A 113,625-nucleotide genomic window follows, 5' to 3' on the forward strand; every position below is an offset into this window, starting at 1 on the left:
AATTCCCTGCCGACCAGCCGGGTATCATGCCCAAGGGCTGACCCCTTGTATTGCGGCTGCAAAACACCACCTCCGCCATGGCAAGTGGCGGAGGTTTTTGGCGTTTACGGAAAACCGGCATGCCCTTTCCGGCCGTTCGAAAAAATTCCGCATCGGCACGGAATAAAATCTGCGATGCTTTCGTATACTCAATCATGGAACGGAAAGAACGCCCCTTCGATGTCATTGGTCAGCTCGCAGCGCTTCGTCGCTACGCGCGCTCGCTGGTGCGCAATTCGGACGAGGCGGAGGATCTCGTGCATGATGCACTGGTGCGGGCCTTCGAGAAGCGCAAGAGCTTCCGCAGCGGCGGAAACCTGCGCACCTGGCTGCTTTCCATTCTGCACAATGCGCATATCGACCGGGTGCGACAAACCCGCTCGCTGACGCGCCGCCATGATGAAGCGGCAGTCGAGGCGGAGCAGTCGCTGCCGGCCGGACAGGAACATGCGGTGCGCCTGCAGCAAGTGCGCAACGCCTTTTTCGATCTGCCGGAAGAGCAGCGTGAAGCGCTGCATCTCGTGGCGATCGAGGACCTGTCCTATCAGGAAGCGGCCAATGCGCTCGGCATTCCTGTCGGCACGCTGATGTCGCGCATTTCCCGCGCCCGCGCCCAGTTGCGCGAGTTCGAAGAGAAGATGCCGCGCATTGCGCATCTGAAATTAGTTGGAGGGAACGGCAATGAAGGCGATTGATCCAATCATCGATGCCGATCTCGACGCCTATGTAGACGGCGAGCTCGATGTTGCACGGCGTATCCAGGTGGAATCCTATCTCTCCGAGAATCCGGCCATTGCCGCCAAGGTCATGGCCGATCTCAGCATGAAGGGCGAATTGCGCCTGGCGCTCGCCGGCGAAAGCGCCTTCGGCCGCGCCGAGACGCGCGATGCCGCCCGAAAGCTGGAACGCGGCCTTTCCTACGGTCGCATCCTTCATTCGGTGCAGCGCATTGCTGCTGTTGGTGTACTGCTCGCCGCCGGCTGGGTGGCACATAATTCCTTCGGCGCCTTCACGGCAACGGAAGTCGCAGCTTCTGTTCCGGCACCAGCCTATGTCGAGGATGCGGTGCGCGCCTACCGCACGGCAGCGCTTCGTGAAACCATCCCGTCGCAGACGGCATCTGCCTATAGCGCCGATGAAATCCGCGCTGCGACCGCAATCGTGATGCCCGAACTGCCAAAAGGCTGGAAGGTTGCCGATGTGCAGATCTTCCCGTCGGATTTTGGCCCGAGCGTGGAAATGGCAATCGAGGAAGCAGACGGCAAGCGCCTGTCGCTCTTCGCCGTCCGGCCAGGTGCCTTCGAGGTGAAGCCGGTCAGTCATCTTGCCCTTGAAAAGACAGAAGCCGCTTACTGGCAGATCGGCGAGGTCGCTTACGCGCTGATCGCCGAAAACAGCGGCGCCAATCTCGATCAGGCAGCCGAACGGCTTGCCCGGTCACTCTACTAGTTCAACCGAGGAGATCAGTCATGAATCCGATCAATCCCCGTTATGGTTACGGCTCTAGCGCCCAGACACAGGCCCTTTTCGATGAAGGTCTGCGCCAGCATATGCTACGCGTCTACAACTATATGGCGCTCGGCCTTGTCATTACCGGCATCGTCGCCTTCATCGTCGGCTCGACCCCGGCGTTGTACGTGCCGATTTTCCAGACGCCGCTCAAGTGGGTGGTGATGCTGGCGCCACTCGCCTTCGTATTCTTCTTCTCGTTCCGCATCCAGTCGATGTCGTCGAGCACCGCACAGATGACCTTCTGGGCCTTCTGCGCCGTGATGGGCCTGTCGCTTGCCTCCGTCTTCCTGGTCTTCACCAAGACGAGCATCGCTCAGACCTTCTTCATCACCGCTGCCATGTTCGGCGCGATCAGCCTCTACGGCTACACGACGAAGCGTGACCTTTCGAAGATGGGTTCGTTCCTGATGATGGGCCTGTTCGGCATCATCATCGCCGGCATCGTTAACATCTTCCTGGGTTCGTCCGCCCTGCAGTTCGCGATCTCGGTGATTGGTATCGTCGTCTTCGTCGGCCTCACTGCCTACGACACGCAGAACATCAAGGAACAGTATTCGGAAAACTACGATCAGGAATCGAACCAGAAGCTGGCCGTCTTCGGCGCTCTCTCGCTCTACCTGAACTTCGTCAACATCTTCCAGCTTCTGCTCAACTTCACGGGCGAGCGGGAATAAGGACCGCGCTTCTGGGGGCAATGGAAGCGCAGAGCGCCCGGTTCGAAATCTGTGACAGGATGACGGATCGGGTGCTCACCCTAAAGAAAACGGCCGGGCTTGATGCCCGGCCGTTTTCGTTTGTGGATTTTACGTTAGAATTTCAAATCGGAAATTCACATACGGTTGTTAGATTTGATCGACGAATTCGACACAATTTTTCGCTAAGAATTTGAGTCGGATTTTGTGCTCTTGCCTGCCTCTTCCATCTTCCGCCCCAGCCTGGTCTTGCCCGCCCGGCGCGGTCCGACGATCAAGACCACTGGCGTATCCGAAAGGGCTTCCTCTGCCCGGCGCTCCACGAACCGCTTGTACATACTCGCCCCGATTCCCTGAAAATTGGAATTATTGGCTATGATATTTGGAAGTCAATAATCTGTTGATTGGAACTTAGTGGCGTAAACTTTGGGAACCGGCGGTCGCTCGAACGTGCGCTTCCTACTGCCGGCCGCTGACCGGCACCCGTCCTTCTCGGTGGTTATCGGAGAGGGAGAGAGGGGCCGGAAAGGGTTGGTCTGGCGGGTTTTGAGAGCGCCCGGGCGAGCCTTTCCTCGCTCTCGACAAGGTTCTCCATGACGATGATCTCGTCTCCGGCCGCCGACGCGGCCACACCCTCGATTGTTCGTACCGCCCATGCCAGTCGAGGCGGCTGCATCCTTGATGCCGCCAATGCGCTGCTTACCTTTCCCGAACAAGGTCGGCCCGTTGGCCCCGCTCCGGGCTTAGGTAGCCAACCCAGGGGTCTATCAGGAACAGCCCCTCCAACGTTTCGACGTCCCCTCGAGAACGGCCGCGACAAGAGCCGTTTGCCGTTCTGCGTGAGGCCTGACAAGTGCCTCTACCGCCGCTGGCCGCCGTCCAGCACAAATCGGCTGGATGCCAAGACCAGAAAACATGACATTTCCCGGCGTGAAACCGTTAGGTCAAAACTGCGTGCCGGATTTTTAGCTTAGCACTTCAATTGAAATCGGGAAGCAAACGCCACATCCGTCTGTGGCAACAGCCCTGCCCCGGATTTCAGATGATGCCCCAGGCCCGGTAGCGGCCGCGGCCGGTGATCTCGCGAATGCCAATCTCGTTGATCAGGTTCAGCGCACCGCGCTGCGTGACGCCAAGCTCACGGGCGACCATGGCGGCCGACACCATCGGCCGCGACAGGATGAAGTCGGCAAGTTGCGGCAGGCTGCTGTTCGAGCGGCGGCCGCGAAAGCGCAGCTCCATCTGCGTACGCGCCAACGACAGGCGATCGATCTCCTTGAGGCCGGTGGCGGCACTCTCCCGCATCGCATCGAGAAAGGCCTGCAGGCGTGTGACACGATCACGCGAGCGCCGGCGCTCGTGGCGGATCTGCTTCAGCCCGCTGTGGAAAGAAAAGAGATGCGAGGCGACCTTGCCTCTGACACGCAGGCCGCTGGCAATCAGCAGGCCGCCCAGCCAATGCTGGCGGCGCAGCGGTTCGATCCGTTCCCAGGCGTCGAAGAGGATGGCTGCGGCCAGGCTGGGCGGCAGCTCTTCAACAAGCGGGATCAGGCCACGCCATTCCTGGAGCCGTTCTTCCTCATTCCATTCGTCGTCGCCGAACAGACCGAGCGGATCGTCATCGCGCTGCGAGGGCGCAGCCTCCTCTGGCTCTTCCGCAACAGGCTTTCCGGCATGACGGTCGAGAAGTTTTTGCGAGCGGGCGAGCAGGGCATCGAGTTCGGCGAGTTCGGCGGCAAGCGGCGCCCCGTCATCCTCATCGTCAGGCTCGTGCCCGATCAGTGCAGGACCTACCGCCTCCGGCGTCTTCTCCTCCCCTTCCAACGTGCTCGCGGTCAGCACGCCAAGGCCGGTCGGGCTGAGCGCCCAACTGGGATCGGCCGTCTCGATCCTCCGCCGGGTGCGCAGCACCGAATGGGCGATCGTCAGCTCGTGACTCGGCGCGCGGCTGTCCATATGAGCATCGTGCAGGACGAGATCCTCGATATGCACGAGCTCGCCGGCCACCCACAGCGCGCCGGCTGCATCGAAGAAATGGCTGCGCGCGGCAAAGCCCTGTCCCACCGGGGAACGGGCCGCCCGCTCATCTAGCCGCGCCAGTGCGTCCTCGGCCCCGGCGATGGCCGGAAGCAGCGTCTGGAGCGTTGCAGCGTCGATATCGTAGCGCATTGTTAGGTTTAATGGATTCTCACAAAGGGAAGCAAAACCCTTATTTGCTTCCGTCAGTTATCGCATGATGGAACCGTGTGAACAACGTCATGGCCGGCCAGCTCAAGGTTTTCACCCGGTTTTTCGGATAGGATCATTTGCCTATATCGATGTGGGCACGAGCGAAGCGATTGCTTCGCCTATCAGGTGAAGTCGCACCATCGACAAGTGCGCTGCGTCGCGATCCCCGCTCCGGTCCCGTTGCTTCGCCCTACTTCCCCGCCTCCAGCTTCCCAGCCCTGTAGGCTTCATAAAGCTCGTCGAGGCGGCCTGAAAGATAGGCGCCGAAATCCGGTGCGTCACCAGTCTTCAAGGCGATGGTGAAGGATGTGCCGGAACTCTTGATGCGACCGGCGATCTTGCCGCCGCTTACAGGCTTCCAGTCATATTCGACACTCTCGGGCTTGACTTCTTCCTTCTTGGAAAGCTCGGCGACGAGAAGCTCGAAACGGCGATCGCTCTCTACGGCGTTGAATGTGGAAGATCCAATCAGCCTCGTCAGGCGCGCTGCCGCAGCGTCGGTCCAGTCTTGGGCAAGCGCCATCCAGCGTCTGCGGCCGATGCCAGGTGCAGCACCGACGGCCTGGATGATATCGGCGGGAATAGCCTTTGCCACGGAGATAAGCTTCGACAGTTCGGTCTTGTCGGTCGAGAGCGCCTTCATGATAACAGGACGATCAAACTTCTTCAGTTCGAGATTGAGTGCGAAGACAGCGCGCTCGATATAGGAAAGGTTGCGGCGCGCCGAGTTTTCGATGCCCTGGGCGATGACGAGATCTGTATCGTCAAGCTTGCGGATGACCGCCTGCACCTTGCGGCCGAGCAGCTTGATGGCCTGAAGTCGGCGATGGCCATAGGCGACCTGGTAGCGCCCGTCATGATGCGGATTGCGCCGCACGAGGATCGGCACTTCCTGGCCGTTCTCGGCGATCGATTGCACGAGTTCGTCTTCCAGATCGAGCGGCTCGTCACCGAGACGATCGCGGATGAAGGAGGAATCGATCAGTTCCGGATCGAGCTCGACGATATGTTCGCCGGACAGCAGAGCTTCTTCCATCGCTCTGCTCTCTTCCTCCATGCGGCCGAGTGTCAGGGCCATGGTGCGCACCGGACCGGCTGCACCGCGCGCAGCCGTTTCCTCGAAGTTGGCCGCGGCCAACTCCTGCGCAGTGTCGGTGAACAATCCCTTCAGTCGATCTCGTCTGCTCATGTGCGGCCCCATGCTTTATGGATGCTGGTAATAATTTCGCCATTGGCGGCGTTAACCGATTCCAGTGCCCGGTCATAGGTGGAGCGGCGAACCTGCCCCTTTTCAATTTCATAAAGGGTCTGTTTGGTCAGGCCCGCATCGGCAATGGCCGTCGATTTCAGGATGGTCGCCGTCAGCACATCATCCCCGAAGAGACTGCGCAAGAGTGCTACGATCTGCGACTGCGGCGCATCAAAAGGCTCATGGCGGGTGACGACATATTTGATGAAATCATGCTGCAGGTCGCCGCCGGCCTTGCGCACGACCGACAAGAGGTCGGACGTCATCAACAAGAATTGCGACATGGAGGCGACATCGACCATCTGCGGATGGATGGTGATCAAGAGCGAGGTGGCGGCGCAGACGGCGCCGAGCGTGAGATAGCCGAGCTGTGGCGGGCAGTCGATGACGACGATATCGTAATCTGCCTCGACCTCGGCGATTGCATTGCCGACGCGCCGGAAGAACAGCTCCTCCGGCTTCTGGCGATCATTCAAGGCACGCGGCGTTTCATGCTCGAACTCCATCAGTTCGAGATTGCCCGGGACCATATCGAGACCGTCGAAATAGGTTTTGCGGATAATATCCTTCAACGGACGCCGGTGCGCATCGTAGCGGATCGCACCATAGAGCGTGTCGCCGTCGCCGAGATCGAATTCCGGCTGGACACCGAGCAGGGAGGAAAGCGAGGCCTGCGGATCGAGATCGATCGCCAGAACGCGATAGCCTTCCAGCGCCAGATGCTGCGCCAGATAAAGCGTCGTCGTCGTCTTGGCCGAGCCGCCCTTGAAATTGGTGATGGCGATCGTCTGCAGCTTCTCGCCGTCGCGGCGCCAGGGCAGGTAGGAGAGCGCATCCTTCGGCTTGATCTTCGCCATATGTTGGCGCAACTCGTTGATCTGGCCGAGCGTGTAGGAGCGGCGGCCATTCTGCGAGACGTCCGGCTGCGGGCCCTTGCCATCCAAGGAAAGCTGGCGAAGATAGCCATCGGAGACGCCGATCATCTGCGCCGCCTCACCCGAGGTGAATGTCCGTAGCGTCTTTTGCGAAAGCGGCGGGAAGAGCCTGTCCCGCAGCAGCTTCAACTGGCGCGAGAGCTGTGTGGCGTGCCGCTCGATGCGAATATCGGTTGTCGATACGCTAATGTTGTCCAAAACACTTGCCCCTTCTTAAAGCGCTTTTCTGTCAACATAGCGTCAAAAAGCGTATCGAAGATGACATGATTCGGGGATGGCGACAATAAACGGTTCGCTAACCACACAGATAGAAAGTTGGCCGCGGCCAACTTCTGGGTCGCCCTTGCCAAAGGCTTGCTTTGGCGGCACAAACCGCTGGAAATCGCGAGGCAGAAAGCGTGCGGCATATCCACATTATCGGTGTCGGAACGGGCAATCCCGAACATCTGACCATCCAGGCGATCAACGCCATGAACGCGGCAGACGCGGTGTTCATCCCGACCAAGGGTGCCGCGAAGGCGGATCTTGCCGAGATTCGCAGGGAAATCTGCGAGCGATATTTGACTCGCGAAGGTGTGCGCATCGTTGAATTCGAGGTCCCGAAGCGCGCAACAAAGGACCGGAGTTACGTCCAGAGCGTAGACGACTGGCATGCTGCGATCGCCCATATCTATGAAGGACTGATCGGCGACTTGCCGGAAAACGGTGGCGGCGCCTTCCTCGTCTGGGGCGACCCGAGCCTCTATGACAGCACGATCCGCATCATCGAACGGGTACGTGACGCCGGTGCCTGCCCCTTCGACTATCATGTCGTTCCCGGCATCACCAGCATCCAGGCGCTGGCGGCAAGTCATCGCATCCCTGTCAATCTCGTCGGCAAGCCGGTCGAGATCACCACCGGCCGGCGGCTGACCGAAACGGGGCTGACGCATGAGAGCACCGTCGTCATGCTTGATGGCGAACAGGCTTTTTCGAAAATCAACGATCCCGAGGCCGAGATCTTCTGGGGTGCCTATCTCGGCACCGAGAACGAAGTGATCCGCTCAGGTCGCCTCGGCGACATAGCCGACGATATTCTCCGGCTTCGGGCCGAAGAGCGCCAGCGGCACGGCTGGATCATGGATATCTATCTCCTGCGCAAGGGACGGGACTTCAAAGAATAGCCGTTCTCGTATCCGACCCGATCTCGCTTTGCTGCATCCGGCGCGATCATGTAAGACATGGGCCAAAGGATGGATGAATGCGCAGCGCCGCCGGCAAGATCTTGGAAGCAGAAAGCCCTGATATAACGGGCATGCAGCGTGGCGCCTGCCCGGCGCTCGCAGCCCCCATGCAAACCGGCGACGGCCTGCTCGTTCGCCTGCGGCCGGCTGGCAGTGCACTCACGATCTCCCAATTCCGGCAATTGGCCTCGGCAGCCGCGCGACATGGAAACGGTATTCTTGAAATCACCGCCCGCGGCAATCTGCAGATCCGGGGCCTTCAACCCGGCTCGGTCGGGCCGTTGGCTGCGGAGATCGATGCCGCCGGCATCATCGTGCCTGACGGCGTGGCGATTGAAATATCGCCGCTGCATGGCATCGATGCCGACGAGATCGCCGATGCGGCGGACATGGAAGCGATGCTGCGCGCCAAGCTTGGCGACCTTCTCGGCTCGCCGCACCTTGCTCCGAAACTCTCCATCCTGATCGATGGGGGCGGTCAGTTTTCACTTTCCACTCTCACTGCCGATATTCGCATCGTCGCACAACCCGCCAGACAATGGCTGGTCTCAATAGCCGGCGACGATGAGGGCGCGACGCCATTGGCCCTTGGTGGTACGAATGCGGCTGTCGATGCGGTCGGCGATCTGCTCCAGATGCTGATTGCGCGCGGCAGGCGGACACGCGCCCGCGACGTCGACGCAGCAATGGCGCATGCCCGTTATCCGCAGATCGATAGCATCCGATCCACTCGTCCAACGCCAAGGAAATCGTCTTTCGTTGGCGTCACGAGACTGGGGAATGGCAGCACGGTACTCGGCGTGCGCCTGAACTTCGGCCAGGCAAGGGCCGCCGATCTGATCGCCTTTCTCACCTCAGCCGAAAGCGTCGGCGCAAGGGAAATCCGGCTGGCTCCGGATCGTGGTTTCTTCGTGATTGGTCTGGTCGAGACGGCAATGCCGGCTATTCAAGAAGCGGCCATCGGTCACGGCTTCAGCGTCACGGCGAACGAGCCGGCCGAGCAGATTGCTGCCTGCGCCGGAGCGGGGGCCTGTGCTTCGGCCTTCTACGATACCAGGGCTCTCGCCAGCCAGTTGATCGACAAAATTCCCGCGCTCTTCGACGGCTCGCTGAAGCTTCACCTTTCCGGCTGTGCGAAAGGTTGCGCGCATCGGCGTGCCGATCTGGCGATTGTTGGGTCGGCCGAAGGTTACAGCTTTATCGTCAACGGGCTCGCGGCAGACAGACCCGTTGCAAGGATTGCTGGCGAACGGATCGATTTCGCTATAGAGAGGCTCGCCCGGCTGATCAAAGACAAAAGAGGCGCCAGCGAGTCGAGTGCCGATTGCCTGAAAAGGCTTGGGTCCACAGGCCTCGCCGAGGCGCTGCAACAGGAATAGCAATGCCAGACTACGATTATATCCGCAGCGGAGACGCAATCTACGAGCGCTCCTTCGCAATCATTCGCAGCGAAGCCGATCTGTCGCGTTTTTCGCCCGAAGAGGCCGATATCGCTGTTCGCATGATCCACGCCTGCGGCCTGGTCGAGGCGTCACAGAATTTCGTCTTCTCGCCTGATTTCGTTCATGCGGCGCGCGTCGCCCTGCAGGATGGGGCACCGATCTTCTGCGATGCGGAGATGGTGGCGCATGGCGTGACCCGCGCCCGCCTTCCGGCCAGGAACGACGTGATCTGCACCCTGCATGATCCGCGCACCCACGAGCTTGCCCGTGAGACCGGCAATACCCGCTCGGCGGCTGCCATTCATCTCTGGCTCGACCGGCTCGCAGGCAGTGTGGTTGCGATCGGTAATGCGCCGACGGCACTCTTCCATCTCCTCGAGCTGTTAGGAGATGGTGCGCCGAAACCGGCAGCGATCATCGGCATGCCGGTCGGCTTTGTCGGCGCGGCCGAATCCAAGGATGCGCTTGCCGAAAATTCCTATGGCGTTCCCTATGCGATCGTGCGCGGCCGGCTCGGTGGCAGCGCCATGACGGCGGCGGCCATCAATGCGCTGTCGAGGCCCGGCCTATGAGCGGCCGTCTGATCGGCGTCGGCACTGGACCCGGCGATCCGGAGCTCCTGACCGTCAAGGCCGTGCGCGCCATCGAGGGTGCCGACGTGATTGCCTATTTCGCCAAACAGGGCAGGGGCGGTAACGGCAAGGCGATCGTCGAGCATCTGCTGAAGCCCGGCATCGAGCTGCTGCCGCTCTATTATCCTGTTACAACCGAGCTCGACAAAGGCGACCCGCTCTACCAGCGCCGCATCACCGATTTCTATAATGCATCCGCCGATGCCGTTGCCCAGCATCTCGAGGCCGGCCGCACTGTCGCCGTCCTCAGCGAAGGCGACCCGCTCTTCTACGGCTCCTATATGCATCTGCATGTGCGGCTGTCGCAGCGCTATCCGACCGACGTCATTCCCGGCATCAGCGCCATGTCCGGCTGCTGGTCTTTGGCAGGCATGCCGATCGTTCAGGGCGACGACGTGCTGTCGGTCCTGCCGGGCACGATGGGCGAGCAGGAACTGGCCCGCCGTCTTGCCGATACCGAGGCTGCCGTGATCATGAAAGTCGGCCGCAACCTGCCGAAGATCCGCCGCGCACTGAAGGCGGCCGGACGTCTTGGCGACGCTCTCTATGTCGAACGCGGCACCATGGCGAATGCCGCGATGGTCAAGCTTGCCGAGCGCGGCGAGGGCGAGGCACCCTATTTCTCGCTCGTGCTGGTCCCCGGTTGGGAGGCCCGACGATGAGCGGGCGGCTGTTCGTGATCGGCACCGGTCCCGGCAATCCGGAGCAGATGACGCCGGAAGCGCTGGCCGCGGTTGAAACGGCCACTGATTTCTTCGGCTACGGTCCCTATCTCGACCGGCTGACGCTGCGTGCCGACCAGACCCGCCATGCCTCCGACAACCGAGAGGAACTGGACCGGGCAGGGGCCGCCTTGACGCTCGCCGCCAAGGGCGCCGATGTCTGCGTCGTCTCGGGCGGGGATCCCGGCGTCTTTGCGATGGCCGCCGCCGTCTGCGAAGCGATCGACAAGGGATCGGCAGAATGGCGCGGCGTCGATCTCACCGTTCTTCCCGGCATCACCGCCATGCTGGCGGTTGCCGCGCGTGTCGGTGCGCCGCTCGGGCATGACTTCTGTGTCCTGTCGCTATCGGATAATCTGAAGCCCTGGAGTGTCATCGAAAACCGTCTGGCGCTTGCGGCACAAGCCGGCTTCGTCATTGCCCTCTATAATCCGATCAGCAAGGCTCGACCCTGGCAGCTCGGCACGGCCTTCGAACTCTTACGCCGGCATCTGCCTGCCGCCACACCCGTCATCTTCGGCCGCGCGGCCGGACGGCCCGACGAGCGGATCACTGTGCAGCCGCTGGAAAAGGCCGATGCCGCCATTGCCGATATGGCGACCTGCGTGATCATTGGTTCACCGGAGACGAGGGTGATCGCCCGGGAGGGTCGGCCGGACCTTATCTATACGCCGCGTTTCATGGCCGGGGAGACGAGATGATCGATTGCTTCGAGCGCCGCTTCCACCGTTTCGACCGACGTCAGGGCGGCAATGGGCGCGCGGGCGATCACGACAACCTTGATGCCAAGCAGGCGGGCCGCCTCGATCTTGGCATAGGCCGCCGTGCCGCCGCTGTTCTTGGTGATGACGGCATCGATACGGTGCTGCCGCAGAAGATCGATTTCGCTCTCGAGCGTGAAGGGACCGCGATCGAGAATATACTCGACGTCGGCAAGGGCGAGCGGCGGATCGACGGGATCGACGCTGCGGACCAGATAGAAATGTTGGGGCGCGACCTCGGCATGATGGGCCCCCTGGCGGCCAGTCGTCAGAAAGACGCGGCGCGGGGCGGGCCCAAGGGCTACAATCGCCGCCGGAATATCCGCTACAATATGCCAGTGATCGCCAGCTTCGGGTACCCACTCCGGACGGACGATCGCGAGTGCGCGGGTTCCGGTACGTTCAGCAGCAGTTGCGGCATTGGCGGATATGCGTTCGGCGAAAGGATGGGTGGCATCGATCAGAAGGTGATAGCCTCCTTCCCTCAGGAAGTTCGCAAGACCCTCCGCACCGCCGAAGCCGCCAATGCGGACGGGAACCGGCTGCTGGGCGTGAGCCTCTGTGCGGCCAGCCAGCGACAGGAGAATGTCGAGGTCTTCCCGCGTGGCAAGCGCAGCGGCAAGCCTGCGCGCCTCGCTGGTGCCGCCGAGGATCAGAATACGGGTCTTCTCCATGTCTGATATGTCTCCCACCGGCCCGCACTGGCTCACTCTTATCGGCATCGGCGAGGATGGTCCAGCGGGCCTCGGCGCAGAGGCTAAGCGCCTGATTTCTGCCGCACCCGCCGTCTTCGGCGGCGTGCGCCATCTTGAGCTTGCCGATGCACTGATTACTGGCGAGCGTCTCACCTGGCAGAGCCCCTTCGAAAAATCGGTCGAGGCGATCGAGGCTCGGCGCGGCACGCCCGTCGTCGTGCTGGCCTCGGGCGATCCCTTCCTCTATGGCGTCGGGGCGACGCTGTCGCGTCGGATCGCGGCACACGAGATGAGCACCATTCCCGCGCCATCCGCGTTCAGCCTCGCCGCCGCGCGTCTCGGCTGGCCGCTGCAGGAGACGGCCTGTGTATCGCTGCATGGACGCCCGCTCGATCTCATCCGCCCGCACCTGCATGCCGGCAAGCATATTCTGGCCCTGACCTCGGACGAGAAGGGGCCGCAGGCGCTTGCGAATTTGCTTGTCGCCAACGGCTTTGCCGAGACACGGCTAACGGTTCTGGAAGCACTTGGCGGCGAGCGGGAACGCATCCGCAGCGCCACAGCCGCGGGATTTAATCTCGACACGATCGATCCGCTGAATGTCTGCGCCCTCGAAGTGGCGGCGGGGAAAGCAGCACGCATCCTGCCCCATGCTCCGGGTCTCGACGACGCGCTCTTCGAGCATGACGGACAGATCACCAAACAGGAGATCCGCGCCATTACGATCTCGGCGCTGTCGCCACGTCATGGCGAACTTCTCTGGGATATCGGCGCAGGCTCCGGATCAATCGGCATCGAATGGATGCTGGCCGATCCGTCTCTGAGAGCAATCGCCATCGAACAGGCGCCGGAACGGGCTGCCCGCATTGCTCGCAATGCCGCAAGCTTCGGCGTGCCGCAGCTTGCCCTTGTCGAAGGCACCGCATCCGAAGCACTTACCGGTTTGCCGGCACCGGACGCGATCTTCATCGGCGGTGGCGGCAGCGAGGCTGGCGTCATGGATGCAGCGATCGCGGCTTTGAAGCGGGGAGGGCGGCTCGTTGCCAATGCCGTGACGTTGGAAATGGAAGGGATGCTCTTGGCCGAATATGCGGCACGTGGCGGCACGCTGACGAAGATCGAAATCGCGCGTGCTGCGCCCGTCGGCGGCATGAGCGGCTGGCGGCCGGCCATGCCCGTCACGCAATGGCGCTGGATCAAGGAATAGAAGAATGGTGGTTCATTTCATCGGCGCCGGACCGGGTGCAGCAGATCTCATCACGGTGCGCGGACGCGACCTCATCGGCAAATGCCCGGTCTGCCTTTATGCCGGCTCCATCGTTTCGCCCGAGCTCCTGCAATATTGCCCGACGGGGGCGCGCATCATCGATACCGCGCCGATGTCGCTCGACGAGATCGAAGTCGAATATCTTGATGCCGCAAATGCCGGCCAGGATGTGGCGCGGCTGCATTCGGGCGATCTCTCTGTCTGGAGCGCGGTAGCCGAACAGGTTCGCCGGCTGGAGAAGCATGGCATCGCCTATACGATGACGCCGGGTGTCCCGGCCTTTGCGGCAGCGGCCTCAGCACTCGGCCGCGAGCTGACGATCCCCGCCGTGGCGCAAAGCCTCGTGCTGACGCGCGTATCGGGCCGCGCCTCGCCGATGCCGAACGAGGAAACCTTGGCGAAGTTCGGCGCGACGGGGGCAACGCTGGCGATCCATCTCGCCATCCACGCGCTGGCTGAGGTCGTTACGGAGCTGACGCCGCTCTATGGCGCCGATTGCCCCGTCGCCATCGTCGTGAAAGCCACTTGGCCGGACGAGCGTATCCTTCGCGGCACGCTCGCCGATATCGAGGAAAAGGTGGCGGCCGAACCGATCGAGCGCACGGCCATCATCTTCGTCGGCCGCTCGCTTGCATCACAGGATTTTCGCGAAAGCTCACTCTACGACCCTGCCTACCAGCGCCGCTTCCGCGGCCGCGAATAGTCACTCAGACCTTCGCCGCGAGATAATCCATGCTTGCCTTCAACGCAGCGCCGGGATCCTTCAGTGCATGAACTTCGGACGCGAAGGGCTCGAAGGAGAAGGGCCCCTTGTAGTTTGCCTGCAGCAATGCGCGGATCTGGGCGGCATTACCGAGCCGGTCATCGGCATCGACGAGAACACGGTGTGGATCGCGCATATCTGCGACGGAAACGGCAGGATCGCTGACGCCGGAAATATGCACCAGCCCCGTCAGATGTGGGAAGAAAGGCGTTTCACCGGCGAGGTGATGGTGGAAGGTGTCGTGCACCAGCCGGAAAGTCGGCTGCGCGCCCAGCGTCTCAATCACATCCACCGCCTCCGCCTTGGACCGCAGCGAGCAGATCTCGAAGCCGAGCGGCTCGACGAGGCCAACAATGCCGGCGGCATCGAGCATCGGCCGGAGTTCTTCGAGCGAGCGGCGGAGATTGGCCTGACGTTCGCCATCAGCGCGTCCCGTGCCGTCATTCTTGGGAACCAGCACCAGCGCCTGCGAGCCGACAGCCCGGGCATAGTCGATCAGCTCACGAGCCTCCCGCTCGCGCGTCGCATTCCATTCGTTGAAGCGCTGCAGCGCATTGATGGAAATGATTGCAACACCGTGGCGGGTGGCCGCCGCCCTGATGACATCAGGCTTGGTGCCATCGAGAATAGCGTTGCCGGTGAGATCATTGCGGATCTCCACCGCATCGATGCCGAGGAAGGCGGCAAGCGCAAAGAAATCCTCGATCGAAAGCGAGGGCGCCGCCATATGGTTCAGCGCGAAACGGATGGATGCCATGCGAAGTCTCCTCCTCGCCCCTCGTGAGTGAGAAGCATTATGAATGTCTGATCGAATCTCTACTGGAATTCGCCAGCCAATCCATCCGCTGCACGGCATCAAACGCTATCATCGCTGCTAGATTTTCCGGGCCAATGATAGAATTCCATCATTTCAAGACTATCCGGTTACACAATTCCGGATGCAAAACCGCTGCACAGTTTTGCTGGAATTGCTCTAGATATTTTCCGGCAGAAAAATCTCGAAGGGCAGGAAGGACTGGCCGGGAATGGCGATCTCGCCCTGTTCCAGCGCACCGGTCATCAGCGAGACCACCTCCTTGCACAGCGCCGGCAGCGGCGTGCCGATCGCCATCGTGACGATGCCGTCGGCAAGACCGGCCTTGCTGTCGGCGGTGAGTTCGTTGACGATAAGCACGATGCGGCCGCCGATCCCTTCTTCACGAAATGCCGAGATCGCGCCCTCCATTCCGCCGCCACAGACATAGAGGCCGACGAGATCGGGATCTTTCTGCAGGAGCGTCAACGTCGCCTCATGGGTGATTTCAGGCGTTTCCAGATTAATCAGCGTTTCGACCACTTCGAAATCCGGCGCCTCCTCGCGAAAATAGGAGCGGAAGCCCATTTCGCGAAGCTCGTGGCCGTGAAAACGGTGACTGCCGACGAAACAGGCGACCTTGCCGGGCCGGCTGGAGGCCTTTGCAATCATCCAAGCGGCCGTGCGACCAACCTTGCGGTTGTTGACGCCGACATAGGCGTCCCGCACCCCGGTCGCGAGATCCGAGAGCAGTGAGAAGACCGGAACGCCGCGCGCCTTCAATTCCTCGACCGCTGCAGTCACGGCCGGATAATCCGGCCCGACAAGCGCGACTGCCTGGTTTCGGGCGCCGAGCAGCTTGATCTTTTCGATGATGGCGGCGGGTGTCGCTGCGGATGGATATTCCACCTGCGTCTGGATCCGCGCAGTCGTGACATTGCGGGCGGCGGTTTCAATCTCACGCGCAAAGGCCTGATAAAAGGGCTGCGTCGGCTTCTGCAGCAGGAAGGCCAGGCGATATTGCGGCAGATCCTCGAAGACGCGCTGGCGGATCAGACCGACCGCATGATAGCCGATCGACTGGGCCGCATCATAGACACGGCGCGCCGTTTCCTCCCGTACCCGGTGGCGGCCGTTTAGCACACGATCGACGGTCGCGACACTGACGCCGGAGGCTTGGGCGAGATCGGAGATGGTCGGGCGGCGCATGGTTGTTCCTGATAGTTTTCAATCACGAATGAAAGATGCTTCTGATGGCTTTTGATAGAATATAGCAAGCCTGCATTGAGGGCTTTGCGAAGTCAACTTATTCTCTGGGCCCAGAGTTGAGCAGGGAGGAAAACATGGCAGGCGAGGCAGGCAAGCGCGATTACGGCCTCCTGGGGGAAAGCGGACGCACGGCGGTGGAAACCGGCCTTGCAGCCGCGGAATGGTATCACACCGATATTGCCCGCAAGGAAATGAAGGCGCTGATGCAACGCTCCGACGATCATGCGATCCGCGACACGGCGCTCTGGCTCGGCAGCATGGTGATCTTTGCCGCGCTCGGCATTTATTTCTGGGGCTCCTGGATCGCCGTGCCGTTCTTCCTGGCCTATGGAGTGCTCTACGGCTCGGCCTCCGACAGCCGCTGGCACGAATGCGGCCACGGCACCGCCTTCAAGACGCGCTGGATGAACGATGTCGTCTACCAGATCGCCTGCTTCATGATCATGCGTAATCCGGTGACCTGGCGCTGGAGCCATACGCGCCACCACACCGACACTGTCATCGTCGGCCGCGACCCTGAGATCGCCGTCATGCGCCCGCCGGACCTCGTCCGGCTGATCCTCAATTTCTTCGGCATTCTCGATGTCTGGCATGCTGTCATTGATATGGTCAGAAACTCGGCCGGCGTCATCAGTGCTGCGGAAAAGACCTTCATCCCGGAGATGGAACAGCCGAAGGTGATCCGCATTGCCCGCATCTGGCTGGCCATCTACGTCGTCACCATCGCGCTCGCCATCTATATGGGTTCGATCCTGCCGTTGATGCTGATCGGCCTGCCGCGCCTCTATGGCGCCTGGCATCACGTGCTGACCGGCCTGCTGCAGCATGGCGGGCTTGCCGACAATGTCATCGACCACCGGCTGAACAGCCGTACCGTCTACATGAACCCGATCAGCCGCTTCATCTACTGGAACATGAACTACCACGTCGAGCATCATATGTTCCCGATGGTGCCCTACCACGCGCTGCCGAAGCTGCATGCGATGATCAAGCACGACCTGCCGGCGCCCAATCCGTCAATCTGGTCAGGCTACCGGGAAATGATCCCGGCCTTCCTGCGCCAGCTTCGCAACGAAGACTATTTCCTGAAGCGGGAACTGCCGGTAACAGCACGGCCCTATCGCGAGGAATTTCACGCCGAACTGGCGCCTGCAGCCCAATAACAAGATCGAGGGAGGAAACGAGATGAGCGGAAACTGGATCGAGGTTTGCGGCAAGGACGAGATCGATGAGGAAGACGTCATCCGTTTCGACCATGGCGGGCGCACCTTTGCCGTCTATCGCAGCCCGGACGACGAGTTCTTCGCGACCGATGGGCTCTGCACCCATGAGCAGATCCATCTCGCCGATGGCCTCGTCATGGACGAGATCATCGAATGTCCGAAGCACAATGGCCGCTTCAACTACAAGACGGGCGAAGCCAAGGGGGCTCCCGTCTGCGTCAATCTGAAGACCTATCCCGTCAAGATCGAAGGCGGCGCCGTCTTCATTGCGATCTGAGGTGCACCATGGCCCATTTCGTTATCATCGGGGCAGGGGAATGCGGTGCGCGTGCCGCCTTCGCGCTACGGGAAAAGGGATTTGACGGCGAAATCACACTCGTCGGTTCCGAACCGCATGCGCCCTATGAGCGCCCGCCACTCTCCAAGGCCGGCCTTGCCGGCAATGTCGATCCGAAATTCATCGCGGCACAGGAAGCCTATGAGGCAGGCAATATCCGCCTCCTGACCGGTATTGCGGCAACCGGCCTCGATGCGGAGGCTCATTCGGTCGCCTTATCGGATGGCAGCCGCCTCCTCTATGACCGGCTGCTGCTTGCGACGGGTGCCAGTGCCCGCGCCTTTCCCAACGCGCCCGGTGAGAGCAGCCATATCCGTTTCCTGCGCACACATCATGATGCGGTGACGCTGCGCACCGTGCTTCGACCCGGCAAGCGGCTTGCCGTCATCGGCGGCGGCTTCATCGGCCTGGAGGTCGCGGCGACCGCGCGTCAGCTCGGCGCCGACGTCGTTCTCATCGAAGGGCTGGAGCGAGTGCTGAAGCGCGGCGTTCCCGAGGACGTCGCCCATCTCGTCGCCGAGCGCCATCGCGCCGCGGGCGTCGATCTGCGCTGCGGTGTCTCCATCGAGGCGCTGACAGAACGGGGCGACAAGGCCGTCGTCCGGCTTTCCAACGATGAGGTGATCGAGGCCGACCTGGCGCTTGTCGGCATCGGCGCCCGGCCGAACATCCAGCTTGCCGAGGCGGCCGGACTTCATATCGACAACGGCATAGCCGTCGACGAGAGACTGCGCAGCTCCGCCCCCGATGTCTTTGCTGCCGGTGACTGCTGCTCCTTTCCACTCGCAATCTATGGCGGCCGGCGCGTGCGGCTGGAATCCTGGCGCAATGCACAGGAACAGGGCACGCTTGCCGCCGCAAACATGCTCGGCGCCGATGAGCCGGTTTCCGCGGTACCGTGGTTCTGGTCGGATCAGTATGACATGACGCTACAGATTGCCGGGCTCGCCGATGGCGCGGTCAGCCATCCGCGCCGCGATCTCGGCGAGGACGCTTTCATCCTCTTCCATCTCGATGCCGAGGGCCGGCTGATTGCCGCAAGCGGCATCGGGCCCGGCAATGTGGTCGCCCGCGACATCCGGCTGGCGGAAATGCTGATTGCCGCATGCGCCCATCCCGATCCGGCCGCGCTGACTGCCAGCGACGTCAAGCTGAAAACACTCCTCGCCGCCTGATCGGCTCCCCGAATACTGGCCCAACGAGTACTCGCCCAAAGGATATTGCGATGAAAAAACATAATCGCGCCACGGTCGCCGACCTGCTCGCGCTCAGGGGCAAACGCCAGCTCACCATGCTGCGGGTCACCTCGCTCGAAGAGGCGGAAGCGGCGGAAAGGGCCGGAATCGACATGGTCTCCGTACCGCCGGCCCTGCTCGGACCGGTCTTTCGCGAGGCGGCTCCCACGCCCTTCGCCATTCCCGGCCTCGAATATGGCGACCATGTCTCGGCCGAGGACTATATGCGCGAGGCCTTCAAGGCGCTGAAGGCAGGCGGCGACGCCGTCTATTGCGCCGCAAGCCTGCAGACGATCAGGCGCATGCGCGATGAGGGCATTCCGGTCTGCGGCCATGTCGGCCTGATCCCGTCGAAGGCCACCTGGACCGGCGGCTTTCGCGCCGTCGGCAAGACTGCTGCCAGCGCCTTCGATGTCTGGCGCCAGACGAAGACGCTTCAGGATGCCGGCGCCTTCGCAGCGGAGATCGAGGTCGTTCCCGGCGATGTCGCGGCGGCGATTTCCAACCGCACTTCGATGCTGATGATCTCCATGGGCGCCGGCCGTGGCTGCGACGCGCAATATCTCTTTGCCGACGACGTGCTTGGCACGACCAGAAACCACACGCCGCGCCACGCCAAGGTCTACCGCAACTTCGCCGCCGAATATGACCGGCTGCAGCGCGAGCGCATCGCCGCCTTCAGCGAATTTGCCGAGGATATCCGCTCCGGCGCCTATCCGGAAAGGCGCCACCTCGTCGGTATCGACGAGGCCGAGTTGCGCAATTTCCTGCATCGGCTGGAAGCCGAGGGATAGAGGGTCCCCCGGCCGCTGGGGAGAAGGGGAACCCGCCATTGGCATCGACGCCGGCCTATGTCAGAGAATAGAGCAATCACGAACAGATTCTCAGGCTCTGGTGACGATAGGCTTTGCACATGCGGAATTGATCGCGGTTCTCGTCGCGGTGACGGGCGATGAACCGCGTGTCATGACGATCCAGAGTGGCGATGCACTTCCGTCCGGTCCCTTCGAAATGGGCCATCGCACGCTGCAATCGGGCCTGCGCGAATGGATCCAGGAACAGACCGCCCATCCCGTCGGCTTTCTCGAGCAGCTCTATACCTTTGCCGACCGCGATCGGAACAACGACATCCAGGGCGGCCGCACCATTTCCATCAGCTATCTCGGCCTCGTCAACGAACAGTCAGGCGCCGGTCGGCCGGGCTGGCATGGCTGGTATGAATATTTCCCCTGGGAAGACCACCGCGACGGCCGCCCTGCCATCATGGACGAACTGATCGCGCGGCTGCGCTTCTGGGCCGATGCCGATCCGGCAAGGCGTGAACACCGCCATCGCCGCGCCGATTTCACCTTCGGACTCGACGGCGGCGGCTGGAACGAGGATCTGACGCTGCAGCGTTACGAACTGCTCTATGAGGCGGGTCTCGTCACAGAAGCCGGTAGTGGCAAGGACGACAATCTCGGTAGGCCGATGTTTGCCGATCACCGGCGTATCCTTGCGACCGGGATTGCGCGGCTTCGCGCCAAGATCAAATACCGCCCCGTCGTCTTCGAACTCATGTCCGAAAGCTTCACGCTTCTGCAATTGCAGCGGGCCGTAGAGGCGCTGGCCGGCCTGACACTGCACAAGCAGAACTTCCGCCGCCTGATCGAGCAGCAGGAACTGGTGGAGGAAACCGGCGAGGCGACGAGCGAAACCGGCGGCCGCCCGGCAAAGCTTTTCCGCTTCCGCCAGACCATTCTCGAAGAGCGCGCACTCGCCGGAACGAAATTACCGCTCTCCCGCAATTGACATATGCTCACGGTGAGAATATCTCTTTGCGCACGATATGCTCAAAACGAGCATAATTGATGGAGCCGGCCATGAACCACCTTGTATCCGCGTCTTCCCTCTATGATCGCGTCAGCCGCGTCATCCCCAAAGCCGAATGGATGATGTTCCAGGACGATGTCGATGCGATCCTGGAGCTGAAGCGCAAGCGCAACGCCGTCATCCTCGCGCATAACTACCAGACGCCGGAAATCTTCCATGGCGTCGCCGATATTGTCGGCGACAGTCTGGCGCTCGCCAGAAAAGCAATCGAGGTCGATGCCGACGTGATCGTGCTTGCCGGCGTGCATTTCATGGCCGAGACGGCAAAGCTGCTGAACCCGGAAAAGACGGTGCTGATCCCCGATATGGGCGCCGGCTGTTCGCTGGCGGATTCGATCACGCCCGAGGATGTCGCACTGCTGCGTCAGGCTCACCCGGGCGTACCCGTCATTACCTATGTCAACACCTCGGCTGCCGTCAAAGCCGCCTCCGATATTTGCTGCACCTCGGGCAATGCCAAGAAGGTGGTCGAATCCCTCGGCGTTCCCCGAGTACTGATGATCCCGGACGAGTATCTTGCCCAGAACGTCGCCAAGGAAACCAATGTCGAGATCATCGCCTGGCATGGGCATTGCGAGGTACATGAGCTCTTCACTGCCGAGGATGTGCGCCAGCTGCGGGAAAACCATCCCGGCGTGACGGTGCTCGCCCATCCAGAATGCCCACCAGATGTCGTTGCCGAGGCTGATTTCGCCGGTTCGACCGCCGTCATGTCTGACTATGTCGGGCAGAAGAAGCCGGCCCGCGTGGTACTCCTCACCGAATGCTCGATGAGCGACAATGTCGCCGTGCATCATCCCGATGTCGAATTCATCCGCCCCTGCAATCTCTGCCCGCACATGAAGCGCATCACGCTCTCCAATATCCGCACAGCGCTGGAAGAAAACCGCCACGAAGTGATCGTCGATCCTGCGGTCGCTGTCGCTGCCCGCCGGGCTGTCGAGAGGATGCTGGCGATATGAGCGAGATTGCTGACCAACTCACCGGCCGCACCGTCATCGTCGGCAGCGGCCTTGCGGGACTGATGACGGCGCTGACGCTTGCGCCTGAGCCCGTTGTCATCGTTACCCGCGCTCGCCTTGGCGCTGAAACGTCGAGCGCCTGGGCCCAGGGCGGCATCGCCGCCAGTCTCGGCGCCGATGACAGCGCCGATCTGCATCTTGCCGATACGCTCGCCGCCGGCGACGGACTTTGCGATCCCGTGATCGCTGCCGGCATCGTCGCCGACGCACCTGCCGCGATCGCCGCGCTGGAAAGGGCGGGCGTCCGCTTCGACAAGACGGCGGATGGCAGCTTTTCGCTGGGGCTTGAGGCCGCCCATAGCCGCCGTCGCATCGTGCATGCGCAAGGCGACGGCTCGGGTGCGGCGATCGTCCGCGCGCTCGTCGAAGCCGTTGCCGCGACATCCTCCATCACCGTGCTCGAGGGGCTGGAGGCCCGCCGGATACTGACGGATGAGAGCGGCGTTACCGGCCTCGTCTGCGCTGGCGAGAATGGCGCCATCATCCTGTCGACGAGGCGGATCGTGCTTGCGACCGGCGGCATCGGCGGGCTCTATGAAGCGACCACCAATCCGATGGGTAATTTCGGACAGGGCATCATGCTTGCCGCACGCGCCGGAGCCGAGCTTGCCGACATGGAATTCGTCCAGTTCCACCCGACGGCGCTCGATTCCCGCCGCCGGCCGCTGGCGCTGGTGAGTGAAGCTGTGCGCGGCGAGGGTGCGGTACTCGTCAATGAGAGCTGCGAACGCTTCATGGCCGGCGTGCCGGCTGCTGAATTGGCGCCGCGCGATGTGGTAGCCCGCGCCATCAGCGCCGAACTGGCGCGTGGCGGGAGGGTGTTCCTCGACGCACGCGCGGCTCTTGGCGATCGTTTCGCCATGCGTTTTCCGGTCATCGACGCTCTGTGCCGGGAAGCTGGTTTCGATGCCTCACGTCAGCTGATCCCAGTACGCCCTGCCGTCCATTATCATATGGGCGGGGTAGCGACCGATACTGCTGGCCGCAGCTCAATTGCAGGCCTCTGGGTTGCCGGCGAGGCGGCCTCCACGGGCCTGCACGGCGCAAATCGGCTTGCCAGCAATTCACTGCTGGAGGCCGCCGTCATGGGTATGCGCGCTGCGAGCGACATTCTTGCGACCCCGGCTGCAAGACCCTCGATAGCTGAATTCGTAGGGACGCTGCCGGCGACGGCCGATCCTTCGCCCGTCCGACCGATCGTCTCGCGCCATCTTGGCGTGCTGCGCAATGCAGGCGCCATTCATGGTGCGGTTGCAAGCCTGCTGCCGCTTGCCGAAGCTGACGGGCCGGCTTCCGATCCGGCAATCGTTGCGCTGTTGATTGCCGTCTTCGCCAGCCTTCGGGCGGAATCGCGCGGGGCGCATGCCCGCACCGATTTCCCGCTGAAGCGGGCGGAAGCCGCGCGGCGGAAAATGACACTGACTGACGCCCTGGAGATTGCACGGGCGACGGCTTCCCATCCCCTTGCAAGGAGTGCCTGAGATGAACCTCGCTTCCCTTCCGCGCGTCATTGTCGAGCCCTTGGTGCGTGCTGCCCTTGCCGAAGATCTCGGCCTTGCCGGCGATATCACCTCGGCAGCCGTCATCCCCGAAGAGCACCGCTCGACGGTCGTCATGGCTGCCCGCCAGCCGGGAGTCGTCGCCGGCCTCGATGCTGCAGACCTCGCCTTCCAACTCGTCGATCCCGCCATTACGATGCGGCGGCATCTGCCGGACGGAGCAGCCGTAGAGCCCGGCAGCGTGATCGCCACGATCGAAGGCCCGTCGCGCGGGCTGTTGACGGCTGAGCGCACGGCGCTGAATTTCCTCGGCCATCTCTCGGGCATCGCCACAGTGACAGCAGGTATCGTCGAGGCGATCGTCAACACCAAAGCCTCTGTCGTCTGCACCCGAAAGACGACACCGGGCCTTCGAGCGCTGGAAAAATATGCCGTGCGGGCCGGCGGCGGCATGAACCACCGCTTTGCGCTCCATGATGCCGTGCTGATCAAGGACAATCATGTCGCCATTGCCGGCGGCGTGACGGAAGCGATCCGCCGCGCCAAGGCCGGCGTCGGCCATATGGTGAAGATCGAAGTCGAGGTCGACACGCTCGACCAGCTGCATGAAGCGATGGGTGAGGGGGTCGATGCCGTCCTCCTTGACAACATGACGCCCGATCAGTTGCGCGATGCCGTCGGCATCGTCGCGGGACGAGCGATCACCGAGGCCTCCGGTCGCGTCACACCGGCAACGGCACGTGCTATAGCCGCCTCCGGCGTCGACCTGATCTCCGTCGGCTGGCTGACACACAGCGCCCCGGTGCTCGATATCGGCCTCGATTTTGTCGAAGCCGCTGGCGAAAGCGCAACGCCATTGCGCCGGGTTGCCCAGGCTTTCTGAGGCGATAGCATTCGCCGCCGCTTAACTCGGGCAAGCCTGCGTCTCCGTATCCGGGTGGAATTCCAGAAGCTCGATCATGACACCGGGATCCCTCACGGTGTCATGATGGCATGGCGGCCCTCGTCCTCCCGAAACCCCACACTCCCACACCTGCCGCTGCCTGGATTCAGCGGCGCCAGACCAGACCGGAAATTTGCCTGAGCCCCGCAGGTTTTTTCGCTGGACTCGGCCACACGCTGTTGCAAAGCTCGGCAAGGCTTTGGTGGAGTGAGGCGAAATGGAGGAGATAATCTTGGAAAAACATAATGTTATTCCGCTGATGGGATTTGGCACGTTTGGGCGGAACGGCAAGGACGGTATCGATGCGATCCTCTGCGCGCTCGAAACCGGCTACCGGCATCTCGATACCGCGCAAACCTATGACACCGAATTCGAAGTCGGCGAAGCGCTGCGCCGCTCTGGCCTTGACCGAGATGCGGTTTTTCTGACGACGAAGATTTCGACCGACAATTTCGGTCCCGGCGCACTCGTTCCTTCGCTCGAAAGGAGCCTGGAGGCCCTCAAGGTCGATCAGGTGGACCTGACACTGATCCACTGGCCCTCGCCCAATGGCCGCATTCCGCTCGAGGTCTACATCACCCAGATCGCCGACGCGCAGACCCGCGGCCTGACGAAGCTGATCGGCGTTTCGAATTTCACGATTGCCCTGCTGGAGGAGACGGAAGCACTGCTCGGCAAGGGCAGGATCGCCAACAACCAGTTTGAACTGAACCCGATCCTGCAAAACAAGAAGCTCGCAAACTACTGCCGGCAAAAAGACATTCTCGTTACCTGCTACCTGCCGATCGCCCGCGGCATTCTTTCCGACGAGCCGGTGCTGCGCGCGATCGGTGAAAAACACGATGCGACGCCGGAACAGGTGGCGATTGCCTTCGAACTTGCCAAGGGCTATTGCACCATACCGACATCGGGCCGGCCCGAGCGCATCCGCTCGAACTTCAAGGCAAGCTCGATCAGGCTTTCACCCGAGGAAATCGCCCGCATCGAAACCATCGACCGCAACCACCGCGTCGTCGATCCGGACTGGGGTCCGAAGTGGGACTAGCTTTTGCGACCGGATCAAGGCGCTTGGGGCTCTGATCTCGGCCTTTACATCATTGTCTCAATCGCGTCGTAATTTGCCGGCGTAACGTGCACGATAGTCGGTCTGACAGAGTAATGAACCGCTGCTCTCGCAGCGGCGGAATTGCGATTGCTTGAGGCTTCGGGGGCGATACGGAACGCCCGGCGCCTCCCGGTACCGGAACGCGCAATGCCTCGAGTGGGCGACGGTTTGGAGATTGGGTGTGAGCGATCGTATTCACGATATTTTCGTCATTGGAGGCGGGATCAACGGCTGCGGGGCAGCGCCGATGCGCATGGCGGGATGATGCTCCGAAATAGAGCTGCGTCTCACGCCCATATGCAGTATTCGTAAAGTCTGTTGCTAGCCAGCACCGCCCGGAGCGTAAATATTCGATGAAAATCTTGCTCCATCAAAGCAAAAGCGCTTCCCGTTGCCCGCTATTCACTCTAACATCATGTAATCGGTCGGTCCGCTCCAGGCGTTCCGGCTTTTGAAGGTGAGAGCCGTGATGGACGGGTCAACCGGGGAAGTAAAAGCGAACAGATTATGTCTGCTCGGCAGGCCGCGATTGTTGGCCGCCGGGACCGAGCTTCCTTTGCCCGAAAAGTCCTATTTCCTGCTCGCAATGTTAGCGCTGTCGCCGGAACCGCTGGTCGACCGCGAAACCATCCGCTGCCAACTCTGGCAATCCGAACTTCCTGAAAAACGGGCCGGCAGCCTCCGCCAGCTTCTGTCGCGCATCGAGCAGAGCATTCCCGAGGGACTGCCGCCGCTGCTCACTGCCACGCGCACCCATCTCGGCCTTGCGCCCGGCTGGGAGATCGACCTCAATATCCTCAAGCAGAAGGATATGCTGGAACCGGATCAAAGCGGCATCCTGCTCGGCGAACTGCTTGAAAGCGTCAAGTCTCCGACACAGGGTGCCGAGGACTGGTTGACCTTCGAGCGCCAGCGCATCGACGAAGCGCGCTCGGCGCATCTTGCCCGACTGTTGGAAAATGAGGGCGAGCGCCAAGACGAGGAACAGATCGCCTTTGCCAAGCGCCTGATCGAGCTCGATCCCGCCAACGAGATCGCCTGTCGGGCGCTGATGCGCGCCCATGCCCGCATGAACGACATGCCGGCGGCGCGTCAGGCCTATCTGAAATGCCGCAGCCAGCTCAAGGACGATTTCGATATCGAGCCGGACGAAGCCACAACGACGCTTGCCCGCGAACTTGGCATCCTGTCTCCGGCACAGCCGGCTGCCGCGGAACGCTCGCGTCCGGCATCGGAGCTGCTGATCGATCCGGCCGGCCAGCCGCGCATCGTCATCCTGCCGCCCGAAAGCATCTTTACCGATCCGCTGATGGAGCGCGTCGGCCGCGCGCTGCTCGAAGATGTCACGATCGGCCTCAGCCAGCAGCGCGGCTTCAAGGTGATTGCCGCTCATACGAGCCTGGAAATGCTGAGCCGCGCGCTCGACCCGACGCGCCCGACCATTGGTCCGCTCGACCTGTCCTTCGATTATGCCGTCTATGTGACGATTCAGACCCGCGACGAGGATGTCTATGCTACCTGTCGGCTGACACGCACGGCGACCTCCGAAGTGCTCTGGGCGGTCGAAATTCCTTTTGCGATGCAGAAGATCAGCGAAGCCTTCAGCCAGCTGACCCGGCGCATCGTCATGACGCTTGCCGATACGATCGAGCGCACCGAACTGGCGATGCCGCTCGGCGACGTGCCGGCTTCCGCCTATCGCCTCTATCTCGAAGGCAAGCGGCTGATTTCCCAGACCGACCTGCAGCATCTGCGCCAGGCGCGCAAATGGTTCAGGTCGTCGCTCAGCCGTTACGAACATTTCTCGCCGGCTCACGCCGGCATGTCACGCGCGCTCGGGATGGAATGGCTGATCCGCGGGATGCGCGATCGGGAATTGCTGGACGAAGCCTATAGCGCCGCAAGGATGGCGCGGCAGACCGACCCGAACAGCGGCCGGGCCTTTCGCGAACTCGGTTTCGTGGCACTCTATCGCCGCCGGTTCGAAGAAAGCCTCGATGCCTTCCAGCAGGCTCAGGATCTCAATCCCAACGATGCCGACATCCTGGCCGATTTCGCCGACGCACTTTCCCATGACGGCGATTTTGATCGGGCTCTCGAGCTCAGCCGCGCTGCCTTCAAGCTCAATCCGCTGCCGCCGGACTATTATTACTGGAACCTCGGCGGCATCCATTTCATGCGCGAAGAATATGAAAAAGCGATCGATGCGCTGGAGCCGGTAAAGTCAAAACAGGCGACAGCGCGCCTGCTCGCGGCCGCCCATGCCATGGCGGGTGACGCCGCAAAAGCCAGGAACTACGCTCGGGTCGTGCTGGAGAATTTCCCAGATTTCCGTAGCGAAGAGATCCGTCACTTTGTCCCTGATCGCGATCCAGCCTTTACCGATCCGTTGATAAAAGGCCTGCAACTCGCCGGTCTTCCCTGATACACGGCCTTTTAACGAAGCCTGTAACGCTTAAATGACGCAAGCAATGTTCTTTTCGAATGGTTAACGGCGGTCAGCCGCCCAACCATTTGGAGAGAGATCATGAAGACCGTTGAAACCAACGCTGCAATCCCGGCCCCCGCACTCCGTTTCTCCGCTGCCGCCAAGGCAGCCGTCAAGCAGGACGAACTCAACGTTTCGGCAAATGGCCTTGAAAGCCTGACGCATGCACTAAGGTTCCGCTAAGGGTCCGATCAACATGTCTGCCTTGGCCGACCTTGAAACGCTTGCCGCTGACCTCAACAGATCATCGGCAGGCATCAACAGCTATCACGACCGGTCGATGACCCCGGCGCAGACTTTTGCGGCGATCAAACCGCATCTGCGCGAATTCGGCATCACTCGCGTCGGCCTGCTGACCGGCCTTGACGTGCTGAACATCCCGGTTGCCTTCGCCACAAGGCCGAACAGCCACACGCTGTCGGTCTTCCAGGGCAAAGGCATCGACAAGGAAGCGGCGATGACCTCTGCCGCCATGGAGGCGATCGAGACCCGCGTCGCTGAAATTGCGCCTGCCGATCTGACGCTCGCCAGTCTCGATAACATGAAGGCCGAACGGGCCGCCATGATCGACCTCGACAGCGTGGCGCGCTGTGCGCCGGACGAGATCGGCGATGGTCAAATCCCCTGGTGCTCTGGCTTCGACCTCCTCTCAGGCAGCACAGCCTTCGTGCCCTGGTGGCTGGTCGGCCTTGATCATCGCGGCGAACGCCCGCCGGGCTTCGAACAATCGAGCGACGGCCTGGCCTCGGGCAATACGCCGGCCGAAGCCGTGTTGCACGGGCTCTGCGAACTGGTCGAGCGCGATGCCTGGGCGCTGACCCAGCTCAAATCCCCTGAGCAGCTTAAGCAGAACCGCATCGATCCGCGCGCCTTCGGCGATGCCGTAATCGACGTCTTGGTCGATCGCATCCGACAGGCCGGCATGCGCCTGCTTCTGATCGACATGACCACGGATATCGGTGTCCCGGCTTTTCTTGCCGTCATCATTCCCGGCAATCTGTCCGATCGCGTCGATGCCCGCTGGGCCCAGGTCTGCGGCGGTTGCGGCTGCCATCCTGATCCGGTGCGCGCAGCTCTTCGCGCCATCACCGAGGCTGCCCAGAGCCGGCTGACGGCGATTGCGGGCAGCCGCGACGATTTTTCGCCGAGGATCTACCAGCGGATCGACCGCAACGCCGGCATGCGCCAAGTCGTCGATCTCTGCAATGATGATGCGGCGCTGAAACCTTTCCCGATGCGCCCGATGCGCCCGATGACGATCCAGGATACGATCCGCCACGTTGCCGGCCGTCTGAGGGCTGCGTGCATTACCCAGATCATCGCCGTGCCACTGTCACATCCCACCCTTCCGGTTTCCGTCGTGCGCGTTATCGTGCCGGGCCTTGAGGTCGATATCAGCGGCCAGTACATCCAGCTCGGCCTGCGTGCCGTCAACGTCATCAGGGAGGCCGCGGCATGAAGATCCTCTTCGTCGGTCCGAGCCTCGCAAGCGAGCTTGCGGATGCCCGCAAGCAGCATCCCGGTATCGATTTCCGCCCGCCTGCCGCCTGCGGCGACATTCTGAAAGCCGTGCAGGAGGGGGCAACCGCAATCGGCCTGATCGACGGCTATTTCGGCGATCTGCCATCCGTCTGGCACAAGGAAATCCTCTTTGCCTTGGAAAAGGGCGTCGCCGTTGCCGGGGGCTCCAGCATGGGCGCGCTACGCGCTGCCGAATGCTCCGCCTTCGGCATGGTCGGCATCGGTTCGATTTTCGACGATTACGAATCCGGCAATCTCATCGATGACGAGGCAGTGGCGCTCGTCCATGCGCCGCAGGAGCTCGGCTGGCTGCCGCTTTCCGTCCCCTGGGTCGATTTCGAGCCGACGATCGAAGGTCTCCATGCGAAGGGGGAAATCACCGTCAGCGAGCGCAAGAAGCTGCTGCTCGCTGGCCGCTTCCTGCATTTCTCCGAACGCACCTATGCCAAGGTGGTCGAAGAGTCCCACTTTGCCCGCAAACCGCGGCGAGAGCAGATTCTGGCGGTGATCCGTGCCAATCGCGTCGAACGCAAGCGTACCGATGCAAGGCTCGTGCTGGAATGGCTGCAGAAGGGAGAGTTTGCGTCAACGAAGCGTGACTGGCGCTTGGCTGCGACCTCGCATTTCGAAGTGCTGCAGGCCGAAGTCACGCAGCAGATGCAGCCTGTAACGCTCGAATAACGGTTCCAAGCCCAAGGTAACTTGCGTGGGGATATGACTGTCGTCGAGGGCGGAAACAATGTTCGAAAAAAGGGATCAAGGTGCAGGCAGGGAATACGCAAGGCTCTTCCGGCTGCTGTCGGCAGCCAAGGATGAGGCTGAAAAACTTCAGCTGCGCAATCTCATGCACCTGACAAACATGGCGCTGCTGCAGGTCGTCATCGATTGGGACGGCATCGATCCGGATAGGGAACTCGATGCGAACCTCGAAAAACTCGTTGGCAGCAAAGCCAAGATCGCAATGAAGGACGCTGGCGAAAATCTGATCGTGATCGATCGCCATTAGCCCTGATGCAGGGTGCGACTGAGCGCTAGAAAATCAGGCCGACGTGCTATTCCGCAGCGTCGATGTCCGTCTGCTCGGTACTGGCAATCGCCTGGACGAGCTTGAGGATTTTCTTGCGAAGCTGCTCGTTCTTGATCGAGAAAAAGGCAGCGTTGAGCTGGACGCCTTCACGCGAAATGATGAATTCTTCGCTCGGAGCGGGATTATCGTTTGCGTTGGCGGCGGGTGCCGTCAGGTCGTCGAAGAAGGTCCTGACATCGACGCTGAGCGCGCCGGCGATTTCGACGAGCATGCTGGCAGAGACGCGGTTGGAGCCTTTTTCGTATTTCTGGATCTGCTGGAAGGTCACCCCAACACGATCGCCCAGTTCCGTCTGAGAAACCTTTCTCAGCAGGCGCTGTATACGGATCGTCTTACCGACGTGAACGTCCACGGAATGCGGTTCTTCTTTCATCTGATATTCCCTCCTGCGAAAACCGGACCGACAACTTACACGGCCCGCAACAACAACTTTTAGCCGAGTTAGTTCAACCTAGCAATTGCTTGGATGTAGTTTAGGCTGGGCCAAAACATCGCGCCAACCGAGAGCCCCTACGGATTGCACGTAGCGACAGATCACTTCAAGCGGGAATCCGGCAGAATTGAACTCTAAAAGGGCGAAGCTGAATGAACTCAGAGCGTCCACAGACGCTGTGCATTGCCGTGCAGGAGCCGCGAACGCTCCGTTTCCGCAGTGCCTGACAGCACCGCCTGGGTGGCCGCGACCCAGGTGGAAAGGCCGTTCGCAAGCGTGCAGACAGGCCAGTCGCTGCCCCACACGACGCGATCCCAGCCGAAGCTCGATATGACGTGCTCGATATAGGGCCGCAGGTTTTCCGCCGTCCAGCTTGCCGGATCGGCATTGGTGACGATGCCGGAAATCTTGGCGACGACATTCGGCCGGCGGGCGATTTCGGTCATACCGCGGCTCCAGGGCTCGAAGGCGTTCGACTTGATATCCGGATTGCCGCAATGATCGAGCACGAACTGGACATCGGGCGCGGCATCGGTGAGCGCCACCACCTTGCTGACCTGATGCGGCAGCGTGCAGAGGTCGAAAGTCAGGCCGGTGCCGGAGAGCCTTCTGATATTCTCGCGGAACAGCACACCTTCCGAGACATCGTCTGGCACCACATGCAGCACGCGCCGGAAGCCCTTGACGAAGGGATCGGCCTTCTGTCGCTCCAGATAGGCAGCAAAACCATCCTCTTCCGGCCGGCAGGAGACGATCGCGCCGGCCACCAGATCACCGAGACGGCTGATATAGTCGGTTTCGGCCTGCATGATGACCGGATCGACATCCACCTCCATATGCAGCACCTTGGTGATGCCGCAGCGTTTGGCTTCGGTCGCATAGGTCTCGTAGAGAAAATCGCGGTCGAGAGAAGGCACATTTGCAAGCCAGGGGTAATTCAGCGCCGACCGGTCAATGACGTGCAGATGGGTATCGATAAACACGCTCTTCTCCTCCAGAGAGTGGTTGGCAGCAACCTATCTCTGGTGAATGGATTATTCAAATAGAAATTCGATCCGCCTTAACCCTGCACAGCAATCGTTGCGCCGGCGAGCGCCGAAAGCTCGGCCGCCGTCTTCTGCACCATGCCGATCGCCTGGGTGATATCGGGCGCTGCCGGCGCGTTCACCAGCGCGATATAGGGGCAGGTCAGGGCGGCAATACCGCGCCCGTCCGGCCCCAGGATCGGTGCCGAGAGATTATAGACGCCGGCCGTCTGGGCGCTTGCCATCATCTCATAGCCGCGCTCGCGGATCTGGTTCAGTCGCTGGTAAAATTCCGCGCCGAGATCGGCGTCTTTGCGGCTGCGCACATGTTCCGAGATCATCATCTCGCGCTCCTCGTCGCTGCGGAATGCGAGCAGCACATGGCCGGAACCTGTATCGAAGAGACTGATGTGTGAACCGACGCGGATCGACAGGCCCCAATAGTCCGGCGCCTCCTGCTGGGCGATGACGACAGCGGCACCCCGGTCGAAGACGGCAAGATGGTTTGCCTGGCGCGAGCGCTGGGCGAGATCGCGCATCAGCGGCGTCGCATAGGAAGCAAGCCGGCGTACCGGCGCATGCAACTGCGCCAGGCCGAAGAGCTTCAGGGTGAGAGAATAACGGTCGCCATCGAGCCGCGTCACGTAACCGCGCTTCACGAGACGGTCGAGCATGCGGTAGAATTCATTCGGGCTGCGATCCAGCCGCTTGGCGATTTCCGCCTGCGTCAGGCCACTATCGACGCTTGCCAGAAGTTCGAGAATATCAAGACCCTTGTCGAGCGCCGGAGCGCGATAGCGATCTGACTCGTCGGTCTCCATTCTTTCCTCCTGTGAATATCATTCTGCATATACGCGGACGGGCAGACGGAAAAGAAAAAGTTCGCGCTTGACCCTGGGGCTATCGTCTGTTTGTCTATAAACAGACAAATCAAATGTGAGGACATTGTTCGGCGTACTTTCACGCCGGGCGATCGCAATTCCCGGAAAGGCTCGCCAAGGCGAGACAAAAATAAGATAACGGGAGAGGGAGGAAAGCCATGCAATGCGTGGACATCGTGATCGCCTGCGAAAAAGTGGCATCGCCCGACAAGGCACATGGCCGAACGCGGCCTTCATCCCGACCGATCCTTTTGAGAATAGATTCAGCACCACCGCCAGCGCGCGAAAAATCCCCAAAGAGGCCATGACATGACAAGTAATCTTTCCGGCAAAACCGTTCTCATCACCGCAGCCGGTCAGGGCATTGGCCGCGCCACCGCGCTTGCCTTCGCCGCCGTGGGCGCCAAGGTGCACGCCACCGACATCAATACCGACGCGCTGGCGACCCTGGCGACAGAGAGCAAGGTTTCCACCCACAAGCTCAACGTGCTTGAAGACGAGGCGGTCAAGGCGCTGGTCGCCGAAATCGGCGCCGTCGATGTGCTCTTCAACTGCGCCGGCACCGTCCATAACGGCTCCGTGCTCGACATGAAGGATACCGATCTGGAATTTGCCTTCGATCTCAACGTCAAGGCGATGGTCCGCACCATCCGCGCCGTGCTGCCTGGCATGCTGGAGCGCAAGGATGGCGCGATCATCAACATGTCATCGGTCGCATCCAGCATCAAAGGCGTGCCGAACCGCTTCGCCTATGGTGTGACAAAGGCAGCCGTGATCGGGCTCACCAAGTCGGTCGCTGCCGACTACGTGACGCAGGGCGTGCGCTGCAACTGCATCTGCCCCGGCACGGTGGAAAGTCCCTCGCTGCAGGACCGCATGCGCGCACAGGGCGATTATGACACGGCGCGCGCCGCCTTCATCGCCCGCCAACCGATGGGCCGCCTCGGCACGCCGGAGGAGATCGCCGATCTCGCCGTCTACCTTGCCGGTGCGACCTACACTTCCGGCCAGGCCTACGCCATCGACGGCGGCTGGACGATCTGAGCTTTCGCATGGCCGGCTCCTTCCAAGAAAGGACGCTGGCCCCTCAAGGGGAAGACCATCATGACCCGCATCACCGATCTCCGCGTTTTCGACCTCCGCTTTCCGACCTCGCAAAGCCTCGACGGTTCCGATGCGATGAACCCGGATCCGGACTATTCCGCCGCCTATGTGATCCTCGAGACCGACAAGCACGGCCTTGCCGGCCACGGCCTGACCTTTACCATCGGTCGCGGCAACGACATCTGCTGCGCGGCGATCGAAGCGATGCGGCATCTCGTCGTCGGCACCGAACTTTCAGACGTGCTGGCCCATCCTGGCAAATATTGGCGGCATCTGACCAGCGACAGCCAGCTTCGATGGATCGGTCCTGAAAAGGGCGCGATCCATCTGGCGACCGGTGCGATCGTCAACGCCGTCTGGGATCTGCTTGCCAAGGAGGCCGGCAAGCCGGTCTGGCGCCTCGTTGCAGACATGCCGGCCGAGGAGATCGCCGATATCGTCGATTATCGCTACCTCACCGACGTGCTGACGCGCGATGAGGCGATCGCCATCCTGAGACAGGCCGAGCCCGGCAAGGCGGCGCGCATCGCCACACTCGAGAAGGAAGGCTATCCCTGCTACACGACCTCGGCCGGCTGGCTCGGCTACGAGGACGAGAAGCTGCGCCGGCTCTGCCAGGAAGCGATCGATGCCGGCTTCAACCACATCAAGATGAAGGTCGGCCGCGATCTCGAGGACGATATCCGCCGCTTGAGGATTGCCCGCGAGGTGATCGGCCCGGACCGCTACCTGATGATCGACGCCAACCAGGTCTGGGAGGTCGGCCAGGCAATCGACTGGGTCAAGCAGCTTTCCTTCGCCAAGCCCTTCTTCATCGAGGAGCCGACGAGCCCCGACGATATTGCCGGCCACCGAAAGATCCGCCAGGGCATAACACCGGTAAAGGTCGCAACCGGCGAGATGTGCCAGAACCGCATCATGTTCAAGCAGTTCATCGCAGAAGGCGCTATCGATATCGTCCAGATCGATTCCTGCCGCATGGGCGGACTGAACGAGGTGCTGGCCGTGCTGCTGGTCGCCGCCAAATTCGGCCTGCCGGTCTGGCCGCATGCCGGTGGCGTAGGGCTCTGCGAATATGTGCAGCACCTGTCGATGATCGACTTTGTAGCCGTGTCAGGCACCAAGGACGGCCGCGTCATCGAATATGTCGACCACCTGCATGAACATTTCCTCGATCCCTGCGTCATCAAGGACGCGGCCTATATGCCGCCAGCCCAGCCAGGCTTCTCGATTGAGATGAAACCGGCCTCGATTGCCGGCTACACATTCCGCGGCTAGGGCAGGCGGCATCGAACGAGCACACTATCCCCGGCTGCCTGCTGGGGATAAAAGCATGCCGGTTATTGCAGAAATGTCCTCAATCCTTTATAGATCTAGGTCATGATGGCTCAGTCGAAGGAGCCATCTTTGCGAGCTTTCGGCACTGTTTTCTGCGTCTCCAACTCGCTGTTTTTTCTCACATTTTCCATCGATACGGAATCTATTTCGCGGATCGATTCCGTCACATCCTTGTTCGATTTTGATACGTCCGGCTGTCGAAAACGACCTCAGGCAGCCTTTCGCTCGTATCCGCTCTCCAGGCAGGTGTGGCTTGCGCAAGCTTGTCTTCCGGATTTCGAAATACAAGCGCGCCTCAGTCCTCGTCGACGCCGAGGGAATTGCGGAAGCAGGGCCGCTTCGTCCCTCAGTCATCGGATCCTTTGCCGGCAAAGATTAGGAATCGATAATAGCTGATTCTTCTCAATGGGATGCGCCAGGGGCCGTCTGCGGGATCAAAACATCGGCTTTGCCGCATCGATCGCAAAAATGATGTGAGGATGGCACAGCTTTGCAAGGCGAAGCGGATTTTTGTTAACTGGCGGAGATATCAGGGGAAATTGTAATCCTTCTGTCGTAAACTCATGATCTTGACCGCTGCCGCTAAAGCCTTGTCCTGCTGGAGCACCTTGCCAGAATCGCTACGATCGGTAATCGTCACGGATAAACAGCCGTTTCTGGTGTTTTTCCGTGATGAAAGATTAGAGCGTGAGCAAGCCACAAAGGACTTCTCGGACCCTTCAACGTAGCGTCGATGAGACGATCGGCGCCCATGCGTCGACGATCAGTTCGCAGTTGCAGGCGATCAGCGAAGCTCTGTTTCCGCCGACCGCGAGCAAGACGCTGCGCCGCTTTACATCAGGCGAGGCGGCCAAGCTGATCGGCGTCTCGGATTCGACCTTGCGAAAGATGACGCTTGCCGGCGAAGGCCCGCAGCCCGATGTCGGCAGCAATGGCCGGCGTCTCTATTCTTTGCGCCAGCTCAATGAGTTGCGTGCCCTGCTTGCTGCCTCCGCCCGTGGTCGCGAGGCGCATGACTTCCTGCCGCGCCGCAGGGAGAACGAACATCTCCAGGTCATAGCCGTCACCAATTTCAAGGGCGGATCGGGCAAGACCACGACATCGGTGCATCTCGCGCAATATCTTGCGCTGCACGGCTACCGCGTGCTTGCCCTCGATCTTGACCCGCAGGCCAGCATGTCTGCCATGCTCGGCGTCATGCCGGAAACTGATGTCCGCTCCAACGAGACGCTCTATGCGGCGATCCGTTACGACGAGGAACGACGTCCCCTCTCCGAGGTCGTGCGCAATACCTATTTTGATGGCCTGGATCTCATTCCCGGCAATCTCGAACTCATGGAGTTCGAGCACACGACGCCGCGCGCGCTGATGCGCGGCTCCCGGGATGGCGAAGGTGTGTTCTTCATGCGCGTCGCCAAGGCGCTCGACGATGTGGCCGAGAACTACGACGTCGTCGTCCTCGATTGCCCGCCGCAGCTCGGTTACCTGACGCTGAGCGGCCTTTGCGCCGCAACCTCGATGATCGTCACCGTGCATCCGCAGATGCTGGATGTGGCATCGATGAGCCAGTTCCTGCTGATGACACATGACCTTCTCTCCGTCGTGCGTGAAGCCGGCGGCGAGCTCAATTACGATTTCATTCGTTATCTTCTCACCCGCTACGAACCGCAGGATGCGCCGCAGACGAAGGTCGCGGCCCTCTTGCGCAATCTGTTCGACGATCACGTCATGATCAACGCGATGGTGAAATCGGCAGCGGTCTCCGATGCCGGCCTCACCAAGCAGACGCTCTACGAAATTGGCCGGGAGAACCTGACGCGCTCGACCTATGACCGCGCGATGGAAGCTCTCGATGCCGTCAACGGAGAGGTCGAGACGCTGATCAGGCAGGCATGGGGGCGCACATGACGTTCTCCCTGATCGATACCGATTTATCAGCTTTCGGCCCGACGACCGACCTGTTGGGAGCTCCCAACACGGGTTGGCGCAATGTGAGCCCCTGGCAAAAATCCCTCCATCTATCGGCGGCCCACAAGCGTGTTGGGAGCTCCCAACTGCGCTCTTCCGGCTTACCCGCATCTGACTGGAAAGGAGAGAATTGATGAGCCGACGCGATACCGTCAATTCGATCTTCATGCGCAAGGCCGACACGCCGGCGCCTTCCGCAGGTGTCGAGAAGAATCCGGATCGCGTGCGCACCGGTGCCGTTTCGGCCATGGGTGCGTCGCTGCAGGAAATGACGGAAGCGGCGCGAGCCGCCGGCCGGCTGCAGGCGCAGATTTCCTCCGGCTTCTCCATTCTGGAAATCGATCCCTCGGATATTTCCAATTCCTCGATCAGCGATCGTATCCCGATCGAGCGCGATGCGGATTTCGATACGCTGGTGACAAGCATTTCCGAACACGGCCAGAAGGTGCCGATCCTGGTACGTCCCGATCCAGAAAAGGAAGGACACTACCAGATCGCTTATGGCCGTCGCCGCCTGCGTGCTGCTGCAAAGCTTGGGCTCAAGGTCAAGGCGATCGTCCAGAGCTTGAGCGACAACGAATTGGTGATTGCCCAGGGCAAAGAGAATCTCGACCGGCAGGATCTCTCCTTCATCGAGAAGGCGCTGTTTGCTCATCGTCTGGAGGAGGCCGGTTACCCGCGAGACGTCATTATAGCAGCACTCTCGACCGACAAGGCCGATCTCAGCCGTTACATCTCGGTCGCCCGTGGCGTGCCGCAGACGGTGATCCTGGCAATTGGTCCGGCCCCGAAGGCGGGCCGCGCCCGATGGCTGGCTCTTGTCGATGCGATCTCTTCTTCACCAAAAAAGGTCGAAGCGATCCTTGAGGACGATGCCTTTGCCGATCTCGACAGCGATCAGCGGCTGCAGCGTGTATTGTCAAAGATGGCGGCGCGCGATGCAAAGAAGGTGGCGGGCGATATCTGGAAAACACGGCAAGGACAGAAGGCGGCGCAAATCGAGCGCTCCGGCAACAAAACGCGCATCACCTTCGATGAGCGCATGGTGCCTGAATTTGCCGATTATCTCACGACCCGGCTGGATGAGCTCTTCGAGGAGTTCGGCGCCGTCAGGTCACAACGATAACTGTTGGCAGGCTAAGCCGCTGACAAGGATTTGACTGTTAGGAAAAGGAGCCAATAGGCAAAGAAAAAGGCCCCCGAACAAAACATCCGGAAGCCCTCTTCTCTCGTTTAGCACCTAGAGAATCGCACTTCCCGGAATCACTGTCAAGGTTTTTGAACGCCGTTTTGGCGGGCGCTGATGATTTGCCTTTGTATAAGGTGAACCACGATGAATACGGGATTTGTGACGACGCCTTTCGGGCGGCGGCCGATGTCGCTTGCCTTGATGAAAGGTCAGCTTCAGGCCGAATCAGTTAAACCAGATAAGACCGTCGACAAGTGGAAAGTGTTCCGCGACGTCTGCGAAGCACGCCCGCTGCTCGATATTTCCGACCGCACACTGGCTGTGTTGAACGCCCTTCTTTCCTTCTATCCCGAGAACCATCTCTCAGGTGAGGCGAGCATGGTCGTCTTTCCATCCAACCGGCAGCTGGTGGTACGGGCGCACGGCATTGCTGTCACCACGTTGCGCCGGCATCTGGCTGCTCTTGTCGAGGCCGGCCTGATCATCCGCAAGGACAGTGCTAACGGAAAACGTTTTGCCCGCCGTAAGACGTCAGGTGAACTGGAAGATGCCTATGGCTTCAGCCTGGCGCCGTTACTTGCCCGCAGCGAGGAACTGGCTGCCATGGCTCAGAGGATCGAAGCCGACCGGATAGCACTCCGGCGTGCGCGCGAGCGACTGACGATCTGCCGTCGCGATGTCCGCAAGTTGGTCGATGCCGCAATCGAGGACGGCGTTCCCGGCAATTGGGACGACATCGACGCAGCCTATGCGCATCACCTCGCTTGCCTGTCCCGCAATCCCGAAGCTTCCGACCTCGACGGCGTGCGCCTGAAGCTCGAAGAACTACGCACCGCCATCGTCAATCTGTTGACGAGCTTCGATAATTTCAAAAAAACGAGCGCCAGTGTGGTCCAAAATGAACCGCACATACAGAATTCAGACATAGACTCTCTTGAATTAGAATCTGAACCGAAGGTGCAAGTGGAAACGCGACCGATTACATCGGCAACGGTTCAGTCGAACGGATCCCAGAAGATATTCTCCCTTGCCCTCATCCTGCAAGCCTGCCCCCAAATCAGCGATTATGCTCAGGGAGGATCGATCAGGGGCTGGCGAGATCTCGTGACCGCTGCTGTCACTGTACGGTCCATGCTGGGGATCACCCCAGAGACCTATCAGGCGGCTTGCGAAAACCTTGGCCCGGAAAATGCCGCTGTCGTCATCGCCTGCATGCTGGAGAGGGCAAACCATATCAACTCACCGGGTGGCTATCTGCGTGACCTGACCCGTAGGGGAGCCCGAGGAGAGTTCTCGCTTGGTCCGATGCTGATGGCGCTGGTACGGCAGAACAGTCCGGTCGCGCGGAGGGCTTGAACGCTTTCGAGTAACGGGACGATAGCTGGTCGCGGTGACCGTTCATGGAGATGGCTGCTAAAAGACTGCAAGACGGTAGTTTTGATGCGGTCATCGGAACAATTCGAAGACATCTCGCTTTTCAGGCGAAGAACAGGTGTCGGAAATGAAGGTATATTTAACTTCCGTAACTGAAAGATTGGCAAGTTACTTCAATGGCTTGAGTGCGACATCGTTTCGAAAGGCGGTGGCGGAATTGCCGCAAATGCTTGAGAAACAACGCATAAAGAGCCCGAGGCCGGAAAGGGTCGTTGACGTGAATTGGCCGGAGACGATAGGGCAAGTCAGGCCATTGAAGGCCAGACGAGTATAAGAAGAGCGAGGACGGGCTTGAAGCGGGCAGTGGATCTTTTCCTGGCTCTGGTGGCATCATTGATCCTGATCATTCCGATCGGGGTCGTGGCGCTCTGCGTGCGCCTGACCTCTCCGGGGCCTGCGCTTTACTGGTCGAACCGGGTGGGGCGCCGCAACGAGATCTTCCGGATGCCGAAATTCCGCAGCATGCGGATCGACACGCCGACAGTCGCCACGCATCTGCTCGATGATCCCTCCCGCTACCTGACGCCGATCGGCGGATTCCTGCGCAAGTCGAGCCTCGATGAACTGCCGCAGCTCTGGTGTATCCTGAAGGGCGAGATGAGCTTCGTCGGCCCGCGGCCGGCGCTTTATAACCAGGACGACTTGATCGCGCTGCGCACGGCCGAAGGTGTCGACGCCTTGCTGCCGGGGCTGACGGGCTGGGCACAGGTCAACGGGCGCGACGAACTGCCGATTTCTGAAAAGGTGACGTTCGACGTTGATTATCTGCAGCGTCGCTCCTTCTTCATGGATATGCGCATCTTGGTAATGACTGTCGGCAAAGTATTGGGCAGCAAGGGCATAACACATTGAGGTTACGACCTAAGGTTATGAACAGATTGCGTGCGCGACTACCGATTATTTTGGTTGCACATGAGATCGAAAAGGACAAGAAGAAGTCAGGCTGGAATGATGGGTGGGCAGTATAAACATGCATGATGATCCCTCAAATGACGGATCAAAGACCAGCCGGTCCTGGATGTCGATGCAGGCACTGGTCGGCCCGCTATTGGCGATGCCGCGTCCGGCCAAGCGCATTCTTGCACTTATCGTCGATTCCAGCCTCTGTGTTCTGACCATCTGGCTTGCCTATTGTTTCCGCCTGAACGAGTGGACGATCCTGACGGGGGTGCAGTGGCTCGCCGTTCTCGTGGCGCTGTGCCTGGCGCTGCCGATCTTCATTGTCATGGGCATGTACCGGGCAATCTTTCGTTATGCCGGCATTGCCGCTTTCCTGGCTGTGCTGAAGGCGATCGCGATCTATGGCGTTGCCTTCGCTACGATCTTCACCGCGCTCAGCGTCCCCGGCATTCCGCGCACGGTCGGCATTCTGCAGCCGTTGCTTCTGTTGATCGCAATCGGCCTCTCGCGCCTCGGCATCCGCTATTGGCTCGGCGATACCTATCAGCGCATCCTGCACCAGGGTGCAATGGCAAAGGTACTGATCTATGGCGCCGGCAGTTCCGGCCGGCAACTTGCCGCCGCGCTAACCAACAGTGCCGAGCTCAACGTCGTCGGTTATCTCGATGACGATCCGAAGCTCAAGGGCGGCATTATGGGCGGCCTGCCGATCTATGATCCCTCCGACCTGACCGGGCTCGTCCAGACGCTGAACGTCCACAACGTGCTTCTCGCTCTACCCTCGGCAACACGCCAGCGCCGTAATGAGATCCTTGAACAGATCCGCAAGGCGCGGGTGAATGTGCGTACGCTGCCGGATCTGACCGCCCTTGCACAGGGTCGCATCGCCGTTTCCGATATCCGCGAACTCGAAATCGAAGATCTGCTCGGACGCGAGGCCGTGGCGCCGCGCCAGGAGCTTCTCGATAAGGCCACACTTGGCAAGGTGGTGATGGTGACGGGCGCCGGCGGCTCGATCGGCAGCGAACTCTGCCGCCAGATCCTGCGCTGCGGCCCGACGCAACTGATCCTCGTTGATCAGAACGAATATGCGCTCTACGCGATCCACGGGGAGCTGCAGAAGCTTTCGGAACTGTACGAGCAGCAGAATGTCCAGATAGTGCCGATCCTCTGTTCGGTGCGCGACCGCGACCGCATGGAACATATCATCATGAGCTGGCGGCCGCAGACGCTCTATCATGCCGCCGCCTACAAGCATGTGCCGCTCGTCGAGCAGAATGCCGTGGAAGGCATCAAGAACAATGTCATGGGCACGCTGATCACCGCACAGGCGGCCGAAAAATACGGTGTCTCCAATTTCGTATTGATCAGCACCGACAAGGCGGTCCGCCCGACCAATGTCATGGGCGCCAGCAAGCGTCTGGCCGAAATGGTGCTGCAGGCGCTATCGGCTGAAAAGCTGGCCGGCACGCACACCAATTTCTCCATGGTCCGCTTCGGCAATGTGCTGGGTTCCTCCGGTTCCGTCGTGCCGCTATTTCGCCAGCAGATCAGGGATGGCGGCCCGGTGACGCTAACCCACCCTGATATCACCCGCTACTTCATGACGATCTCGGAGGCCTCCCAGCTCGTCATCCAGGCAGGCGCCATGGCCGATGGCGGCGATGTCCTCCTGCTCGACATGGGCGAGCCGGTGCGCATTGCCGATCTGGCCCGCCGGATGATCGATCTTTCGGGCCTGACGGTTCGCAGTGACGACAATCCCGAAGGCGATATCGAGCTTTCGGTCACGGGTCTGCGCCCCGGCGAAAAGCTCTATGAGGAACTGCTGATCGGCGATAATCCCGAGACGACGCAGCATCCGCGCATCATGAAGGCACGCGAGGATTTCCTCTTCTGGCCGGAGCTTTCCAAGCGCCTGAAGGTTCTCGATGCCGCCCTCGACCGCAACGATATTCCAGCCGCCCGCCTGATGCTTGCCGAACTCGTCTCCGGCTATGCCTCGACCGGCGAGGTGACAGATCTTGCGCTGAGCGCCGCCGAGGCCAATACGGCCGCATGATCAAAGCCCGGTTTTTACCGGACTTCTTCCTTCTCAGTTTCAGGCATTCGCCCCATTGTCGACCGTCCAGGCCGCACCGGTGACCGAGCGCGCGGCCGGCGAGGCGAGATAGGAAACGACATCGGCGATCTCGCCGGGATCGGCAAAGGCGGCCGGATTGGACATGAGGCCCTTCTGTTCGCGCGCATGCGGCCCGTCTGCCGGATTCATGTCCGTATCCGTCGAGCCGGGATGCACGGCATTGACGGTGATGCCGCGCGGACCGAGCTCTCGGGCGAGCGCCTGCGACAGGCCGGCAATCGCCGCTTTGCTCGCCGTATAGAGGCTGAGCCCGGGGGAGGTGGCACGCACGGCGAGATTGCTGCCGATCGAAATGATGCGCCCGCCGTCCGGCATGACTGTCAGCGCTGCCTTCGACGCCACGAAGGCCGAGCGGACATTGATCGAGAAGGTTCTATCGAAATCGCCAGGCGACAGCGTCTCGATCGGAGCGGCGTGGAAAATCCCGGCATTGTTGACGAGGATATCGATGCCGCCGAAGGTTTCTGCTGTCCTGGCAACGGCAGCCTCGATATCGGCAGCGTCGGACGCATCGGCCCTGAGGGCGAGCGCCGTTCCGCCGGCAGCCTCGATCGCCTTGACGACATTGGCGGCCGCTTCCGCCCCATTCACATAGGTCAGCGCGACTTTGGCGCCATCGGCGGCCAGCCGCTTGGCGATTGCAGCGCCGATGCCGCGGCTTCCGCCGGTGACGAGCGCAACCTTTCCATAGAGAACAGACATGATATTCCTTTCTGTAATGAGTGATACAGAATTCATGCTGCGATTGATTCATCCCGTCAAGCGATTTATGTATTGAACGATACAGAATTTAAATCCCGGCCGTGCAAGGGAAACCTGAGATGAGCGAACGTGGGCGTCCGAGAAGCTTCGACCGGCAGCAGGCGCTTTCGCGCGCAATGCATCTCTTTTGGCAAAAGGGTTTTGAGGAAACGTCGATGAGCGATCTGACCCAGGCCATGGGCATCGCGCCTCCAAGCCTCTATGCCGCCTTCGGCTCCAAGGAGGCGCTCTTTACCGAGGCGCTTGATCTCTATCAGGCGACGGTCAATAACGAGATCTGGAACGCACTTAACGAGGGGGGGACGATTGCCGAGGCGATCGAAGGTTTTCTCTTCAATACTGCCCGCGCCTATAGCCGCCCGGATCAGCCGCCCGGCTGCATGATCGTGCTCGGTTCCAATCCGGCGGCCAGCGAAATCGAAGCGATCGGCGAGGATCTCAGGCAGCGCCGCGCCGAGAATATTAGCCAGCTTATGAAAAGGTTCGAGCGGGCCGTCAGCGAAGGCGAACTGATCGACACTTTCGACTGCGAGGCCGCTGCCGTCTTCTTCGCCACGCTGCAGAACGGCATGTCGCTGCTCGCCCGCGACGGCGGCGGAGAGGCGGCGCTTATGGCTGTCGCTCGCAGCGGAAATCCTGCGCTTCAAGGCATGACCCGCGATCATCGCCGCCGTTGAGCTGCTGCTCCGCTCTAGTCGGCGAAGTCGACGATGACGCCGGGCTTTACCATGCCGGCAAGTTCCTCGACATCCCAGTTGGTCAGCCGCACACAGCCGTGCGAACCAGCCTTGTCGATCAATGAGGGCTCCGGCGATCCGTGGATGCCATAGGTCGGCTCGGAGAGGTCTATCCAGACAGTCCCGACCGGGTTGTTGGGTCCGCTCGGCAGTTTCAGGAGCTTCCTGTTATGGCCCTGCTGAAAATTTACCTTCGGATTATACGTGTATTTGGGATCACGAGCGACACCGTTTACCTTGTGCCGGCCTACAGGCGAAGGGTTGTCGTCGCTGCCGATCGTCGCCGGGTAGACCGCGAGAGCAGATCCGTCGTCAGCAAAGGCCAGCACCTCGCCGCCTTTCCTGCGGACCTCGATACGCTTGACCTTCCCCATCCTTGGCGCACCAATGACCGCAACGGAAATCGTTTCGCCCGCGGCGAATTGGGCGCCGGGGTTCAATGCTTTCAGCAGGTCGATGTCCATATGGAAGCGCTCGGACAGCCGCTCGGCGACGCTTGTATAGCCGAGATGTGTCATCCTTGCCTGCTTTGCGTAATCCTTCGGAATGTTCTCGACGAGATCTGCGGCATCATCCTGCACAATGACATAGGGACCGATAACCTTCCGATCGTCCTGGAGTCGGGAGAGCATCTGCGGGTCGGGTTTTCCGTCGATCGGAAGGCGTTGCATGATTTCGAAGCCGGCGATCGCTTTGACGACGTTTTCACCGTAGAAACCGTCGATCACTCCGGGCGACGCGCCGGCGCGATCCAGCAGAACCTGCAGATGAATGATCGCTGGATCCGGCGTCGTTGATCTTTCACTCGGAGGGGCTGAGGAGATGGCATCGATCGATGCGTCATTGATGCTTTGAGCCGCAAGGGGCTGGGCATTCCCGACACCGTAGATTGAAAGCGATATGAAGCCGCAAACGAGCATGGATCTGATCATGCTGTTTAAATCACGGCGGATAAAATGGTTCCTTCAGCACTTTGCCGGACAAGTTCTTTTTTTTATCGGGGAAGGGCCGGGCGCCGCGGCCGACCGAACTGCAGCCCGACATGACCCGTGGCCACGCTGCGGATAAACCTGCCCTCCCGCGCCGGTCTCACTCCGCCAGCCTCTCCGGCAGCGGCTTCAGCGGATAGGCCTGCCAGAAGAAGCTGTCGGCGGCGGCCTGGTCGAAGGCGAAGTTGCGAGCTTCCCGGATCCTGCCGTCCTCAATGCGGAAGGCAAGCACCCAGACCGTATCGACATTGGCCCCGCTTTCGCGGTTGGACCAGCCACGATGTATGTCGATCACCCAGTTCTCATCGGCCGTCAGCGTGATGAGTTCGGCGCGGAAGCCCGACTTTCCGAGTTCCCGGAAGAAGGCGGCAACTTCGCCCCTGCCGCGCTTGGTGCCGGCAAGCGGATGATGGCCGGGAATGTGCCATTCGATATCATCGGCGAAGAAGCTGGCAACACGGTTCATCTCGCCGCTGGCATAGGCGGCGTAGTAGTCGGCGATTACCCGCTTGTTCTCGTCGGGGCTGGCAGCCATGGACGCGCTTGCGGAAAAGAGCGCGAGTAAAATGGTGAGAACCTGTGAAATGCGCATGTCGATCTCCTTAGGTGGAGAGGGATTGCTCAGCGGGAAGCCTTGGCACGCTCCGCGGCACGGTTCACCAGGCCGCGGTCGCCGGTCTCATGCGTCGGCGTCATTACCAGCCGCGTGACCTTCCAGACGCCGTCGCGTTTGGCGAGCTCGTAACGATAGTGGCCCATCAGCGTCCAGCTATCGGCATCGATGCGATGAACAGCCTGGAAATCGGCCTCGGCTGTCGCAGCTCTATCGCCGGCCTCGACGATCGTGTGGTTGGCGACGAGGTGCAGCGTCCGGTCGAAACCGGGCAGGAAGCCGGACCATTGGGCAACGACCTCATCGGCACTCTGGCTTGTCGCTTGCCCGCCCCAGAGGCCGGTATAATCGAGCATCACCTGATCGGCGAAAGCGCCGCGCACACGGCTCCACTGGTGCCGGTCGGCGCCGGCGGCGATATCGGTGATCGTATCGATGATGGCCATGCGGTCGTCGATGCCGATCGGCTCGGCGCCTGCGATATCGGAGCAGGCAAAGGGGGCGCAGATCGCCGTCATCAGGGTCAGGTATTTCATCGATCTCTCCTTGAAGGCAGGCGCGGGGATGGTTCGGTCAGGGCTTGTTGATGCGTCGGAAATGCTGAGCCGCGGCATCGGCAGCGCGCGAGACATCCTCCGGATTGTCGTAGAAATCGAACTGGCTGACATTGTCGAGCCAGAGCTCTGTGGCGTCACCCGTCAGAGCCGAGAAGAAGGCATGGGCGCCCTGCGGCACGGCTGCCGCCTCCGAATGGACGATCAGCAGCGGCTTGTCGAGGCGGCTGCCGAGCACGACGGAATCATAGGTCAGCCACGGCTCCCAGGAGGCGAGGTTGAACCGATTGTCATATTCGCGGATCAGCCCGCGGCCGGTTTCGGTGTAATAGGGGATCTGGTACATGAGCGCAGTCTCGTCGGTCATGCTGGCCGCCGTGATGACCTGAGGCGCACCGTTCCGTTCGGCCTCTTCGGCCCGGCGTGACCGCGCGATCAGCCTTTCGACGCCCTCTTTGCCGCCATAGACCTGCTCGACAATTTCGCCATTGTGCAGCCAGGGGGCGATCAGCGAGACGCTCCGGAAATGGGCGTTCCCGGTCGCGGCTGCCACCATATAACCAGCCGACGCACAGATGCCGAGACCGGCGATCCTGGACGCATCGATTTCGGGCAGGCTGGCCAGATAGCCGGCGGCCGCCGAAATATCCTCGGTCTTGGCGGCCGGATCTTCCTTGAAGCGGATATCGCCGCCCGATTGCCCCCAACCGCGGAAATCGAAGGCGAGCGCCACGAAGCCGCGCTCGGCCATTTCGCGGGCATAGAGGCCTGACATCTGCTCCTTGATCGATGTCCAGGCACCGGTGACCAGCACGCCGGGGCGCTTCTCTGCTGGCTGGAAATCGGCCGGCAGATAGAGCGTGCCGGCGAGTGTCGTTCCCTCATTCTCGAAGGAAACCTGCCGCGTCTTGATATCGGCGGCAAAGGCGCTCGCGCTCAGGGCCGCACCGATCATCGAAAGAGCAAGGCGTCTCATCGCAAATCCTCCATTCGCCCCTCATTGGATCGAAGGAAATTTGGCAGGAATGAGCGCCGACCGCCGGAGCCATTCTTGGCGATGAATAGGTGTTTCTTGCGTTTTGTGGCGCTCAGTTCATGCGGAAGGCGGCCGTTTCACAACCGGCATTCTGGCAGACGCGTTCGATCGGAATGAGTGCCTTGGGATTGCGTGAAGAAGCAACATGCCGCCAAAAGGCGCCTTGGCCAGTGAAGACTCAGCGCCAGCGACTTATCGCAACAGGCCGTCACTCCCGAATTCTTCCCAACCGCTGAGACCGCTCGCCACCTCGTCAGCACTTTTCTCGACTTTCTTGGTTTTCGTCTGCTTCTTCAGCGAACGCGTCAACTTTGCCTGATACGCGGCCCGTCTGCGATTTTCCGCTTTCGCCGTCGCGTCTTCCTCCCGCCATTCGTCCACGGCGCCGCGATCGAGCAGATCCTCGACAACTCGGGGGTCGAATACGTGAAAGGTGATCTTCCTTGCGCGCCCTTGTAGCCTCATCGTGCGCGTTCCGGCGCTGGGTAGGCGACCGTCTTCAAGCCAGCGCTTCCGCTCTGCTGCCGTGATTGTCAGGATATCCTCGATCTCACGAGGAATGACTGGAAGGCTTGCGATGCCATCCAGGGCGCTGGAAACGGCCGATGCCGTTGCTCTGAATGCTGTCTTCGAACTCTCTGGCATTACAAGGATGAGCCCGCCTGCCTGCATATCCAGTGATTTCCGGACCGGAGCTGGTAGTCGGGAGCGGATTTCCTGCAGGATTCCCTTCACTCTGACACCGGATCCGAGGGTCGCAGCGACTGGAAGCGACCACTCCCTGATCAGTTCGGGATCGTCGCTTTCCTTCTTTTTCGTCTTCGTCTTGGGCATGCGCAGCAGATGGTGTCGAAGGGGCCGAGCGTCAACGGAACTCCGGGTGATTTCCCACGTTCTCGCAGCGAGGAGGAGCCCCCATGTCTGTGCCAAACGAGCCCATTGTGCCGCCGCCATCACCGCCGCCCGTCGACACGCCTCCGCGCGATCCCGACCGCGCACCCGGCGAGGAACCGCTTCCCGATCCCGAACCCGACGAGGGCGCCTTTGCCAAGCGTGCGTGCTTCTGTCCATTGCCCGACCTGGGCCCTTCTTTGCAGGGGCGTTCGTCTTCAGCAGGAGGAGAGGCATTGACCACCAATTGGCGCGACGACTTGCGGCTTAAACTCGAAGATTTCGTAGTTAATGGCGCAAAACAGGTCGACGTCTATAACGCCTTCAGAAGGAACTCGACGCCCTGAGAGCCGCGTACGACCGCGACCCGGATCCGACTGACGATCCCCGCGACGTCGTCGATGAACCTTCGAACGGCTGGCCCGCTTCCCAAGGCTGACGACGCCTTGGGTCAGGCTGATCCGGCACCCGGCGTCGAGCAGGAGCCGCCGCTGAGAACGGTCATCGACTTCGGCGGGCCGAACGTCGCCAAGGCTCTGCATGTCGGCCACCTCCGAGCGTTCGTCATCGGTGAAAGCCTGCGGCGGATCCTGGTCGAGATGGGTCACGAGGTCATCTCGGACGTTCATCTCGGCGACTGGGGCCTCAGATGGGGCCAGGCATAAGCAAGACGTCGTCCAGATTGTCGCTTCACCGTGATGACTGGTCCGGGAACTTCAGCCCGGACCGCTTTTTAGGAGAGTCGTCTACTCGGCTGCCGCTGCAGCCCGTTGCTGCCAACGAAATCGCGCTGAGAACTTCATCGTACAACGTCCGGCGTCGCCGCTTCCGATGCTCGGAGCCGGAGTGCCGCGCCGAGTTCTCCGTGACATCCGGGACCGTGTTTGCCAACCGCAAGCTGTCGTTCAAGAAGATCATCATGGCGATCTGGGAGGAAATCACGGCTGCCAAAGGCATGGCCGCACTTCACCTAAGCCGCAAGCTCAACGTCCAATACAAGACCGCCTATGCAGAAGGCGTTCGACCTGGCTGTCAATTGTTGCGGAATGAACAATAAAATAGAAACTATTCCTGCAATTGTGAGGAGTGGGAGCTGACGGCATTATCCATCCGTCAGACGAACTCAGGTTCGCCTAACGTTCTCAATGACGAAATCGCAGGACGCGAGATGACTCAGAACCTTTCTTCCATGGCACGCAGGGGCGTACTGCTCTCCGCAGGCGCCGCCGCAGCGACCATGGCAATTTCGCCCACTCTCAGCTTCGCAGCCACGGCTGCTCCCGCCATCAACCAAAAAGGAAACAGGACAATGGCATATGTAACCACCAAGGACGGCGTTGAGATCTTCTACAAGGACTGGGGTCCGAAGGACGCTCAGCCGATCGTCTTCCACCACGGTTGGCCGCTGTCGTCGGATGACTGGGATGCCCAGATGCTGTTCTTCCTCTCCAAGGGTTATCGCGTCGTCGCCCATGATCGCCGTGGTCATGGCCGCTCTGCCCAGGTCGCCGACGGTCACGACATGGACCATTACGCTGCTGACGCTTTCGCCGTCGTCGAAGCGCTTGACCTGAGGAACGCCGTCCATATCGGCCACTCGACGGGTGGCGGCGAGGTTGCCCGTTATGTGGCCAAGCACGGTCAGCCATCCGACCGCGTTGCCAAAGCTGTTCTCGTCTCCGCCGTCCCGCCGCTGATGCTGAAGACAGACAGCAACCCGGAAGGCCTGCCGATGGAAGTCTTCGACGGTTTCCGCTCCGCACTCGCCGCCAACCGCGCGCAGTTCTTCCGCGATGTTCCGGCCGGTCCATTCTACGGCTTCAACCGTGATGGTGTCACAGTCCAGGAAGGCGTGATCCAGAATTGGTGGCGACAGGGCATGATGGGCGGCGCGAAGGCCCATTACGACGGCATCAAGGCCTTCTCCGAAACCGACCAGACGGAAGACCTGAAGGCCATCACCGTGCCGACGCTGGTTCTACACGGCGAAGACGACCAGATCGTGCCGATCGCAGGCTCCGCACTGAAGTCTTCCAAGCTCCTGAAGAATGGCACGCTCAAGACCTATCCCGGCTTCTCGCACGGCATGCTGACTGTCAACGCCGATGTCCTAAATGCCGATCTCCTGGCCTTCGTGAAGGCCTGATCGGTCCGGCGGCGGGTGCGGCCTCCCACGCATCCGTCGCCTCCATGAACCACGAGTGCCTACTCGGCGCGCCATCATTCAATGCAAGGAACCTATCATGACGAACAGCAACCCGTCCAAGAAAGTAGAGAACCATGGCGTCGCCTGGGAGCGCGCCTTCGGATACGTTCAGGCCGTGCAGGTTAAGGACACGATCTATGTCTCGGGCCAGTTGAGCCACGATGACAACGGCAATCTTGTCGCACCGGCGGAACTCGATGAGGATAAGCGGCCTACTGACTTCTCGCAGATGGAGAGCCAGATCCGCCAGACCTACGTCAACGCACAGACACTGCTCGCCAGATATGGTGCGACCCTCGACGATGTTGTTGAAGAGACACTGTATGTGCTTGATGTTCCTAGCACGTTTGCGGCCGGATCCAAGGTCCGCAAAGAGATGTACGGCACGGATGTGCCTCAGTGCGCCAGCAACCTAATCGGCGTTTCGGCGCTGGCTTTCCCCGAGCAACTCGTCGAAATCACCTTCCGGGCAATTATCAACCGTCCCACTGTCTAATTCGGCGGCAGCTACTCCATGAACCGCCGGAAGCTATTGGCCTCCGGCGGCAAACTCGTTGAAACGGTTCACACGATGCCAAAGACACCGACCGCCAATGCGGCCACACCTGCCACCATGGAACTTACCCCCGACCTCGTCGCCACGACCATCAGAATTGTCGAAGACGAGGGACCGGAACCCAATTGGAATCCGATCTCCCCCGAGCAGCTAGACGACCTCGTCAGCAGGGTTGAGGAAGAGGCTGGTGACGGGGAGATATGGGTGTTCGCGTACGGATCCTTGATGTGGAACCCGGGCTTCGAGGTGGCCGCCAGCGAAGAGGCGTCGCTTACGGCTGGCACCGTACGTTCTCATTGAGGATTGAGCGGCTCAGGGCCACCTCCGACGCGCCCGGTCTCATGCTCGCGCTTCGGCCAGGAGGAAGCTGTTCGGGTCTTGTGCTCAAGCTTCCGTGCACTACCAAGAGGGAGAATCTGCGTACTCTTCTGGCCCGAGAGATTCGGTATGCCGAAGTGTGCGAAATGGTGCGTTGGGTTGCGGTCAAGACACCGAAGGGTGTGCGGCGGGCGCTCACGTTCTGGGCGAGCGGTAGGCAATCTCCGCTCACGGAGAAGATTCCCCTCGAAGAGGCGGCAGGGTTGATCGCGCAGGCATGTGGACCTGCCGGATCTTGCGCGGAATACCTGCATCGGACGGTTTCCGATCTGGCGGATCGCAAAATCTATGATCGAAACCTGTGGCAGCTACAGCAAATAGTCGCAGCTAGGCTTCGAGCACGCCAACAGCATGATCGAACCTGAAACGTGCCAGATCATGGTGACGGGCATTTGCGTGCGTCAGTCCAACATGACCATCTTTGCCGCGACCTGTTCCTCGAAGAACTTGGAGAATGACGCAATCCTTGGCGGGAGGGCTTGGTAGGGCGGGTAGAACAGCGTCAGCCACAGGTCCGTCGGTGCCCATCCCTTGAAGACGTGGACAAGGCGACCGCTACTGATGTGATCGGCGATGTTGAATCCTGGAAGCAGCGCAACACCCGCGCCGTCGGCGGCCATGTCTGCCAGAACCTCTCCGCTGTTCGCGCTGAAGGCTCGACCTGCCGAAATCGTGATGCTTGACCCACCGTCCGACAGCACCCAGTTTTCACGCCGGCTTTCGCCGCTGTACGCGAGGCAGTCATCGGGCTTAAGTTCGTTCGGGTGCTGCATGTCGGCGAATCTGCTTCCGGGAGCGGCGACCAGGATGCGCGGCACCACCCGGATCTTCCTCCAGATCGTGAACTTGTCCGAAGGCTGCGACGAGATGCGGATCGCCAGATCGTAGTCGTCGTCGACGATGTTCACCAATCCATCGGACAGCGAGATCTCGAAGCTCATCTTCGGATAGCGTTCCTTGAACCCGGACAGGATAGGCGGCAGCACCGTCTTGCCGAACCATGTCGGCGCACTGATACGCAGCCGACCCTCGTCCGCCTTGTGCGCGTTCATTACTTCGCGCCGCGCGTCTTCCAGAGTCTTGACCGCTGGCTGGATCTGCGCAGCAAAGATCGCGCCGTCGGTCGTCAGGGACACCTGCCGGGTCGTGCGCACAAAGAGCTGTACGCCAAGTTCCGCCTCAAGGGCGGCGATCGCCCGTGTCACTGCTGCTGGTGTCATGTCCAGTTCGCGGGCGACCTGGGCGAAATTCCGCTTCTCGGCGGCAAGCAGGAAGGTTCGGAGGGCTTTGTAGTCGTTCATATCATTGTTTCAGAATTGGCAATTCAATCACAAGAAATATTGCAATTATCGACGAGGATCAACCAGTCTAAATTCATATCAACACATGAAGCACCAACGCCCGATGAAAGGCATCGATATGATCAAGGATATCAAGGGACTGCATCACGTGACCTCCATGGCATCGGATGCGCGGCAGAACAACCGCTTCTTCACCGACACGCTGGGCCTGCGCCGCGTCAAGCAGACAGTCAATTTCGACGACCCGAGCGTCTATCACCTGTATTACGGCGACGAGAACGGTTCAGCCGGGACGGTCATGACTTACTTCCCGTTCCCCAACATGATGCTGGGGCGTCCGGGCGTAGGCGAGGTCGGTGAGACGCAGTTCTCGGTTCCAAAGGGCTCGCTGAAGTTCTGGCAGGATCGCTTCGCGGCTCAAGGTGTCGACGGTCTGGAAAAGGATGCTGTCTTCGGTGCCAACCGTCTTCGCTTCATGGGTCCGGATGGCGACAGCTTTGCGCTTATCGAGTCCGCCGACGACAAGCGTGCTCCATGGCTGGCGGATGGAATTCCAGATGATGCGGCGATCCGCGGTTTCGCTGGCGCACGCTTCAGCCTGCACGACACCGCTGCAACGGAGGAGTTGCTCGGCTTCATGGGCTACGAGCGCGCCGAGAAGGAGGGCGAGGTGACTCGCTTCATCATCCCCAATGGCAATGGCAACGGAGCGGATACGATCGATCTCGCATCCCTGCCGAAAACGCCCTTCGCGCGACAGGGTGCGGGATCCGTGCACCACATCGCATTCGCCGTCGACAACCGCGAGAAGCAGCTCGAAGTGCGCAAAGCGCTGATGGATACCGGCTATCAGGTCACGCCAGTCATCGACCGCGACTATTTCTGGGCGATCTACTTCCGCACGCCGGGCGGCATTTTGTTCGAAGTCGCGACCAATGAACCGGGCTTCAATCGCGACGAAGACACGGCTCACCTTGGGGAAGCACTCAAGCTACCGGGCCGATATGAAGCTTTCCGCGATCAGATCCAGGCAAATCTCGAGCCATTGGGTGCCTGACAAACTGATGGCATTTCGAATTTTGGACGCCGCATGTCTACCCGGCCGCGCCCAGGGTTTTTGCAGCGAAGATCTTCAAACATTCGACTACGCCTGATGCCCTTTGCAACTGATCGATAACTGAGCCCCAAGGCATTCGCACACATTCGATGGAGAGATGACAATGGATCAATTGGGAGCGATCAGAGCCTTTGTTCGGGTCGTCGAGGCCGGATCCTTTGCAAAGGCTGCAGACACGATGGGTGCGCCGCGGTCGACCGTGAGTAAGCTTGTTCAGGATCTCGAGGCAAGCCTGAGCCTCAAACTGCTCGAACGCACGACACGTTCAGTCACCGTGACACCTGAGGGAGTTGCTTACTACGAGCGCGCCATTCGCCTGATCGTCGATTTCGACGAAATGAACAATGAGGCGACCCGTGGGCGCCTAGCCACCAGGGGAAAACTTCGGGTTGACGTGGGAGGGTCCTTCGCGAACGCGATTTTGATCCCTCGGTTGCCAGAGTTTTACGCGCTCTATCCAGAGATCGAGTTGCATCTTGGTGTAACAGAACGTCAGGCCGACATCGTCGAAGAGGGCATAGACTGCGTCATTCGTGCCGGCGATCTGCCCAGCGCATCTCTTGTTGCGAGGAAGTTATGCAGCGTTGAGATAGTGACCTGCGCAACCCCGGGGTACCTCGAAGAACACGGCGTGCCAGCTTCGCCATCGGATCTGCAGCGTGATCATACTTTCGTGCAGTACTTTTATGCACGTAGTCTGAAAGCTGCACCCGTTCGACTGATTAAAGGCGATGAGAAAATCGAGTTTAACAGCCCCATCAAGCTCTCCACCAGTGATGCTACGGCGCATTTACATGGAATATTAGCGGGACTGGGTATCGGGCAGACATTTGAATTCTTGGCACGGCCCCATATCGCTCGTGGCGCCCTGGTCCCAATCATGAACGATTGGGCGCCACCACGTTATCCTGTTCACATAGTAAGGCCAGCGGGCCGGTTTCCGAGCGTTAAGTATCAGGTCTTTGCAGACTGGGTTGCGGGCGTATTCTCTGCCTACGACCATGATACCGGCACACCCTAGTGGTGGCTTTGTCCATATCCATGGATGGTTCCTCCACATTCACGGGCTTCTCCCATCTCTCCTTTGAAGATATTTCCCCCGGCTGATTTGATCCATCGTCGGACAGACGGCGCGGGAGTGGCAACGCTGTTGAGAGTAAGCAGAAGACAAAGTAATCGCGATATGGAACCCCTGCGCGTACAGCGTAGTCACCATCTAGTCGCGTCAATGCTCAACAGCAGACTGCCAAGCATTTCGCGGCTTACACGCCGCTCCCCTGTTGTCCAAGGGCTGTTTCGCCTCGAGCGAATCCAGCCAAATCGCTCCACGCCGTATAGCGTGAACAGTGACACTGCAAACTACCTCAGGGCCGCCTGTCCGAAGGAAATTTTCCTGAGCAAATCTAGGACCGAATGGTCGCGTAGCGCAGCCTCGTGCGACGTCCCGGGTCAACCGAACGCCAGAGTAATTATTGCGATAAAGGCAATTCATTCGCAATTAATATTCCAATTTCGCACAAGCGCAAACCACACTACGTTTCCTTTCAGCAGCCGAGGCAACCAGTGAATGGAAGCATTGGTTTCGACCCACTCAGGGCCTTACGAGCCGTGTTCCAGGACATGGTGTCCGACCAACAGGCCCTGCCCAGTTTATAACCCGCCGCATTCGCGGTCCAAACAACCGAAGAGGAAAATCTCATGTCCAAGCTCGAAGTCCTGACCCCCGCGAACAGCCAGCTCATCTTCATCGACCAGCAGCCGCAGATGGCGTTCGGCGTCCAGTCGATCGATCGCCAGGTACTGAAGAACAATGTCGTCGGCCTCGCCAAGGCTGCCAAGATCTTCAACGTCCCGACCACGATCACCACGGTCGAGACGCAATCCTTCTCGGGCAACACCTTTCCGGAACTGCTTGCCGTCTACCCGGAGAACGATATTCTCGAGCGCACCTCGATGAACTCCTGGGACGACCAGAACGTCCGTGACGCGCTGGCGAAGAACGCCGCCGAGGGCCGCAAGAAGATCGTCGTCTCCGGTCTGTGGACAGAAGTCTGCAACACCACCTTCGCGCTCTCGGCTCTCCACGATGTTCCGGACTACGAAATCTACATGGTTGCCGACGCTTCCGGCGGCACGTCCTCCGACGCACACAAATACGCGATGGACCGGATGGTTCAGGCAGGCGTGATCCCGGTCACCTGGCAGCAGGTCCTGCTCGAGTGGCAACGCGACTGGGCGCGCAGGGAAACCTACGATGCTGTCACCACCCTGGTGAAGGAGCATTCCGGCGCATACGGCATGGGCGTCGACTACGCCTACACGATGGTTCACGGCGCAGAGGAACGCGTCAAGCACGGCAAGCGCATCGGCCCGAACCCAGCCAAGTAACGGCCTGATCAGGCCGCTCCGATAAGCCCGTCGGAGCGGCCTTTCCCTAACCGTGGAGGACATCCCGTGAAAATCTATCTTCTCTCTCTCGGTGCAGGTCTGCTTGTGGGCATCGTCTACAGCCTCCTGAACGTCCGCTCGCCGGCTCCGCCCGTCATCGCCCTGGTCGGCCTTCTCGGTATTCTCGTCGGCGAACAGATCATCCCCTTCGCAAAGACCTTGTGGAGCAGGGAGCCGGCAGCCGTTTCATGGCTTCATCAGATCAAGCCGCACATGTTCGGCCACCTGCCGAAGGGCGGCGATCGGATCGACCTCGCCCATCAGGCGGAGGCGAAAGCGGAGGAGCGGAGCTGATGACGACTCGTCGATCCTTTCTTGGGGGCGCGTCGAGCCTGGCGTTCTCGAACCTCTTCTCCCCGGCGAAAGCCGCCGATCCCAACCAGACCGGAGTAGACACCATGCATCCCGACCTGATCCTCCACAACGGCCGCGTGACGACCCTCGACCGCACCAATCCGAACGCCACGGCGATCGCCATCAAGGATGGCCTGTTTCTCGAAGTCGGATCCGACAGCGAGATCATGGCGCTGGCTGGTGCCGACACGAAGATTGTCGACCTCAGGGGCAAGCGCGTCCTGCCGGGTCTGATCGACAACCACACCCACGTCGTCCGTGGTGGCCTGAACTACAACATGGAACTTCGCTGGGACGGCGTGCGCTCGCTAGCAGATGCCATGGACATGCTGAAGCGCCAGGTGGCGATCACGCCCGCGCCGCAATGGGTGCGCGTCGTCGGCGGCTTCACTGAACATCAGTTCGCCGAAAAGCGCCTGCCGACGATTGAGGAGATCAATGCTATCGCGCCCGATACCCCGGTCTTCCTGTTGCATCTCTACGACCGGGCACTCCTGAACGGCGCGGCCCTGCGCGCGGTCGGCTACACCCGGGACACGCCGAACCCGCCGGGCGGCGAGATCACCCGCGACGCCAACGGCAACCCGACGGGCCTGCTACTGGCCAAGCCGAATGCAGGCATTCTCTACTCGACGCTCGCCAAGGGGCCGAAGCTTCCTCTGGACTATCAAGTAAACTCGACCCGCCACTTCATGCGCGAACTGAACCGCCTTGGCGTTACCGGTGTGATCGACGCGGGTGGCGGCTTCCAGAACTATCCGGACGACTACGCGGTCATCCAGAAGCTGTCGGACGAGAACCAGATGACGGTTCGTCTAGCGTACAACCTCTTCACCCAGAAGCCCAAGGAAGAGAAGCAGGATTTCCTGAACTGGACGCAGTCGGTCAAATACAAGCAGGGCAACGACTACTTCCGTCACAACGGTGCGGGCGAGATGCTGGTCTTCTCGGCTGCCGACTTCGAGGACTTCCGCCAGCCCCGTCCGGAAATGGCTCCGGAAATGGAAGGCGAACTGGAAGAGGTCGTCCGCGTCCTGGCCGAGAACCGCTGGCCGTGGCGTCTCCATGCCACCTATGACGAGACGATCTCCCGCGCCCTCGACGTGTTCGAGAAGGTCAACAAGGACATTCCGCTCGAAGGACTGAACTGGTTCTTCGACCATGCCGAAACCATCTCGGATCGCTCGATCGACCGCATCGCCGCACTCGGTGGCGGAATCGCCACGCAGCACCGCATGGCCTATCAGGGCGAATATTTCGTCGAGCGATACGGTCACGGCGTGGCCGAGGCTACGCCGCCGATCAAGCGCATGCTCGACAAGGGTGTGAATGTCTCCGCAGGCACCGATGCGACGCGCGTCGCCTCCTACAATCCGTGGGTCTCGCTGTCGTGGATGGTCACCGGCAAGACTGTCGGCGGAATGCAACTCTATCCGCGAGCCAACTGCCTCGATCGCGAGACGGCGCTGCGCATGTGGACCGAAAAGGTCACATGGTTCTCGAACGAAGAGGGCAAGAAAGGTCGTATCGAGAAGGGCCAGTTTGCCGACCTCGTGGTGCCTGACAAGGACTTCTTCTCCTGCGCCGAGGACGAGATTTCATTCCTCACCTCGGAACTGACCATGGTCGGCGGCAAGATCGTCTATGGCGCGGGCGACTTCAAGACGCTCGACGAGAACGACATCCCGCCTGCAATGCCCGACTGGTCTCCCGTACGCAAGTTCGGCGGTTACGCGGCCTGGGGCGAACCGGAAGGCGCAGGCGCTCGCTCATTGCGCCGCACGGCGATCTCCACATGCGGATGTGCCAGCGATTGCGGCGTGCATGGCCATGACCATGCCGGAGCTTGGACATCCAAGCTTCCGATCGCCGACCTCAAGGGATTCTTCGGCGCTCTCGGCTGCTCCTGCTGGGCGGTCTAAACTCAGCTTTGCGCTCGGGCGGCCACGCCGCCGCCCGAGCGACCCGTCGGATAATTTCAAAAACCGCAATTAAATCGAAACGATTGCTGCAATTGTTGGTAAGACGGTAACCAGCCAATATCGCTCCATCAAACGCAGCCGCTCGATCAGATCGGCGAACATGCAGGAGCAGATATGACCCACCAATCGCATATGTCGAATCCAGTCCGGAGCAGTCTGGCACGCATCGTCGCTTCTCCGGTCACGCGAACCGTGTCGCTGCTTGCGCTCTGCGCCGCCTACATCCAGGGCCCGCTCACCAAGATCTTCGATTTCAACGGCGCACTGGCCGAAATGGACCACTTCGGTCTCCACCCAGCCGCCTTCTTCGCAGTCGCCGTCATCGTGTTCGAACTCGCGGCTTCAGCCATGGTGGTCTCGGGCTTCCTGCGTTGGGCGGGCGCCCTGGCACTGGCTGGCTTCACACTTCTCGCGACCTTCATCGCTCTCCGCTTCTGGGAGATGGCTCCCGGCATGGACCGCATGATGGCGACCAACGCCTTCTTTGAACATGTTGGCCTCGCTGGCGCATTCCTCTTCGTCGCCGCATTCGACCTCGCCAAGGGAGCAGGCAAATGAGCGCGGCAAGAGCATCCGGCGGAACCTTCGCGCCACTCGCACAGCCTGTGTTTGCGGTTCTCTGGATCGCCACCGTCCTTGGCAATACCGGAAGCTTCATGCGCGACGTCGCAAGCTCCTGGCTGATGACGGATCTTTCGGCATCGCCGGCCGCGGTCGCCATGGTCCAGGCGGCCGGAACCCTGCCGATCTTCCTGCTTGCCATTCCTGCGGGCGTTCTCACCGACATCCTTGATCGCCGCAAGTTCCTGATCGCCGTCCAGCTCCTGCTGGCATCCGTCAGCATCTCGCTTATGGTCCTGTCCCAGACGGGCATGCTGTCGGTCAGCGCGCTGATCGGTCTGACCTTCCTCGGCGGCATTGGCGCTGCTCTGATGGGACCGACATGGCAGGCCATTGTTCCCGAACTGGTCAAACGCGAGGATGTCAAGAGCGCCGTGGCGCTGAACTCGCTCGGCATCAACATTGCCCGCTCCATCGGGCCTGCCGCGGGCGGCCTGCTTCTTGCAGCATTTGGAGCCGGGATCACCTACGGCGCGGATGTCGCAAGCTACGCCGTGGTGATTGCAGCTCTGGTCTGGTGGCCACGGGCGAAGAATGCAAACGACGCGCTTCAGGAGAACTTCTTCGGTGCCTTCCGGGCCGGGCTTCGTTACACCCGCTCGAGCACACCGCTCCACGTCGTCCTCCTGCGCGCCGCGATCTTCTTCGCCTTCGCCAGCGCCGTCTGGGCGCTCCTCCCGCTCGTCGCCCGGCAGTTGCTGGGTGGTGATGCCAGCTTCTACGGCATCCTGCTCGGTGCAGTCGGTGCAGGCGCGATTGGTGGCGCCTTGGTCATGCCGAAGCTGCGCGAACGCCTGAGTTCCGACGGCCTGCTTCTCGGCGCCGCGCTGATCACCGCTGCCGTCATGGGCGTCCTGTCACTCGCCCCGCCGAAGATCGTTGCCATCATCGTTCTTCTGTTCCTCGGGGGCGCATGGATCGCCGCCCTGACCACGCTCAACGGCGCGGCCCAGGCTGTCCTGCCGAACTGGGTGCGCGGTCGCGGCCTCGCCGTCTACCTCACCGTCTTCAATGGTGCGATGACTGCCGGGAGCCTCGGATGGGGCGCGGTCGGCGAGGCCGTCGGCATCCAATCGACCTTGCTCATCGGAGCCGCCGGACTGCTTGTGGCCGGGTTCATCATGCACCGCGTGAAGCTTCCTGCAGGCGATGCCGACATGGTGCCGTCCAATCACTGGCCTGAGCCGCTTGTTGCGGAACCCGTTGCCAATGACCGCGGTCCGGTTCTGATCCTGATCGAGTACAAGGTCGAGAAGCAGCACCGCAGCGCATTCCTGCACGCCATCGATCATCTTTCCAACGAACGCCGCCGCGATGGTGCCTATGGCTGGGGTGTCACCGAGGACTCGGCTAACCCGGAGAAGATCGTCGAATGGTTCATGGTGGAATCCTGGGCTGAACATCTTCGCCAGCACAAGCGGGTCTCCAATGCCGACGCCGACCTGCAGGGCAAGGTGCTGGCCCACCATGTCGGCCCCGAGAAACCTGTTGTCCGTCACTTCCTGACGATCAATCGGCCTGGTGCCGCATAACGAAGACTTGGGCAGGGCGGCGGCTTCGGCCGCCCTGCCCATTATGCCGCCACGCGCAATGACCTCGGAACAATTGATGCAATTGTTGAAGCCGGCATCTGGCGTCAAAACTGGAGCCACGTCGCGAGCCACGTCGCGGGCACCTAACAGAAATAGAGGTCAAGAAATGAAGCTTCCCTCCCTTCCCACCCTTCTGAGTTTCAATGGCGGCTACGTCGATACGCTCGGCTTCCTGGCTCTTTCAGGGCTTTTTACTGCGCATGTCACAGGCAACTTCGTGACCTTGGGCGCAACGATGGCGCATGGCCTTGGCGGAGCCCTGTCGAAGGTGCTGGTCCTTCCGATGTTCTGCCTGGTCGTCTTCGCGTCCCGGCTGGTCTGCCTGAAACTTCAAAACCGGAATCGCTCCCCCGTCCGGCCGATGCTGGTCGTAAAATTGATCCTGCTCGCCGCGGTAGCGGTCATTGCCATTGTTTATGGTCCATTCCACGGCGACGAGAACGGCGTTACGTTTGCAGTTGCGATGACACTGGTGTCGGCAATGGCCATACAGAACGGTCTTCACCGGTCCCATCTGTCGAAAGCGCCGCCGACCACCCTGATGACGGGTACGACGACACAGATCATGCTCGATCTTGCCGATATCCTTGCCAACTCGAAAGCCCAGGAAATCACCGTCGCAAAAGCACGGGTGAAAAAGATGGCCACCGCTGTCCTGACGTTTGCCGTCGGATGCGGCGCCGGAGCGGCCGGCTACATGTTCATCCCTGTGGCCGCCTTTAGCCTGCCAGCCATCATCGCCGGCGTTGCTCTCTTCGCCAGCACGTCAGGTGCCGAACCCAATTGACAGAAACTGGACGTCAGGGCTTTTCAGTTTATTACAGAGGATACTGAGATGGACATTGGTAGTGAAGCGAGCGGTCTTGCCAACCTGATCGCTCCCGTGTTGAAGCCGCTTGCGACCGGACTCGAATTTTTCGGGGTCGGCGTAATCCTGATCGGCGTGGCCGTGGCAACGGCTGGATACGTCCGGGATCTGCTCTCGTCCGGACAATGCGATGCCTATGAGTGCTATCGCGCCAATCTCGGGCGGGGGATATTGCTTGGGCTCGAAATCCTGATTGGGGCGGATATCATCGCTACTATTATTGCTCCTCTGACCTGGGAAAGCGTCGGCCTTCTCGGGCTTATCGTCCTCATTCGAACTTTCCTGAGCTTTTCGCTCGAGGCCGGGATCGATGGTCAGTGGCCGTGGTCGAGGAATGCCCAGCGTGGGAGCCCGTGAACCATTGGTCCAGTGTCTGATTTCTAGTTGCGGCTTGTTGCGAACACATTTCTGAGGTAGAACACTTTCATCGGCATTGCTGATGAGCGCTGAAATTCGCTGCTCGCAACGCCGCATCGCTGAAATGCTTTTGACCACGGATGTACTGGCACTGGTGAATTGGCGATGGTGAGGAAGGTCGGTGCGGTTTCGCCCCGGCCTTTTTTGTTGCTTGAAAGGCTGGACTTTCCCAGGCGCATCAGTGCCACGTATCCAGCAACGGCTCGTCGTCGAAGTTTCCATTGCTGGCAGCATCATAAGCGTTGATGCTGCGGCCGCCGCCACGCGTGCCGTATGCCGTCAGCTGGACCATGACTTCCTTCGCACGCTCAATGGCCTCTTCCTCGCTAGCAGCGTGACCGTCCGCAACCTTGATAGACACCGCTTCCCCATCGTCACCGACAAAATCTACACGCCAGACAGTCCGCTCGTGAGCAACCTTGGTTTCCAGAAGATGCATGGAATCACCCTGCCTTCCTGCCCTTGAGATCTGCCTCGAGGCTCTTCTTTAGGGCATCCATGATGTTGATGACGTTTGAAGCGGGAGCCCCGGCCTCCGTCTTCTTGCCTTTGGCGGTCTTCTTCGGCTTCAGCGCCTTCCTTTTCTCATCGATGAGTTTCAGCAGGCTTTCTTGTATCGGGTCGCTCGCCATGTCCGGCGACCAGCGAGCGGACTTTTGCTTGATGAGTTGTTGGATCAACGGAATAAGATCCGGGTCGGCCTTATCGTCGATGTCTTCGAAGTAATTCTCTTCCGGACGAACCTCGTCGCCGAAGCGCAAGCTCCACAGAACGATGCCTTCATTGCGGGGCTCGAGGATCACCGCCCGTTCCCGCCGGCCCATGACGAGCTTCGAGACGCCCACGACCTTGTCGGCCTTCATCGCGTCGCGGATCACGGCAAAGGCCTCGTTCCCGACGGGATCGTCCGGCATCAGGTAGTGTGCCTTTTCCAGATAGACCCATTCGATGCTCTCGGCGGGCACGAACGTTTCGATGTCGATCATCTTCACCGTCTCGAGCGCTACCGCGTCGAGATCGTCGTCGGTCAGGATGACGTAGTCGTTCTCGCCGCGGGCATACCCTTTCGCTTCGTTGTTTTCCTTCACCGGCTTCCTGGTCACCGAGTCGATGTATTGGGAAACCACGCGGTTTCCGGTGTCCTTGTTCAGGGTGTGGAAACGGACCTTCTCGGATTCCGATGTTGCCGGGGTCATCGCCACCGGGCAGGTGACCAGCGAAAGCTTCAGGTAGCCTTTCCAATAGTATTTCGGGGCCATGACCTATCTCCTCAGCCAGCTTTGCGCTGCGTGGCGGATCTCGAAGAAGCCGTCTTCGAAGCCGCCCCACGCACGGCAGGCTGCCGTCCTGTGCCAGCATTGGCATTGGCGGCTGTGCGTTTCGGTTTTTCCGCCGCAGCCTTCATCATCCCGGCGCTTTGGCGAAGAGCGGCCAACAGATCGTTGGGTTTGGAGACCTCGACCTTCTTCGGCTTCGGCAGCGAGCGGCCTTCAATCTTTGCCTTCACGAGATCGGCGAGCGCGGCTTCGTAGCGGTCTTCGAAGGTGGCCGGATCGAACTCGCCCTTCTTCGTACCGATGATGTGCTTCGCAAGCGCGAGCATCTCGCCCTGGATCTTGATCTTGGGCATCTCCTCGAACGCCTTCTTCGACGAGCGGACTTCGTAGTCGTAGTTCAGCGTGATTGCGATCAGGCCTTTTCCATGAGGGTGTATGAGCACGGTGCGCATCCGACGGAAGAGGACCGCGCGTGCAATGGCTGCGACCTTAGACTTCGCCATGCCGTCACGTAGGGCGGCAAAAGCGTCGCCACTCATCTTGTCGGGTGTGAGATAGTAGGGCTTGTCGAAATATAGGTCATCGACATCCAAGCACGGAATGAACGCCTCGATATCGAGCGTCTTGTTGCTATCGGGGATTGTTGCGGCAACTTCTTCCGGATCAATGATTATGTATTGACCGTTGTCGATCTCAAAACCCTTGGTCTGCAACTCTTTCGGAACAGGATCCTCGGTCTCGCTGTCGATGAAGATGCGATTTACCCGATTTCCAGTCGCCTTGTTGATTGTGTTGAACGTGATGCGGTCGGAGGTGCTTGCAGCCGTGTAGAGGGCGACACCGCACGACACCTCACCGAACTTGAGGAATCCCTTCCATTGCGCACGCATGCCACTTGCCATGACACTCACTCCGAATCACGTGGTAGCGACTCAAGACGAACGAGAGTGATTCGTTCCGACTCAAAACGAATCAATTTTCAATGATTTAGGAATTTTTCTTCGCAAATGGATTCTGGTTCTTACTGGGGTTGTGAAGGCTTCTACCATTCCCCCAATCGAGACAGGCATTGCCCGCTTCAGTCACACTACGCATCTTTTTGGAATTTCACGCGTTCTCCGAATACCGCGGCAAGGAGGATGCAATGTCCAAGCGAGAACGGATCGATACCAGAACAGACAAGCCATATGTCCGCGAGCTTCGCCTCAGGCTCGAGAAGCTCGTCGATGAGTATGTCGTCTCGGGCGCCAAAGCCCTGGAGGTCATAGCGTCAATCGAGGATGAGTTGGCAGAAATGAAGACTGCCTATGAGCGGGATCCGGATCCGGCAGACGATCCGACCTTGGTCGAGGAGCCTTCGAATGACTGGCCGGGCGGCTAATTCAGTGCAACAGGAATTCAAGAAATCAGCAAATGCCATCAACGACCGGCTTCGGCCCATGCTGACGTCGTCACCTGCCTTGGGAACTTGCCGATCCGCTGAAATCGACTATCGTTGATCAATCGACGAGAGCAGCGCCATGACAACGATAGAGCGTGCCGGCGAGTGTCGTTCCCTCATTCTCGAAGGAAACCTGCCGCGTCTTAATATCGGCGGCAAAAGCGCTCGCACTCATCAGGGCCGCACCGATCATCGAAAGAGCAAGGCGTCTCATCGCAAATCCTCCATCCTCTCCACATTGGGGGCGAAGGAAATTTGGCAGGAATGAGCGCAGGCCGCCGGAGCCATTCTTGGCAATGGACAGGCGTTTCTTGCGCTTTGTGGCGGTCACTTCATACGGAAGGCGGCCGGTGTGACACCGACATGGCGCCGGAAATGCCGGCCGAAGCGGGAGACGTCGTCATAGCCGACACGGGCTGCGACCTCCGCGACTGGCAGCCGCGTCGTCTTCAGCAGGATTTTTGCACGCTCCATCCGTTCATGGATGACATATTGGTAAGGCGATAAGCCAAAAGCCTTTCGAAAAGCACGCACGAAATGGAAGCGGCTGATCGCGGCCTCGGCAGCGATCTCGTCCAGCGACAGCTCTTCGGAGATATTGTCATGGATATAGGCGACTGCGCGCTGCAGGCGCCGGTCATCGACCGCTGCCGTCCCGTCCGAGCGCGGCGACAGCAGATGCGCAAGATGGGCGGCAAGCGCGAGTTCCATCGTTTCGTGATAGAGCGATACCGGTTCCCCGGCCGTCGAGACCGCCAGGCGCGCGAACTCTGCGAGCAGCGGATCGATGCGGCCGACAACCGGGCCTGCATCCCGTGCCCGGTCGAAGCCGACATCGACAAGCAGTGCATCGGGCAGTTCGAGCTTCAGATAGGAGAGGGCCGCATCATATTCGCAGATCCCGGATGCTCCTGCCGGCAATATCCAGCCCTCGCCGGCGGCAAGCGGAATGGGCTTTCGCCTGTCTGATCCGACAGCTATGCGGTGGCCCGGCTGATCGGTGAGGAACAGCCCGACGGCCATGCGCGGCAGGACGAATGCGCCGCCTCCAGGCGGCACGTCAAAGCTTTCGGCCACTAGTCGCTTTTGCGCTGCGCGCGCCCGCAATCCGCTCATAGAGCTGATGTTAGGCCGGACAGCGTGAAATTCAATCGGATGACGGTCCGTTCACGTCTTCGTCAGAAGCCTGACCGCATGATTGGCGGGTTGGGTTTGTCCGCAAGCCCCCGGTCCGGTTTCCCGACCGAGGGCGTTTTTCATATCGGCCAGCCGCCGTTATCGGAGCGTCGGGCAGCCGCGGACATTGGCAAAGCTGATCTCGCCGGGACCTCGCCGTGTCCAGCCCTGAACGATCACACGCCGCGGCGTGACGTCGACGACGCGTGCACGGCGGAAGCCGAAATCACGCGCCTTGTCCTCAGCCCATCGCGGATCGCAGCGACCGCGGCCCGGACGACCCCAACCGGGCGGCGGCGGCGGAGGCCGGCCCCAATCTCTGTCAGGTTCAAAACGGGGCGGCGGGCCTCTGTCGTAACCGTCGTAATATTGCGCAGACGCGATGCTCGACGTGGAGGCTGCAGTGCCAAGGGCAAGCAGAATGCCGATGGCAGATTTCGTGAAGTTGATCATCAATCCAATTCTCGTTTGGGGCACACGCCTGCGAGGGTAGGGCACATCGTGGCAAACTGATGGCCAAGAGTGTTGTCGCCACGCTGCGAGATAATTCGCTGTGCGAGCCCAATGGGTTAATGTCGCCTCCTGCCAGGGCGTCGTTCTGCGGGGGCCCCGCAGATGACCGGAATGATCGCGCTATCACGTCAGCAAAGTCTGGCTATTCCGTAGCAGGTCGCAGACCCGCCCGGGGGTCGGGCGGGGTCGCATTCGCCGATCTCAGCCAAGCGTTTCCGAAAAAAATTCGAGCAGGCGCTTCCAGTGCCGCTCAGAACCCTTTTCACTGTAGGTCTCGCCGCGGTCGGGAACGGTCCAGCCATGTGACATGCCGATATAGTTCTCGATGATGTGGTCGACGCCGCCGCTGCGCAGCGCTTCGGCGAGACGGGCGGACTGTTCGGGCGGGAAGCTGCCATCGACGCCGGCCACGCCGACATAGACGCGCGCCCTGATGTCGCCGGCGAGGCGATGCGGGCTGTCGGGTGCCTCGCTTGCCAGATTGCCGCCGTGGAAGCTTGCGGCTGCCGCGATCCTGTCGGCATAGGTGGCCGCTGCCGTCAAGGCGCGGCCCCCGCCCATGCAATAGCCGACGGCGCCGACCGGACCGGAAACGCCTTCGGCCTCGAGCGCGTTGAGGAAGGCTTCGCTGTCCTTCTTCGTCATCTCCTGCGTCGTCTCGCGGATCATCTTCATGATCTCGGCACGCGCGGTCTCGTTACCGAAGGAGGAGCCGTCGAAGGGACCGTATGAGCCGAAACGGTAGAAGAGATCGGGCAGCAGTACGATATAGCCGGCCGCGGCCAGGCGTTCACCCATGATGTCGGTCGCCTCGCGCGGCCCGAGCGCGTCCATATAGTAGAGAACGCCAGGCAAGACTTTGCCCTCGCTGCCCTTGGGGCGGAAAATCGACGCCCGGGCAATGCCGTCAGCCGTCGTGATCTCAATATCGCGTTTCATGGACCAATCCCTTTGATTTTATTGAGGCAGCCCTAAAGCCGCTGCCGCAATCTGGCAAAGGGCGGCGACAGTCTCAAGACACGAATGTGTGGGCGGCGGATTCTCGCTCGCCTCTATCTGGGGGCCTGGCCCTCGGATCGCTCGGCGACGGCGGTGAAGAGAGACCGAACTGGCCGTTGGCGCGTGAACCGCAAAACGATCATGGGTCGAGCGCAGGCCGTTTGGAAAGCGAGACCAGTTCCTTGAAGTGAGTGGCAATTCGGCCTTCACGACTGGCGTCTTCCGCTTCCCAACCGAATTTCCAAGCGTCGTGTCGCGCAAGCCAATCGCCGAGAGCGCCGGTATCGCCAGTAGGCATCCTGTGCGCTTCGAGATACGGGTTCTCGTACGCCTTCAATCCGAGCACTCGCGCCCGTGAACCTGCTTCCTGCAAATCGATCAGCTCTTCAATCGTCATACTCAGCCCTCAACGATGCGATGAGGCTAACATCATCGGTCGCTAACGCAAGCGATCGCTAATTAATGGGTTAATCCGCGAAGAGTTGGCTACGCGGCGGCGACCTGATGGAATGAGCAAGCCAGCGCTGATTGGCTTGCAGACCATCAGGGTTCCTTACGTCCCGGCGGCTATCAAAGCCGGTTTTGCAGGGGCCGCGGATCGATGTCCGATGAGGTAATCCAGACGCGCCCGTCATAGGCCAGTTCACCGTCCATGAACTTGCGGTCAGCGATACATTCGTAGAGGTCTAGTCTCTCGATGAGACCATGGATCATATCACCAGCAGAGGAAGGAAGAGCATCGCCTGCGATGCACACGGCCTGATGCAGGTTGCCTTCCATCATGATGAGAACAGCGTGAGTGCCACAAAGGCGGATCTTACCGGGCACGGTTACGAGCGACATTTTGGCCTCCTACAAAGTTACGGGAGAGTGTTGCTGCGTCTCCTGAAGGCTAGGGAGCCATGGTTAATCAAAGGTTAACGTCAATCAATTTGGCAATCGGTTGGTCCCCCACCTCAAATTGACGTAGCGCAAGCCTTGGAAGTTTATGTTCGCACTCGCAGTGACAAGGCTGCAAAAAATACTGCCAATCTGGCGATGACTGATGCGATTGCCGATCATCGAGATTTGCTGAGCTCTATCGGATCCTCCGAGCAGCCATGCAGAACTCGGGCGTGCATTCCGCCGCGATCAATGGCATGAGTGGCGGGAACACCGGGCCGGGGCGTTACCGGATCGATCCGTGCAGCGAGGGAGGCGCGCGATCAAGGGAGGAATTGGGTAACGCGCCTGAGGCCGGCGAGCTCCTGAGGGGACATGACATTGACGTCGAAAGCAGCCGCAGCCGCGAAGTACATTCTTGCCTATCTGTCTTGGCCATTGGTGTTCTTCTTCGGTTTGACGGGCGCCTATTTTGGTTTTGCAAGCGCGCATCCGATGGTCGCATTTGCGGCAATCTATGCGGGCGCGGTCCTGCTCCTCTTCCTGGTTGAGCGTATCATTCCCTATGAAGAACGCTGGCTCCAGGCAGACGGTGAAACGGCCAACGATATTGCCCACACGGTCCTGACAAAGGGGCTCGTCGAACTGGCGGCGCTTGCCGGGGTCATCTTTCCGATGTTTGCCGCAGCCCTGCTGCAGCCGATTGCCGCCATGCAATTCAGCCTCTGGCCATCATCCTGGCCGATGCTCTTCCAGGCGTCTCTGGCCGTCATCATCGCTGAATTCGGCCTTTATTGGGCGCATCGCATCGCCCATGAGCGGCTGTTCTTCTGGCGCTTTCATGCCCTGCACCACAGCGTCACCCGCCTCTGGGTCATCAATACCGGCCGTTTCCACGTCATCGATTCCCTGTTCAAGATCGCGTTGAGCCAGATCCCGCTCTACCTGCTCGGCGCCCCGCTGCAGGTCTTCTGGTGGCTTGGTGCCGTCACGGCCTTCATCGGCATCCTGACCCATTGCAACGTCGACATGCGGACGGGCCTTTTCGATTTCGTCTTCTCGACGCCCAGGCTGCACCGCTGGCACCATTCGAAGGATCTCCGCGAGGGCAACACCAATTACGGCGAGAATGTCGTGCTGTTCGACCAACTGTTCGGCACGTATTTCAATCCCGACCGCCCATCCTCGACCGATATCGGCATCAAGGGCCAGATCGCCCCCGGCTTCGTCAGCCAACTGACGCAGCCCTTCACCAAGGATGGCGTGCGCCAGATTCTCGGCCTTAAGCCCAAGCGCGGCTGACGCATCCGGTGTAATGCCTCCGCAGGCGCCGCCCGGCAGAAATGGCAAGGCAGAAATCGTGCTGCGGAAGCGTCACGGCGCAATATCGACGTGATGAACTCCATGCGGCAACGCCACGCGTCCTAATCTTTCCAGGGCCGGCATATTGCCCTTCACCACGCGGAAGACCTCTATCCCGGCGCCGGCATCCGGTCCTGCGCCGCGATGGCCTTCGAATACGGTCGTCAACAGGTGATCGCCGGCCAGATCGAAGGTTCCGCCTTCGGGCAGAACGCCTTCGAACGCGAAATCCCCGACTTTCGTCAGCGTGCTGGTGCGTGGATCGAATGTCAGCAGCGAGACGGCGGCCTCGCGCTGGTGGCGAGGCGAATCTTCAGGAAAAGAGGTCCCTTGCATGTTGATCGTTGCGACCATGCGTCCATCCGGGCTCACGGCCATTCCCTCCGCCGAAACGCCGGTCTCGATCGTCCCGAGCTGTTCATGCCGGGCGTTCGCCGTCTCCGGACCGGCGAGCCTGATGACGGTCATGGTCGAGGATGCCTTCGGAATGCGGCCATCAAGGCTCGTCGCCGCGATATTCCGCCCCCAGTTCGACGTGAGATAATGGCGTCCGTCCGGCGTGAAACGGCCGACGAAGGGATCCCGGCCGACCGCGACGGTGTCGCCCCACGGATGCACCGAGGGACCTGCCTCCGCATTCCGGAATTCGAAAAAGGCGATGCGGTCCTGTGTATTGATATTGACCGCGAGATAACGGCCGGAAGGGTGCCATTGAACGTTGGTGGCCGTGACGCCGCCCCTTGCTCCCTTTGTCGATCCCTCGATGCCGAGAGCGGCCAGATCGAATTTCGCGACATCGCCAAACCGGCCATCGGAAAATTCCACGATCTGCAGCAGGCTTGCTTGGCTGGTATTTGAAACGATAGCGATGGTGCGCCCGTCGGGGCTGACCGCCAGGCTTTCCGGATTTATGCCGATCTCGGCCGTGTCGGCAAGCCTCGGATTGGCGGCATCGGAAAGATCGATGGCGAAGACGCGGTTGCCGGCCGGAAGATCCCTGGCCGTTCTGGCGCCGTCCGGCCGTTGACCGAGACGTTCGGTGACGAAGGCGTTGCGGCCGTCAGGCGTGAGTTCGAGGATTTCAGGCGCTGCCGTGACGGAATTCGAAACGGAGATCGCGCTTTTTGTCACGCGCCCATCGGCGATCGAGAGCACCGTCAGCATATCGGCATGTCCCGCCTCCTCCGGCGGCAGCGCCGAGTCCGCATAAGTCCTGGCGATATAGTCACCATCCGAGATGACCGCGACGCGTCCTGCCGTGATCGCCGAAAGGATGTCCACCGATTGGGCCAAGGCCGCGCTCGTGACGGTGATGCTTACTGCAGTGGCAAGTGTACCTGTTGCAAGGCGTTTTAGTATCCGCATGGCTCTGTCTCCTTCGAACACGCAGAGGCGCATGCCTCTTGCACTGAAAAAGGATAGGGATCACAGTGATTGTCTTCCAATCGGAAATTACCTTTCTGTGATTGGCTTTCCCTATCAGAGGTGGGAATGGATATTCGCTCGATGGCCTGCTTCGTCGCAGTCGCGGAGGAATTGAATTTCCGTCGCGCGGCAGAGCGGCTGCACCTGACCCAGCCTTCACTCAGCCAGCGTATCCGGGTGTTGGAGCAGGAGATCGGCACAGACCTCTTCGAACGCGATCGCCGCAAGGTTTCCTTGACCCCCGCCGGAAGGGTCTTCCTGGAGCCGGCCAAAAGGGCGATCGACAACGCTATGGTCGCCAGGGAGCGGGCATTGCAGGCAGTGCGCGGCGAGATCGGACGGCTTCGCCTCGGCTTTACCGTCATCGCTTTCTACGGGTTTCTGCCGGAAGCCGTTCAGCTGTTTCGCAGCCGATATCCGCAGGTTCATGTCGAGCTTGTCGAAATGAATTCGCCATCGCTCGAATCAGCGCTTCTCACCGGAACGATCGATCTCGCCGTTCTGCATCCGCCGCTTTCGAGTCCGGATCTCGAAATCCATCCGCTTCCGGAAGAAGAGATGGTACTGGCTTTGCCATCGAACCATCCGCTATGCGATCGCCAGGTCATTGATATTGCGGATCTTGCCGGCGAGCATTTTCTGATTGCGCCGCGCGCGATCGGCCCGAGTATCCATGACCGCGTCATTGCGTTGTTTGCTGCCGCTGATATCAATCCGGACATTGTGCAGGAGGTGACGCCGATGACGACGCTGACAGGGCTCGTGGCAGCCGGCGTGGGAATGGGGTTCGTCACCGCCGGGATCTCCCGTCTCTCCCGCGATGGGCTTGCGTTCAGACGGGTGACACCGGCGCCACCGTCCTTGCCGATCGCCGCCGCCTGGCTGAAACCGGAGCCTCAGCCAAGCGCACGCCGGTTCATCGATATCGTATCGGCACTTGTCGAACAGCGGCGAGCCGAGGGCGACACCGGAAAAACGGGTTGGATCGACGACAAGGTCTGATCCGTGTGCGGTCGGCCGAGCCGCTGCCGTCATCATTTCATGACAATCGGCCCGTAAGAGCCTGCAAACCTCGACGGAAACGGACAGGACGGCGATGACGACGTTGAAACAGGTTGCGCTAAAGGCCGGATGTTCCATGGCGACGGCAAGCCGCGTGCTGAACCTCAGCGGTCCCGTCAGCCAGGCGGCGGCGCTTCGCGTGCGCCGCGCTGCCGCCGAAGTCGGCTATCGGGCGGCCGCACCGTCTGCCCGCAGCGGCCGCCGGCCTGTTATTGGCGTGCTGGTGCCGAGTGTGACCAATCCGGTTTTCGCGTCGTCCCTCTCAGGCATCCAGAACCGCATGTTGGTCGCCGGCCACAGCGTTCTCATCGCCCAGTCGAATTACGATCCCGATCAGGAGGCCAATGCCGTGGCAGGGCTTCTCGGCGAGCGGCCGACCGGTCTGATCCTGACGGTCTGCAATGGTGAGACAAGCCCGGCATTGGCGCAGGACCTGCCGCCGACAGTGCTGCTTGGCAGCTCTCCGACCGTCCGATATCCGGCTGCCGTTACCGTCAACAATTATGCGGCAGGCTGCCGGCTGACCGAACATCTCTTGTCCATGGGCCACCGGCGCATCCTCTATGTCTCCGGTAGCTTCAAAGCTTCGGATCGTGCGCTCTTGCGTTACCGCGGCTATCTGCAGACGATGGAGGCAGCGGGCGTCGCCCCGCTCGAGGCCGTAGAGGTGCCCTTCGTCAGCGGCTATGACCAGATGGATCTCGGCCAGGCTTTGCGGACATTTTCGCCGACCGCCATCATCGGCTCGAACGATCTGATCGCGCTTGGCGTCATCGGTGCGATCAATCGCGAAGGCCTGCGGGTGCCCGACGATATCTCCGTTGCCGGCTTTGACGGCATCGCCATCGGCAAGCTCATCAATCCGACGCTGACCTCGATCGAAATGCCCGATCTCAGCATGGGGGCGACGGCAGCCTCGCTGCTGCTCGATATTGTCGAAAACGACGCGCCTCTCCGACATCTGGAACTGTCGCATGCGCTACGCCCCGGCGGCACCGTGCGAAACCTCCAAAACGAAGAAACCGCCGCACTTTCGGGATGCGACGGTTCCGGATCGAAACCGCGGGCGGCTTAACCCGCGGATCATTCCAAAAATCAGCTGCGCGGCAGCATGCCTTCGACGTCGGCGGCTGCGTCGTCGAGGGCTTCCTTCGGCTCGGCCGAACCATCGACGATCCGCGACAGGTTGTCGACGATCGTCTGGGTGACCTTGACGCCATTGGTGCCGGGGAAGGCGTACCAGGGGATCATGCGCGGCATCTGGCTAAGGCCGGCCTGGAAGAGCGGGTTCTTCTTGTAGAAGTCGCCGAGATATTCGGCAGACTTGGCGGCAAGTTCGTTGTTCGGAACGTAGCCGGTGCCGGGAACGACGACGGAAGCGCTATAGGGGCCGGCGGCGAACTTGGCGAATTTCCAGGCGGCGTCCTGCTTGGCCGGATCCTTGGCGAGGATGACGACGGCGTTGCCGCCGGTCGGCAGATGGCCCTTGTCCGGATCGATGAGCGGGATCTGGGCGGTGCGCAGGTCGAACTTGGCGCCGACATTCCTGATCGTGTTGACGAGCGCGCCGGTCGTCTGGAATTCGAAGCCGACCTTGCCGGCTGCAAAGGCCTGTTCGCCCGCTGCCTTGGTGAAAACAGGCATGCCGCCTTCCTTGACGAAGCGGCTGATCAGTTCGACGGCCTTCTGTCCCTCAGGACCGTTGAAGGTGACCTTCTGCTCGTCGTCGCTCAGCATCTTGCCGCCAGCGCCGAAGAGGAGGGCCGAGAACATCCAGTCGTCGCCCTGCCAACGGAAGTCCATGCCGTCGACGCCGTTGCCGAGCGCTTTGATCTTGCCGGCGAGCGCGATGACCTCGTCCCAGGTCTTCGGCGGGGTATCGGGATTGCCGCCGGCGGCCTTCACGAGATCGGCATTGTAATACATGATCGGGTTGGAGGTGGCGAAAGCGAGGCCAACCTGCTTGCCCTTGACCTGGGCGAGCTTCAGGATCGTGTCCGAGAAGCCCTGCTCGGCCATGTTGCCTTCCTTCTGGACGAGCGGCGTCATGTCGACGGCGACATTGCGCTCGTTTAGCATGCGCAGGCGGTTCAGGCCGATGAAGGTGACGTCGGGCATTTCGGACGTGCCGGCCTGGCGCAGGATCAGCTGGATGCCGTCTTCATAGGTCGCCGAGGGAGCGGCGAACTGGATCTTGATGTCTGGGTTTTCTTCCATGAACTTCTTCGAGATCGTGTCCATCACGTCCTTGAAGAAGCCCGGCATCGGGTAGTGGATCGTCAGCGTCGTTTCGGCGTGGGCCGGCATTGCTGCCGCCACGGACAGAGCCGCTGCTGCGAGGAACTGGGTGAAATGCTTCATCGCTCGTTCTCCTGGGTTCAGCCGGTCAGCCTTTGAGACCGGTCATGGTGATGCCCTCGACGAAGCGTTTCTGCGCGAGCAGGAAAGCTGCAACGAGGGGGATGGTGATGATGATGGTGGCCGCCATCAGCGCGCCGTAATCGTCGCCGGCTTCCGCGGCGCGGAAGTTCATCAGGCCGAGCGGCGGCGTGGCGTAGCCCGGTTTGCTGATGACGATCAGCGGCCAGTAGAGGTCATTCCAGTGGGCGACGACCGAAAAGATCGCGAATGCTGTCACCGCCGGCCAGGCATTCGGCACGATCACGCGCGAGACGATGCCGAGCTCGGACATGCCGTCGAGGCGGGCGGCATGGATCAGGTCGTCGGGCATCGCGCGGAAGAACTGCAGGAACAGGAAGATCGCAAAGACCGAGATGGTGAAGGGGGCGACCAGTGCCGTATAGCCGTTGAGCAGCGACAGGCTGTCGAAGGCGACATAAAGCGGCAGGGCCGTCGCATGGATCGGCACAAGCAAGCCGAGCAGCACCAGCACCATCATCATCCGGGCGGCGCGGAATTTCAGCTTCGCCATGGCGTAGGCGCAGGGGATGGCGACCAGCACCTGGAAGACGAAGATCAGCGCACAGACCACCACGCCGTTCCAGAGCAGCGTGCCCATCGCCACCTTCTCGAGCGCCTTGGCAAAATTCTGCATGTAGTAGAAATGCGTCGGGATCAGCGAAAGTGCCGCGGTGAAGATGTCGTCCTGCGATTTGCCGGCTGCCGATATCATGAAGATGTAGGGCGCGAGGAAAATGACCGCGCCGATGATGAGCAGCGCCAGGCGGATGAGCCGGCCGAGGGTGAAGCGGGATCTCGTCTTCATGAATAGTGCACTCGCCGATCGAGGAAGCGGTATTGCAGGAACATCATGACGACGAGGATGGCGAGGAAAACCACCGTCATGGCCGAGGCATAGCCGACCTTCATGTAGACAAAGCCCTCCTGGTAGATGGTGAAGAGCAGCACTTCGGAGGCATGATTGGGGCCTCCATCCGTCAGCGTCTTCACCGTCTCGAAGGTCTTCACCGCATTGATGACGCTGATCGTGGTGACGAAAAGCGCTGTCGGTCCGAGCATCGGCCAGGTGACGAGGAAGAAGCGGTCGAGCGAGGATTTGGCGCCGTCGATTTCGGCGGCGGCATAGAGTTCGCGCGGGATCGCCGTCAGGCCTGCGAGAAACAGCACCATGTTGAAGCCGACGGTCTGCCAGACACCGATGATGGAGAGGCTGTAGAGGGCAGTGGACGAAGCGCCGAGCCAGTTCGGCTTCGGCAGGCCGGCAAGACCGAGCAATGCATTGAGCGGGCCGATGGTCGGGTGGAAGAGATATTGCCAGACGGTCGCCATGGCGACGATCAGCGAGACGACGGGGAGAAAATAGGCGGTACGGAAGAAGCTCTTTCCCCAGCCCTCGCCCTCAATCAGCATGGCCACACCGAGCCCGAGCAGGATCGAGACGGGTGCGACGATCGCCGTATAGACCGTCGTGTTCCACAGGGACTTGCGGAAGGTGCGGTCGGTGAAGAGCTCGGCGTAATTCTCGAAGCCGACGAAGCGGAACTTGCCGACGCCGAGTTCGAAATCGGTAAAGCCGAGAAAAATGACGGCAACGATCGGCAGGAGCACGAAGAGCAACATGAGGATGATCGCCGGCAGGGCCAGCAGCCAAGCGGTCCGCGCCTCTCGGCGTTCATGCCTGACCGAGGATGCGACCGGCCGGATTTCGCCCGCGGCGATACTAGCCATGGGCCTTCTCCCTGCCGGCATCGGCCAGAACGGCTGAGGCGCGCAGCCGTCGTCCGTCCGGCGCAAAGACCATGGCCTTGTCAGGGGCGAAGGAAAGGGCGACGGTCATGCCGGCGGCCAGGCCGGCAGCTTCGGCTGGTGCGAGCTTGGCAAGCACGATCTCGCCGATTGCATTCAGCCGGCAGAACAGAATTACTTCGGAGCCGAGGAATTCCATGCGCTCGATGCAGGCCGGCAGCGAGCTTCCATCGTCTGCGGCAAGCCGCACGAATTCCGGACGGATGCCGATCGTCACATCAGGGCCGGCAGGATCTGCTTCTTCCAGCGCCATCCTCATATCGCCGAAGGCGACTGTTCCGTACTCGACGCGCGCCGGCAGCAGGTTGATGCGCGGCTGGCCGACGAAGCGGGCGACCTCGATATGGGCGGGATCGTCATAGATGACCTGCGGCGGGGCGAGCTGCAGCATCTGGCCGCCGATCATTACGGCGACCCGGTCGGCCATGGAAAGCGCCTCGGCCTGATCGTGCGTGACATAGACCGTCGGCACGCCGGCGCGGCGATGCAATTCGACGATCTCGCCGCGCGCATGGACGCGCAGATTGGCGTCGAGGTTCGACAGGGGCTCGTCCATCAGGAAGACGCTCGGATGGCGCACCATGGCGCGGGCAAGCGCGACGCGCTGCCGCTGGCCGCCCGACATCTGGCCGGGCTTGCGCTCCAACAGATGATCGATCTTCAGCGCCTTTGCCGTTTCCTGCACATCGCGGGAAATGCCTGTGCGGATGGCGCGGTAGCCGGGCATGACGGGGCCGAGGAAGGGCAGGCGCTGAAGGCTGCTCAGCCGGCGCATGGCAAGCGGAACGGCGATATTCTGGCCGGCCGTCAGATGTGGATAGAGCGCGTAGGACTGGAAGACCATGGCGATGTTGCGGCCTGCGGCCGCGACATCCGACATTTCCCGTCCGCCGATGACGATCTCGCCGCTATCGGCATGGTCGAGGCCGGCAAGGATGCGTAAGAGCGTGCTCTTGCCACAACCCGAAGGGCCGACGAGCGCGATGAATTCGCCTGGCGGAACGTCGAGGCTGATATTTTTCAGGATGGCGATGTCGCCGTAGGATTTGGAAATGGAAGAAAGTGACAGCGCGCTCATTGCGCCGGCTCCTTCTGCACCTTGTGGGCCTCGTGCGGGTATACTTCGGCAACGACGTCATCGAGCACATGGGCCACCATGCCTGGTAGGGCGACGATCTCGCTCGTAATGTCATTGCCGAGATCGTGCAGCACGGCGCCAACGATCTTCTTTCCGGGCATCTCGCGTTCCATCGTGCCGATGATGAACGCAGCCGACGGCCCCCAGACCAGCGACGTATCGTTGAAGCGGCCCTTCCAAGCCCAGTGCAGGTGGCCGCTGGCATAGAGGGCGACGTCATGGGCGGCGATCAGATCATAGAGCCGCTGGCGCTGGGCCGGGCGGATGCTCCAGTAGCCGGTATCGCCTTCATCAGGCGCATCGACGAAGAGCGGTTTATGCGCGAACATTGCGATCCGCCGGCCGGCGCGTGTGGCAAGCGCTTGCTCCAGCCAGGCAAACTGCGTTTCCTGCTCGTCGTTTTCCATGCCCATCAGCAGGCTGTCGAGGCCGATCAGGCGCCAGTTGCCGGCATCCTCCAGCCAGTAATCCGGTCCCACGAGGCTGCGCCAGCGGTTGAGCCTGGTGGCATCGACCGGCTGCAGCGAACCCGGCAGATGGCCGACATCGTGATTGCCCGGAACGATCAGCATGGGGATATTCACCTGCCGCATCAGCTCCATACAGAAGGTCAGATCCTCGTCCTTGTCGGCGCCATCGACGGCAAGGTCACCGGTATGGATGACGAGATCGGCACCGCTGCCGTTGATCCAGTCTGCAAGCGGCTGCCAATTGCCGTTGAAATGCGGTATCGACGGGCTGAAATGCGTGTCGGTGATCTGGACGATTTTCATGCCGGCGCTCTCCAATAAGGCCCGCGGCAGGTGTCCGGCGGCAGGCAATGCTGATGCCGCCTCTTTAGAGCGCCCCAATGTCAGGCGGGTTACAAGCCTTTCCACCCTTGTTCCAATTGCGTCATGCAATTGTCATGGAAGGGTCGAATCGCGGCCGTACCTCGCACTCGCGCCGTCGCAAAGGATTGATCGGTGTATTTTGAAATTAAAGGTCGCTGTCGACGTCGAGATCCGGCGTCGGCACAAGCATCCGTCCATGACGGATCAGGATCACGTCCACGGTATCGCCCTCATAGAGGTAGTCCAACAGATAATCCCCGACTACGAGCGTCAGGCTTCCGGTAATCTGCAGGCCGCCGTGCATCCGGTTGCCGGATTGCGGAAATTCGGAAAGTGTCCGCTTCGCGTTCTTGATCGCGAGCACAAACTTCCGTGCTGCGGCAGGATTGAGCTTCCGCAAGTATTCGCTTTCGCGGCGGATATAGCTCGCGACATCCTTAGAAAGCCGTACGGCAGTCACGCAGCTTTTCCGCCTACGATCCTATCGATGTCCGCGATCACGTCATCCATGTTCTCGAACTCTCCGGCCGCGATCTGCTCGCGGCCGTTGGTCGCGGCGAGGATGTCGGATCCCTCGTTCATGAGATACGTCCGCAGGGCGCGAACGATGATGTAGCTGCGGGATCGATCGGTGGCTTTTGCGATGGCTTCGATATCGGCGACCACCTCGGAAGGCACCCGGACAGTGACGGATTCGGATTGGCTGGCGTTCGACATGCTTCCTTCCTTCAGGATGTAAGACAGTGTAAGACAAACGACAATCTGATGCAATATCAGTGCCGATGGTCGTGAATGCGAACGGAGCCGGCTTAGGGCCTCTTTTGTCGTCACGACGCAATCGAGGAACGCTGCCTCCGTGAGGGCTTGCCGTCTGGGAAATCATCGGGCGACGGGAATCATCGCCAGATCAAGGCCATTTGCCATCATCTGCACAACTATCACCCGGTTCTGGCCAAGTTGGCCGCGGCCAATTTTTATTTGCCATGGCCTTCTTCCCTTCCTTTCTTTCTGGAAAGGAGAGGATGAGAACCGCACGGCGCCCTCACGATCTCTCTGGCGGATTGCGGGCGTGAGCGCGTTTGTCTCGGCGATCATCTCCGCTGTTGTCTCCATCCCGGTGGCCGCACCGTCCGGCTGGATCGTCGGCTTGCCCTCGGGATCTGGAGTTGAGCTGATGTTTCTGATGGATCGCGTTCTGAGCCTCGGGCTCGGGGATACTTCTTACTATCTTCGTCTGTGCGCTGGGGTATCTCGTCGTTAGCCAAAGACGCGCGGATGGACGATCGATGCCGTCGGATCCTGTATGAATTATCCTGACGATTTGCAGGCCGGCGTTGCGGGAAATCATGGAACGGTTTCGATATCGGTCTCACGAAACTCGTTATCGGTCGCCAAAATTGGGACGTCATAGTACCTCGTACAGGCGTAGTGGAGGCAGTCGCCGAGGTTAAGGCCTCTGCGGCCGGCGCGATATCGATGCGCAGCTGAAAGAGCGAGGTGCGTTGTTTCACGAGCCGGAGGAAGGTCGCGGATCTCGATGCCACGAGCCTCCAGAAATTCCATCAGCAGCGCTTCCACTGCATCAAGCGGCAAACCAAACTTGTCGGGTCGCGCAAGCCCCAAAGCCGCCTCGAGCATTGCGATAGGAGAGGTGAATGGGGCGCGTGCCGCCGCGATCGCATCGGATACCCGCTTGGCTTCCGGTTCATCCGACAGGAGAGCGATGATCGCGCAGGCGTCGATGAACATCAGCCTTCATCCCACAGGGAATCAAAGACCTCATGGGAAAGCGGCTTGCGGGAGGATGGTGTCAGGGAAATACCATGTTTCTTCCTGAGTCGGGCCGCAGTTTCGGCCGGGCTCTCGCTCCTGGTGCGACGCTCGATAGCCTCTTTCATGGCAATCACAATCGCATCCGTAATACTGACCCCGGCCATAGCGGCGAACTCCCGCGTCAGAGCATCCGCTTCCATGTTGTTGACGTTGATGGCCATCCCTGGCTCCATGTAGATAATTCTCTCAAATGATGTAGATCACTTTGTTATTCATTCCAAGCTTTGAAGTGGGATGACAGATGGATCTCCGTCACAGATCGAATTTGCGCCCTGCTCTCCCGGTCCCGACAGATCAAGTTCGGACCCGACAAGCGGCGAATGGCGCAATGCAGACAGGTCGTGTCCGATGGTTCGCCAGACGCCTGCGTTTTGACTATCTCGCCCTATGCCGGAGGGCCGATCTTCTGCCGGTGCTGGGTAATGAAAGCCTTGGTGGCAGGCGAACCTTCGCCCTTGCGATAGGCGATCGCCACATCAGACGTCACTGTTACGTCGCCGAGCGGCCGGTAATGGATATCGGGCAGTTCCACCCGGCTCATCGATTGCGGTACCAGCGCGATGCCGGTGCCGATGCCGACGAGGGCGGCGATCTCGGTGAAGTCATGTGCGATGGCCTTGACGGATGGTTCGAAGCCGGCCTCCCGGCAGGCCTGCAGTGTGTTGCGGTGAAAACCGATTTCCGGCGGCTGGCGTGGCGTGATGAACATGTCGTCTGCCAACTGGGCAAGCATCTCGATGGAGCGCCGGGCGAATTCATGGTCGGCGGGAACCATGACGACCAGCGGCTCGCGCAGCACGACCTTCACCGAAACACCCGGTGGGATAGGCGCCGGCGCGCGGATATAGCCGAAATCGAGCAGACCGTCGGCAATGCGCTGCAATTGCTGGCGCAGCTCCATTTCCTGCAATTCGACCTCGACATAGGGGTAATCGCGCTTGAAGTCTCTGATCGAGCCGACGACCGCGCCGGAATAGGCGGCGGATGCCACGTAGCCGATCGAGATGCGCCCGCTTTCGCCGCGCCCGGCGCGGTGGATGGCGGCGACCGTAGCCTCCGTCTGGGCCAGGACCTTCCGGGCCTCCTGGAACAGGACCTCGCCCGAATGCGTGAGCTGCACGCCCCGGCGGTTCCGATCGAGCAGCGGTGTGCCGACAATCTTTTCGAGGCTCCTGATCTGCTGACTGAGGCCCGGCTGGGCAATGCCGAGCCTGATCGCTGCACGCTCGAAATTCCGCTCCTCGACGAGAGTTACGAAATATCTTAGGTGCCGAAGTTCGAAGCCCGGATCGGTCAGCGCCATCTCTCTCTCCCAAAAGAACTAAAATCTATGGCATTGGGCGAGTTTCATAATTCATACTTATGAAAAATTCGAGTGCTGTTTATTGGATCTCTCAGAAATAACATGATTATAAAAATCCAGTTTTCCGATATAACGAGCCCCGATGACTGGTTCTCTTCACCTCCTCAAATTCGCTTCCACTACGGCGCTGGCCAGCGCGCTTTTGGCACCGCTCTTTCCGGCCCTCGCGCAGGAGGCCAATCCGACTGTACTTGCGCCGATCGTCATCGACGGTTCCAAGAATGAAGATCCGACGGCACCACTGAAGGGCTTCGTCGCCAGGACGAGTGCGACCGCCACCAAGACCGGCACGCCGCTCCTCGAAACCCAGCAATCGATCTCGGTGCTGACGGCCGACCAACTGAAGTCACAGGATGCCGAAACCGTCGGCCAGGCGCTCGATTACGTGCCGGGCGTCGTCGGCGAGCCCTATGGCGCCGATCCGCGCTTTGATTCCCCGCGTATTCGCGGTTTCGACAGCCGCCAGGCGCAGTTTCTGAACGGGCTGCGTATGATGCGCACGGCAGGAGCGCCGGCGGTCGACCCCTATCAGCTCGAGCGTATCGAAGTGCTGCGCGGCCCGGCTTCTGTCATGTACGGTCAGGGCAATCCGGGCGGCATGATCAATCTCATCAGCAAGCGGCCGGTCTTCGAGCGTTTCGGTGAAGTCGGCGTGCAGGCCGGCAGTTACGACACCTACGGCACCTATTTCGATTTCGGCGACATCATGCCCGGCAATTCCGATTTCGCCTATCGTCTGACGGGGCTTGCAAGGACGGCCTCGGCACAGGTCGACGAGCTCGACAATGACCGCTATTTCATCGCTCCTGCGTTTACCTGGCAGCCGGACGACGACACCAGGCTGACGATCCTGACCAGCGTCCAGCACGATAATCCGAGCACGCCGTCCAGCCTGCCGCCGGCACTTACCCTTAATGCGGGCGCCAATCGTCTGTCGCGGGATTTCTTTGTCGGCGACAAGAGCTTCGATACCTCGGACCGGACACTGACCAATCTCGGCTATGAGTTCGAGCATCACCTGAACGACACATGGACCTTCCGCCAGAACCTGCGCTACCAGAATTTCGACTGGAATTACCAGGCGCTCGGCATGTCGACGTTCGGCCTGACCGGCGGCCGAACGATCAACCGCAACGCCACAATACAGGACGAGTTGCTCAATACCTTCAACGTCGACAACAACCTGCTTGCGGAATTCGATACCGGCGAGATCCAGCACAAGGTGCTCTTCGGTCTGGACTATCGTTATTACGACAACAATGTCGGCACCCAGTTCTGGCGCGCAACGCCGCTTGATGCGTTCAATCCGGTCTATGGCTCCGTCAAGCTGATTGCGCCGACGGTCAGCACCTATGTCGATTCCCAGATGACGCAGGTCGGTCTCTATGTGCAGGACGAAGTCGCCTATGAGAACTGGCGCGCAACGGCAGCCCTTCGCCAGGACTGGGCAAGCACCGAGGGACGTTCGACGAACCGGCTGACCGGTGTGTCGCGCCCCGTCGACAAGGACGACCAGAAGCTGACGGGTCGCGCCGGCCTCAGCTATGTGTTCGACAATGGCATCGCGCCCTATATCAGCTATGTCACCTCCTTCGAGCCGGTACCGGTGCCGGCAACCGGCGGGCCTCTGCAGCCGACGACGGGCGAGCAGGTGGAAGTCGGCGTCAAATACCAGCCGGAGGGCTGGAACGGCTTCTTCACGCTCGCCGCCTACGATTTGAAGCAGAAGAACGTGCTGACGACCTACGCCCTGTCGGATGGCACGACGAGGACCGGGCAGATCGGCGAGGTTGACGTCAAGGGTATCGAACTCGAAGGCGTCACCAGCCTCACCGACGGCCTCGATCTGCGCGCCGCCTACACTTACATGCAGGCCGAAATCGTCGGCGGTGTCGACGATGGCAAGCGCCCGGACAATGTGCCTGAGCATGCCGCAAGTCTCTGGCTCGACTACACCTTCCCCGAGGATACGGCGCTCGAAGGCTTCGGTCTCGGCGGCGGCGTGCGTTATGTCGGCCAGCGCTACGGCGATATCAAGAACACACTCGATCTTGACGCCGTGACCCTCTTCGATGCAGCAGTGCACTACAAGAAGGACAATGTGACCGCCTCGCTGAACTTCAAGAACCTTGCCGACAAGGACTATGTTGCAAGCTGCAGCTCCTTCGGCTGCACCTACGGCGATGGCAGAACGGTGATGGGCAAGCTGACCTTTCAATGGTGAGGGAATTTCCAGACGCATATGGATGGGGCATCAGCCGTCGGCAGGCACTTGCACTGCTGGCGGCTTTCGCTATTCCCGGCGAGGCCTTTGCGGAAACGCCCCAATCCCCACCAAAGCGCATCGCAGCAATCGACTGGGCCATGCTGGAAACGCTGGTGGCACTCGGAATTATGCCAGTTGCTGCGACCGAACTCGTACAGTTCCGCAAAGATGCGGTCGAGCCCGTACTCGACTCCTCGGTTGCCGATCTCGGCCTGCGCGGATCTCCGAACCTCGAACTCCTGCGCCTGCTGCGCCCGGACCTCATTCTGATTTCGCCCTTCTATGTCAGGTTCGAGGCGAGCTTTCGGGCGATCGCGCCTGTCTTGTCGCTGCCCTTCTATAACCGGGGCGAGCCGCCGTATCAGAAGGCGATCGATGCCGTTTCGGCACTCGCAAAGGCGCTTGGCCTCGAACAGCGCGGCCGCGAAGTCGTGGCTGAACAGTCAGCCCTTGTCGAGGAGACGCGTGTCAGCCTGCAAGCTTTTGCCGCGCGCCCGACCTATCTCGTCAATATTGGCGATGCGAGGCATGTGCGCGTCTTCGGCGCAGACAGCATGTTCGGCGATATCCTGTCCCGCCTCGGCCTGCCGAATGCCTGGACGGACCGCTCCCGCTATACTTTTGCCGCGCCGGTGCCGATCGAAAACCTCGCCGCCGAACCGGAGGCGCGCATCGTCGTCATCTCCGATATCCCGGTCGAAGCCCGCAACGGATTAAGGAACAGCATGATCTGGCAATCGCTGCAGCCGGTGCGCTCCGGCCGCGTGCTGATGCTCGGCAATATCAATCCCTATGGCGGCATCTCGGCTGCTGCCCGCTTCACACGGCTCTTCAAGACGGCGATGCTGTCGTCAGGGGAGAGGCCGTGATGAGACCCGCCGCCCTTGCCGCCGCGTTTTTCGTCTTTGTCGCCTCCGCCGGCCTCTTTCTGTGGGCGGCACTCAGCCATCTGCCTTTCGCAGACTGGCCGTCCTTGCCCTTTGATGCCGGGCAGATGACGACACAGCAGATCATTTTCGCCTACGCCGTCCTGCCGCGCGGTGCGGTCGCGATTCTCGCCGGTGCGGCGCTCGGGCTTGCCGGCGCCCTCTTGCAGCGCCTCCTGCGCAACCCGATCGCCGATCCCTCCACCCTCGGCGTCTCCTCCGGCGCGCAGCTTGCGATCGTCGCTGCCACGCTGTTCTTTCCCGAGGTGCTCGATGGTTACCGCGCTTTCGTCGCGCTTGCCGGTGCGGCAGCGGCTACCGCCATCGTCTTCCTGCTCGGCTGGCGACGCAGCTTCGAGCCCATCACCATGGCGGTCTCCGGCCTTCTCGTCGGCATTACCTGCGGCGCGCTGTCGGCGGCGATGACCCTCTCGCAGGGCGAATACCTGATGTCGCTGGTGACCTGGAACGGCGGCTCGCTCAGCCAGCAGGACTGGTCGACGACGGTAACGCTCGGCCTGGAGCTGCTGCTCGGCCTCGCCATCACCCTCCTGTTGCTGCGCCCGCTCACCCTGCTCGGCCTCGGCGACAGCAGTGCCCGCTCGCTGGGCGTCGCACTCGTCGGCACGCGCATAGCTATTGCCAGCCTTGCCGTGGCGCTGAGCGCCGGCGTTGCCGCTGCCGTCGGCCTCGTCAGCTTCGTCGGTCTTGCCGCCCCGGCGCTGGTGCGCCTGCTCGGCATCCGCACGACGCGCAGCATTCTGCTTTTGTCGCCTGTCGCCGGCGGCCTCTTGCTCTGGTTCTGCGATGGCATCGTCCAGCTCGTCGCCTCTTCGGCGGGCGAAACCTTTCCGACGGGATCGGTGACGGCCTTGATCGGCGGGCCGCTGTTGCTCTGGCTGCTGCCGCAGGTGCGGGCCGTCGAGCCGCCGCAGCCGCCAGATAGCGTTGTCGTCTCCCGTGCGCCGCTGTCGCGCCTCGTCTTCATCCTCTGCCTGCTGCCGCCGCTTGCCTGGGCGGCCCTCTGCATTGCGCGCCTGCCCGATGGCTGGATGTTGCTCAGCGGCGATCTCTTCTGGGAGCTCTTTCCTGCCCGCTGGCCGCGGCTTCTGGCATCGGCTGCCGCCGGCGGCCTGCTTGCCATGGCAGGCACCATCCTGCAGCGCCTCACCGGCAATCCGATGGCGAGCCCGGAAGTGCTGGGTGTCAGCGGCGGGGCGGGCGTCGGTTATGCCGTTGCCTTGAGCTTCTCGGCTAATGCCGGCGCGCCTGCGCTCTTTCTCGGCGCCGGCGGCGGTGCGATCGTCGTGCTCGTTATCGTGGCACTCTTTTCCGCCCGCCGGCATCTGCCGTCCGAACGCCTGCTGCTCGCAGGCATTTCCGTCAGCGCCTTTTCGTCGGCGATCCTGAGCGCGCTTCTTGCCGTCGGCGATCAGCGCGCCTGGCAGATCCTCGCCTGGCTCGGCGGCTCGGCTGCGGCGGCCACGCCGCAAACGGCCGCGTTCCTCGCCGGCCTCACCGTCCTTGTTCTGATAATCGGCCTGATCTTCACGCGATGGCTGACGATCCTGCCACTCGGGGCACCCACCGCGCTTGCGCTTGGCTTACCGCTTGTCGGTGCCCGCATGCAGATGGTGTTGACGGCAGGCATTGCGACCGCTGCCGCCTCGCTGCTCGTCGGCCCCTTGAGTTTCGTCGGCTTGATGGCTCCGCACATTGCCCACCATGCCGGCTTCGAAAAGGCCGGCAGCAGGCTGCTCGCCTCCGCCGTCATCGGCGCCGTGCTGATGGTGATCGCCGATCTCGGCGCCCGCACCGTCACGTTTCCCTATGAACTGCCGCTCGGTCTTTTTGCGGCCTTTGCCGGCGCGCCCTATCTTGTCTGGATGATAGGCAAAAGGCAGTGAGAGCGGTCCGTCCAAGTGGACGATCAGCCGCGCGGAGAGGATGCGGCAACCGACTGTGGCCGCGCGGCTTCAGCTGGTGGCAATGACGACAGGAAATCAGCCTGGGGCAGGGGACGGGAGAACAGGAAGCCCTGCAGGTCGTTGCAGCCGGCAGCAACGAGAAAGTCTCTCTGCCCTTTCGTCTCGACGCCTTCGGCCGTTGTCGCCTTTCCAAGCGTGCGGCTCAAGCCCAGGATCGCAGAAACGATGGCGGCGCCCTCGGCCTGTGTTCCCAGCAACCTTACGAAGGACCGGTCGATCTTGATGCGGTCGATGTTGAACTGAATGAGGTGACTGAGCGAAGAGAAGCCGGTGCCGAAATCGTCGAGCGCAATCCGGATCCCCTGGGATCGAAGCCTGCCGAGTGTGCTCTGCGCGGTCTCGTCGATATTGAAGAGGGCAGCTTCCGTCAGTTCCAGCTCGAGGCGCGATGGCGGCAGGCCGGTTTCCGCCAGGATCGACAGCACATGGCGGTCGAAGTCCCGATGCCGGATTTGCGAGGGCGAGACGTTGACGGCGACCGACATGTCGGCTGGCCAGCCTGCGGCTGCCTTTGCCGCGTTCCTCAGCACCCACCCGCCAAGCTGGTCGATCATGCCCGCTTCCTCGGCGATCGGGATGAACTTGTCCGGCGACAGCAGTCCCTGAGTGGGGTGGCGCCACCGCAGGAGGGCCTCTGCACCCGAAAGTTTTCCATGCGCGTCAGCACGATGCACGCCCTGAAAGAAGACCTCCAGATAGCCGACATCACCTGAACGCGCATTCTCCGCGCTGCCGGGGGGAAGCGTGTGACCTTCCAGCACGAGGCGAAGATCGTTCTTGAGATTTTCCCGTGCCTCGACCCGGTGATCCAGGGAAGGATCATATTCAATCAGGCGGCCGCGCCCGCTGGTCTTGGCTTCGTAAAGGGCGACGTCCGCACGCCGCAAAATCTCGCTGGTTGCATGGGTCGCGTCATGAAAGGCAGTGATGCCGATCGAGCATCCGATGCGGACGACAACATCACCGCCGCGAAGCTGAAACGGCTTGCTCAGGGCCTCGATAATGGCGTTGCAGAGGAGGACGTAGCTATCGTCGCCTTCCCTGACATCGGGAAGAAGCAGGGCGAATTCATCGCCGCCGAGCCTTGCAAGCGTATCGCCTGGGTCGATCAGGGCATTCATCCTGTCGACGGCGCCGCGCAGCAGCTCGTCGCCGGCGGCATGCCCATGAATGTCGTTCACTTCCTTGAATTTGTCGAGATCGACGAGGGCAAGGACGGCGCACTCGCCGGGAGATTTCATGGCCGAAAGGCATTGCTCGAAACGCGCCGCAAAGAGCGCCCGGTTCGGCAGGCCCGTCAATACGTCATGCAGCGAAAGATGCCGCGCGTGATGTTCGCTGGCGCTGAGTTCTCTGAGGCTGCCGCGCAAACGGCCCATTAAGGCGAAGAAGAGGCCTGCGATGACAAGGCCGGCCACGGAGAGCACGGGAACAAGCCGGCCGATGACGCGTGATCCAGGCAGATCCGGCGTCCAGATGATGAAGCCGATCGGATCGCCTGATGCCGTTGCCTCGATTTCGAAGGCAACTTCATTCTGCTCCTGATCCGCGGTGCGGGCATAACGAGCGCCGGCCAGCCCCTGTTCGCGGCTCAGCGTATCGAGCGTGACACCGTCGAGGAAGCGGAATGCCACAAGATAGAGCCTGGTGCCGTCATTCCCTTGCTGCGGATCCACTTTCGAGGAACCCGTGACCGAAACGACGCCGGCGACCGAAGGCCGGCCCTCAAGCCGCATCAGTTCCACCCGGCTGGGTTCCGGATCGGAGCTCGGCCCCTGTGGCGCACCGTCGTGCGTTGCTTCCAGATCCTGGATCATTGGCTGAAGCAGGGGTCGCACCCATTTGAAGCGGCGTTTCGTTTCAGGATCGGACTGTAGGGCAAGCTCGCCTGCCGGGGTCACGAGGAATGCCGCGTTGTAGCCGAATACCGTTGTCGCGATCTTGCCGAATGTCGCTGCCGATGTCGTACCTGCGCGCTCGCTCTTGCCGTCGGCCGGTGCCGAATCTGCCACCAGCAGTGAAGCATAGCCTGCTCCCATCAGCTGGATGTCTTGCGATACGCGCTGGACCTGATCCAGGAGGCGGCTGTTGACGAGTTGGCGCTGCCGATCGAGCGCGGCTGCGTCGCTTTCCCTCCCGGCCCAGATAGCAGCCAGGAACACCAGGCCAAGAATTGCCAGGCCGCTGATCGCAAGCAGCACCAGTATCGACCCGGACGACGTCCAGGTCGCTCTGTGAGCGAATAATCTTAAAGACGGATCAGCAGGCACGCAGTCTTCTCCCGAGCGCCCTGATACTGACCGCGATTGTTTACAAAATGCTTTTCAAGCAGCATCAAAATTAATGGCCCAAAATGATGAGCTTTTTAATCGTTTTGTGATTGGCTGCTCATTGCGCAACGCTTGCCGATGCAAGGTTGGCGATCGGGCTCTACGTCAAGGTGATTGATATGTTGCGATTGGGATCTCTCTACCGTTCGAAGTTCTTCGCATTTGCTTGTGCGGCCGTTGTGTCGGTCGGTATTTTTGTGCCCGCTGCTGTCCGGGCTGCCGAAAACGACAGCATCCGCATAGCCGTCGAGGGTGCGTTTCCGCCGTTCAACTATGTCGATTCCAATAATCAGCTGCAGGGATTCGACGTGGATATCGCCAAGGCCCTTTGCGAGACCGCGAAATTGAAGTGCGAATTCGTCATCCAGGAATGGACGGCGATGATCCCGAACCTGCTCGACAACAAGTATGACGCGATCATCTCGTCGATGTCGATGAGCGCCGAGCGGCGGCAAAAGGTTGCCTTCACGCAGAAATATTATGACAGCCCGACGGTGTTCATCGCGCGCAAGAAGTTCGACATTGCCGGGACGTCAGCCGATGATCTGAAGAAGCTGCGGCTCGGCGTGACGGCAGCAACCTCCCAGGAATCCTACGCCAAGAAATTCTATAGCGGTGTCGCGACGACCGTATTCCAGGCATCGCCGGATCTCTACAAGGGTCTTGCTGACGGCAAGGTCGATATCATCCTGGAAGACAAGCTCGCGGTCTACGACTGGCTCGCAAACACCAAGGCGGGCAGCTGCTGCGAATTCAAGGGCGACGATATCAAGAACACGGAATATTTCGGTGACGGAGCTGGCATCGCCGTGCGTCCGACCGACAAGCCGCTGCTGGACAAGCTCAATGCTGCGCTCGAAGAGATCGAAACCAACGACACCTACGATACGATCAATGCGAAATATTTCCCGTTCAGCATCCGCTAAGGTTGCGGCGCCCGGCTGCGATCTCCCCGGTGTCTCCCCGGCATTGATCGATGGCGGCGGTTTCCGTTTCGCCCGATATCCGTCAACAACAAAAGACCCAGGGCAACAGCCCTGAGTCCCGTTTCAATAATAAAACCGAAGATGGCTGCGGGTTACTTAGCGGCCAGCCGTGCTTTCAGCGCATCGGCCTGCGCCTTCAATTGGGCGCCCTGCTCGGCAGCGGTCAAATTCGTCGTCTGGTTTTCGAACATGATCTGGCCATTGAGGATAGGCACGCGCCCGGTCACGGCCGTCGCCAGCGATTTTCTGGCGTTCGTCGAGGTTGAGGCGACATCCATGCTGCTCTCATCGCCGAAGGCCAGATGGACAGTCATGCCTTTCGACATGTCCAACGTCAGGCTGTCATGCGATCCCTTGAACGAAATCACCATGCTGTCGCCGCGGTCGTCGATGATGATATCATCCTTCGAGTAGCCGGTGAGATTGATGGTCAGGTCGTCTCGCGACAGGATCGTATCTTTGCCGTCGCCCTTGGCGAAATTGACAGTCGAATCTACGCCCGTCAGTCGGATGACGTCATCGCCCGTGCCGCCAGTGACATTGGAATGGGCGCCGGTCTGGATGTAGTCGTTGCCCTCGCCGGCATCGACGGTTTCATAGCCGAAAATCTGGTAGTCCTGACCGGGACCGTTATTGACCGATGTAATGATGACATCGTCGCCTGCTCCGGCCTGAACGGTGGAATAGCCATAGGCAAAGACCAGATCGTTGCCTTCGCCTGCGTCGATCGTCGAATGGTCGCCGCCTTCCATCGCATCGTTGCCCGCGCCGCCGGTAAGATCCACATAGCTGTAGCCAATGACCACATCATTGCCATCGCCGCCAGATGCCTGAGAGTGGCCGCTGACCTGGAGCACATCGTTGCCGCCGCCGCCTGCGACAGTGGAATAATCGGAGGTCTGGACGATGTCGTCTCCATCGCCGGCATCGACGGTTGCATGGTCATATGTCCAGATCACATCATTGCCGGCCCCTGCCGTAACGGACGAATAGGAATAGGTGGAAACGTAGTTGTTGCCCGAGCCCGTCTCGATCGTGGCACCGTCCATGGTCATGATCATGTCGTTGCCGGCACCGGCATGCACGGTCGCGTATGAGCCGGCGAAAACACCGTCGTCGCCGTCTCCGGCATCGATCTCGGCATCGTCTCCGGCCAGGATAATATCGTCGCCGCCGCCGGCGCTGATCTTGGCATGGGCAAGTGCCAGGATGATGTCGCCAGCATCGGTGCCCTGAATCTCGGCACCGTTCATCAAGGCAGACAGGATCGAGGAGTAGGCCTGCTTCGTCGGTTCGTCGAGATGCGACAGCAGATTGCCGAGAATCTGGCCGGCTGCACTTTGCGGTTGGGGTGCATTACCTGCACGACCCAGCAGATATTGTGTATTCGTCCAAATATTGCCCCCGGCGGGAGGGATCTGCATCATGGCCATTCTCCGGATAAACCCACCCTTCGCGCTCATGCGGACGGTGGCTGGTGAATTGCAGGAGCCTCATGCGCCAAACCTATCGTGAGTTGCAATATCTGGTTTGAAGGTAAAACAGCAGTAAACAAGAGTTGGGAGATGTCGCACGGTATACGTACATTCGCTCGGAGAGAAACGCTTTTCGGTTGAAAAATCAGCGATTGCCATGTTGATCGCGACAGTCTGAAGTGGCGTAGCTTCCGGCATGATGGTCGATTGCCAGGACAGGGGCGATGCCGAGGGTTGGGAACGCTGCATCCGACCGGTACATGCCCTTGAGCAATCCTGTCTGTGCCTTAGCTCTCGGTAATGCGCCGATCTTCGTCGGAGCCGACCGAAAGCTGCTTCCAGTCGAGATCTTCCTGCAATTCGAGATATTGCGTCGCGCCGATCTGGTCCTTGTCGCGCAGTTCCTCCAGGCGTTGGCGCTGGGCGATCACGGCGGCGATCGTCAGTTTGCGGCGGCGCTCGAGCGGCGAGGTCCCGCCACGGTCTGAGGGCACTGTCCAGTGGTCCTTGCAGATCGTCCGGATCGCCTCGGCCTCGGCGCCGCCTTCCTTTTCGAGCCGCTGGAACGCCGCCTCGGCGAGCGAACGCCTTGCCGCTTCCAGTTCGTCATCGAATTGGCTTTGCCGCCCGAGTTTCAGGAAGTGGATCATCGGGGCAAGTGTCGCTCCCTGGATGACGAGGGTTGCCAGCACCACGGCAAAGGCTGTCAGGACGACGAGGTCCCGTTCCGGAAAGTCGGCGGGCAGGGCAAAGGCAGTGGCGAGCGTGACGAGGCCACGCATGCCGGACCAGCCGACCAGGAAGGTTTCTCCATGCTTGAAGGGAGCCAGCATTTTGCCGTTCCGGTGGCGCGAAATGACGATCACATGCAGCAGGAAGGCCATCGCAAGGCGCGCCAGGATGACGCCGACCACCACGATGGCGGCAAAACCAAGCGCCCGCTCGAGCGCGTCGGCGGACATGGATTCGACAATGCTGCGCGCCTGCAACCCCATCAGCAGGAAGGCGACGACATTCAGCAGGAAGACGACCGTCGTCCAGACGGCGAAGGAATGCACCCGCATGCGCGGGGAATCGTCGACCGTCGAAAGCGTTGCGATCGTCATGGCGCTCGCAACCGTCGCAAGCACCGCCGAGAGATGCAGATGCTCGGCGATCAGCCAGGTCGAAAAGGCATAGACGAACTGCAGCAGCGTGCCGCCGACCGTATTCTCGGTGATCGGTCGGAGCCGCGAGACGAAGAAGCCGAAGGCGATGCCGAGGAGAATGCCGCCGGGTGCGGCAAAGCCGATCTGGAGCGCCGTCGCGCCATCGAGCCCGCCGCGCGCCTGGACTGTGAGTGCCGCTCCAAACAGCAGCAGCGCCGTTGCGTCGTTAAACAGGCTTTCGCCCTTGAGCAGCGCATCCACACGTCGGTCTACCGGCAGATTGGAAAGCACGGCGGTCGCTGCAGCGGCATCGGGTGGGGCAACGATGGCGCCGAGCGTCACGGCAACCGCAATCGGCAGTCCCACCGTCATCATGCTGATCGACACCACCACGCCTGTTGTCACCAGAACGGCAATGACGGCATAGAAGATCAGCGGCAGCAGCATGCGCCGTGCGGCCCCCATCGGGAAGTCATAGGCGGAATCGACGAGGACGGGTGCGATGAACAGCGCAAGCGCCGTCGGTGGATCGATCGGGATGACTGGCGCACCAGGCAGCATCGCTACGCCGACGCCGGCGGCAGCCAGAATGCCGGGATAGGGAAGGTGCATGCGCCGGGTGATCTGCAGGAGCAGGATGGCGACGGCGAGCAGGGCGACGAGCGTTTCGAAGAAGGTCATGTCGGCAGTGTAGCAGGCTTTCCGTCGCATTGAAGCGGGTGCGGCTCCCATGTAAAGCTGAAGCCTGTCAAGGTGATGACAGAAGGCGGGGCGAAGCCGTGACGATGGACTACGATGTGGCTGTTATCGGCGCCGGCGCGGCGGGCATTGCAGCGGCGCGAAAGCTCGCCGATGCCGGCCGCTCGGTCGTCATTCTCGAGGCCAGCAGCCGCGTTGGCGGTCGTGCCTGGACCGTCGAACTTTCCGGCATGTCACTCGATATGGGCTGCGGCTGGCTGCATTCGGCCGAGCGCAATCCCCTCGTCGCGATCGGCCGCGACGCCGGCTTCACGATCGAGCGCGGGCCGACCGCCTGGCAGAATCAGTGGCGTGATCTCGGCTTCTCGCCGGCAGAACGTGCGGCTGCTGCCGCTGCCTGGGAGGCGCTTGAAGAGCGGCTGCGGGCCAATCCGCCGGCAAGCGACAGGGCCTCGGATGCGCTGGAGCCGGCTGGTGAGTGGAATGCCTATTGCCAGTCGCTGTCAGGTTATCTGAACGGCGCGCCGCTGGAGCGGCTGTCGGTTGCCGATTTCCTTGCCTATGACAGTGCCGCAACCGATGCCAACTGGCGCGTGCACCAAGGCTATGGAAACCTGATCGCTGCTGCCATTCCAGACGTGACCTTGCGTCTTTCGACGCCGGTCCGCCGTATCGCGCTGACCGGTAAGCGCGTGCGGCTGGAAACCGATCGCGGCCCGGTCACGGCAGGTGCGGCAATCGTCACGGTCTCGACCAATGTTCTCGCTTACGGGACTATCGCCTTCGACCCTGAGGCCGATGATCATCTGCATGCCGCAGCGCAACTGCCGCTCGGCCTTGCCGACAAGCTGTTCATGGAGCTCCACGGCAATCATGGCCTCGAGCCGGAAACCCATCTGCTCGGCGATGCCAGGAACGACGAGACCGGCAGCTATTACATCCGGCCGCTCGGACGCCCGGCTGTCGAAGGCTTCTTCGGCGGCAAGGGCGCCGTCGTCATCGAGCAGGCCGGCCTGCTCGACGCCTTCGCCTTTGCCCTCGACCAGCTTTCATCGCTCCTGGGCAACGACATCCGCCGCCACCTGCGGCCGCTTGCAGCCTCGTCCTGGTGCCACACGGATTGGGTTCGCGGCTCCTACAGCCATGCGCTGCCTGGCCATGCGAATGCGCGTACCATCCTTGCACGACCGGTCGGCGGCCGGCTGTTTTTCGCCGGTGAGGCGACACACATATCCGACTTCTCGACGGCGCATGGCGCATGGGCGAGCGGGTTGCGGGCCGCCGACGAGGTGATGGACAGCGCCGGCTAAAGGCTGTTTGGCCTTGGTCACAGATACGCACGCTTTGGCCGCCGCCTAAAGTGTGATCTAGTTTTCCCCGCTTTCGAATTGCCGCCCAGCATAAAGGATGCGCAAGATAACAACCTCTGTCGGTCCAAAGACGAATGCCACGCTTACTCGCCGCTCAAAACCCACGACGCGCAAACCCGGACGGACATGATCACGAATGCTGCCCCGTTCAGGAAATGTCTCAAACCCATCCATAAAGGCCTTGATGCGCGCCACGTAATTGCGGGCGACGGCAGCAGATGCGGATTTTTTGCGGACGAAACCGTAGATACGCGCCAAGTCCAACTCCGCCTCTTCAGTGAGGCGGACCTGATAGCGCTCCATCAATCTTCTTCTCGGTCGATTTCGTCCATTCGCGCTTCCAGGCGCTTCCAGGCTTCGTCAATGGGCAGGGCTTTTGTGGGGTCCGCCTTGTGGGCATCGTAGGTGGCTGCAACTTCTGTGCGCAGCCAGTGCTCGACAGCGTTTTCGCGTTCCTGCAAAGCCCGGAGCCCTTCGCGGATGACTTCACTTTCTGAGACATAATCGCCGTTTGCCACCCGCTGCTTGACGAGATTCGCCATTTCCACCGGCAGCGTGATGCTCAGCTGTTGCGTTGAACGCAAGACTTACACTCCTGTCTTTTCGCCCCTTTATATCACGCGATAGGATAGAATCCTACTCTCTCGTGCCTCAACAATTTCCCTTGGCCGTCAATTCAAAGTGGACGTTCGACCAATTCAAAATGAGATCGACGCGTAGCATTCCTAAGCCTGCCGCAGAGAGCCAATACTACACGTCGGTCGCAATCCGTCTCGCCTGTCACTCCGATGCTCTCGTTCACTGCCGCTACGAGTGTCCGCGGGATGGGCGATCTCGGCAGCCTTATTGCAATGTGCGACCCTGAAGCTGTCCTGCGGCAAAGTCCGGCACGGCAGCCGCCTGATTGTTGCCATCGAGGCCGGTCGCCACGACAGAGACGCGGAACCTTCCGTCCAGGCTGCGGTCGAAGATGGCCCCGACGACGATTTCGGCGTCGTCCTGCACTTCATCGCGAATGCGGCTTGCAGCCTCGTCGACCTCGAAGAGGGTCATGTCGGAACCGCCGGAAATCGAGATCAGCACGCCCTTGGCACCCTTCATCGAGATATCGTCGAGCAGCGGATTGGCAATGGCAGCTTCCGCCGCCTTCATCGCGCGTGCCTCGCCTTCAGCCTCACCCGTGCCCATCATCGCCCGGCCCATGCCGCGCATGACGGACTTCACATCGGCGAAGTCGAGGTTGATCAGGCCTTCCTTGACGATGAGATCGGTGATGCAGCCCACACCGGCATAAAGCACGCGGTCTGCCGTCATGAAGGCATCGGCGAAGGTGGTCTTTGCGTCTGCAATGCGGAAGAGGTTCTGGTTGGGAATGACGATGACGGTATCGGCCGCCTGGCGCAGCGCCTCGATGCCGGCTTCCGCCATCTTCATGCGGCGATTGCCTTCGAAGGTGAACGGCTTCGTGACGACGCCGACCGTCAGAATGCCCGCCGCACGGGCCGCATGCGCGATGACGGGTGCAGCACCCGTGCCTGTGCCGCCGCCCATGCCGGCGGTGACGAAACACATATGCGAGCCGCTCAGGTGATCCATGATCTCGTCGAGCGATTCCTCGGCGGCGGCACGGCCGACTTCCGGCAGGGAGCCGGCGCCGAGACCTTCCGTGACGTGGGCGCCGAGCTGAATGCGGCGCGTCGCCTTGGAGGTCGCGAGCACCTGGGCGTCGGTATTTGCGGCGATGAAATCAACGCCCGCCAGTTTTTCGTCGATCATATTGTTGATCGCGTTCCCGCCACCGCCGCCGACGCCAATCACTGTGATCTGCGGCCGTAGTCCCGTAATGCCGCTCTTGGCGTCTGTCATCGAACTCTCCTTTTGTCCCTCGTGCATGCTCCGCCTCGTCGCGGATAGCGAATCGCATAATACGCTAAGCGCGCAACAAGGCAGAGGCGGGGCGAGCTTTGCAATATCCAAAGGGATTTCAGCACGCGATCATGTTCGAAAGAATCGCGCGGTGAGATTGCTCCTGGGGATCGCACCAGCAGCGATTGCTTTGCGTTGAAGGGAAGTTTGGCTAAAGATGAAAGCGAAACGAAGGAGGGCGCATGTTTCTGTCGGATCGTCAGGAGAAGATCATCGCGCTTGCGAGATCGTCGGGCCGGGTACTGGTCGATGATCTGGCGGCGCAGTTTGCCGTGACACCGCAGACGATCCGCAAGGATCTGAACGATCTTTGCGATGCGCAGCTTCTGACGCGCATTCATGGCGGTGCAACCTTCCCGCGTGGGACGGAGAATGTCCGCTATGATGCGCGGCGCCAGATCGCCGCAACGGAAAAACAGGCAATCGGCGTTGCTGCCGCTGATCTCATTCCCAACAACAGCTCGCTCTTCATCAATATCGGCACGACGACGGAAGCTGTCGGAGAGGCGCTCTCCGATCATCACGAATTGATGGTGATCACCAATAACATCAATGTTGCCAATAGATTACGGCTTATCGACAATATCGAGGTGGTGATCGCCGGCGGTGTGGTACGCCAGTCCGACGGCGGCATCGTCGGGGAGGCGGCCGTCGATTTCATCAGGCAGTTCAAGGTCGACTATGCCGTGATCGGCGCTTCGGCGATCGATCCGGACGGCGCTTTGCTCGATTACGATTTCCGTGAGGTGAAGGTGGCGCAGGCCATCATCGCCAATGCAAGACACGTCATCCTGGTAGCGGATTCGACCAAGTTCGAACGGACGGCACCCGTCCGTATCGGCCAGATTTCGCAGGTCCATACCTTTATCACCGACCAATGCGATTCGCCTTCCATCCGCAATATCTGTCAGCAGAGCGGCGTTGTGCTGGTCGAAACAGCGAAAGTTAATCGCTGATTTTAGCGGTGAATAACATTCGTTTGACATTCGAAAAATTTTCGATTTAATCATCTTCACTTTCGCAATGGTGGGGAACCGTTGCGCTGTCCTGGCTCAAAGAGGGGGAGCATGAGCCGTATCCACGATATTTTCGTCATTGGTGGCGGGATCAACGGCTGCGGGATCGCGCGCGATGCGGTTGGTCGTGGTTATACGGTGGCGCTTGCCGAGATGAACGATTTCGCCTCCGGCACCTCGTCGGGTGCGACCAAGCTCATCCATGGGGGCCTGCGCTATCTCGAACATTACGAGTTCCGCCTGGTGCGGGAATCGCTGATGGAGCGCGAGATCCTGTGGGCCATGGCCCCGCACATCATCTGGCCGCTGCGCTTCGTGCTGCCCTATCACAAGGGCGGCATAAGGCCGGCCTGGATGATCCGGCTTGGCCTGTTCCTCTACGATCATCTCGGCGGCCGCAAGCTGTTGCCGCCGACGGCGGTGCTCGACATGCGCACCGATGCGGCGGCAAAGCCGCTGAAGGCACTGTTTTCCAAAGCCTTCGAATATTCCGACGGCTGGGTCGACGATGCCCGCATGGTGGTGCTGAACGCCCGCGATGCCGCCGACAAGGGCGCGCTGATCCTGCCGCGCACCAGGGTGGTGTCGGCCAGACAGGAGAAAGGTGCTCAGGAGAAGGATGCTGAGGGGAGCGGCGTCTGGACGATCGAGACGATCAATACGGTGACCGGCAAGAGCGAACGCCATCAGGCCCGCATGCTGATCAATGCCGCCGGTCCCTGGGTCGACCATGTCATCCGCTCCGCCTTCGGCCAGAACGAGGCCCGGCATGTGCGCCTCGTCCAGGGCAGCCACATCATCGTGAAGAAGAAGTTCGAGGGACCACGCGCCTATTTCTTCCAGAACCCCGACAACCGCATCATCTTCGCCATCCCCTACGAGACCGACTTCACGCTGATCGGCACCACCGACCGCGACTACACCGCCGATCCGAAAGACGTGAAGATCTCCGAGGAGGAGACGCTCTATCTCTGCAATGCGGCGTCGGAATATTTCAAGGAGCCGGTCAGGCCCGAGGATATCGTCTGGACCTATTCGGCGGTCAGGCCGCTCTTCGACGACGGCGCCTCCAAGGCCCAGGAAGCGACACGTGATTATGTCCTGAAGGTCGAGGGCAAGGCAGGGGAAGCCCCGCTTCTCAATGTCTTCGGCGGCAAGCTCACCACCTACCGGCGGCTGTCGGAACATGCGCTCGAAAAGATCGGCGAGGCGATCGGCGTCAAGGGCCGGCCGTGGACGGCGGGCAGCCATCTGCCGGGCGGCGACTTTGCAGTGCAGGGCTATGAGGGCGAAGTCACGAAGCTGAAGGCGCGCTATCCGTTCCTGGCGGATGCCCATGCCCGCCGGCTGGTCCGCCGCTATGGCACGAAGGCCGTCACGCTTCTCGGCAATGCCGCAAGGATCGAGGATCTCGGCAGGCTGTTCGGATCCGATCTCTACGAGGCTGAGGTGCGCTACCTCATCGAAAATGAATGGGCCAGAAACGCGCAAGACGTGCTCTGGCGGAGAACAAAGGATGGCCTGCGCCTTTCCAAGGAACAGGCAAGATCACTGGAGGAGTACATGGCTGCCATGCCGGCACAGATGGCCGGATAAGGTGGCGTGTGGTCCCCGTTGCGAGGAGGCACGGGAATCGGAATGCTGGAGCTGCGAAACGCCGCCAAGATGGTGGGCGCGGACTATCATATCTATCCGACCGATCTGGTTCTCGAGCGGGGCACGCTGAATGTCCTGCTTGGGCCGACCTTGTCGGGCAAGACATCGCTGATGCGGCTGATGGCGGGGCTTGATCGGCCGACCGAAGGCTCCGTGCATTTCGACGGCGCCGATGTCACCGGCATGCCGGTGCAGAAGCGCAATGTCGCCATGGTCTACCAGCAGTTCATCAACTATCCGGCACTGACCGTCTATGAGAACATCGCCTCGCCGATGCGCATTTCCGGCAAGGATGCGACTGCGATCGACCGCGATGTGCGCAAGGCAGCCGAACTCCTGAAACTGACGCCCTATCTCGATCGCACGCCGCTCAATCTCTCCGGCGGCCAGCAGCAGCGCACCGCGCTCGCTCGCGCCCTCGTCAAGAATGCCAGCCTCGTGCTGATGGATGAGCCGCTCGCCAATCTCGACTACAAACTGCGCGAGGAATTGCGCGAGGAACTGCCGAAGATCTTCGCCCAGTCGGGTGCGATCTTCGTTTACGCCACCACCGAACCATCAGAAGCGCTGCTGCTCGGTGGCAATACGGCGACGCTGAACGCTGGCCGGGTCACCCAGTTCGGGCCGACGATCGACGTCTATCGCCGGCCGGTCGATATCGCCACCGCCGGCATCTTCGCCGATCCGCCGCTGAACGCCATCGAGGTCACCAAAACAGGCCATGTCTTCGTGCGCCCAGGCGGAGGCACGCTCCCGGTTCCGGCCCATCTTTCCGCCGTGTCTGATGGACCGGTGACCATCGCCTTCCATCCGCACCACCTCGGGCTTGCGCCGCAGACCGGCGATGCTGCTCGCCTCAAGGCGCGCACGCTGGTGTCGGAAATCACCGGCTCGGAGAGCTTTGTACACCTGGACTATGACGGCGTGCGCTGGGTGATGCTGGCACACGGCATTCACGACATCGATCCAGACATGGAAATCGAGGCCTTTCTCGACATGCGCCACCTGATGGCCTTCGGCGCAGGCGGGCAGGCTATCGCCACGGTTGGAAAGGTTTAGGAGAGCACAATGGCACGCATCACGCTCGACCATATCCGCCACGCTTACGGCGCCAATCCAAAGAGCGACAAGGATTATTCGCTGAAGGAAGTCGACCACGAGTGGAACGATGGTGGCGCCTATGCACTACTCGGCCCCTCGGGCTGCGGCAAGACCACGCTGCTCAATATCATCTCGGGCCTGCTGCAGCCGTCGCATGGCCGCATTCTGTTCGACGGCAAGGATGTCACCGACCTTTCGACGCAGAGCCGCAACATCGCGCAGGTTTTCCAGTTTCCTGTCATCTACGACACGATGACGGTCTACGACAATCTTGCCTTTCCGCTGCGCAACCGCGGCGTAGCCGAAGCGGATGTCGACCGGCGTGTGCGCGACATTCTCGAAATGATCGATCTCGGCGGCTGGGCGAGGCGTAAGGCGCAGGGCCTGACCGCCGACCAGAAGCAGAAGATCTCGCTCGGGCGCGGGCTGGTGCGCAACGACGTCAACGCCATCCTCTTCGACGAGCCGCTGACCGTCATCGATCCGCATATGAAATGGGTGCTGCGTTCGCAGCTGAAGCGGCTGCACAAGCAGTTCGGCTTCACCATGGTCTACGTCACCCATGACCAGACCGAGGCTTTGACTTTCGCCGAGAAGGTGGTGGTCATGTATGACGGCCAGATCGTCCAGATCGGCACGCCAGCCGAACTCTTCGAGCGGCCAAGCCACACGTTTGTCGGCTATTTCATTGGTTCGCCCGGCATGAACGTGATGCCGGCAAAGATCGACGGTAGCACCGTCAGGGTCGGCGACGAGACGCTGACACTCGACTATGCGCCGAAGACCGAAGGCGCAGCCAAGACCGAACTCGGCATCCGGCCGGAATTCATCCGGCTCGGACGGGAGGGCATGCCTGTCTCGGTGAGCAAGGTCGAGGATATCGGCCGCCAGAAGATCGTGCGCGCCCGTTTCGCCGGCCAGCCGATTGCAATCGTCGTGCCTGAGGATGGCGAAATCCCTGATGATGCCCGCGTCAGCTTCGATCCGTCAGCCATCAGCATTTACGCCGACAGCTGGCGCGTCGGCAGGGAGGCCTGAGCCATGCAGAAGACGTGGAACAACAAAGCCTGGTTTCTGGTCCTGCCAGTGCTGCTGCTTGTGGCGTTTTCGGCCGTCATCCCGCTGATGACCGTCGTCAACTATTCGGTGCAGGATACATTCGGCAATAATGAGTTCTTCTGGGCCGGCACCGACTGGTTCGTCCAGACCCTGCATTCCGACCGTTTCTGGGAAGCATTACAACGCAACCTGCTCTTCTCCTTCATCATTCTGGTGCTGCAAATTCCGCTCGGCATCTTCATCGCGCTCAACATGCCGAAATCGGGGCTGGGCGTTCCTGTCTGCCTCGTCTTGATGGCGCTGCCGCTGCTTATTCCGTGGAACGTCGTCGGCACGATCTGGCAGGTCTTCGGCCGTGTCGATATCGGCCTGCTCGGCCATACGCTGGAAGCGATGGGCCTCGACTACAACTATGTGCGCGATCCGGTCGATGCCTGGGTGACCGTCATCATCATGGACGTCTGGCATTGGACGAGCCTTGTTGTGCTGCTCTGCTATGCCGGTCTCGTTTCGATCCCGGATGCTTATTATCAGGCGGCCAAGATCGACGGCGCCTCGCGCTGGTCCGTCTTCCGCTACATCCAGCTGCCGAAGATGAAGCGCGTGCTTCTGATCGCCGTGCTGTTGCGCTTCATGGACAGTTTCATGATCTATACCGAACCCTTCGTCGTCACCGGCGGCGGCCCCGGCAACTCGACGACCTTCCTCTCCATCGATCTGGTGAAGATGGCGGTCGGCCAGTTCGATCTCGGCCCGGCGGCGGCCATGTCGATCATCTACTTCCTCATCATCCTGCTGCTCTCCTGGGTGTTCTACACCGTGATGACCAGCGGCGACGCGAACGGCTGAACGGGGGGCGCAGATATGACCAGCAAATACAAACCCGCAGGCAGCCTTTCCTGGCTCGTCCCGACCATCTACATCATCTTCCTGATCCTGCCGATCTACTGGCTCGTCAATATGAGCTTCAAGGAGAATGCCGAGATCACCGGCGCCTTCTCGCTGTGGCCGACAAACCCGACGCTGCGCAACTATGCGGTCATCTTCACCGATCCGTCCTGGTACAACGGCTATATCAATTCGATCATCTATGTGGTGATGAACACGGTGATCTCGGTCGCCGCAGCACTGCCGGCGGCTTACGCCTTTTCGCGCTACCGCTTCCTCGGCGACAAGCACCTGTTCTTCTGGCTTTTGACCAACCGCATGGCGCCGCCGGCGGTCTTCGCGCTGCCCTTCTTCCAGCTCTATTCGGCCTTTGGCCTGATCGACACGCATATTGCCGTCGCACTCGCCCACTGCCTGTTCAACGTGCCGCTGGCGGTCTGGATCCTCGAAGGTTTCATGTCCGGTGTGCCGAAGGAGATCGATGAGACGGCCTATATCGACGGCTATTCCTTCCCGCGGTTCTTCATCAAGATCTTCATTCCGCTGATTGCGAGCGGGGTGGGTGTTGCGGCCTTCTTCTGCTTCATGTTCTCGTGGGTCGAGCTCCTGCTCGCCCGCACGCTGACGACGACGGCCGCAAAGCCGATCTCGGCCATCATGACGCGCACGGTCTCGGCGGCCGGCATGGACTGGGGCGTGCTGGCGGCAGCCGGCGTGCTGACCATCATTCCGGGCGCCCTCGTCATCTATTTCGTTCGCAACTACATCGCCAAGGGCTTTGCCCTGGGCCGCGTCTGAGGAGGACCGGACATGAGCTTTTCCTGGATGGCCTGGACGCTGCCGACGGCGCTCTTCTTCCTGACGATCCTTCTGCTGCTGATCGGCATGAGCGTCTGGGAATATTTTGCGCCGGGGGGATCGCCGCGTGTTGGCTTGCTTCGTTTCGAGACGACGCGCGGCGACCGGCTGTTCATTTCGCTGCTCGGCGCGGCATTCATTCATCTTGCATGGCTGGGTCTCATCGGACCCAACCTGTGGTGGGCTCTTGGCATCTCCGTGGTCTACGCCATCGGCGTGTTCCGTTACGTGTGATTCCAAGGTGATACGGAGGCCGGGGGTACTGGCCGCCTGAGACGTAGAGACTGCAATCGCTAAACCTGGGAGGATATTATGCGACGGCACTTATTGACGACGACAGCAGGCTTGCTGCTGGCGATGACAGCATCGGCCTATGCCGGCATGGACGAGGCCAAGACGTTCCTCGACAAGGAAATCGGTGACCTTTCGACGCTTCCCCGCGCCGACCAGGAAAAGGAAATGCAGTGGTTCGTCGATGCCGCGAAGCCTTTCGCCGGCATGGACATCAAGGTCGTGTCCGAGACGATCACAACCCATGAATATGAATCGAAGGTGCTGGCACCGGCCTTTACGGCAATCACCGGCATCAAGATCACCCATGACCTCATCGGCGAAGGTGACGTGGTCGAAAAGCTGCAGACGCAGATGCAGTCGGGCGAAAACATCTATGACGCCTATATCAACGACTCGGACCTGATCGGCACCCATTGGCGCTACCAGCAGGCCCGCAGCCTGACCGACTGGATGGCCAACGAAGGCAAGGATGTCACCAATCCCGGCCTCGACATCGACGACTTCATCGGCAAGTCCTTCACCACGGCGCCTGACGGCAAGCTCTATCAGCTGCCCGACCAGCAGTTCGCAAACCTTTACTGGTTCCGCTACGACTGGTTCAACGACGAGAAGAACAAGGCGGACTTCAAGGCGAAGTACGGCTACGATCTCGGCGTGCCGGTCAACTGGTCGGCCTATGAGGATATTGCCGAGTTCTTCACCGGTCGCGAGGTCGGTGGCAAGAAGGTCTATGGCCACATGGACTACGGCAAGAAGGACCCGTCGCTCGGCTGGCGCTTCACCGACGCCTGGCTCTCCATGGCCGGCAATGGCGACAGGGGCATCCCGAACGGCAAACCCGTCGACGAGTGGGGCATCAAGGTCGATGAGAACTCGCGCCCGGTCGGTTCCTGCGTCGCGCGTGGTGGCGATACCAACGGCCCTGCTGCGGTCTATTCCATCCAGAAATATCTGGACTGGATGAAGGCCTATGCACCGGCCGCTGCCCAGGGCATGACCTTCTCCGAATCCGGCCCGGTCCCCTCGCAGGGCGAAATCGCCCAGCAGATGTTCACCTACACGGCCTTCACCGCCGACTTCGTCAAGGAAGGCCTGCCGGTCGTCAACGCGGACGGCACGCCGAAATGGCGCTTCGCGCCGAGCCCGCATGGCGTCTACTGGAAGGACGGCATGAAGCTCGGCTATCAGGATGCCGGCTCCTGGACGCTGATGAAGTCCACGCCTGACGATCGCGCCAAGGCGGCCTGGCTCTATGCCCAGTTCGTCACATCAAAGACTGTCGACGTGAAGAAGAGCCACATGGGCCTGACCTTCATCCGGCAGTCGACGCTGGACCACAAGTCCTTCACCGATCGTGCGCCGAAGCTCGGCGGCCTGATCGAGTTCTACCGTTCGCCGGCCCGCCTGCAGTGGTCACCGACCGGTACGAACGTTCCCGACTATCCGAAGCTCGCGCAGCTCTGGTGGCAGGCAATCGGTGACGCTTCGTCAGGCGCAAAGACGGCGCAGGGAGCAATGGACTCGCTTTGCTCCGAGCAGGAAAAGGTGCTGCAGCGCCTCGAACGCGCCAAGGTGCAGGGCGACATCGGCCCGAAGCTCGCCGAGGAGCACGATCTCGAATATTGGAACAAGGATGCCGTCGCCAAGGGCAACCTCGCTCCGCAGCTGAAGATCGAAAACGAGAAGGAAAAGCCCATCACCGTCAACTATGACGAGCTCGTCAAGAGCTGGGCCGAAGCCAAGAAGTAGGCTGATCGACCGGGCCTCAAGCCCGGCAGCCATCAGACCTTCCCGGCGGCGTGCCGGGAAGGTCGACACCACTTCCAGAACAAAAACGAAGGCAGAGCTGCCGTTCCGGCGGGACGATGGCTGCTGCGCAGGAAACAGATGTCATGAGCGGCCACATCCTTGCCATCGACCAGGGCACGACATCCTCACGAGCCATAATTTTCGACCCTCAGATGCGGACCGCATCGTCGGCCCAGACGGAGATCACACAGCATTTCCCGCAGACCGGCTGGGTGGAGCACGATGCGAGTGAGATCTGGGACACGGTGCTTTCGACGGCCCGCGATGCGCTGGCAAAAAGCGGTGTGACGCCGGGCGCAATTGCGGCCATCGGCATCACCAATCAGCGGGAAACGACCGTCGTCTGGGAAAAAGCCACCGGCCGGCCGCTTCACAAGGCGATCGTCTGGCAGGACAGGCGCACGGCGGAAATGTGCGACCGGCTGAAGGTCGATGGCTATGAAAAGCTCTTCACTGCCAAGACCGGCCTGCTTCTCGATCCCTATTTTTCCGGCACGAAACTGCGCTGGTTGCTCGACAATGTCGAGGGACTGCGTGCCCATGCCGAAGCCGGAGAGGTCTGTTTCGGTACCATCGACAGCTGGATCATCTACAAGCTGACCGGCGGGCGGGCACATGTCACAGATGCGACCAACGCCTCGCGAACTCTGCTCTACAATATCGCCGAAAACTGCTGGGACGACGAACTTCTCGAGATCCTGCGCATCCCGCGGGCGCTGCTGCCCGAGGTCAAGGACAGTGCTGACGATTTTGGCACGGTCGATCCTGACATCTTCGGCGCGGCGATCCCGATCCTCGGGGTCGCGGGCGACCAGCAGGCGGCAACGATCGGCAATGCCTGTTTCGAACCGGGCATGGTGAAATCGACCTACGGCACCGGCTGTTTTGCGCTCCTGAATACCGGTGATGACCGTGTGCACTCCAAGAACCGGTTGCTCACCACCATCGCCTACCGCTTGAATGGCAGGACCACCTACGCACTGGAAGGGTCGATCTTCATTGCCGGTGCTGCCGTGCAGTGGCTGCGCGATGGTCTCGGCATTATCGGGAAAGCATCTGAAACCGGCGCTTTGGCTGACAGAGCCGATCCGCAGCAAAGGGTCTATGTCGTTCCCGCCTTTACCGGGCTCGGCGCTCCCTACTGGGATCCGGAGGCACGCGGCGCGATCTTCGGCCTGACGCGCAACAGCGGCCCGGCGGAACTGGCGCGCGCGGTCCTCGAATCGGTCGCCTACCAGACGCTCGATCTTCTGGTGGCGATGCGAAGCGATTGGGGCGACCATCCGATCGAAACAGTGCTGCGTGTCGATGGTGGCATGTCGGCTTCCGAATGGACCATGCAGCATCTCGCCAACATTCTCTCAAGCCCCGTCGACCGGGCAGCGACTTTGGAGACGACAGCGCTCGGTGCAGCCTGGCTTGCCGGATCGAAGGCCGGTGTCTGGCCGGGCCAGAACGATTTTGCGCGCGCCTGGGCGAGCGACCGCAGCTTTGAGCCTGACATGACTGACATAGACAGGCAGGCGAGAATTGTCGGCTGGCGCAACGCGATTGCGCGAACACTCAGCACGGTGACCTGACTGGGGCGGACCACCACCGTGGAGAAAGAGCCGGGCGGTGTCAGGCCGCCCGGCTCATTGATCTGTCCATCTGGAGTCTCAAGCGTCGAGCCGGTTCTGCGTCTGCCGGTCGAAGAAATGTACCTTCGGGGTCGCAAAAGACAGTTTGACGCGCTGTTCAGGGACGAGATTTACGCGTTCGCGCAGGACCCAGGTCAGCTCTTTGCCCTCGACTTCGATGGCGACATGGGTTTCCGACCCGGTCGGCTCGATCACCTTCACGATCGCTTCGACACCTTCCTCGCCACCGAGCGAAATATCCTCAGGACGGATGCCAAGCGTCAGTGGCTTGCCGGCGGAATTCTCCGGTGCCTGCGAGAGCTTGACGTGTCCTCCACCGGGAAGAGCGAGGCTCGGGCTACCGTCGGTCTCAAGTGTGCCCTCCAGGAAATTCATCGCCGGTGAGCCGAGAAAGCCGGCGACGAAGATATTGCGCGGCCGGTCGTAGAGCTCGAGAGGGCTGCCGATCTGCTCCACCCTGCCACCCTGTAACACGACGATCTTGTCGGCCATGGTCATCGCCTCAATCTGGTCATGCGTGACATAGACGATCGTCGTCTTCAGGCGCTGATGCAGAGCCTTGATCTCGGCCCGCATCTTGACGCGGAGTTTCGCGTCGAGGTTCGACAGCGGCTCGTCGAACAGGAAGACTTTCGGATCGCGGACGATGGCACGGCCCATGGCGACGCGCTGGCGCTGGCCGCCGGAAAGCTGTGCTGGCTTGCGCTCCAGAAGCGGCTGCAGGCCAAGGATGGCGGCGGCTTCCGCCACCTTCCTGTCAATCTCTGGTCGCTTGGCACCGGCGAGCTCCAGCGCAAAGCCCATATTCTGGGCGACCGTCATCTGCGGATAGAGTGCGTAGTTCTGAAAGACCATCGCGATATTGCGGTCCTTCGGCTGCAGATTGTTGACGACGCGTCCGTCGATGCTGATCTTGCCGGCGCTGATATCTTCAAGACCGGCAATCATGCGCAGCAGTGTTGACTTGCCGCAGCCGGACGGACCGACAAGGATGACGAACTCGCCATCGGCGATATCGACATCGATGCCATGGATGATGTCGACCGCGCCGAAGGATTTTTTGACGTTCTGGATGTTCAAGCCGGACATGGGCTCCTCCTTAAATCCCTAGCGCTTTCTGCGCACGCGCAGCGCCTGATGCGGCTTGCGCGGAAGCTTGACGCCGAAAGCCGCATCCGGCTTGCCGCCGCGCACGATCGCGCCATGACGGGTCGGATGCGGGATGGGTGCGGCGACCTTCTCGGCCGGCGTGATCGTCATCTCCCAGGTGTCGATGATATCGACATCGTAATTGTCGTCGTCGAGTGGCAGGCCTGATGACCAGATGACCGGCTGGTGCTCGCCGAGATAGATCAGCCGGAAATCGCCGTCGCTATCCCTTGCACCAGAGACGCGTGACCAGGGCCATTCTCCGAGAACGCCGAGCGGTTCCAGCCCGTGCTTGACGTCGGCCTCGAGCAGATCACGCAGGAAGCCGATGCGTTTCCAGGCCTCGCCGCGCAGCTCGCCGCCCTTCGCCCACCAGATCAGGTCATCGGGATGCGAATAGGTCTCGCCATGGCCGGCATAGCCGCCGCGCGCCATGGTGATCCAGTAGCGATGCACGAGTTCCCGGGCCGAAAGATTGCCCCAGGATTGCAGGATATCGCCTTCATATTCCGGTTCGTCGTTGACGACGGGCTTGCCATAGGCGTTGCGCCATTCCTGCGTGCGCTTGACGTCGGGGTTCTGGATGCAGGTATGGGTCACCCAGGGTTTGCGATGGTCGAAATTCGCCGTCACGTCGCCATTATGGATCGAACGCAGGTGCTGGTAGGGATCGTTTTCTTCCAATATGTGGAAGTAGCGATCCCACTGTTCCATCGGCTTGGTGTCGATCAGGAAGTCATATTCATTGGCAAGTGACCACCAGACGTTCCGGTAGGCGGAAAGCCGCGCCGCCAGATAGGCGACATAGCGGAAATCCTGCTCGGCCGACATGTCGGCGTAGCCCCAGCGGTCATAGGGGTGGAAGATGATGATGTCAGCCTCGATGCCGAGTGCGCAAAGGGCCGCCACCTGCCGGTCGAAATGCTGGAAAAGCGCCGGGTTCGGCCGGTCGAAATCGAGCCTGCCGTCGGCGCCCTTTTCGAAGCAGGCATGCAGCGGCTCGTTGGTATTATAGGGATAGTCCTTCGGGAAGACGCCCATGCGGATCTTGTTGAAACGCGTCTTCTTCAGGGTTTCCAGAGTCTGTTTCTGCATCTCCAGCGGCTGGTGTGTCCAGGCGTAGCATGTCGTGCCGAAGGAGAAGAAGGGAGTGCCGTCAGCGTAACCGAAATGGAACTTGTTGCGTACCCGCACAGGGCCGTGATTGCCGAGTGACGGTGCAGTTACTGCAAACGAGCCCGTCTTGCCGTCAAGGGCAGCCGTCTTCGAACGCGTCCTGAAGGACCATTCGCCCTCGACGTCAGGCATGAAGCGGATGCGATAGGTGCCGTTGCCATCATAAAAGCCGGGCACGCGGACCTCGCGGCTCTTGTGGGTGAACACGGCATCGAATGCCACGTCGAGATAGGGATTGCCTTCGGACGGGCCGGCGAAGGCCGCTTCGAACACGCCCCATTTTTCGACTGCTGCATCGGACATTCTGTCTCTCCTCGTAGAACAAGATTTCGGTATCAGCCCTTGACGGCCCCGGAGGTCAGTCCGGACACGAAGTAGCGCTGGAACATGAGATAGACGATCGTCGCCGGCAGGACGGTCATGACGATCGCGGCGTTGAGCTGGCCGTAATTGCTGGAAAACTGGCCCTGGAACGACATCAGGCCGAGCGGCAGGGTCCACATGTGCTGGTCCTGCAAAAGGACGAGCGCCATCGCGAATTCGTTCCAGGTGGACACGAAATCGAGGATCAGCAGGGCGGCAAGAACCGGCAGGCAGACCGGCAGGAAGATCCGCCGGAAGATGGTGAAATGCGTCGCGCCGTCGATGAGGGCAGCCTCCGACAATTCCTTCGGAATGCCCTTGAAGAAGCCGTGTAGGATGAAGACCTGGTAGGGGACGCCGAAGGCGATATAGGGCAGGATGACGCCCGGATAGGTGTCGATCAGCCCGAAGGAATTCACCAGCGTGAAGAGCGGGGCCAGCATCACCTGGAAGGGGATCATCGTGCCGAAGACGACGAGCAGAAGCAGCGCCTTGCTGATCCTCAGCTTGATCTTGGCAAGCGCGTAGGCAGCCATTGCCGACAGCGCGAGGCCGAGCGGCACCTTGATGACGGTGATGATGACGCTGTTGAAGAAGGAGCTTGCGAAATTGCCGCGACTCCAGGCGTCGGCGTAGTTTTGAAAGGCGAGTTCGGTCGGTGGCATGAAGGCGCCGGTGCTGGTGACCGCGGCCGGTGTCTTCAGCGAGGTGAAGACGATGAAGACGAAGGGTGCCACCCAGATCAGGGCCACAAGGACAAGGGCGATCCACAAGCCGATGAGGATGGGATCCCGCTTCAGGCGAAGCGGCTTGGTATCGATGTCGATATCATCGGCTTGCGCTCCGAGAACTGTCACGATTCGACCTCCTCATGCTTTTGCGTCCAGCGCAGATAGGGGATGACAATCGCCATGGTGATCAGAAGCAGCACGACCGAGATCGCTGCACCGCGGCCGAAATCGAAGATCTGCATGGCCTGGGTGAAGGCCCAGAGCGCCAGCATCTGCGTCGACTGCGCGGGGCCGCCGCCAGTCAGGCCATAGACGATGTCGAAGGCCTTCAGCGACGAGATGATGGAGAGAACCAGAACGATGGTGATGGTGGGACGCAATGCCGGCAGCGTGACGTGCTTGAAGACCGCCCAGCGGCCGGCGCCATCGATGCGGGCGGCTTCCACCAGCGTCTGCGAGACGTTCTGCAGGCCTGCCAGGAACAGCACCATCGAGAAGCCGACGGTCTGCCAGAGATAGGCGATGAAGACGGAATAGAGGGCAATGTCCTTGTCGCCGAGCCAGTCCTTGATCCAGGTCTGCATGCCCCAGGAGGTCAGCATCTGGCTGAACAGGCCAAAGAAGGGATCGTACATCCACTTCCACATGGTGGCGACGGCGATTGGCGCGATAATGACGGGCAGGTAGAAGATGGCGCGCAGGCTGTTGCGGCCAAAAATCTTCTGGTTGAGGCTGAGCGCCAAGAGCAGCCCGACCAGCGGCGGGAAGATCAGGCTCATCAACGTCCAGATCACGGTGTTCTTGAAGGCGACCCAGAAGACCGGGTCGCGCGTGAAGATTGCCGTATAATTCGCAAAGCCGACGAAGGGGCGCTGCGGGTCGAGCCCGTTCCATTTCTGGAAGCTGATGACGACCACATTCAGCATCGGGTAGAGCGCGAAGATCGCGTAGATGGCCAGAGCCGGGACGAGCAGGATGAAGGCCTGCACGCGGGGATCATGAGTTGTTTGGCGCAATGACATGCTCACCTCCGGGCAGGGCGTTGCCCCTTTCGGTCTTGCAAAGGCGGGCGCCAGCCGACCGATATGAGTGTCGATCAGCCGGCGTCTCGGGAGGAGTTAGGTTCTGCCGGCGATGAAGGCCTGCATCTGCTTGGCTGCTGCGGCCGGCTCAATGCTGCCAGAGGCGACATCGTTGATGACGCGGAAATATTCCGTCGTCACGTCAAGCGGGAAGGCCTGGTCGCCATTCATGTAGATCTTGCTGTAGGTCTTGAAGATATCCAGCCACTCGGCTTCCAGAGGCTTCTGGTTGGTGTACTGGACGTTCTTATTGACCGAGATCGAGCTGATCTGCCCGACGAGATCCTGCTGCACCTTCGTCGACAGAAAATAGTCGATGAATTTTGCAGCCATGTCCGGGTTCTTGGTCTTGGTGCTGATGTAATTGTACTCGGCAAAACCGTAGAGGCGGTTCGTGTTGGTTGGGAAGGGAAAGATCCCGTAATCGTCGAGATTGGCGCCGCTACCCGAGAGCTGACCGACCAGCCAGTCGCCTTCCAGCATCATCGCCGCACGGCCGGCGGTGAAGAGGCTGTAGGACTGCTTGTTGTCGATGCCCATGAAGGGCTGCAGCGTGTAGTCCTTGGTCCACTTGGCGAATTCGGCGAAACTGTCGGTGGCGCAGGGCTCCTTCGACCAGTCGAGCTTCATCAGCTTCAGCTGGTCGTGCTTTTCGGCGCCGCATTTGGTTTCGAGGATCACATCCATCAGGCGCATGACGTGCCAGTTGACCGTGCCGCCGAAGGTGAAGCCCGGAATGCCGGCTGCCTTCAGCTTGTCGGCAGCGGCCAGAAGCTCGTCATAGGTCTTCGGTTCTTCGGTGATGCCGGCCTGCTGGAAGAGCTTCTTGTTATAATAGACGGCCTCACCCTTGAAAGTGAAGGGCGTGCCGTGCTTGCCGCCCGGATAGAGATCAGCAAAGGCAGCCGCAGAGGGAAGCAGCTCGTCGTTCCACTTGTATTCGGTGTAGTACTTGTCGAGCGGCAGCGACAGACCAGCCTTCACATATTCGCCGCCGAGGCCAAGACCTGCCCAGCTGAAATAGATATCCGGGCCACGGTTGGAGCCGGCGGCAACGCGCAGCGCCGTCTTGTGCTCGTCGACAGCGCGCTGGACGATCTCGATATGGGTTCCGGGGTTTGCCGCTTCGAAGTCGCTGGCAACCTTCTTCAGCGCCACATTGGCGGCATTGTTGTCGAAATTCAGCGTCCAGAGCGTGATGTCCTCAGCCTTGACGGGCGTCGCGGCAATGGCCGCAACAGCAATGGCAGCCATGCATGAAGACTTCAATTTTGCAGAAAGCGTCAGCATTACGTCCTCCTCTTGTAAGCTGGAGCCCTTCTTGCCGGATGCTCATTGACATGTCAACTGGTATGATGAGCTAACCATGGGGGTGGAAGTTTTTATGATCGATGCCAGTTTCGTTTAGGCCCTGCGGAAGGAAAGGCGGCTGCGGCCGGGGGAGGAGCTGTTTGTTGGAATGGTTATTTCGAAAAACCTGGCGCCTTCTAGGTTCGGCGCCCAGCGCTCATGCGCGCACGGTAGGTCGATGCACTGACTAACGATGAGATTGCGCCATCCCCTCTGGATGAAGCTCTCTTTGCCGCACTGAACAAGATGGAAATTATTTCAGGTCAACTGACAAGCTATCGATAAGCATTACTTATCGGAAGTGAGGCGTGGCCTGAAAGGTCGCAGGCGGTGACGGAAATTAATGGTGTCTTGGCTTCCAGTACAGAAAAGAACAGCATCAATTCATATGGTTAACGATTTGGAAATGTCCAGAA

At 60.8% G+C, this 113,625-nt stretch carries 114 protein-coding genes and 2 pseudogenes (1 of these 116 cut by a window edge); 66 read left to right on the top strand and 50 right to left on the bottom strand.

Annotated elements, in window-relative coordinates; all coding sequences use genetic code 11:
- The 4 genes from H4W29_RS27680 to H4W29_RS27695 all read left to right on the top strand — a co-directional run.
- On the top strand, positions 1–41 hold the 3' end of the coding sequence (locus H4W29_RS27680; RefSeq protein WP_192732002.1) for an oxalate decarboxylase family bicupin. Its footprint begins 1,210 nt before the window's first position; the window shows 41 of its 1,251 coding nt (coding positions 1,211–1,251); the start codon falls outside the window, past its left edge; it ends in the stop codon at positions 39–41.
- A 153-nt stretch (positions 42–194) separates the two neighbouring features.
- Positions 195–734, top strand: a complete 540-nt coding sequence (locus H4W29_RS27685) for a sigma-70 family RNA polymerase sigma factor (RefSeq protein ID WP_007812063.1) — start codon at positions 195–197, stop codon at positions 732–734.
- Complete coding sequence (locus tag H4W29_RS27690) at positions 721–1,488, top strand: anti-sigma factor family protein (protein WP_192732003.1); 768 nt, start codon at positions 721–723, stop codon at positions 1,486–1,488. Before H4W29_RS27685 ends, H4W29_RS27690 begins: the two co-directional genes overlap by 14 nt.
- Positions 1,489–1,508: 20 nt before the next feature.
- Entirely contained in the window at positions 1,509–2,225 is a 717-nt protein-coding gene (locus H4W29_RS27695; protein WP_192732004.1) for a Bax inhibitor-1/YccA family protein, read from the top strand.
- A gap of 227 nt (positions 2,226–2,452) precedes the next feature.
- Here H4W29_RS27695 and H4W29_RS34555 read toward each other — a convergent pair.
- From H4W29_RS34555 to repA (H4W29_RS27710), 4 genes and pseudogenes are all read right to left on the bottom strand, one after another.
- Positions 2,453–2,581 (bottom strand): annotated as a pseudogene (locus H4W29_RS34555) (ATP-binding protein); the annotation flags it as partial.
- A gap of 700 nt (positions 2,582–3,281) precedes the next feature.
- Positions 3,282–4,412: an RHE_PE00001 family protein gene (locus tag H4W29_RS27700; protein WP_192732005.1), complete on the bottom strand. Its 1,131-nt coding sequence runs from the start codon at positions 4,410–4,412 to the stop codon at positions 3,282–3,284.
- 250 nt (positions 4,413–4,662) lie between these two features.
- Positions 4,663–5,661: a plasmid partitioning protein RepB gene (gene repB, locus H4W29_RS27705; protein ID WP_192732006.1), complete on the bottom strand. Its 999-nt coding sequence runs from the start codon at positions 5,659–5,661 to the stop codon at positions 4,663–4,665.
- On the bottom strand, positions 5,658–6,854 hold the full coding sequence (repA, locus tag H4W29_RS27710) for a plasmid partitioning protein RepA (RefSeq protein ID WP_192732007.1): 1,197 nt from the start codon (positions 6,852–6,854) through the stop codon (positions 5,658–5,660). Before repA (H4W29_RS27710) ends, repB (H4W29_RS27705) begins: the two co-directional genes overlap by 4 nt.
- Positions 6,855–7,054: 200 nt before the next feature.
- Here repA (H4W29_RS27710) and cobF point away from each other — a divergent pair, with 200 nt between their 5' ends.
- The 5 genes from cobF (at position 7,055) to H4W29_RS27735 (ending at position 11,376) form a co-directional block, all read left to right on the top strand.
- The gene (cobF, locus tag H4W29_RS27715; RefSeq protein ID WP_192732008.1) at positions 7,055–7,819 is read left to right on the top strand and encodes a precorrin-6A synthase (deacetylating); all 765 of its coding nucleotides are present in this window, start codon (positions 7,055–7,057) and stop codon (positions 7,817–7,819) included.
- A 77-nt stretch (positions 7,820–7,896) separates the two neighbouring features.
- Entirely contained in the window at positions 7,897–9,258 is a 1,362-nt protein-coding gene (cobG, locus tag H4W29_RS27720) for a precorrin-3B synthase (protein WP_192732009.1), read from the top strand.
- Between the two features lie 2 nt (positions 9,259–9,260).
- Positions 9,261–9,893, top strand: a complete 633-nt coding sequence (locus H4W29_RS27725) for a precorrin-8X methylmutase (RefSeq protein ID WP_192732010.1) — start codon at positions 9,261–9,263, stop codon at positions 9,891–9,893.
- The gene (locus H4W29_RS27730) at positions 9,890–10,615 is read left to right on the top strand and encodes a precorrin-2 C(20)-methyltransferase (protein WP_192732011.1); all 726 of its coding nucleotides are present in this window, start codon (positions 9,890–9,892) and stop codon (positions 10,613–10,615) included. Before H4W29_RS27725 ends, H4W29_RS27730 begins: the two co-directional genes overlap by 4 nt.
- Entirely contained in the window at positions 10,612–11,376 is a 765-nt protein-coding gene (locus H4W29_RS27735) for a precorrin-3B C(17)-methyltransferase (RefSeq protein WP_192732012.1), read from the top strand. Before H4W29_RS27730 ends, H4W29_RS27735 begins: the two co-directional genes overlap by 4 nt.
- On the opposite strand, the gene H4W29_RS27740 is transcribed toward H4W29_RS27735, so the two are convergent.
- The gene (locus H4W29_RS27740) at positions 11,340–12,110 is read right to left on the bottom strand and encodes a cobalt-precorrin-6A reductase (protein WP_192732013.1); all 771 of its coding nucleotides are present in this window, start codon (positions 12,108–12,110) and stop codon (positions 11,340–11,342) included. The two genes, H4W29_RS27735 and H4W29_RS27740, sit on opposite strands and share 37 nt — an antisense overlap.
- Here H4W29_RS27740 and cbiE point away from each other — a divergent pair.
- The gene (cbiE, locus tag H4W29_RS27745; protein ID WP_192732014.1) at positions 12,109–13,338 is read left to right on the top strand and encodes a precorrin-6y C5,15-methyltransferase (decarboxylating) subunit CbiE; all 1,230 of its coding nucleotides are present in this window, start codon (positions 12,109–12,111) and stop codon (positions 13,336–13,338) included. The genes H4W29_RS27740 and cbiE overlap by 2 nt on opposite strands.
- Positions 13,339–13,342: 4 nt before the next feature.
- Entirely contained in the window at positions 13,343–14,101 is a 759-nt protein-coding gene (cobM, locus tag H4W29_RS27750) for a precorrin-4 C(11)-methyltransferase (protein ID WP_192732015.1), read from the top strand.
- 4 nt (positions 14,102–14,105) lie between these two features.
- Here the strand turns inward: cobM and H4W29_RS27755 are convergent, their stop codons facing one another.
- Complete coding sequence (locus tag H4W29_RS27755; protein ID WP_192732016.1) at positions 14,106–14,918, bottom strand: TIM barrel protein; 813 nt, start codon at positions 14,916–14,918, stop codon at positions 14,106–14,108.
- Positions 14,919–15,134: 216 nt separating this feature from the next.
- Positions 15,135–16,163, bottom strand: coding sequence for a LacI family DNA-binding transcriptional regulator (locus tag H4W29_RS27760; protein ID WP_192732017.1), 1,029 nt, complete (start codon positions 16,161–16,163; stop codon positions 15,135–15,137).
- 134 nt (positions 16,164–16,297) lie between these two features.
- Between H4W29_RS27760 and H4W29_RS27765 the strand changes: the two genes are divergently transcribed.
- The 14 genes from H4W29_RS27765 (at position 16,298) to H4W29_RS27830 (ending at position 30,474) form a co-directional block, all read left to right on the top strand.
- Positions 16,298–17,386 carry a fatty acid desaturase family protein gene (locus H4W29_RS27765; RefSeq protein ID WP_192732018.1) on the top strand — a complete coding sequence of 363 codons (1,089 nt, stop codon included), beginning with the start codon at positions 16,298–16,300 and terminating at the stop codon, positions 17,384–17,386.
- 22 nt (positions 17,387–17,408) lie between these two features.
- Positions 17,409–17,723, top strand: coding sequence for a MocE family 2Fe-2S type ferredoxin (locus H4W29_RS27770; RefSeq protein WP_192732019.1), 315 nt, complete (start codon positions 17,409–17,411; stop codon positions 17,721–17,723).
- A gap of 8 nt (positions 17,724–17,731) precedes the next feature.
- Positions 17,732–18,958, top strand: coding sequence for an NAD(P)/FAD-dependent oxidoreductase (locus H4W29_RS27775; RefSeq protein WP_192732020.1), 1,227 nt, complete (start codon positions 17,732–17,734; stop codon positions 18,956–18,958).
- A 50-nt stretch (positions 18,959–19,008) separates the two neighbouring features.
- Positions 19,009–19,812, top strand: a complete 804-nt coding sequence (locus tag H4W29_RS27780) for a 3-methyl-2-oxobutanoate hydroxymethyltransferase (RefSeq protein ID WP_192732021.1) — start codon at positions 19,009–19,011, stop codon at positions 19,810–19,812.
- Positions 19,813–19,912: 100 nt separating this feature from the next.
- Positions 19,913–20,809 (top strand): NUDIX hydrolase, encoded by an 897-nt coding sequence (locus tag H4W29_RS27785; RefSeq protein WP_192732022.1) that lies wholly within the window; start codon positions 19,913–19,915, stop codon positions 20,807–20,809.
- 71 nt (positions 20,810–20,880) lie between these two features.
- A complete protein-coding gene (gene nadA / locus H4W29_RS27790) occupies positions 20,881–21,852 on the top strand; it encodes a quinolinate synthase NadA (RefSeq protein ID WP_192732023.1) in 972 nt (323 codons plus the stop codon).
- Positions 21,849–23,393 carry an L-aspartate oxidase gene (locus H4W29_RS27795; protein ID WP_192732024.1) on the top strand — a complete coding sequence of 515 codons (1,545 nt, stop codon included), beginning with the start codon at positions 21,849–21,851 and terminating at the stop codon, positions 23,391–23,393. Before nadA ends, H4W29_RS27795 begins: the two co-directional genes overlap by 4 nt.
- A 1-nt stretch (position 23,394) precedes the next feature.
- Positions 23,395–24,294, top strand: coding sequence for a carboxylating nicotinate-nucleotide diphosphorylase (gene nadC / locus H4W29_RS27800; RefSeq protein ID WP_192732025.1), 900 nt, complete (start codon positions 23,395–23,397; stop codon positions 24,292–24,294).
- Positions 24,295–24,586: 292 nt separating this feature from the next.
- Complete coding sequence (locus H4W29_RS27805; protein WP_246517484.1) at positions 24,587–25,399, top strand: aldo/keto reductase; 813 nt, start codon at positions 24,587–24,589, stop codon at positions 25,397–25,399.
- 529 nt (positions 25,400–25,928) lie between these two features.
- The gene (locus H4W29_RS27810) at positions 25,929–27,884 is read left to right on the top strand and encodes an AfsR/SARP family transcriptional regulator (protein ID WP_192732027.1); all 1,956 of its coding nucleotides are present in this window, start codon (positions 25,929–25,931) and stop codon (positions 27,882–27,884) included.
- Between the two features lie 102 nt (positions 27,885–27,986).
- Entirely contained in the window at positions 27,987–28,130 is a 144-nt protein-coding gene (locus H4W29_RS27815; protein WP_192732028.1) for a hypothetical protein, read from the top strand.
- A 13-nt stretch (positions 28,131–28,143) separates the two neighbouring features.
- Positions 28,144–29,406, top strand: a complete 1,263-nt coding sequence (locus H4W29_RS27820) for a YcaO-like family protein (protein WP_192732029.1) — start codon at positions 28,144–28,146, stop codon at positions 29,404–29,406.
- Positions 29,403–30,149, top strand: coding sequence for a TfuA-like protein (locus H4W29_RS27825; RefSeq protein WP_192732030.1), 747 nt, complete (start codon positions 29,403–29,405; stop codon positions 30,147–30,149). The genes H4W29_RS27820 and H4W29_RS27825 overlap by 4 nt, the downstream gene beginning before the upstream one ends.
- Positions 30,150–30,207: 58 nt before the next feature.
- Complete coding sequence (locus H4W29_RS27830) at positions 30,208–30,474, top strand: hypothetical protein (protein WP_007812121.1); 267 nt, start codon at positions 30,208–30,210, stop codon at positions 30,472–30,474.
- A 46-nt stretch (positions 30,475–30,520) separates the two neighbouring features.
- On the opposite strand, the gene H4W29_RS27835 is transcribed toward H4W29_RS27830, so the two are convergent.
- From H4W29_RS27835 to H4W29_RS27845, 3 genes are all read right to left on the bottom strand, one after another.
- Entirely contained in the window at positions 30,521–30,928 is a 408-nt protein-coding gene (locus H4W29_RS27835) for a helix-turn-helix domain-containing protein (RefSeq protein WP_192732031.1), read from the bottom strand.
- A gap of 218 nt (positions 30,929–31,146) precedes the next feature.
- Positions 31,147–31,971, bottom strand: coding sequence for an amidohydrolase family protein (locus H4W29_RS27840; RefSeq protein ID WP_192732032.1), 825 nt, complete (start codon positions 31,969–31,971; stop codon positions 31,147–31,149).
- Between the two features lie 77 nt (positions 31,972–32,048).
- Complete coding sequence (locus H4W29_RS27845) at positions 32,049–32,834, bottom strand: IclR family transcriptional regulator (protein WP_192732033.1); 786 nt, start codon at positions 32,832–32,834, stop codon at positions 32,049–32,051.
- Between the two features lie 369 nt (positions 32,835–33,203).
- Between H4W29_RS27845 and H4W29_RS27850 the strand changes: the two genes are divergently transcribed.
- From H4W29_RS27850 to H4W29_RS27880, 7 genes are all read left to right on the top strand, one after another.
- Positions 33,204–33,938 (top strand): SDR family oxidoreductase, encoded by a 735-nt coding sequence (locus H4W29_RS27850; protein ID WP_192732034.1) that lies wholly within the window; start codon positions 33,204–33,206, stop codon positions 33,936–33,938.
- A gap of 60 nt (positions 33,939–33,998) precedes the next feature.
- Complete coding sequence (locus H4W29_RS27855) at positions 33,999–35,276, top strand: L-fuconate dehydratase (protein WP_192732035.1); 1,278 nt, start codon at positions 33,999–34,001, stop codon at positions 35,274–35,276.
- A gap of 747 nt (positions 35,277–36,023) precedes the next feature.
- The gene (repA, locus tag H4W29_RS27860; protein WP_192732036.1) at positions 36,024–37,244 is read left to right on the top strand and encodes a plasmid partitioning protein RepA; all 1,221 of its coding nucleotides are present in this window, start codon (positions 36,024–36,026) and stop codon (positions 37,242–37,244) included.
- Positions 37,245–37,437: 193 nt separating this feature from the next.
- Positions 37,438–38,430, top strand: coding sequence for a plasmid partitioning protein RepB (gene repB / locus H4W29_RS27865; protein ID WP_192732037.1), 993 nt, complete (start codon positions 37,438–37,440; stop codon positions 38,428–38,430).
- A 207-nt stretch (positions 38,431–38,637) separates the two neighbouring features.
- The gene (gene repC / locus H4W29_RS27870) at positions 38,638–39,849 is read left to right on the top strand and encodes a plasmid replication protein RepC (protein WP_192732038.1); all 1,212 of its coding nucleotides are present in this window, start codon (positions 38,638–38,640) and stop codon (positions 39,847–39,849) included.
- A gap of 369 nt (positions 39,850–40,218) precedes the next feature.
- The gene (locus H4W29_RS27875; RefSeq protein WP_210332380.1) at positions 40,219–40,779 is read left to right on the top strand and encodes a sugar transferase; all 561 of its coding nucleotides are present in this window, start codon (positions 40,219–40,221) and stop codon (positions 40,777–40,779) included.
- Between the two features lie 118 nt (positions 40,780–40,897).
- A complete protein-coding gene (locus H4W29_RS27880; protein WP_246517485.1) occupies positions 40,898–42,889 on the top strand; it encodes a polysaccharide biosynthesis protein in 1,992 nt (663 codons plus the stop codon).
- Positions 42,890–42,928: 39 nt separating this feature from the next.
- Here the strand turns inward: H4W29_RS27880 and H4W29_RS27885 are convergent, their stop codons facing one another.
- Positions 42,929–43,672, bottom strand: a complete 744-nt coding sequence (locus H4W29_RS27885) for an SDR family NAD(P)-dependent oxidoreductase (RefSeq protein ID WP_192732039.1) — start codon at positions 43,670–43,672, stop codon at positions 42,929–42,931.
- Between the two features lie 119 nt (positions 43,673–43,791).
- Here H4W29_RS27885 and H4W29_RS27890 point away from each other — a divergent pair, with 119 nt between their 5' ends.
- The gene (locus H4W29_RS27890; protein WP_192732040.1) at positions 43,792–44,409 is read left to right on the top strand and encodes a TetR family transcriptional regulator; all 618 of its coding nucleotides are present in this window, start codon (positions 43,792–43,794) and stop codon (positions 44,407–44,409) included.
- 14 nt (positions 44,410–44,423) lie between these two features.
- On the opposite strand, the gene H4W29_RS27895 is transcribed toward H4W29_RS27890, so the two are convergent.
- From H4W29_RS27895 to H4W29_RS27915, 5 genes are all read right to left on the bottom strand, one after another.
- Positions 44,424–45,401: a L,D-transpeptidase family protein gene (locus tag H4W29_RS27895; RefSeq protein WP_192732041.1), complete on the bottom strand. Its 978-nt coding sequence runs from the start codon at positions 45,399–45,401 to the stop codon at positions 44,424–44,426.
- Positions 45,402–45,558: 157 nt separating this feature from the next.
- Positions 45,559–46,050: a nuclear transport factor 2 family protein gene (locus H4W29_RS27900; protein ID WP_246517487.1), complete on the bottom strand. Its 492-nt coding sequence runs from the start codon at positions 46,048–46,050 to the stop codon at positions 45,559–45,561.
- A gap of 29 nt (positions 46,051–46,079) precedes the next feature.
- On the bottom strand, positions 46,080–46,607 hold the full coding sequence (locus H4W29_RS27905) for a nuclear transport factor 2 family protein (RefSeq protein ID WP_192732042.1): 528 nt from the start codon (positions 46,605–46,607) through the stop codon (positions 46,080–46,082).
- Positions 46,608–46,644: 37 nt separating this feature from the next.
- Positions 46,645–47,601: an alpha/beta hydrolase gene (locus H4W29_RS27910; RefSeq protein ID WP_192732043.1), complete on the bottom strand. Its 957-nt coding sequence runs from the start codon at positions 47,599–47,601 to the stop codon at positions 46,645–46,647.
- A gap of 252 nt (positions 47,602–47,853) precedes the next feature.
- Complete coding sequence (locus H4W29_RS27915; RefSeq protein ID WP_192732831.1) at positions 47,854–48,495, bottom strand: hypothetical protein; 642 nt, start codon at positions 48,493–48,495, stop codon at positions 47,854–47,856.
- Positions 48,496–48,578: 83 nt separating this feature from the next.
- Between H4W29_RS27915 and H4W29_RS34855 the strand changes: the two genes are divergently transcribed.
- From H4W29_RS34855 to H4W29_RS27945, 6 genes and pseudogenes are all read left to right on the top strand, one after another.
- Positions 48,579–48,899, top strand: a complete 321-nt coding sequence (locus H4W29_RS34855; protein WP_376776591.1) for a hypothetical protein — start codon at positions 48,579–48,581, stop codon at positions 48,897–48,899.
- A 54-nt stretch (positions 48,900–48,953) separates the two neighbouring features.
- A complete protein-coding gene (argS, locus tag H4W29_RS27925; RefSeq protein ID WP_192732044.1) occupies positions 48,954–49,217 on the top strand; it encodes an arginine--tRNA ligase domain-containing protein in 264 nt (87 codons plus the stop codon).
- A 17-nt stretch (positions 49,218–49,234) separates the two neighbouring features.
- A complete protein-coding gene (locus H4W29_RS27930; RefSeq protein WP_192732045.1) occupies positions 49,235–49,609 on the top strand; it encodes a hypothetical protein in 375 nt (124 codons plus the stop codon).
- 252 nt (positions 49,610–49,861) lie between these two features.
- Complete coding sequence (locus tag H4W29_RS27935) at positions 49,862–50,698, top strand: alpha/beta fold hydrolase (protein ID WP_376776592.1); 837 nt, start codon at positions 49,862–49,864, stop codon at positions 50,696–50,698.
- A 97-nt stretch (positions 50,699–50,795) separates the two neighbouring features.
- Entirely contained in the window at positions 50,796–51,254 is a 459-nt protein-coding gene (locus H4W29_RS27940; protein WP_192732047.1) for a RidA family protein, read from the top strand.
- A gap of 75 nt (positions 51,255–51,329) precedes the next feature.
- Positions 51,330–52,057 (top strand): annotated as a pseudogene (locus H4W29_RS27945) (gamma-glutamylcyclotransferase).
- A 36-nt stretch (positions 52,058–52,093) separates the two neighbouring features.
- On the opposite strand, the gene H4W29_RS27950 reads toward H4W29_RS27945, so the two are convergent.
- Positions 52,094–52,993 carry a LysR family transcriptional regulator gene (locus tag H4W29_RS27950; RefSeq protein WP_192732048.1) on the bottom strand — a complete coding sequence of 300 codons (900 nt, stop codon included), beginning with the start codon at positions 52,991–52,993 and terminating at the stop codon, positions 52,094–52,096.
- 118 nt (positions 52,994–53,111) lie between these two features.
- On the opposite strand from H4W29_RS27950, the gene H4W29_RS27955 reads away from it, so the two are divergent.
- From H4W29_RS27955 to H4W29_RS27995, 9 genes are all read left to right on the top strand, one after another.
- Positions 53,112–54,050, top strand: a complete 939-nt coding sequence (locus H4W29_RS27955; RefSeq protein WP_192732832.1) for a VOC family protein — start codon at positions 53,112–53,114, stop codon at positions 54,048–54,050.
- Between the two features lie 163 nt (positions 54,051–54,213).
- Complete coding sequence (locus tag H4W29_RS27960; protein WP_192732049.1) at positions 54,214–55,131, top strand: LysR family transcriptional regulator; 918 nt, start codon at positions 54,214–54,216, stop codon at positions 55,129–55,131.
- Positions 55,132–55,808: 677 nt separating this feature from the next.
- Positions 55,809–56,498 carry a hydrolase gene (locus H4W29_RS27965; RefSeq protein ID WP_037118424.1) on the top strand — a complete coding sequence of 230 codons (690 nt, stop codon included), beginning with the start codon at positions 55,809–55,811 and terminating at the stop codon, positions 56,496–56,498.
- A 66-nt stretch (positions 56,499–56,564) separates the two neighbouring features.
- Positions 56,565–56,852 (top strand): XapX domain-containing protein, encoded by a 288-nt coding sequence (locus H4W29_RS27970; protein ID WP_064811094.1) that lies wholly within the window; start codon positions 56,565–56,567, stop codon positions 56,850–56,852.
- Positions 56,852–58,834, top strand: a complete 1,983-nt coding sequence (locus H4W29_RS27975; RefSeq protein WP_192732050.1) for an amidohydrolase — start codon at positions 56,852–56,854, stop codon at positions 58,832–58,834. Before H4W29_RS27970 ends, H4W29_RS27975 begins: the two co-directional genes overlap by 1 nt.
- Positions 58,835–59,008: 174 nt before the next feature.
- Positions 59,009–59,452, top strand: a complete 444-nt coding sequence (locus H4W29_RS27980; protein ID WP_192732051.1) for a DoxX family protein — start codon at positions 59,009–59,011, stop codon at positions 59,450–59,452.
- The gene (locus H4W29_RS27985; protein WP_192732052.1) at positions 59,449–61,047 is read left to right on the top strand and encodes an MFS transporter; all 1,599 of its coding nucleotides are present in this window, start codon (positions 59,449–59,451) and stop codon (positions 61,045–61,047) included. The genes H4W29_RS27980 and H4W29_RS27985 overlap by 4 nt, the downstream gene beginning before the upstream one ends.
- A gap of 166 nt (positions 61,048–61,213) precedes the next feature.
- The gene (locus H4W29_RS27990) at positions 61,214–61,894 is read left to right on the top strand and encodes a YoaK family protein (protein ID WP_192732053.1); all 681 of its coding nucleotides are present in this window, start codon (positions 61,214–61,216) and stop codon (positions 61,892–61,894) included.
- 48 nt (positions 61,895–61,942) lie between these two features.
- The gene (locus H4W29_RS27995; protein ID WP_192732054.1) at positions 61,943–62,332 is read left to right on the top strand and encodes a DUF1622 domain-containing protein; all 390 of its coding nucleotides are present in this window, start codon (positions 61,943–61,945) and stop codon (positions 62,330–62,332) included.
- A 23-nt stretch (positions 62,333–62,355) separates the two neighbouring features.
- Here H4W29_RS27995 and H4W29_RS28000 read toward each other — a convergent pair whose 3' ends face one another.
- The 4 genes from H4W29_RS28000 to ku (H4W29_RS28015) are packed head-to-tail and all read right to left on the bottom strand — an operon-like array spanning position 62,356 to position 64,571.
- The gene (locus tag H4W29_RS28000; RefSeq protein WP_192732055.1) at positions 62,356–62,571 is read right to left on the bottom strand and encodes a hypothetical protein; all 216 of its coding nucleotides are present in this window, start codon (positions 62,569–62,571) and stop codon (positions 62,356–62,358) included.
- Complete coding sequence (locus H4W29_RS28005; RefSeq protein WP_192732056.1) at positions 62,571–62,831, bottom strand: hypothetical protein; 261 nt, start codon at positions 62,829–62,831, stop codon at positions 62,571–62,573. Before H4W29_RS28005 ends, H4W29_RS28000 begins: the two co-directional genes overlap by 1 nt.
- A 4-nt stretch (positions 62,832–62,835) precedes the next feature.
- The gene (ku, locus tag H4W29_RS28010) at positions 62,836–63,651 is read right to left on the bottom strand and encodes a non-homologous end joining protein Ku (protein ID WP_192732057.1); all 816 of its coding nucleotides are present in this window, start codon (positions 63,649–63,651) and stop codon (positions 62,836–62,838) included.
- Between the two features lie 11 nt (positions 63,652–63,662).
- Positions 63,663–64,571, bottom strand: coding sequence for a non-homologous end joining protein Ku (gene ku / locus H4W29_RS28015; RefSeq protein ID WP_192732058.1), 909 nt, complete (start codon positions 64,569–64,571; stop codon positions 63,663–63,665).
- 242 nt (positions 64,572–64,813) lie between these two features.
- Between ku (H4W29_RS28015) and H4W29_RS28020 the strand changes: the two genes are divergently transcribed.
- Positions 64,814–65,050, top strand: a complete 237-nt coding sequence (locus H4W29_RS28020; RefSeq protein WP_192732059.1) for a hypothetical protein — start codon at positions 64,814–64,816, stop codon at positions 65,048–65,050.
- Positions 65,051–65,168: 118 nt separating this feature from the next.
- Here H4W29_RS28020 and H4W29_RS28025 read toward each other — a convergent pair whose 3' ends face one another.
- The 6 genes from H4W29_RS28025 to H4W29_RS28050 all read right to left on the bottom strand — a co-directional run bounded on the left by H4W29_RS28025 (position 65,169) and on the right by H4W29_RS28050 (position 68,641).
- Positions 65,169–65,324 (bottom strand): hypothetical protein, encoded by a 156-nt coding sequence (locus tag H4W29_RS28025; RefSeq protein ID WP_192732060.1) that lies wholly within the window; start codon positions 65,322–65,324, stop codon positions 65,169–65,171.
- A 113-nt stretch (positions 65,325–65,437) separates the two neighbouring features.
- Positions 65,438–66,187, bottom strand: coding sequence for a helix-turn-helix domain-containing protein (locus tag H4W29_RS28030; RefSeq protein WP_312872425.1), 750 nt, complete (start codon positions 66,185–66,187; stop codon positions 65,438–65,440).
- A 198-nt stretch (positions 66,188–66,385) separates the two neighbouring features.
- Entirely contained in the window at positions 66,386–66,742 is a 357-nt protein-coding gene (locus tag H4W29_RS28035) for a hypothetical protein (RefSeq protein WP_376776593.1), read from the bottom strand.
- Positions 66,743–67,000: 258 nt separating this feature from the next.
- Entirely contained in the window at positions 67,001–67,738 is a 738-nt protein-coding gene (locus H4W29_RS28040) for a dienelactone hydrolase family protein (RefSeq protein ID WP_192732063.1), read from the bottom strand.
- Positions 67,739–67,937: 199 nt separating this feature from the next.
- Positions 67,938–68,195 carry a CrpP-related protein gene (locus H4W29_RS28045; protein ID WP_192732064.1) on the bottom strand — a complete coding sequence of 86 codons (258 nt, stop codon included), beginning with the start codon at positions 68,193–68,195 and terminating at the stop codon, positions 67,938–67,940.
- Positions 68,196–68,368: 173 nt separating this feature from the next.
- A complete protein-coding gene (locus tag H4W29_RS28050) occupies positions 68,369–68,641 on the bottom strand; it encodes a hypothetical protein (RefSeq protein ID WP_192732065.1) in 273 nt (90 codons plus the stop codon).
- 420 nt (positions 68,642–69,061) lie between these two features.
- On the opposite strand from H4W29_RS28050, the gene olsE reads away from it, so the two are divergent.
- Complete coding sequence (gene olsE, locus H4W29_RS28055; protein WP_376776594.1) at positions 69,062–69,982, top strand: ornithine lipid hydroxylase OlsE; 921 nt, start codon at positions 69,062–69,064, stop codon at positions 69,980–69,982.
- 72 nt (positions 69,983–70,054) lie between these two features.
- On the opposite strand, the gene H4W29_RS28060 is transcribed toward olsE, so the two are convergent.
- Positions 70,055–71,407, bottom strand: a complete 1,353-nt coding sequence (locus H4W29_RS28060; protein ID WP_192732067.1) for a lactonase family protein — start codon at positions 71,405–71,407, stop codon at positions 70,055–70,057.
- Positions 71,408–71,533: 126 nt separating this feature from the next.
- Here H4W29_RS28060 and H4W29_RS28065 point away from each other — a divergent pair, with 126 nt between their 5' ends.
- Both H4W29_RS28065 and H4W29_RS28070 read left to right on the top strand, forming a co-directional pair.
- The gene (locus tag H4W29_RS28065) at positions 71,534–72,469 is read left to right on the top strand and encodes a LysR family transcriptional regulator (protein ID WP_192732068.1); all 936 of its coding nucleotides are present in this window, start codon (positions 71,534–71,536) and stop codon (positions 72,467–72,469) included.
- A gap of 94 nt (positions 72,470–72,563) precedes the next feature.
- Positions 72,564–73,604 (top strand): substrate-binding domain-containing protein, encoded by a 1,041-nt coding sequence (locus tag H4W29_RS28070; RefSeq protein ID WP_183726353.1) that lies wholly within the window; start codon positions 72,564–72,566, stop codon positions 73,602–73,604.
- A gap of 20 nt (positions 73,605–73,624) precedes the next feature.
- Here H4W29_RS28070 and H4W29_RS28075 read toward each other — a convergent pair whose 3' ends face one another.
- The 11 genes from H4W29_RS28075 to H4W29_RS28125 all read right to left on the bottom strand — a co-directional run bounded on the left by H4W29_RS28075 (position 73,625) and on the right by H4W29_RS28125 (position 81,863).
- Entirely contained in the window at positions 73,625–74,890 is a 1,266-nt protein-coding gene (locus tag H4W29_RS28075) for an ABC transporter substrate-binding protein (protein WP_192732069.1), read from the bottom strand.
- 25 nt (positions 74,891–74,915) lie between these two features.
- On the bottom strand, positions 74,916–75,755 hold the full coding sequence (locus H4W29_RS28080; RefSeq protein WP_192732070.1) for a carbohydrate ABC transporter permease: 840 nt from the start codon (positions 75,753–75,755) through the stop codon (positions 74,916–74,918).
- Positions 75,752–76,678: a carbohydrate ABC transporter permease gene (locus tag H4W29_RS28085; RefSeq protein WP_192732071.1), complete on the bottom strand. Its 927-nt coding sequence runs from the start codon at positions 76,676–76,678 to the stop codon at positions 75,752–75,754. The genes H4W29_RS28080 and H4W29_RS28085 overlap by 4 nt, the downstream gene beginning before the upstream one ends.
- On the bottom strand, positions 76,671–77,834 hold the full coding sequence (locus tag H4W29_RS28090; RefSeq protein WP_192732072.1) for an ABC transporter ATP-binding protein: 1,164 nt from the start codon (positions 77,832–77,834) through the stop codon (positions 76,671–76,673). Before H4W29_RS28090 ends, H4W29_RS28085 begins: the two co-directional genes overlap by 8 nt.
- Complete coding sequence (locus H4W29_RS28095) at positions 77,831–78,667, bottom strand: metallophosphoesterase family protein (RefSeq protein WP_192732073.1); 837 nt, start codon at positions 78,665–78,667, stop codon at positions 77,831–77,833. The genes H4W29_RS28090 and H4W29_RS28095 overlap by 4 nt, the downstream gene beginning before the upstream one ends.
- A gap of 205 nt (positions 78,668–78,872) precedes the next feature.
- Positions 78,873–79,187: a type II toxin-antitoxin system RelE/ParE family toxin gene (locus tag H4W29_RS28100; protein WP_192732074.1), complete on the bottom strand. Its 315-nt coding sequence runs from the start codon at positions 79,185–79,187 to the stop codon at positions 78,873–78,875.
- Positions 79,184–79,444: a CopG family ribbon-helix-helix protein gene (locus H4W29_RS28105; RefSeq protein WP_192732075.1), complete on the bottom strand. Its 261-nt coding sequence runs from the start codon at positions 79,442–79,444 to the stop codon at positions 79,184–79,186. The genes H4W29_RS28100 and H4W29_RS28105 overlap by 4 nt, the downstream gene beginning before the upstream one ends.
- A gap of 162 nt (positions 79,445–79,606) precedes the next feature.
- Positions 79,607–79,822: a hypothetical protein gene (locus tag H4W29_RS28110; protein ID WP_192732076.1), complete on the bottom strand. Its 216-nt coding sequence runs from the start codon at positions 79,820–79,822 to the stop codon at positions 79,607–79,609.
- A 249-nt stretch (positions 79,823–80,071) separates the two neighbouring features.
- On the bottom strand, positions 80,072–80,476 hold the full coding sequence (locus H4W29_RS28115; RefSeq protein WP_192732077.1) for a type II toxin-antitoxin system VapC family toxin: 405 nt from the start codon (positions 80,474–80,476) through the stop codon (positions 80,072–80,074).
- A complete protein-coding gene (locus H4W29_RS28120) occupies positions 80,476–80,721 on the bottom strand; it encodes a type II toxin-antitoxin system VapB family antitoxin (RefSeq protein ID WP_192732078.1) in 246 nt (81 codons plus the stop codon). The genes H4W29_RS28115 and H4W29_RS28120 overlap by 1 nt, the downstream gene beginning before the upstream one ends.
- 224 nt (positions 80,722–80,945) lie before the next feature.
- Positions 80,946–81,863, bottom strand: a complete 918-nt coding sequence (locus H4W29_RS28125; protein WP_192732079.1) for a LysR substrate-binding domain-containing protein — start codon at positions 81,861–81,863, stop codon at positions 80,946–80,948.
- A 142-nt stretch (positions 81,864–82,005) separates the two neighbouring features.
- On the opposite strand from H4W29_RS28125, the gene H4W29_RS28130 reads away from it, so the two are divergent.
- From H4W29_RS28130 to fhuB, 3 genes are read left to right on the top strand one after another with little or no spacing between them, the layout of a single operon-like run.
- The gene (locus tag H4W29_RS28130) at positions 82,006–84,147 is read left to right on the top strand and encodes a TonB-dependent siderophore receptor (RefSeq protein ID WP_192732080.1); all 2,142 of its coding nucleotides are present in this window, start codon (positions 82,006–82,008) and stop codon (positions 84,145–84,147) included.
- On the top strand, positions 84,141–85,058 hold the full coding sequence (locus tag H4W29_RS28135; protein ID WP_192732081.1) for an iron-siderophore ABC transporter substrate-binding protein: 918 nt from the start codon (positions 84,141–84,143) through the stop codon (positions 85,056–85,058). Before H4W29_RS28130 ends, H4W29_RS28135 begins: the two co-directional genes overlap by 7 nt.
- Positions 85,058–87,022: a Fe(3+)-hydroxamate ABC transporter permease FhuB gene (gene fhuB / locus H4W29_RS28140; protein ID WP_192732082.1), complete on the top strand. Its 1,965-nt coding sequence runs from the start codon at positions 85,058–85,060 to the stop codon at positions 87,020–87,022. The genes H4W29_RS28135 and fhuB overlap by 1 nt, the downstream gene beginning before the upstream one ends.
- Positions 87,023–87,045: 23 nt before the next feature.
- Here the strand turns inward: fhuB and H4W29_RS28145 are convergent, their stop codons facing one another.
- On the bottom strand, positions 87,046–89,373 hold the full coding sequence (locus H4W29_RS28145; protein WP_192732083.1) for a putative bifunctional diguanylate cyclase/phosphodiesterase: 2,328 nt from the start codon (positions 89,371–89,373) through the stop codon (positions 87,046–87,048).
- A gap of 179 nt (positions 89,374–89,552) precedes the next feature.
- On the opposite strand from H4W29_RS28145, the gene H4W29_RS28150 reads away from it, so the two are divergent.
- A complete protein-coding gene (locus H4W29_RS28150) occupies positions 89,553–90,359 on the top strand; it encodes an ABC transporter substrate-binding protein (RefSeq protein ID WP_192732084.1) in 807 nt (268 codons plus the stop codon).
- Positions 90,360–90,511: 152 nt separating this feature from the next.
- Here the strand turns inward: H4W29_RS28150 and H4W29_RS28155 are convergent, their stop codons facing one another.
- Together H4W29_RS28155 and H4W29_RS28160 are read right to left on the bottom strand one after the other, a co-directional pair.
- On the bottom strand, positions 90,512–91,846 hold the full coding sequence (locus H4W29_RS28155; protein ID WP_192732085.1) for a calcium-binding protein: 1,335 nt from the start codon (positions 91,844–91,846) through the stop codon (positions 90,512–90,514).
- Between the two features lie 335 nt (positions 91,847–92,181).
- Entirely contained in the window at positions 92,182–93,723 is a 1,542-nt protein-coding gene (locus H4W29_RS28160) for a cation:proton antiporter (protein ID WP_192732833.1), read from the bottom strand.
- Positions 93,724–93,827: 104 nt separating this feature from the next.
- On the opposite strand from H4W29_RS28160, the gene H4W29_RS28165 reads away from it, so the two are divergent.
- Positions 93,828–95,051 (top strand): flavin monoamine oxidase family protein, encoded by a 1,224-nt coding sequence (locus H4W29_RS28165; protein ID WP_192732834.1) that lies wholly within the window; start codon positions 93,828–93,830, stop codon positions 95,049–95,051.
- Positions 95,052–95,108: 57 nt separating this feature from the next.
- On the opposite strand, the gene H4W29_RS28170 is transcribed toward H4W29_RS28165, so the two are convergent.
- The 3 genes from H4W29_RS28170 to ftsZ all read right to left on the bottom strand — a co-directional run bounded on the left by H4W29_RS28170 (position 95,109) and on the right by ftsZ (position 96,977).
- On the bottom strand, positions 95,109–95,414 hold the full coding sequence (locus H4W29_RS28170; RefSeq protein ID WP_192732086.1) for a type II toxin-antitoxin system RelE/ParE family toxin: 306 nt from the start codon (positions 95,412–95,414) through the stop codon (positions 95,109–95,111).
- A complete protein-coding gene (locus H4W29_RS28175; protein WP_192732087.1) occupies positions 95,414–95,695 on the bottom strand; it encodes a type II toxin-antitoxin system ParD family antitoxin in 282 nt (93 codons plus the stop codon). The genes H4W29_RS28170 and H4W29_RS28175 overlap by 1 nt, the downstream gene beginning before the upstream one ends.
- Positions 95,696–95,954: 259 nt before the next feature.
- A complete protein-coding gene (ftsZ, locus tag H4W29_RS28180) occupies positions 95,955–96,977 on the bottom strand; it encodes a cell division protein FtsZ (RefSeq protein ID WP_192732088.1) in 1,023 nt (340 codons plus the stop codon).
- Between the two features lie 242 nt (positions 96,978–97,219).
- Here ftsZ and H4W29_RS28185 point away from each other — a divergent pair, with 242 nt between their 5' ends.
- The 9 genes from H4W29_RS28185 to glpK all read left to right on the top strand — a co-directional run bounded on the left by H4W29_RS28185 (position 97,220) and on the right by glpK (position 107,298).
- Positions 97,220–97,993 (top strand): DeoR/GlpR family DNA-binding transcription regulator, encoded by a 774-nt coding sequence (locus H4W29_RS28185; protein ID WP_037109761.1) that lies wholly within the window; start codon positions 97,220–97,222, stop codon positions 97,991–97,993.
- Between the two features lie 111 nt (positions 97,994–98,104).
- Entirely contained in the window at positions 98,105–99,649 is a 1,545-nt protein-coding gene (glpD, locus tag H4W29_RS28190) for a glycerol-3-phosphate dehydrogenase (RefSeq protein ID WP_192732089.1), read from the top strand.
- A 42-nt stretch (positions 99,650–99,691) separates the two neighbouring features.
- Positions 99,692–100,768 (top strand): ABC transporter ATP-binding protein, encoded by a 1,077-nt coding sequence (locus H4W29_RS28195; RefSeq protein ID WP_192732090.1) that lies wholly within the window; start codon positions 99,692–99,694, stop codon positions 100,766–100,768.
- A 9-nt stretch (positions 100,769–100,777) separates the two neighbouring features.
- On the top strand, positions 100,778–101,848 hold the full coding sequence (locus H4W29_RS28200; protein ID WP_192732091.1) for an ABC transporter ATP-binding protein: 1,071 nt from the start codon (positions 100,778–100,780) through the stop codon (positions 101,846–101,848).
- Between the two features lie 3 nt (positions 101,849–101,851).
- On the top strand, positions 101,852–102,718 hold the full coding sequence (locus H4W29_RS28205; RefSeq protein WP_192732092.1) for a carbohydrate ABC transporter permease: 867 nt from the start codon (positions 101,852–101,854) through the stop codon (positions 102,716–102,718).
- Between the two features lie 15 nt (positions 102,719–102,733).
- On the top strand, positions 102,734–103,555 hold the full coding sequence (locus tag H4W29_RS28210; RefSeq protein WP_192732093.1) for a carbohydrate ABC transporter permease: 822 nt from the start codon (positions 102,734–102,736) through the stop codon (positions 103,553–103,555).
- Positions 103,556–103,567: 12 nt separating this feature from the next.
- Positions 103,568–103,849, top strand: coding sequence for a DUF2160 domain-containing protein (locus tag H4W29_RS28215; RefSeq protein ID WP_192732094.1), 282 nt, complete (start codon positions 103,568–103,570; stop codon positions 103,847–103,849).
- A 78-nt stretch (positions 103,850–103,927) separates the two neighbouring features.
- Entirely contained in the window at positions 103,928–105,658 is a 1,731-nt protein-coding gene (locus H4W29_RS28220; protein ID WP_192732095.1) for an ABC transporter substrate-binding protein, read from the top strand.
- A 143-nt stretch (positions 105,659–105,801) separates the two neighbouring features.
- Positions 105,802–107,298 (top strand): glycerol kinase GlpK, encoded by a 1,497-nt coding sequence (gene glpK / locus H4W29_RS28225; RefSeq protein ID WP_192732096.1) that lies wholly within the window; start codon positions 105,802–105,804, stop codon positions 107,296–107,298.
- Positions 107,299–107,376: 78 nt separating this feature from the next.
- Here the strand turns inward: glpK and H4W29_RS28230 are convergent, their stop codons facing one another.
- The 5 genes from H4W29_RS28230 to H4W29_RS28250 form a co-directional block, all read right to left on the bottom strand.
- Entirely contained in the window at positions 107,377–108,447 is a 1,071-nt protein-coding gene (locus H4W29_RS28230) for an ABC transporter ATP-binding protein (protein ID WP_192732097.1), read from the bottom strand.
- Between the two features lie 18 nt (positions 108,448–108,465).
- On the bottom strand, positions 108,466–109,986 hold the full coding sequence (locus tag H4W29_RS28235; RefSeq protein WP_192732098.1) for a DUF5060 domain-containing protein: 1,521 nt from the start codon (positions 109,984–109,986) through the stop codon (positions 108,466–108,468).
- A gap of 32 nt (positions 109,987–110,018) precedes the next feature.
- Positions 110,019–110,903 (bottom strand): carbohydrate ABC transporter permease, encoded by an 885-nt coding sequence (locus H4W29_RS28240; protein WP_192732099.1) that lies wholly within the window; start codon positions 110,901–110,903, stop codon positions 110,019–110,021.
- Complete coding sequence (locus H4W29_RS28245) at positions 110,900–111,799, bottom strand: carbohydrate ABC transporter permease (RefSeq protein WP_192732100.1); 900 nt, start codon at positions 111,797–111,799, stop codon at positions 110,900–110,902. Before H4W29_RS28245 ends, H4W29_RS28240 begins: the two co-directional genes overlap by 4 nt.
- Positions 111,800–111,895: 96 nt before the next feature.
- The gene (locus H4W29_RS28250) at positions 111,896–113,149 is read right to left on the bottom strand and encodes an extracellular solute-binding protein (protein WP_192732101.1); all 1,254 of its coding nucleotides are present in this window, start codon (positions 113,147–113,149) and stop codon (positions 111,896–111,898) included.
- Positions 113,150–113,625 lie beyond the last annotated feature (476 nt).

This window comes from Rhizobium viscosum (assembly GCF_014873945.1).
Taxonomy (GTDB): domain Bacteria; phylum Pseudomonadota; class Alphaproteobacteria; order Rhizobiales; family Rhizobiaceae; genus Rhizobium; species Rhizobium viscosum.

Coding starts and splice junctions, on each gene's coding strand:
- nadC (WP_192732025.1), top strand. CDS start 23,395: ATGAACCTCGCTTCCCTTCCGCGCGTCATTGTCGAGCCCTTGGTGCGT.
- H4W29_RS27835 (WP_192732031.1), bottom strand. CDS start 30,928: ATGAAAGAAGAACCGCATTCCGTGGACGTTCACGTCGGTAAGACGATC.
- H4W29_RS34855 (WP_376776591.1), top strand. CDS start 48,579: ATGTCTGTGCCAAACGAGCCCATTGTGCCGCCGCCATCACCGCCGCCC.
- H4W29_RS27690 (WP_192732003.1), top strand. CDS start 721: ATGAAGGCGATTGATCCAATCATCGATGCCGATCTCGACGCCTATGTA.
- H4W29_RS28075 (WP_192732069.1), bottom strand. CDS start 74,890: ATGAAGCATTTCACCCAGTTCCTCGCAGCAGCGGCTCTGTCCGTGGCG.
- H4W29_RS27735 (WP_192732012.1), top strand. CDS start 10,612: ATGAGCGGGCGGCTGTTCGTGATCGGCACCGGTCCCGGCAATCCGGAG.
- glpD (WP_192732089.1), top strand. CDS start 98,105: ATGAGCCGTATCCACGATATTTTCGTCATTGGTGGCGGGATCAACGGC.
- H4W29_RS28160 (WP_192732833.1), bottom strand. CDS start 93,723: ATGACCTTCTTCGAAACGCTCGTCGCCCTGCTCGCCGTCGCCATCCTG.
- H4W29_RS27810 (WP_192732027.1), top strand. CDS start 25,929: ATGGACGGGTCAACCGGGGAAGTAAAAGCGAACAGATTATGTCTGCTC.
- H4W29_RS27740 (WP_192732013.1), bottom strand. CDS start 12,110: ATGGAGAAGACCCGTATTCTGATCCTCGGCGGCACCAGCGAGGCGCGC.
- cobG (WP_192732009.1), top strand. CDS start 7,897: ATGCGCAGCGCCGCCGGCAAGATCTTGGAAGCAGAAAGCCCTGATATA.
- H4W29_RS28150 (WP_192732084.1), top strand. CDS start 89,553: ATGTTGCGATTGGGATCTCTCTACCGTTCGAAGTTCTTCGCATTTGCT.
- H4W29_RS28050 (WP_192732065.1), bottom strand. CDS start 68,641: ATGTCGCTCGTAACCGTGCCCGGTAAGATCCGCCTTTGTGGCACTCAC.
- H4W29_RS27985 (WP_192732052.1), top strand. CDS start 59,449: ATGAGCGCGGCAAGAGCATCCGGCGGAACCTTCGCGCCACTCGCACAG.
- H4W29_RS28165 (WP_192732834.1), top strand. CDS start 93,828: ATGGACTACGATGTGGCTGTTATCGGCGCCGGCGCGGCGGGCATTGCA.
- H4W29_RS28205 (WP_192732092.1), top strand. CDS start 101,852: ATGCAGAAGACGTGGAACAACAAAGCCTGGTTTCTGGTCCTGCCAGTG.
- H4W29_RS27685 (WP_007812063.1), top strand. CDS start 195: ATGGAACGGAAAGAACGCCCCTTCGATGTCATTGGTCAGCTCGCAGCG.
- H4W29_RS28200 (WP_192732091.1), top strand. CDS start 100,778: ATGGCACGCATCACGCTCGACCATATCCGCCACGCTTACGGCGCCAAT.
- nadA (WP_192732023.1), top strand. CDS start 20,881: ATGAACCACCTTGTATCCGCGTCTTCCCTCTATGATCGCGTCAGCCGC.
- H4W29_RS28105 (WP_192732075.1), bottom strand. CDS start 79,444: ATGTCGAACGCCAGCCAATCCGAATCCGTCACTGTCCGGGTGCCTTCC.
- H4W29_RS27960 (WP_192732049.1), top strand. CDS start 54,214: ATGGATCAATTGGGAGCGATCAGAGCCTTTGTTCGGGTCGTCGAGGCC.
- H4W29_RS28230 (WP_192732097.1), bottom strand. CDS start 108,447: ATGTCCGGCTTGAACATCCAGAACGTCAAAAAATCCTTCGGCGCGGTC.
- H4W29_RS28220 (WP_192732095.1), top strand. CDS start 103,928: ATGCGACGGCACTTATTGACGACGACAGCAGGCTTGCTGCTGGCGATG.
- H4W29_RS27935 (WP_376776592.1), top strand. CDS start 49,862: ATGGCATATGTAACCACCAAGGACGGCGTTGAGATCTTCTACAAGGAC.
- H4W29_RS27765 (WP_192732018.1), top strand. CDS start 16,298: ATGGCAGGCGAGGCAGGCAAGCGCGATTACGGCCTCCTGGGGGAAAGC.
- H4W29_RS28040 (WP_192732063.1), bottom strand. CDS start 67,738: ATGAAACGCGATATTGAGATCACGACGGCTGACGGCATTGCCCGGGCG.
- H4W29_RS27980 (WP_192732051.1), top strand. CDS start 59,009: ATGACCCACCAATCGCATATGTCGAATCCAGTCCGGAGCAGTCTGGCA.
- H4W29_RS28020 (WP_192732059.1), top strand. CDS start 64,814: ATGTCCAAGCGAGAACGGATCGATACCAGAACAGACAAGCCATATGTC.
- H4W29_RS27730 (WP_192732011.1), top strand. CDS start 9,890: ATGAGCGGCCGTCTGATCGGCGTCGGCACTGGACCCGGCGATCCGGAG.
- H4W29_RS27770 (WP_192732019.1), top strand. CDS start 17,409: ATGAGCGGAAACTGGATCGAGGTTTGCGGCAAGGACGAGATCGATGAG.
- H4W29_RS27695 (WP_192732004.1), top strand. CDS start 1,509: ATGAATCCGATCAATCCCCGTTATGGTTACGGCTCTAGCGCCCAGACA.
- H4W29_RS27940 (WP_192732047.1), top strand. CDS start 50,796: ATGACGAACAGCAACCCGTCCAAGAAAGTAGAGAACCATGGCGTCGCC.
- H4W29_RS27950 (WP_192732048.1), bottom strand. CDS start 52,993: ATGAACGACTACAAAGCCCTCCGAACCTTCCTGCTTGCCGCCGAGAAG.
- H4W29_RS27775 (WP_192732020.1), top strand. CDS start 17,732: ATGGCCCATTTCGTTATCATCGGGGCAGGGGAATGCGGTGCGCGTGCC.
- ku (WP_192732058.1), bottom strand. CDS start 64,571: ATGGCAAGTGGCATGCGTGCGCAATGGAAGGGATTCCTCAAGTTCGGT.
- H4W29_RS28185 (WP_037109761.1), top strand. CDS start 97,220: ATGTTTCTGTCGGATCGTCAGGAGAAGATCATCGCGCTTGCGAGATCG.
- H4W29_RS27885 (WP_192732039.1), bottom strand. CDS start 43,672: ATGTCTGTTCTCTATGGAAAGGTTGCGCTCGTCACCGGCGGAAGCCGC.
- H4W29_RS27760 (WP_192732017.1), bottom strand. CDS start 16,163: ATGCGCCGCCCGACCATCTCCGATCTCGCCCAAGCCTCCGGCGTCAGT.
- H4W29_RS27795 (WP_192732024.1), top strand. CDS start 21,849: ATGAGCGAGATTGCTGACCAACTCACCGGCCGCACCGTCATCGTCGGC.
- H4W29_RS28095 (WP_192732073.1), bottom strand. CDS start 78,667: ATGAAAATCGTCCAGATCACCGACACGCATTTCAGCCCGTCGATACCG.
- ftsZ (WP_192732088.1), bottom strand. CDS start 96,977: ATGACAGACGCCAAGAGCGGCATTACGGGACTACGGCCGCAGATCACA.
- H4W29_RS27820 (WP_192732029.1), top strand. CDS start 28,144: ATGTCTGCCTTGGCCGACCTTGAAACGCTTGCCGCTGACCTCAACAGA.
- H4W29_RS27915 (WP_192732831.1), bottom strand. CDS start 48,495: ATGCCCAAGACGAAGACGAAAAAGAAGGAAAGCGACGATCCCGAACTG.
- H4W29_RS28110 (WP_192732076.1), bottom strand. CDS start 79,822: ATGATCGCCGAGACAAACGCGCTCACGCCCGCAATCCGCCAGAGAGAT.
- fhuB (WP_192732082.1), top strand. CDS start 85,058: ATGAGACCCGCCGCCCTTGCCGCCGCGTTTTTCGTCTTTGTCGCCTCC.
- H4W29_RS28235 (WP_192732098.1), bottom strand. CDS start 109,986: ATGTCCGATGCAGCAGTCGAAAAATGGGGCGTGTTCGAAGCGGCCTTC.
- H4W29_RS27845 (WP_192732033.1), bottom strand. CDS start 32,834: ATGGAGACCGACGAGTCAGATCGCTATCGCGCTCCGGCGCTCGACAAG.
- H4W29_RS27975 (WP_192732050.1), top strand. CDS start 56,852: ATGACGACTCGTCGATCCTTTCTTGGGGGCGCGTCGAGCCTGGCGTTC.
- H4W29_RS28245 (WP_192732100.1), bottom strand. CDS start 111,799: ATGTCATTGCGCCAAACAACTCATGATCCCCGCGTGCAGGCCTTCATC.
- H4W29_RS28025 (WP_192732060.1), bottom strand. CDS start 65,324: ATGAGACGCCTTGCTCTTTCGATGATCGGTGCGGCCCTGATGAGTGCG.
- H4W29_RS28155 (WP_192732085.1), bottom strand. CDS start 91,846: ATGATGCAGATCCCTCCCGCCGGGGGCAATATTTGGACGAATACACAA.
- H4W29_RS28250 (WP_192732101.1), bottom strand. CDS start 113,149: ATGCTGACGCTTTCTGCAAAATTGAAGTCTTCATGCATGGCTGCCATT.
- H4W29_RS28120 (WP_192732078.1), bottom strand. CDS start 80,721: ATGGCCATCAACGTCAACAACATGGAAGCGGATGCTCTGACGCGGGAG.
- H4W29_RS28060 (WP_192732067.1), bottom strand. CDS start 71,407: ATGCGGATACTAAAACGCCTTGCAACAGGTACACTTGCCACTGCAGTA.
- H4W29_RS27815 (WP_192732028.1), top strand. CDS start 27,987: ATGAAGACCGTTGAAACCAACGCTGCAATCCCGGCCCCCGCACTCCGT.
- H4W29_RS27965 (WP_037118424.1), top strand. CDS start 55,809: ATGTCCAAGCTCGAAGTCCTGACCCCCGCGAACAGCCAGCTCATCTTC.
- H4W29_RS28045 (WP_192732064.1), bottom strand. CDS start 68,195: ATGACGATTGAAGAGCTGATCGATTTGCAGGAAGCAGGTTCACGGGCG.
- H4W29_RS27780 (WP_192732021.1), top strand. CDS start 19,009: ATGAAAAAACATAATCGCGCCACGGTCGCCGACCTGCTCGCGCTCAGG.
- H4W29_RS28210 (WP_192732093.1), top strand. CDS start 102,734: ATGACCAGCAAATACAAACCCGCAGGCAGCCTTTCCTGGCTCGTCCCG.
- H4W29_RS27890 (WP_192732040.1), top strand. CDS start 43,792: ATGAGCGAACGTGGGCGTCCGAGAAGCTTCGACCGGCAGCAGGCGCTT.
- H4W29_RS28215 (WP_192732094.1), top strand. CDS start 103,568: ATGAGCTTTTCCTGGATGGCCTGGACGCTGCCGACGGCGCTCTTCTTC.
- H4W29_RS27880 (WP_246517485.1), top strand. CDS start 40,898: ATGCATGATGATCCCTCAAATGACGGATCAAAGACCAGCCGGTCCTGG.
- H4W29_RS28090 (WP_192732072.1), bottom strand. CDS start 77,834: ATGAGCGCGCTGTCACTTTCTTCCATTTCCAAATCCTACGGCGACATC.
- H4W29_RS28005 (WP_192732056.1), bottom strand. CDS start 62,831: ATGCATCTTCTGGAAACCAAGGTTGCTCACGAGCGGACTGTCTGGCGT.
- H4W29_RS28085 (WP_192732071.1), bottom strand. CDS start 76,678: ATGGCTAGTATCGCCGCGGGCGAAATCCGGCCGGTCGCATCCTCGGTC.
- H4W29_RS27995 (WP_192732054.1), top strand. CDS start 61,943: ATGGACATTGGTAGTGAAGCGAGCGGTCTTGCCAACCTGATCGCTCCC.
- H4W29_RS27850 (WP_192732034.1), top strand. CDS start 33,204: ATGACAAGTAATCTTTCCGGCAAAACCGTTCTCATCACCGCAGCCGGT.
- repC (WP_192732038.1), top strand. CDS start 38,638: ATGAATACGGGATTTGTGACGACGCCTTTCGGGCGGCGGCCGATGTCG.
- H4W29_RS28065 (WP_192732068.1), top strand. CDS start 71,534: ATGGATATTCGCTCGATGGCCTGCTTCGTCGCAGTCGCGGAGGAATTG.
- repB (WP_192732006.1), bottom strand. CDS start 5,661: ATGAGCAGACGAGATCGACTGAAGGGATTGTTCACCGACACTGCGCAG.
- H4W29_RS28000 (WP_192732055.1), bottom strand. CDS start 62,571: ATGCGCCTGGGAAAGTCCAGCCTTTCAAGCAACAAAAAAGGCCGGGGC.
- H4W29_RS28070 (WP_183726353.1), top strand. CDS start 72,564: ATGACGACGTTGAAACAGGTTGCGCTAAAGGCCGGATGTTCCATGGCG.
- H4W29_RS28170 (WP_192732086.1), bottom strand. CDS start 95,414: ATGGAGCGCTATCAGGTCCGCCTCACTGAAGAGGCGGAGTTGGACTTG.
- glpK (WP_192732096.1), top strand. CDS start 105,802: ATGAGCGGCCACATCCTTGCCATCGACCAGGGCACGACATCCTCACGA.
- H4W29_RS27955 (WP_192732832.1), top strand. CDS start 53,112: ATGATCAAGGATATCAAGGGACTGCATCACGTGACCTCCATGGCATCG.
- H4W29_RS28115 (WP_192732077.1), bottom strand. CDS start 80,476: ATGTTCATCGACGCCTGCGCGATCATCGCTCTCCTGTCGGATGAACCG.
- H4W29_RS27910 (WP_192732043.1), bottom strand. CDS start 47,601: ATGAGACGCCTTGCTCTTTCGATGATCGGTGCGGCCCTGAGCGCGAGC.
- H4W29_RS28080 (WP_192732070.1), bottom strand. CDS start 75,755: ATGAAGACGAGATCCCGCTTCACCCTCGGCCGGCTCATCCGCCTGGCG.
- H4W29_RS27855 (WP_192732035.1), top strand. CDS start 33,999: ATGACCCGCATCACCGATCTCCGCGTTTTCGACCTCCGCTTTCCGACC.
- H4W29_RS28195 (WP_192732090.1), top strand. CDS start 99,692: ATGCTGGAGCTGCGAAACGCCGCCAAGATGGTGGGCGCGGACTATCAT.
- repB (WP_192732037.1), top strand. CDS start 37,438: ATGAGCCGACGCGATACCGTCAATTCGATCTTCATGCGCAAGGCCGAC.
- cbiE (WP_192732014.1), top strand. CDS start 12,109: ATGTCTGATATGTCTCCCACCGGCCCGCACTGGCTCACTCTTATCGGC.
- H4W29_RS27900 (WP_246517487.1), bottom strand. CDS start 46,050: ATGCGCATTTCACAGGTTCTCACCATTTTACTCGCGCTCTTTTCCGCA.
- H4W29_RS27905 (WP_192732042.1), bottom strand. CDS start 46,607: ATGAAATACCTGACCCTGATGACGGCGATCTGCGCCCCCTTTGCCTGC.
- H4W29_RS27830 (WP_007812121.1), top strand. CDS start 30,208: ATGTTCGAAAAAAGGGATCAAGGTGCAGGCAGGGAATACGCAAGGCTC.
- H4W29_RS27700 (WP_192732005.1), bottom strand. CDS start 4,412: ATGCGCTACGATATCGACGCTGCAACGCTCCAGACGCTGCTTCCGGCC.
- H4W29_RS27825 (WP_192732030.1), top strand. CDS start 29,403: ATGAAGATCCTCTTCGTCGGTCCGAGCCTCGCAAGCGAGCTTGCGGAT.
- cobM (WP_192732015.1), top strand. CDS start 13,343: ATGGTGGTTCATTTCATCGGCGCCGGACCGGGTGCAGCAGATCTCATC.
- H4W29_RS27895 (WP_192732041.1), bottom strand. CDS start 45,401: ATGATCAGATCCATGCTCGTTTGCGGCTTCATATCGCTTTCAATCTAC.
- H4W29_RS27725 (WP_192732010.1), top strand. CDS start 9,261: ATGCCAGACTACGATTATATCCGCAGCGGAGACGCAATCTACGAGCGC.
- H4W29_RS28130 (WP_192732080.1), top strand. CDS start 82,006: ATGACTGGTTCTCTTCACCTCCTCAAATTCGCTTCCACTACGGCGCTG.
- H4W29_RS27755 (WP_192732016.1), bottom strand. CDS start 14,918: ATGGCATCCATCCGTTTCGCGCTGAACCATATGGCGGCGCCCTCGCTT.
- H4W29_RS27990 (WP_192732053.1), top strand. CDS start 61,214: ATGAAGCTTCCCTCCCTTCCCACCCTTCTGAGTTTCAATGGCGGCTAC.
- H4W29_RS28135 (WP_192732081.1), top strand. CDS start 84,141: ATGGTGAGGGAATTTCCAGACGCATATGGATGGGGCATCAGCCGTCGG.
- argS (WP_192732044.1), top strand. CDS start 48,954: ATGAACCTTCGAACGGCTGGCCCGCTTCCCAAGGCTGACGACGCCTTG.
- ku (WP_192732057.1), bottom strand. CDS start 63,651: ATGGCCCCGAAATACTATTGGAAAGGCTACCTGAAGCTTTCGCTGGTC.
- H4W29_RS28125 (WP_192732079.1), bottom strand. CDS start 81,863: ATGGCGCTGACCGATCCGGGCTTCGAACTTCGGCACCTAAGATATTTC.